Origin of the sequence: Streptomyces sp. NPDC014801 (genome assembly GCF_043082085.1) — a bacterium.
GTDB lineage: Bacteria > Actinomycetota > Actinomycetes > Streptomycetales > Streptomycetaceae > Streptomyces.
The window spans coordinates 278,265-390,716 of record NZ_JBIBXG010000007.1; the positions used below are offsets into that span (position 1 = coordinate 278,265).

The 112,452-nt window shown below is 71.4% G+C and carries 104 protein-coding genes, 1 pseudogene and 1 riboswitch (2 of these 106 running past the window's edge); of the genes and pseudogenes, 43 read left to right on the forward strand and 62 right to left on the reverse strand.

Annotation, left to right across the window (positions count from 1 at the left end; genetic code table 11):
* The 10 genes in view from ACF1AL_RS18825 to ACF1AL_RS18870 are tightly spaced (at most 6 nt apart) and all read right to left on the reverse strand, a layout consistent with a single transcriptional unit that may run on beyond the window.
* Window positions 1–315 carry the 5' end (the start) of an NADH-quinone oxidoreductase subunit N gene (locus ACF1AL_RS18825; protein ID WP_391826553.1) on the reverse strand. 1,221 nt of this gene lie to the left of the window's left edge, so the window shows 315 of its 1,536 coding nt (coding positions 1–315); the start codon lies at window positions 313–315; its stop codon lies beyond the left edge, outside the window.
* Entirely contained in the window at window positions 312–1,886 is a 1,575-nt protein-coding gene (locus tag ACF1AL_RS18830; protein ID WP_391781051.1) for a NuoM family protein, read from the reverse strand. Before ACF1AL_RS18830 ends, ACF1AL_RS18825 begins: the two co-directional genes overlap by 4 nt.
* Before the next feature lie 6 nt (window positions 1,887–1,892).
* The gene (locus ACF1AL_RS18835; RefSeq protein WP_391826555.1) at window positions 1,893–3,887 is read right to left on the reverse strand and encodes an NADH-quinone oxidoreductase subunit L; all 1,995 of its coding nucleotides are present in this window, start codon (window positions 3,885–3,887) and stop codon (window positions 1,893–1,895) included.
* Complete coding sequence (nuoK, locus tag ACF1AL_RS18840) at window positions 3,884–4,270, reverse strand: NADH-quinone oxidoreductase subunit NuoK (protein WP_391826557.1); 387 nt, start codon at window positions 4,268–4,270, stop codon at window positions 3,884–3,886. Before nuoK (ACF1AL_RS18840) ends, ACF1AL_RS18835 begins: the two co-directional genes overlap by 4 nt.
* Entirely contained in the window at window positions 4,270–4,902 is a 633-nt protein-coding gene (locus tag ACF1AL_RS18845) for an NADH-quinone oxidoreductase subunit J (protein WP_391704171.1), read from the reverse strand. Before ACF1AL_RS18845 ends, nuoK (ACF1AL_RS18840) begins: the two co-directional genes overlap by 1 nt.
* Window positions 4,902–5,447: an NADH-quinone oxidoreductase subunit I gene (locus tag ACF1AL_RS18850; RefSeq protein ID WP_366838775.1), complete on the reverse strand. Its 546-nt coding sequence runs from the start codon at window positions 5,445–5,447 to the stop codon at window positions 4,902–4,904. Before ACF1AL_RS18850 ends, ACF1AL_RS18845 begins: the two co-directional genes overlap by 1 nt.
* Window positions 5,448–5,449: 2 nt before the next feature.
* Entirely contained in the window at window positions 5,450–6,418 is a 969-nt protein-coding gene (locus tag ACF1AL_RS18855) for a complex I subunit 1 family protein (RefSeq protein WP_366838774.1), read from the reverse strand.
* Complete coding sequence (locus ACF1AL_RS18860; RefSeq protein WP_391826559.1) at window positions 6,415–8,133, reverse strand: NADH-quinone oxidoreductase subunit C; 1,719 nt, start codon at window positions 8,131–8,133, stop codon at window positions 6,415–6,417. Before ACF1AL_RS18860 ends, ACF1AL_RS18855 begins: the two co-directional genes overlap by 4 nt.
* Window positions 8,130–8,774, reverse strand: coding sequence for an NADH-quinone oxidoreductase subunit B (locus ACF1AL_RS18865; protein ID WP_391660082.1), 645 nt, complete (start codon window positions 8,772–8,774; stop codon window positions 8,130–8,132). Before ACF1AL_RS18865 ends, ACF1AL_RS18860 begins: the two co-directional genes overlap by 4 nt.
* Window positions 8,765–9,160, reverse strand: a complete 396-nt coding sequence (locus tag ACF1AL_RS18870; protein ID WP_384204543.1) for an NADH-quinone oxidoreductase subunit A — start codon at window positions 9,158–9,160, stop codon at window positions 8,765–8,767. Before ACF1AL_RS18870 ends, ACF1AL_RS18865 begins: the two co-directional genes overlap by 10 nt.
* 222 nt (window positions 9,161–9,382) lie before the next feature.
* Between ACF1AL_RS18870 and ACF1AL_RS18875 the strand changes: the two genes are divergently transcribed.
* From ACF1AL_RS18875 to ACF1AL_RS18895, 5 genes are all read left to right on the forward strand, one after another.
* A complete protein-coding gene (locus ACF1AL_RS18875) occupies window positions 9,383–10,582 on the forward strand; it encodes a sensor domain-containing protein (protein ID WP_366838770.1) in 1,200 nt (399 codons plus the stop codon).
* A 306-nt stretch (window positions 10,583–10,888) separates the two neighbouring features.
* Window positions 10,889–12,232 carry a sensor histidine kinase gene (locus ACF1AL_RS18880; RefSeq protein ID WP_391826561.1) on the forward strand — a complete coding sequence of 448 codons (1,344 nt, stop codon included), beginning with the start codon at window positions 10,889–10,891 and terminating at the stop codon, window positions 12,230–12,232.
* Between the two features lie 362 nt (window positions 12,233–12,594).
* Complete coding sequence (locus ACF1AL_RS18885) at window positions 12,595–13,266, forward strand: response regulator transcription factor (protein ID WP_366838768.1); 672 nt, start codon at window positions 12,595–12,597, stop codon at window positions 13,264–13,266.
* Window positions 13,267–13,457: 191 nt separating this feature from the next.
* Window positions 13,458–15,386, forward strand: coding sequence for a 2-oxoacid:acceptor oxidoreductase subunit alpha (locus tag ACF1AL_RS18890; protein ID WP_391826563.1), 1,929 nt, complete (start codon window positions 13,458–13,460; stop codon window positions 15,384–15,386).
* Entirely contained in the window at window positions 15,379–16,437 is a 1,059-nt protein-coding gene (locus ACF1AL_RS18895; protein WP_366838766.1) for a 2-oxoacid:ferredoxin oxidoreductase subunit beta, read from the forward strand. The genes ACF1AL_RS18890 and ACF1AL_RS18895 overlap by 8 nt, the downstream gene beginning before the upstream one ends.
* Window positions 16,438–16,468: 31 nt before the next feature.
* Here ACF1AL_RS18895 and ACF1AL_RS18900 read toward each other — a convergent pair whose 3' ends face one another.
* Window positions 16,469–16,873: a winged helix-turn-helix transcriptional regulator gene (locus ACF1AL_RS18900; protein WP_386418063.1), complete on the reverse strand. Its 405-nt coding sequence runs from the start codon at window positions 16,871–16,873 to the stop codon at window positions 16,469–16,471.
* Window positions 16,874–16,976: 103 nt separating this feature from the next.
* Here ACF1AL_RS18900 and ACF1AL_RS18905 point away from each other — a divergent pair, with 103 nt between their 5' ends.
* Both ACF1AL_RS18905 and rarD read left to right on the forward strand, forming a co-directional pair.
* Window positions 16,977–17,831, forward strand: a complete 855-nt coding sequence (locus ACF1AL_RS18905; protein WP_391826565.1) for an SDR family oxidoreductase — start codon at window positions 16,977–16,979, stop codon at window positions 17,829–17,831.
* A gap of 214 nt (window positions 17,832–18,045) precedes the next feature.
* The gene (gene rarD, locus ACF1AL_RS18910; RefSeq protein WP_384204885.1) at window positions 18,046–18,972 is read left to right on the forward strand and encodes an EamA family transporter RarD; all 927 of its coding nucleotides are present in this window, start codon (window positions 18,046–18,048) and stop codon (window positions 18,970–18,972) included.
* 111 nt (window positions 18,973–19,083) lie between these two features.
* Here rarD and ACF1AL_RS18915 read toward each other — a convergent pair whose 3' ends face one another.
* Window positions 19,084–19,731 carry a CGNR zinc finger domain-containing protein gene (locus tag ACF1AL_RS18915; RefSeq protein WP_391821078.1) on the reverse strand — a complete coding sequence of 216 codons (648 nt, stop codon included), beginning with the start codon at window positions 19,729–19,731 and terminating at the stop codon, window positions 19,084–19,086.
* Between the two features lie 21 nt (window positions 19,732–19,752).
* On the opposite strand from ACF1AL_RS18915, the gene ACF1AL_RS18920 reads away from it, so the two are divergent.
* Both ACF1AL_RS18920 and ACF1AL_RS18925 read left to right on the forward strand, forming a co-directional pair.
* A complete protein-coding gene (locus tag ACF1AL_RS18920; protein ID WP_386418056.1) occupies window positions 19,753–20,220 on the forward strand; it encodes a VOC family protein in 468 nt (155 codons plus the stop codon).
* A 208-nt stretch (window positions 20,221–20,428) separates the two neighbouring features.
* Window positions 20,429–21,376 carry a M28 family metallopeptidase gene (locus tag ACF1AL_RS18925; protein WP_391821079.1) on the forward strand — a complete coding sequence of 316 codons (948 nt, stop codon included), beginning with the start codon at window positions 20,429–20,431 and terminating at the stop codon, window positions 21,374–21,376.
* A 140-nt stretch (window positions 21,377–21,516) separates the two neighbouring features.
* On the opposite strand, the gene ACF1AL_RS18930 is transcribed toward ACF1AL_RS18925, so the two are convergent.
* On the reverse strand, window positions 21,517–23,010 hold the full coding sequence (locus ACF1AL_RS18930) for a tetratricopeptide repeat protein (RefSeq protein WP_391826567.1): 1,494 nt from the start codon (window positions 23,008–23,010) through the stop codon (window positions 21,517–21,519).
* 328 nt (window positions 23,011–23,338) lie between these two features.
* Here ACF1AL_RS18930 and ACF1AL_RS18935 point away from each other — a divergent pair, with 328 nt between their 5' ends.
* On the forward strand, window positions 23,339–23,923 hold the full coding sequence (locus ACF1AL_RS18935) for a flavodoxin family protein (RefSeq protein ID WP_391821081.1): 585 nt from the start codon (window positions 23,339–23,341) through the stop codon (window positions 23,921–23,923).
* A gap of 40 nt (window positions 23,924–23,963) precedes the next feature.
* Here the strand turns inward: ACF1AL_RS18935 and ACF1AL_RS18940 are convergent, their stop codons facing one another.
* The 4 genes from ACF1AL_RS18940 to ACF1AL_RS18955 all read right to left on the reverse strand — a co-directional run bounded on the left by ACF1AL_RS18940 (window position 23,964) and on the right by ACF1AL_RS18955 (window position 28,594).
* Complete coding sequence (locus tag ACF1AL_RS18940) at window positions 23,964–24,845, reverse strand: ABC transporter permease (protein ID WP_386912149.1); 882 nt, start codon at window positions 24,843–24,845, stop codon at window positions 23,964–23,966.
* Window positions 24,832–25,806, reverse strand: a complete 975-nt coding sequence (locus tag ACF1AL_RS18945; protein ID WP_391821082.1) for an ABC transporter ATP-binding protein — start codon at window positions 25,804–25,806, stop codon at window positions 24,832–24,834. The genes ACF1AL_RS18940 and ACF1AL_RS18945 overlap by 14 nt, the downstream gene beginning before the upstream one ends.
* 43 nt (window positions 25,807–25,849) lie before the next feature.
* A complete protein-coding gene (locus ACF1AL_RS18950; protein WP_391821083.1) occupies window positions 25,850–27,160 on the reverse strand; it encodes an outer membrane lipoprotein carrier protein LolA in 1,311 nt (436 codons plus the stop codon).
* A 423-nt stretch (window positions 27,161–27,583) separates the two neighbouring features.
* On the reverse strand, window positions 27,584–28,594 hold the full coding sequence (locus tag ACF1AL_RS18955) for a polyprenyl synthetase family protein (protein WP_366838752.1): 1,011 nt from the start codon (window positions 28,592–28,594) through the stop codon (window positions 27,584–27,586).
* A 578-nt stretch (window positions 28,595–29,172) separates the two neighbouring features.
* Window positions 29,173–29,356: riboswitch (cyclic di-AMP (ydaO/yuaA leader) on the forward strand.
* Window positions 29,357–29,361: 5 nt separating this feature from the next.
* Between ACF1AL_RS18955 and ACF1AL_RS18960 the strand changes: the two genes are divergently transcribed.
* Complete coding sequence (locus ACF1AL_RS18960; protein ID WP_366838751.1) at window positions 29,362–29,856, forward strand: transglycosylase SLT domain-containing protein; 495 nt, start codon at window positions 29,362–29,364, stop codon at window positions 29,854–29,856.
* Between the two features lie 44 nt (window positions 29,857–29,900).
* On the opposite strand, the gene ACF1AL_RS18965 is transcribed toward ACF1AL_RS18960, so the two are convergent.
* A complete protein-coding gene (locus tag ACF1AL_RS18965) occupies window positions 29,901–30,707 on the reverse strand; it encodes an HAD family hydrolase (protein ID WP_391704321.1) in 807 nt (268 codons plus the stop codon).
* 121 nt (window positions 30,708–30,828) lie between these two features.
* Between ACF1AL_RS18965 and ACF1AL_RS18970 the strand changes: the two genes are divergently transcribed.
* Complete coding sequence (locus ACF1AL_RS18970; RefSeq protein ID WP_391821084.1) at window positions 30,829–31,506, forward strand: hypothetical protein; 678 nt, start codon at window positions 30,829–30,831, stop codon at window positions 31,504–31,506.
* A gap of 15 nt (window positions 31,507–31,521) precedes the next feature.
* Here ACF1AL_RS18970 and ACF1AL_RS18975 read toward each other — a convergent pair whose 3' ends face one another.
* Window positions 31,522–32,724, reverse strand: a complete 1,203-nt coding sequence (locus ACF1AL_RS18975) for an FAD-dependent oxidoreductase (RefSeq protein WP_391821085.1) — start codon at window positions 32,722–32,724, stop codon at window positions 31,522–31,524.
* A 60-nt stretch (window positions 32,725–32,784) separates the two neighbouring features.
* Entirely contained in the window at window positions 32,785–34,041 is a 1,257-nt protein-coding gene (locus ACF1AL_RS18980; RefSeq protein ID WP_391704213.1) for an ATP-grasp domain-containing protein, read from the reverse strand.
* A gap of 243 nt (window positions 34,042–34,284) precedes the next feature.
* Between ACF1AL_RS18980 and fahA the strand changes: the two genes are divergently transcribed.
* From fahA to ACF1AL_RS19020, 8 genes are all read left to right on the forward strand, one after another.
* On the forward strand, window positions 34,285–35,499 hold the full coding sequence (gene fahA, locus ACF1AL_RS18985) for a fumarylacetoacetase (protein ID WP_391660098.1): 1,215 nt from the start codon (window positions 34,285–34,287) through the stop codon (window positions 35,497–35,499).
* Window positions 35,500–35,916: 417 nt separating this feature from the next.
* The gene (locus tag ACF1AL_RS18990; RefSeq protein ID WP_391821086.1) at window positions 35,917–36,855 is read left to right on the forward strand and encodes a M56 family metallopeptidase; all 939 of its coding nucleotides are present in this window, start codon (window positions 35,917–35,919) and stop codon (window positions 36,853–36,855) included.
* 163 nt (window positions 36,856–37,018) lie between these two features.
* Window positions 37,019–37,807, forward strand: coding sequence for a GntR family transcriptional regulator (locus tag ACF1AL_RS18995; RefSeq protein WP_366838745.1), 789 nt, complete (start codon window positions 37,019–37,021; stop codon window positions 37,805–37,807).
* Between the two features lie 133 nt (window positions 37,808–37,940).
* The gene (locus ACF1AL_RS19000; protein WP_020120576.1) at window positions 37,941–38,168 is read left to right on the forward strand and encodes a ferredoxin family protein; all 228 of its coding nucleotides are present in this window, start codon (window positions 37,941–37,943) and stop codon (window positions 38,166–38,168) included.
* 13 nt (window positions 38,169–38,181) lie between these two features.
* The gene (locus ACF1AL_RS19005; RefSeq protein WP_391821087.1) at window positions 38,182–39,525 is read left to right on the forward strand and encodes an ABC transporter substrate-binding protein; all 1,344 of its coding nucleotides are present in this window, start codon (window positions 38,182–38,184) and stop codon (window positions 39,523–39,525) included.
* Window positions 39,522–40,403 (forward strand): ABC transporter permease, encoded by an 882-nt coding sequence (locus ACF1AL_RS19010; RefSeq protein WP_391821088.1) that lies wholly within the window; start codon window positions 39,522–39,524, stop codon window positions 40,401–40,403. The genes ACF1AL_RS19005 and ACF1AL_RS19010 overlap by 4 nt, the downstream gene beginning before the upstream one ends.
* Window positions 40,387–41,181 (forward strand): ABC transporter ATP-binding protein, encoded by a 795-nt coding sequence (locus tag ACF1AL_RS19015; RefSeq protein WP_391821089.1) that lies wholly within the window; start codon window positions 40,387–40,389, stop codon window positions 41,179–41,181. Before ACF1AL_RS19010 ends, ACF1AL_RS19015 begins: the two co-directional genes overlap by 17 nt.
* Window positions 41,182–41,201: 20 nt before the next feature.
* A complete protein-coding gene (locus ACF1AL_RS19020; RefSeq protein WP_391826687.1) occupies window positions 41,202–44,015 on the forward strand; it encodes a fumarate reductase/succinate dehydrogenase flavoprotein subunit in 2,814 nt (937 codons plus the stop codon).
* A gap of 196 nt (window positions 44,016–44,211) precedes the next feature.
* On the opposite strand, the gene recQ is transcribed toward ACF1AL_RS19020, so the two are convergent.
* Complete coding sequence (gene recQ, locus ACF1AL_RS19025) at window positions 44,212–46,227, reverse strand: DNA helicase RecQ (RefSeq protein WP_391826688.1); 2,016 nt, start codon at window positions 46,225–46,227, stop codon at window positions 44,212–44,214.
* Between the two features lie 232 nt (window positions 46,228–46,459).
* Between recQ and ACF1AL_RS19030 the strand changes: the two genes are divergently transcribed.
* Complete coding sequence (locus ACF1AL_RS19030) at window positions 46,460–47,011, forward strand: hypothetical protein (protein WP_391821090.1); 552 nt, start codon at window positions 46,460–46,462, stop codon at window positions 47,009–47,011.
* A 148-nt stretch (window positions 47,012–47,159) separates the two neighbouring features.
* On the opposite strand, the gene nuoN is transcribed toward ACF1AL_RS19030, so the two are convergent.
* From nuoN to ACF1AL_RS19100, 14 genes are read right to left on the reverse strand one after another with little or no spacing between them, the layout of a single operon-like run.
* The gene (gene nuoN / locus ACF1AL_RS19035) at window positions 47,160–48,809 is read right to left on the reverse strand and encodes an NADH-quinone oxidoreductase subunit NuoN (RefSeq protein WP_366838740.1); all 1,650 of its coding nucleotides are present in this window, start codon (window positions 48,807–48,809) and stop codon (window positions 47,160–47,162) included.
* The gene (locus ACF1AL_RS19040) at window positions 48,806–50,377 is read right to left on the reverse strand and encodes an NADH-quinone oxidoreductase subunit M (protein ID WP_391704231.1); all 1,572 of its coding nucleotides are present in this window, start codon (window positions 50,375–50,377) and stop codon (window positions 48,806–48,808) included. The genes nuoN and ACF1AL_RS19040 overlap by 4 nt, the downstream gene beginning before the upstream one ends.
* Window positions 50,378–50,382: 5 nt before the next feature.
* Complete coding sequence (nuoL, locus tag ACF1AL_RS19045; protein ID WP_386418024.1) at window positions 50,383–52,347, reverse strand: NADH-quinone oxidoreductase subunit L; 1,965 nt, start codon at window positions 52,345–52,347, stop codon at window positions 50,383–50,385.
* A gap of 15 nt (window positions 52,348–52,362) precedes the next feature.
* Window positions 52,363–52,662, reverse strand: a complete 300-nt coding sequence (nuoK, locus tag ACF1AL_RS19050; protein WP_003974374.1) for an NADH-quinone oxidoreductase subunit NuoK — start codon at window positions 52,660–52,662, stop codon at window positions 52,363–52,365.
* Window positions 52,659–53,501, reverse strand: a complete 843-nt coding sequence (locus ACF1AL_RS19055) for an NADH-quinone oxidoreductase subunit J (RefSeq protein ID WP_391704236.1) — start codon at window positions 53,499–53,501, stop codon at window positions 52,659–52,661. The genes nuoK (ACF1AL_RS19050) and ACF1AL_RS19055 overlap by 4 nt, the downstream gene beginning before the upstream one ends.
* Window positions 53,498–54,139 carry an NADH-quinone oxidoreductase subunit NuoI gene (gene nuoI, locus ACF1AL_RS19060; RefSeq protein ID WP_384204475.1) on the reverse strand — a complete coding sequence of 214 codons (642 nt, stop codon included), beginning with the start codon at window positions 54,137–54,139 and terminating at the stop codon, window positions 53,498–53,500. Before nuoI ends, ACF1AL_RS19055 begins: the two co-directional genes overlap by 4 nt.
* Window positions 54,132–55,496, reverse strand: coding sequence for an NADH-quinone oxidoreductase subunit NuoH (gene nuoH, locus ACF1AL_RS19065; RefSeq protein WP_384204472.1), 1,365 nt, complete (start codon window positions 55,494–55,496; stop codon window positions 54,132–54,134). The genes nuoI and nuoH overlap by 8 nt, the downstream gene beginning before the upstream one ends.
* Complete coding sequence (locus ACF1AL_RS19070; RefSeq protein ID WP_391821091.1) at window positions 55,493–57,997, reverse strand: NADH-quinone oxidoreductase subunit G; 2,505 nt, start codon at window positions 57,995–57,997, stop codon at window positions 55,493–55,495. Before ACF1AL_RS19070 ends, nuoH begins: the two co-directional genes overlap by 4 nt.
* Window positions 57,994–59,340 carry an NADH-quinone oxidoreductase subunit NuoF gene (gene nuoF, locus ACF1AL_RS19075; RefSeq protein ID WP_384204466.1) on the reverse strand — a complete coding sequence of 449 codons (1,347 nt, stop codon included), beginning with the start codon at window positions 59,338–59,340 and terminating at the stop codon, window positions 57,994–57,996. The genes ACF1AL_RS19070 and nuoF overlap by 4 nt, the downstream gene beginning before the upstream one ends.
* The gene (gene nuoE / locus ACF1AL_RS19080) at window positions 59,340–60,206 is read right to left on the reverse strand and encodes an NADH-quinone oxidoreductase subunit NuoE (protein ID WP_366838732.1); all 867 of its coding nucleotides are present in this window, start codon (window positions 60,204–60,206) and stop codon (window positions 59,340–59,342) included. Before nuoE ends, nuoF begins: the two co-directional genes overlap by 1 nt.
* Entirely contained in the window at window positions 60,203–61,543 is a 1,341-nt protein-coding gene (locus ACF1AL_RS19085) for an NADH-quinone oxidoreductase subunit D (protein WP_366838731.1), read from the reverse strand. Before ACF1AL_RS19085 ends, nuoE begins: the two co-directional genes overlap by 4 nt.
* Window positions 61,540–62,295 carry an NADH-quinone oxidoreductase subunit C gene (locus ACF1AL_RS19090; RefSeq protein ID WP_391826570.1) on the reverse strand — a complete coding sequence of 252 codons (756 nt, stop codon included), beginning with the start codon at window positions 62,293–62,295 and terminating at the stop codon, window positions 61,540–61,542. Before ACF1AL_RS19090 ends, ACF1AL_RS19085 begins: the two co-directional genes overlap by 4 nt.
* A complete protein-coding gene (locus tag ACF1AL_RS19095; protein ID WP_007383964.1) occupies window positions 62,292–62,846 on the reverse strand; it encodes an NADH-quinone oxidoreductase subunit B family protein in 555 nt (184 codons plus the stop codon). Before ACF1AL_RS19095 ends, ACF1AL_RS19090 begins: the two co-directional genes overlap by 4 nt.
* 13 nt (window positions 62,847–62,859) lie before the next feature.
* Window positions 62,860–63,219 (reverse strand): NADH-quinone oxidoreductase subunit A, encoded by a 360-nt coding sequence (locus tag ACF1AL_RS19100; RefSeq protein ID WP_003992243.1) that lies wholly within the window; start codon window positions 63,217–63,219, stop codon window positions 62,860–62,862.
* A 1,104-nt stretch (window positions 63,220–64,323) separates the two neighbouring features.
* On the opposite strand from ACF1AL_RS19100, the gene ACF1AL_RS19105 reads away from it, so the two are divergent.
* Entirely contained in the window at window positions 64,324–65,148 is an 825-nt protein-coding gene (locus ACF1AL_RS19105; RefSeq protein ID WP_384204459.1) for a C40 family peptidase, read from the forward strand.
* A gap of 278 nt (window positions 65,149–65,426) precedes the next feature.
* Here ACF1AL_RS19105 and ACF1AL_RS19110 read toward each other — a convergent pair whose 3' ends face one another.
* A complete protein-coding gene (locus tag ACF1AL_RS19110) occupies window positions 65,427–66,719 on the reverse strand; it encodes a geranylgeranyl reductase family protein (protein WP_366838728.1) in 1,293 nt (430 codons plus the stop codon).
* A 97-nt stretch (window positions 66,720–66,816) separates the two neighbouring features.
* Here ACF1AL_RS19110 and ACF1AL_RS19115 point away from each other — a divergent pair, with 97 nt between their 5' ends.
* Together ACF1AL_RS19115 and ACF1AL_RS19120 are read left to right on the forward strand one after the other, a co-directional pair.
* Complete coding sequence (locus ACF1AL_RS19115) at window positions 66,817–67,323, forward strand: GNAT family N-acetyltransferase (protein WP_366838727.1); 507 nt, start codon at window positions 66,817–66,819, stop codon at window positions 67,321–67,323.
* Window positions 67,324–67,416: 93 nt separating this feature from the next.
* Complete coding sequence (locus ACF1AL_RS19120; protein ID WP_384204453.1) at window positions 67,417–67,761, forward strand: PASTA domain-containing protein; 345 nt, start codon at window positions 67,417–67,419, stop codon at window positions 67,759–67,761.
* Between the two features lie 134 nt (window positions 67,762–67,895).
* Here ACF1AL_RS19120 and ACF1AL_RS19125 read toward each other — a convergent pair whose 3' ends face one another.
* Window positions 67,896–68,591, reverse strand: a complete 696-nt coding sequence (locus tag ACF1AL_RS19125) for a demethylmenaquinone methyltransferase (RefSeq protein WP_384204450.1) — start codon at window positions 68,589–68,591, stop codon at window positions 67,896–67,898.
* Window positions 68,592–68,651: 60 nt separating this feature from the next.
* On the opposite strand from ACF1AL_RS19125, the gene ACF1AL_RS19130 reads away from it, so the two are divergent.
* Window positions 68,652–68,816, forward strand: a complete 165-nt coding sequence (locus tag ACF1AL_RS19130) for a hypothetical protein (protein ID WP_391821092.1) — start codon at window positions 68,652–68,654, stop codon at window positions 68,814–68,816.
* A gap of 10 nt (window positions 68,817–68,826) precedes the next feature.
* Here ACF1AL_RS19130 and ACF1AL_RS19135 read toward each other — a convergent pair whose 3' ends face one another.
* The 17 genes from ACF1AL_RS19135 to ACF1AL_RS19215 all read right to left on the reverse strand — a co-directional run bounded on the left by ACF1AL_RS19135 (window position 68,827) and on the right by ACF1AL_RS19215 (window position 84,162).
* A complete protein-coding gene (locus ACF1AL_RS19135; RefSeq protein ID WP_391660115.1) occupies window positions 68,827–69,477 on the reverse strand; it encodes a hypothetical protein in 651 nt (216 codons plus the stop codon).
* A gap of 6 nt (window positions 69,478–69,483) precedes the next feature.
* Window positions 69,484–70,683: a cyclic dehypoxanthinyl futalosine synthase gene (gene mqnC / locus ACF1AL_RS19140; protein ID WP_391821093.1), complete on the reverse strand. Its 1,200-nt coding sequence runs from the start codon at window positions 70,681–70,683 to the stop codon at window positions 69,484–69,486.
* Window positions 70,684–70,868: 185 nt separating this feature from the next.
* A complete protein-coding gene (locus tag ACF1AL_RS19145) occupies window positions 70,869–71,627 on the reverse strand; it encodes a prepilin peptidase (protein WP_391826572.1) in 759 nt (252 codons plus the stop codon).
* The gene (locus ACF1AL_RS19150; protein WP_391704260.1) at window positions 71,624–74,611 is read right to left on the reverse strand and encodes a BTAD domain-containing putative transcriptional regulator; all 2,988 of its coding nucleotides are present in this window, start codon (window positions 74,609–74,611) and stop codon (window positions 71,624–71,626) included. The genes ACF1AL_RS19145 and ACF1AL_RS19150 overlap by 4 nt, the downstream gene beginning before the upstream one ends.
* 125 nt (window positions 74,612–74,736) lie before the next feature.
* Complete coding sequence (locus ACF1AL_RS19155; RefSeq protein WP_391826574.1) at window positions 74,737–75,255, reverse strand: RDD family protein; 519 nt, start codon at window positions 75,253–75,255, stop codon at window positions 74,737–74,739.
* A gap of 4 nt (window positions 75,256–75,259) precedes the next feature.
* A complete protein-coding gene (locus tag ACF1AL_RS19160) occupies window positions 75,260–75,754 on the reverse strand; it encodes a hypothetical protein (RefSeq protein WP_391826576.1) in 495 nt (164 codons plus the stop codon).
* A gap of 22 nt (window positions 75,755–75,776) precedes the next feature.
* Window positions 75,777–76,835: a hypothetical protein gene (locus ACF1AL_RS19165; protein WP_391826578.1), complete on the reverse strand. Its 1,059-nt coding sequence runs from the start codon at window positions 76,833–76,835 to the stop codon at window positions 75,777–75,779.
* Window positions 76,835–77,494 carry a hypothetical protein gene (locus ACF1AL_RS19170; RefSeq protein WP_391821097.1) on the reverse strand — a complete coding sequence of 220 codons (660 nt, stop codon included), beginning with the start codon at window positions 77,492–77,494 and terminating at the stop codon, window positions 76,835–76,837. The genes ACF1AL_RS19165 and ACF1AL_RS19170 overlap by 1 nt, the downstream gene beginning before the upstream one ends.
* A gap of 60 nt (window positions 77,495–77,554) precedes the next feature.
* Window positions 77,555–78,004 (reverse strand): TadE/TadG family type IV pilus assembly protein, encoded by a 450-nt coding sequence (locus ACF1AL_RS19175; protein ID WP_391821098.1) that lies wholly within the window; start codon window positions 78,002–78,004, stop codon window positions 77,555–77,557.
* Window positions 78,001–78,477 carry a TadE/TadG family type IV pilus assembly protein gene (locus ACF1AL_RS19180; RefSeq protein ID WP_391821099.1) on the reverse strand — a complete coding sequence of 159 codons (477 nt, stop codon included), beginning with the start codon at window positions 78,475–78,477 and terminating at the stop codon, window positions 78,001–78,003. The genes ACF1AL_RS19175 and ACF1AL_RS19180 overlap by 4 nt, the downstream gene beginning before the upstream one ends.
* On the reverse strand, window positions 78,478–78,927 hold the full coding sequence (locus ACF1AL_RS19185; RefSeq protein WP_391826580.1) for a TadE family protein: 450 nt from the start codon (window positions 78,925–78,927) through the stop codon (window positions 78,478–78,480). It lies immediately after the preceding gene.
* 38 nt (window positions 78,928–78,965) lie between these two features.
* Window positions 78,966–79,217, reverse strand: coding sequence for a hypothetical protein (locus tag ACF1AL_RS19190; RefSeq protein ID WP_103780267.1), 252 nt, complete (start codon window positions 79,215–79,217; stop codon window positions 78,966–78,968).
* Between the two features lie 77 nt (window positions 79,218–79,294).
* Window positions 79,295–80,215, reverse strand: coding sequence for a type II secretion system F family protein (locus tag ACF1AL_RS19195; protein ID WP_384204414.1), 921 nt, complete (start codon window positions 80,213–80,215; stop codon window positions 79,295–79,297).
* Window positions 80,212–81,144, reverse strand: coding sequence for a type II secretion system F family protein (locus ACF1AL_RS19200; protein ID WP_366838797.1), 933 nt, complete (start codon window positions 81,142–81,144; stop codon window positions 80,212–80,214). Before ACF1AL_RS19200 ends, ACF1AL_RS19195 begins: the two co-directional genes overlap by 4 nt.
* Before the next feature lie 131 nt (window positions 81,145–81,275).
* A complete protein-coding gene (locus ACF1AL_RS19205; protein ID WP_366838711.1) occupies window positions 81,276–82,583 on the reverse strand; it encodes an ATPase, T2SS/T4P/T4SS family in 1,308 nt (435 codons plus the stop codon).
* A complete protein-coding gene (locus ACF1AL_RS19210) occupies window positions 82,580–83,428 on the reverse strand; it encodes a hypothetical protein (RefSeq protein WP_386584032.1) in 849 nt (282 codons plus the stop codon). The genes ACF1AL_RS19205 and ACF1AL_RS19210 overlap by 4 nt, the downstream gene beginning before the upstream one ends.
* Window positions 83,429–83,445: 17 nt before the next feature.
* A complete protein-coding gene (locus ACF1AL_RS19215; protein WP_366838709.1) occupies window positions 83,446–84,162 on the reverse strand; it encodes a hypothetical protein in 717 nt (238 codons plus the stop codon).
* 421 nt (window positions 84,163–84,583) lie between these two features.
* Between ACF1AL_RS19215 and ACF1AL_RS19220 the strand changes: the two genes are divergently transcribed.
* The 11 genes from ACF1AL_RS19220 to ACF1AL_RS19270 all read left to right on the forward strand — a co-directional run bounded on the left by ACF1AL_RS19220 (window position 84,584) and on the right by ACF1AL_RS19270 (window position 93,858).
* On the forward strand, window positions 84,584–85,324 hold the full coding sequence (locus ACF1AL_RS19220; protein ID WP_391821101.1) for a hypothetical protein: 741 nt from the start codon (window positions 84,584–84,586) through the stop codon (window positions 85,322–85,324).
* Window positions 85,321–86,031, forward strand: a complete 711-nt coding sequence (locus tag ACF1AL_RS19225) for a hypothetical protein (RefSeq protein WP_391821102.1) — start codon at window positions 85,321–85,323, stop codon at window positions 86,029–86,031. The genes ACF1AL_RS19220 and ACF1AL_RS19225 overlap by 4 nt, the downstream gene beginning before the upstream one ends.
* 326 nt (window positions 86,032–86,357) lie before the next feature.
* Window positions 86,358–87,011, forward strand: a complete 654-nt coding sequence (locus tag ACF1AL_RS19230) for a hypothetical protein (protein WP_391821103.1) — start codon at window positions 86,358–86,360, stop codon at window positions 87,009–87,011.
* Between the two features lie 146 nt (window positions 87,012–87,157).
* Window positions 87,158–88,048 carry a hypothetical protein gene (locus tag ACF1AL_RS19235; RefSeq protein WP_391821104.1) on the forward strand — a complete coding sequence of 297 codons (891 nt, stop codon included), beginning with the start codon at window positions 87,158–87,160 and terminating at the stop codon, window positions 88,046–88,048.
* 14 nt (window positions 88,049–88,062) lie between these two features.
* Window positions 88,063–88,653 carry a hypothetical protein gene (locus ACF1AL_RS19240; protein WP_391821105.1) on the forward strand — a complete coding sequence of 197 codons (591 nt, stop codon included), beginning with the start codon at window positions 88,063–88,065 and terminating at the stop codon, window positions 88,651–88,653.
* 336 nt (window positions 88,654–88,989) lie between these two features.
* Window positions 88,990–89,574, forward strand: coding sequence for a hypothetical protein (locus ACF1AL_RS19245; protein ID WP_391826582.1), 585 nt, complete (start codon window positions 88,990–88,992; stop codon window positions 89,572–89,574).
* Between the two features lie 362 nt (window positions 89,575–89,936).
* Entirely contained in the window at window positions 89,937–90,974 is a 1,038-nt protein-coding gene (locus ACF1AL_RS19250) for a hypothetical protein (protein WP_366838702.1), read from the forward strand.
* Between the two features lie 19 nt (window positions 90,975–90,993).
* Entirely contained in the window at window positions 90,994–91,857 is an 864-nt protein-coding gene (locus ACF1AL_RS19255) for a hypothetical protein (protein ID WP_391781083.1), read from the forward strand.
* Window positions 91,854–92,120: a hypothetical protein gene (locus tag ACF1AL_RS19260; protein ID WP_366838700.1), complete on the forward strand. Its 267-nt coding sequence runs from the start codon at window positions 91,854–91,856 to the stop codon at window positions 92,118–92,120. The genes ACF1AL_RS19255 and ACF1AL_RS19260 overlap by 4 nt, the downstream gene beginning before the upstream one ends.
* Before the next feature lie 3 nt (window positions 92,121–92,123).
* Window positions 92,124–92,597, forward strand: a complete 474-nt coding sequence (locus ACF1AL_RS19265) for an RDD family protein (protein WP_391826584.1) — start codon at window positions 92,124–92,126, stop codon at window positions 92,595–92,597.
* Between the two features lie 7 nt (window positions 92,598–92,604).
* Window positions 92,605–93,858: a hypothetical protein gene (locus tag ACF1AL_RS19270; RefSeq protein WP_391826586.1), complete on the forward strand. Its 1,254-nt coding sequence runs from the start codon at window positions 92,605–92,607 to the stop codon at window positions 93,856–93,858.
* Between the two features lie 25 nt (window positions 93,859–93,883).
* On the opposite strand, the gene ACF1AL_RS19275 is transcribed toward ACF1AL_RS19270, so the two are convergent.
* The 3 genes from ACF1AL_RS19275 to ACF1AL_RS19285 form a co-directional block, all read right to left on the reverse strand.
* Entirely contained in the window at window positions 93,884–94,531 is a 648-nt protein-coding gene (locus tag ACF1AL_RS19275) for a hypothetical protein (RefSeq protein ID WP_391781086.1), read from the reverse strand.
* Window positions 94,532–94,602: 71 nt separating this feature from the next.
* Window positions 94,603–96,681: a hypothetical protein gene (locus ACF1AL_RS19280; RefSeq protein ID WP_391826588.1), complete on the reverse strand. Its 2,079-nt coding sequence runs from the start codon at window positions 96,679–96,681 to the stop codon at window positions 94,603–94,605.
* 53 nt (window positions 96,682–96,734) lie between these two features.
* Window positions 96,735–97,052 (reverse strand): hypothetical protein, encoded by a 318-nt coding sequence (locus tag ACF1AL_RS19285; RefSeq protein ID WP_391781088.1) that lies wholly within the window; start codon window positions 97,050–97,052, stop codon window positions 96,735–96,737.
* Window positions 97,053–97,249: 197 nt separating this feature from the next.
* On the opposite strand from ACF1AL_RS19285, the gene ACF1AL_RS19290 reads away from it, so the two are divergent.
* On the forward strand, window positions 97,250–97,516 hold the full coding sequence (locus ACF1AL_RS19290; RefSeq protein WP_366838694.1) for a WXG100 family type VII secretion target: 267 nt from the start codon (window positions 97,250–97,252) through the stop codon (window positions 97,514–97,516).
* 82 nt (window positions 97,517–97,598) lie between these two features.
* Here the strand turns inward: ACF1AL_RS19290 and ACF1AL_RS19295 are convergent, their stop codons facing one another.
* The 3 genes and pseudogenes from ACF1AL_RS19295 to ACF1AL_RS19305 form a co-directional block, all read right to left on the reverse strand.
* On the reverse strand, window positions 97,599–102,053 hold the full coding sequence (locus ACF1AL_RS19295; RefSeq protein ID WP_391826590.1) for an FtsK/SpoIIIE domain-containing protein: 4,455 nt from the start codon (window positions 102,051–102,053) through the stop codon (window positions 97,599–97,601).
* A gap of 1,312 nt (window positions 102,054–103,365) precedes the next feature.
* Window positions 103,366–104,094: pseudogene (locus ACF1AL_RS19300) on the reverse strand (serine/threonine protein kinase); the annotation flags it as partial.
* A gap of 170 nt (window positions 104,095–104,264) precedes the next feature.
* Window positions 104,265–105,113: a menaquinone biosynthetic enzyme MqnA/MqnD family protein gene (locus ACF1AL_RS19305; protein WP_391826592.1), complete on the reverse strand. Its 849-nt coding sequence runs from the start codon at window positions 105,111–105,113 to the stop codon at window positions 104,265–104,267.
* A gap of 300 nt (window positions 105,114–105,413) precedes the next feature.
* Between ACF1AL_RS19305 and ACF1AL_RS19310 the strand changes: the two genes are divergently transcribed.
* Complete coding sequence (locus ACF1AL_RS19310) at window positions 105,414–105,617, forward strand: cold-shock protein (protein ID WP_004984723.1); 204 nt, start codon at window positions 105,414–105,416, stop codon at window positions 105,615–105,617.
* 129 nt (window positions 105,618–105,746) lie between these two features.
* Here ACF1AL_RS19310 and ACF1AL_RS19315 read toward each other — a convergent pair whose 3' ends face one another.
* Complete coding sequence (locus tag ACF1AL_RS19315; RefSeq protein WP_386584014.1) at window positions 105,747–106,322, reverse strand: helix-turn-helix domain-containing protein; 576 nt, start codon at window positions 106,320–106,322, stop codon at window positions 105,747–105,749.
* Between the two features lie 71 nt (window positions 106,323–106,393).
* Here ACF1AL_RS19315 and ACF1AL_RS19320 point away from each other — a divergent pair, with 71 nt between their 5' ends.
* From ACF1AL_RS19320 to ACF1AL_RS19330, 3 genes are all read left to right on the forward strand, one after another.
* Window positions 106,394–107,077 carry an AzlC family ABC transporter permease gene (locus ACF1AL_RS19320; RefSeq protein WP_384204373.1) on the forward strand — a complete coding sequence of 228 codons (684 nt, stop codon included), beginning with the start codon at window positions 106,394–106,396 and terminating at the stop codon, window positions 107,075–107,077.
* Entirely contained in the window at window positions 107,074–107,388 is a 315-nt protein-coding gene (locus ACF1AL_RS19325; protein ID WP_366838689.1) for an AzlD domain-containing protein, read from the forward strand. The genes ACF1AL_RS19320 and ACF1AL_RS19325 overlap by 4 nt, the downstream gene beginning before the upstream one ends.
* Before the next feature lie 108 nt (window positions 107,389–107,496).
* Entirely contained in the window at window positions 107,497–108,135 is a 639-nt protein-coding gene (locus ACF1AL_RS19330; protein ID WP_384204367.1) for a methyltransferase domain-containing protein, read from the forward strand.
* A 701-nt stretch (window positions 108,136–108,836) separates the two neighbouring features.
* Here the strand turns inward: ACF1AL_RS19330 and ACF1AL_RS19335 are convergent.
* Entirely contained in the window at window positions 108,837–109,427 is a 591-nt protein-coding gene (locus tag ACF1AL_RS19335) for a TetR/AcrR family transcriptional regulator (RefSeq protein WP_391707494.1), read from the reverse strand.
* 265 nt (window positions 109,428–109,692) lie between these two features.
* On the opposite strand from ACF1AL_RS19335, the gene ACF1AL_RS19340 reads away from it, so the two are divergent.
* Both ACF1AL_RS19340 and ACF1AL_RS19345 read left to right on the forward strand, forming a co-directional pair.
* On the forward strand, window positions 109,693–111,699 hold the full coding sequence (locus ACF1AL_RS19340) for a protein kinase (RefSeq protein ID WP_391826594.1): 2,007 nt from the start codon (window positions 109,693–109,695) through the stop codon (window positions 111,697–111,699).
* Window positions 111,700–111,793: 94 nt separating this feature from the next.
* Window positions 111,794–112,452: the 5' portion of a DMT family transporter gene (locus tag ACF1AL_RS19345; protein WP_386417938.1), read on the forward strand. 301 nt of this gene lie beyond the right edge of the window; 659 of the gene's 960 nt are visible here — the first part of the coding sequence; the start codon lies at window positions 111,794–111,796; its stop codon lies off the right edge, out of view.

Sequence of the window (112,452 nt, forward strand, 5' to 3'; positions counted from 1 at the left end):
GCCGAGGACGAGCAGCTGGATGACGAGGGTGAAGCGGTCCGCGGTGTAGCTGCACACCTCCTGCCGGGTGGTCAGGCAGAAGGTGGAGCGGTCGCCGTCCAGGAGCGGCAGCAGCAGAAGCGCGGAGGCGGCGAGTCCGGCGATGGAGACCCAGCCGAGGACGGCCTTCCTCGCGTCCGGCACGAACAGGTCGGCGACGAGGACGACCAGGCCGACGACGGCCGTCAGGGTGGGCGGGGCGATCGCGAGCCAGTCGACGGACTGGACGAGGGACTCGGCCAGGGGCTGGGCGAGCGGCTGGGCCGGGAAGCTCATCGGGTGCCTCCTGCGAGGAGCTGCTGCACGGCCGGGTCGGTCAGGCCGAGCAGGGCCTTGGGCCACAGGCCTGCGACGACGGTGAGGACGACGAGCGGGGTCCAGGCCGCGAACTCGTAGCTGCGGACGTCGGCGAGCCGCGGTGTCCGCTGGTCCGTGGCGCCCATGCAGACGCGGCGGACCACGACCAGCATGTAGGCGGCCGTGAGCAGGGTACCGAACGCGCCGATCGCCATGAAGGTGAGGAAGGCGGGGCGGCTGAGGCCGGCGGCGGGCTGGAACGCGCCGAACAGCGCGAGCATCTCGCCCCAGAATCCGGCGAGGCCGGGCAGGCCGAGGGAGGCGACGGCGCCGAAGGCCAGCAGGCCGCCGAGGCGCGGGGCCCTGCCGTACAGGGCCGCCCCCGTCTCCTCGGCCAGGGTGTCCAGGTCGGTGGTGCCGGTGCGGTCCTTCAGCGCGCCGACCAGGAAGAAGAGCAGGCCGGTGATGAGGCCGTGGGCGATGTTCGCGAACAGGGCGCCGTTGACGCCGGTCGCGGACATGCTGGCGATGCCGAGGAGGACGAAGCCCATGTGGCCGACCGAGGAGTAGGCGATCAGCCGCTTGAGGTCGCCCTTCGCGCCCCGCTTGGCCAGGGCCAGGCAGGCGAGGGATCCGTAGACGATCCCGACGACGGCGAAGGCGGCGAGGTAGGGCGCGAAGGTCCGCATGCCGTCCGGCGCGACCGGCAGCAGGATACGGACAAAACCGTAGGTACCCATCTTCAGCAGGACGCCGGCCAGCAGGACCGAGCCGACCGTCGGCGCGGCGGTGTGGGCGTCGGGCAGCCAGCTGTGCAGCGGCCACATCGGGGTCTTGACCGCGAGCCCGATCCCGATCGCCAGTACGGCGATGACCTGCACGGACGTGGACAGCGACCGGCCGTTGTCAGTGGCGAGTGCCACCATGTCGAACGTGCCCGCCCTCAGGCCCACGAGGAGCAGGCCGAGCAGCATGACCACCGAGCCGAGCAGCGTGTACAGGATGAACTTCCACGCCGCCGCGGCCCGGCCCTCGCCGCCCCAGCGGGCGATGAGGAAGTACATCGGGATCAGGACCGTCTCGAAGGCGAGGAAGAAGAGGATCAGGTCGAGGACGGCGAAGGTGGCGAGGGTGCCGGACTCCAGGACGAGCAGCAGCGCGACGAAGGCCTTCGGGGACGGGCCCGTGGGCATCTTGAAGTAGCTGTAGAGGGCGCTGAGGAAGGTCAGCAGCGCGGTCAGGACCAGCAGGGGGAGGGAGATGCCGTCGATGCCGAGGTGGATGCGCACGTCGAGTGCGGGGATCCAGCTGATGTCCGTCGTGGCCTGCATCCTCGACGGGTGGTCGTGGTCGAAGCCGAGCGCGAGGACGATCGCGGCGATGAGGATCACGCCGGTCACGGTGACACCGTGGCGGAGCACGGCCTGCTCGGGGGACTTCCCCTTCAGCCCGGGCGGGGCCGGCAGGAGAGCGGCGACGGCCCCGATGAGCGGGCCGACGACGACGAATGCCAGAAGGAACTGCATCACGGACTCGTTGATATCGATCACGCCTGCTCACGCTCCCGTGGCGACGAGGACGGCGGCGACCGCGAGGACGACGGTGCCGGCGAGCAGCGCGCTCACATAGGTCTGCACATTGCCGGTCTGGGCGCGCCGCACGGCGGCCCCGAGCCAGCGCGGTAGGGCGGCCGCCCCGCGGACGTAGGTGTCGACGACCTCGCGGTCGAGGAACCTGACGAGGCTCGCGCCGGCCTGCACCGGGCGGACGAACAGCGCCGAGTAGACCGCGTCGAGGTGGAAGCCGACGGCCGCGTGCCGGTGCAGCGGGCCGAGCAGCAGGCGTCCGGGGTCGGCCGGGTCGGGGGCGTAGGCGACGTCGCCGTAGGCCGGCCGGTGGGTGGCGATGGCTTCGGCCTCGACGAGCCCGGCGTCGCCCTCCGGGTGGGCGGCGACCGCGCCGAGCGGGAAGCGGGCGGCGCGCGCGGTGGTGTGGCGCCAGGCGGCGTAGGTGACGATGACGCCGATCAGGGCCACACCGGTGCCGACGACGGAGGTCGTCAGCTCCGGCGCGAGGGAGCGGCCGTCGAACCAGTCGGGCAGCAGCCGGTAGGCGAGCCCGCCGAGCGCCAGGGAGGGCACGGCGAGCACCCACAGCACGACGGTCATGGTCAGCGGCTGACGGCCGTGGTCGGGGGCCTCGGTGCCGTGGCCGCGGAAGGCCAGCAGCCACAGCCGCGTGGCGTACGCCGCGGTGAGCAGGGCGGTGACCAGGCCGGCGACGAGGACGATCCAGCCGCAGGCGCCGGGGACCCGGTCGGTGTGGCCGGTGGCGACGTGCTCGGCGGAGCCGAGGACCGTCTCCTTGGAGAAGAAGCCGCTGAACGGCGGGATCGCGGCGAGCGCGAGGAGCGCCACGGTCATCGTCCAGTAGGCGTCGGGCACGCGGTCGCGCAGGTGCCCCATGCGGGACATCGCGGCCAGCGAGTTGGTGCCGGCGGCGTGGATGACCGCGCCGGCGGCGAGGAACAGCAGCGCCTTGAAGGCGCCGTGGGACAGGAGGTGGAACACGGCGGCACTGCGGTCGCCGACGGCGAGGGCGCCGGTCATGTAGCCGAGCTGGCCGATCGTCGAGTAGGCGAGGACGCGCTTGATGTCGTCCTGGGCGAGCGCGGCGAGGCCGGAGCCGGCCATCGTCACGGCGGCCATGACGGCGAGCACGACCATCGCGGCCTGGGAGGCCTCGAAGACCGGCAGGAGACGGGCGATGAAGTAGACACCGGCGGCGACCATGGTCGCGGCGTGGATCAGCGCGGAGACGGGCGTGGGGCCCGCCATCGCGTCGGGGAGCCAGGTGTGCAGCGGGAACTGCGCCGACTTGCCCGCCACGCCGGCCAGGAGCAGCAGCGCGATCAGCGTCGGGTGGTCCAGGCCGCCGTGCGCGACGGCGCCGAGGATCTTGGTGATCTCGAAGGAGCCGGTGTCGCCGGCGAGGACGAACAGGCCGATCAGGAAGGGGACGTCGCCGAGCTTGGTGACCAGGAAGGCCTTGATCGAGGCGGCCCGCGCCTCCGGGGTCTCCCAGTAGTGGCCGACCAGGAAGTAGGAGCAGATGCCCATGACTTCCCAGCCGACCAGCAGCACGATCAGGTCGCCGGAGTAGACGACCAGCAGCATCGCGGAGGTGAACAGCGAGACGAGAGCGGCGTACGACGGGTAGCGCGGGTCGTCGCGCAGGTAGCCGGTGGAGTAGATCTGCACGCAGGTCGCGACGACGCCGACGAGGACGGCGACGAGCGCGGCGAAGCCGTCGATGTGCAGCGAGAGCTCGATCGGCACCGAGCCGGTCGGGGTGAGCTCGGTGGAGGCGTCGATCGCGGCGCCGCCGCCCTGGTCCGCGGCGACGGTGACGGCCAGCGCCAGGGCGGCGAGGGCCGGCAGGATCGCCAGCGGGCGCACGAACCCGGGGGCGGTGCGGCCGAGCAGCAGGCCGGCGGTGGCGCCCAGGAACGGCAGGAGGGGGACGAGGACGGCGAGAGTGGTCGTGGTCACGCGGTGGCCTCAGCCTTCTCGGTCTCGGCCGTGAGGGCGTCGCCGCGGGTGCCGTCGGGCTCGGGGCCCTCGGCGGTGTCGCGGAGCCGGTCGATGTCGGAGGTGCCGCGGTTGCGGTGGACGGCCAGGACGATCGCCAGGCCGATGCCGATCTCGGCGGCGGCGATGGCGATGGTGAACAGGGTCAGGGCCTGCCCGGAGTGCAGGGTCTCCTCGGCGGCCTTGCTCAGCCACACGTCGAAGGCGACCAGGTTGAGGTTGACGGCGTTGAGCATCAGCTCGACCGACATCAGCACCAGGATCGCGTTGCGGCGGGCGAGGACGCCGTACAGGCCGGTGCAGAAGAGCAGGGCGGACAGCACGGCGGGGTAGGCGAGGTGCATCAGCGGGTGCCTTCCTTGTCGCCGGAGGAGTCCCGGGTGACCGCGGCCGGGGTGCCGGCCTTCGCCTCCGTCTTCGCCTCCGCTTCGGCCTTCGCCTTGCGGGACAGGACGATCGCGCCCACCAGCGCGGCGAGGAGGAGGACGGAGAGGGCTTCGAAGGGCAGGACCCAGTTCTGGAACAGGCTCGCGCCGGTGACCGCGGTGGACCCGGCGGCGGGGCCGTCCAGGTCGATCCAGGTGGTGCGGAAGGCGTCGACCACGACCCAGACCAGGGCTCCCGCGGCGGCGACCGCCACGGTCAGGGCGGCCCAGCGGTTGCCGGAGTCGGCGTCCGGGGAGCGGCCGATGGGCGCCTTGGTGAGCATCAGCCCGAACAGCAGGAGAACGACAACGGAACCGACGTAGATCAGGACCTGCACCCAGGCGATGAACTCGGCCGTCAGCAGCAGGTACTCGACGGCGAGACCGCCGAGGGTGACGACCAGCCACAGCGCGGCGTGCACCAGCTGCCGGGTGCTGACGGTGACGAGCGCCGCGCCGAAGGTCGCGAGGCCCACCAGGACGAAGGCGATCTCCACACCGGTCGGGGACAGAAAACCGTGGGAGGCGGCGGCCGCCTCGGCGGCGAGCATCACGACTCCTCCTCGGTCTGCCGGGCGGCGGCCAGCTTCTCGGCGGTCTTGCGGGCGGCCGCCAGCTCCTTCGGCTCCTCGGCGCCCGGGTCGAGGGCGGGCGGGGCCGGCACGGTCCACATCCACTCGCGCAGCTTGTCGCGCTCGTGGGTGAGGTCACGGATGTCGGTCTCGGCGTACTCGAACTCCGGGGACCAGAACAGCGCGTCGAAAGGACACACCTCGATGCAGATACCGCAGTACATGCACAGCGAGAAGTCGATCGCGAACCGGTCGAGGACGTTGCGGCTGCGCTCGCGGCCGCCGGGGGTGGCCGCGGGGATCGTCTCCTTGTGGGAGTCGATGTAGATGCACCAGTCGGGGCACTCGCGGGCGCACAGCATGCAGACCGTGCAGTTCTCCTCGAACAGGCCGATCACACCGCGGGTGCGGGGCGGCAGTTCGGGCTGGGCGTCCGGGTACTGCGCGGTGCCGTGCTTCCTCGTCATCGTGCGCAGGGTGACGGCCAGGCCCTTGGCCAGACCGGATCCGGGGAAGGGAGCCATGGCTAGCTGATCACCACCTTGACGATGCCGGTGAGGGCGATCTGGGCGAGGGAGAGCGGGACGAGGAGGGTCCAGGACAGTTTCTGGAGCTGGTCCTCGCGCAGACGGGGGTAGGTGACGCGCAGCCAGATCACGAGGAAGGCGAGGATCGCGGTCTTCAGCAGGGTCCACACCCAGCCGAGGCCGTCGGCACCCCACGGGCCGTGCCAGCCGCCCAGGAAGAGGACGGTGGTCAGACCGCACAGGACGATGATCCCGGCGTACTCGGCGAGCAGGAACAGCGCGAAGCGCAGGCCCGTGTACTCGGTGTACGCGCCGAAGATGATCTCCGAGTCGGCGACCGGCATGTCGAAGGGGGGCCGCTGGAGCTCCGCCAGCCCGGCTACGAAGAAGACGATCGCGCCGACGATCTGCCACGGCAGCCACCACCACTCGAACGCGTCGAGGATGCCGGGCAGCGACACCGTGCCGGCCGCCATCGCCACCGAGGCGGCGGCGAGCAGCATCGGCAGTTCGTAGGCGAGCAGCTGGGCGGCGGTGCGCAGGCCGCCGAGGAGGGAGAACTTGTTGGCGCTGGCCCAGCCGGCCATGAGGGAGCCGAGCACGCCGACGCCCATCACCGCGAGGACGAAGAAGACACCGGCGTCCAGGACCTGACCGACCGCGCCCTCGCCCGGGCCGATCGGGATGGCGAGCAGCACCAGCAGATACGGCAGCAGGGCGACGGCCGGCGCGAGCTGGAAGATACGGCGGTCGGCGCCCGCGGGGACGACGTCCTCCTTCTGCGCGAACTTCACGCCGTCGGCGATCAGCTGCGCCCAGCCGTGGAAGCCGCCGGCGTACATCGGACCGAGGCGGCCCTGCATGTGGGCCATGACCTTGTGCTCGGTCTGGCCCACGATCAGCGGGAAGGTGAGGAAGACGACGAAGACGACCACGAGTCGCAGGGCGACGTCGAGCGCGTCGTTCACTGCGGGCCTCCTGCGGGGTCGTGGGGTTCGTCGGTGTCGGGGGTCTGGGGGGCGTCGGCGCGCGTCGGCGTGGCGGGGCCGTCCGGGGCGGCGGGACCGTCCGGGGCGGCCGGGGCCTCGGCGGTATCTTCGCGCTCGGTGGGCTTGTCCACCGGCTTCCGCTCCGGTTTCCGCTCGGGGGTCGGCTGCGGCGCCGGGCTCGGCTCGTCCGACGGCTGCGAGGCCGGTTTCTGGCTCGACTCGTCCGTCGGCTGCGAGGCCGGTTCCTGGATCGACTCGTCCGCCGGCTGCGAGGCCGGCTTCTGGGTCGGCTCGTCCGTCGGCTTCAGCGCCGGTTTCGGCTCGTCCGTCGGCTTCGGCTCCGGTTTCCGCTCCTGTTGCGGCCCCGCTTCCCCTTCGGGCTGCTCGAAGGCCGGGCGGGCGTGGTGCCACGGGGCGTCGGAGCTACGGGGGGCCGGGCCGCGGCGGGCGGGCCGGGCGGGGCCGTCCGGCTCCGCCGGCTCGGGCTGCCCGGCCTCGGCGCGCTGGGAGGCAGAGCCCTGCGACGCGCTGCGCGCCCGGCGCGGACGGGCCGGCGCCGGGCCGGGCTCGTGCGCGACCGAGGCCTCGCCGGCCGGGCCTTCCGCCGCCGCCCGGGAGGCGTCGCCCTCGGCCGCGGCCTCCTTGCGCGTGGCGGCGTCGGCGCCGGTGCCGACACCCGCGTCGGTACCGTTGCCGGCCTCCGGGGCGGCACCCGCGGCAGCGTCCGCGTCCGCCTTCGTGCCCTGGCCCCCGTCCGCCGCCCCGTCCGCCGCCCCGTCCGTCGACCGGGCCGCGGCCTGGCTCGCCGAGCCCTCGCTCGCGCTGCGCATCCGGCGCGGCCGGGCGGGTGCTCCCGCGCCGGCTCCCGGCGTACCGGTCACACCGGCTTCCGGCGTACCGGGCGCACCGGTCGCACCAGTCGCACCAGTCGCACCGGTCGCACCGGCTCCCGGCGTGCCGGTCGCGGCGGCCTCGGGCGTACCGGTCGCCGCCGCGGTCTCCGGCGTCTGGCTGGCGGAGCCCTCCGCCGCCGTACGGGTGCGCCGGACCGGACGGTCGCCGGCGGCGCGGGCGGGGCGTTCGCCCGCGGCACGGCCGGCACCGCGCGCCGGGCGGGCCGGGGCGGGCGGGAGCTGGCCCTTGAGGGGGCCCCACTCGTTGGGGTCGGGGACGCCCGGCGGGAGCATCTGGCGGCGCTTGGGGCCGCCGTGGTCCGACTCCCCCGGTTCCTTCGCGCCGGGCCAGGCCTTGGCGACCCGGGCGGCCAGGACGAAGTCCTTGCGCAGCGGGTGGCCCTCGAAGTTCTCCGGGAGCAGCAGGTGGTCGAGCGCCGGATGGCCCTCGAAGGCGACGCCGAACATCTCGTGGGTCTCGCGCTCGTGCCAGGCGGCACCGGCGTAGACGTCGACCGCCGACGGCAGCGCCGGGGCCTCGTGCGGGACGGTCGTGCGCACCAGCAGGCGGCGCACCGGGCCGAGCGCGGCCACGTGCGCGGCGACGCGGAAGCCGACGCCGGGTTCGTCGACGGCGCTCAGCCAGTCGAAGTAGGTGCAGCCCAGCCGGTCGCGGGCGGTGCGCAGGGCGGCGAGCCAGGACTCCGGCGGGACGTCGACGGTGAGGACGTCGTAGGACTCCTCGGCCGTCGCCTCCGTACCGAAGAGGTCCGCGGCGTCCGCGGGCAGCCAGCCGGTCATCGGTCCTCCCCCGTACCGGGCGTGGCCGGCGCGGCGGGCGGCGGGACCAGGCCGCTCTGCAGCGCGGCCGCCGAGGGGCGGGGGGCGCCGTGGCCGTAGCGCTCGCCGAGGGACTCGCGGGCGATCTTCTCCTGGAGCTTGAGGATGCCCTGGAGCAGCGCCTCGGGCCGGGGCGGGCAGCCGGGGACGTACACGTCGACGGGGATGATCTGGTCGACGCCCTTGGTGACGGAGTAGGAGTCCCAGTAGGGGCCGCCGCAGTTGGAGCAGGCGCCGAAGGAGATGACGTACTTCGGCTCGGGCATCTGCTCGTAGAGGCGCTTGACGGCCGGGGCCATCTTGTCGGTGACCGTGCCGGAGACGACCATCAGATCGGCCTGGCGGGGGCCCGGTGCGAACGGGATGACGCCGAGGCGGATGAAGTCGTGGCGGGACATCGACGCGGCAATGAACTCGATCGCGCAGCAGGCCAGGCCGAAGTTGAAGACCCACAGCGAGTAGCGGCGGCCCCAGTTCAGGACCACCTTCATCGGCTCGGGGGCCAGCCGGGCGAGCGCGCCCAGCCGCTTCGGCTCGGGGAGCAGGACCGGCTCCGGAGCGACGGCTTCCGCGTCTGTGGGGACCGACGGGTTCACGTCCATGCCAGGACGCCCTTCTTGTACGCGTACAGCAGGCCCACGGCGAGGAAGCCGAGGAAGATGAACATCTCCACCAGGGTGGCCGCGCCGTAGCCGGGCGCGGCGAAGACCGTCGCCCAGGGGAAGAGGAAGATCGAGTCGACGGCGAAGATGACGTACAGGAACGCGTAGACGTAGTAGCGGACCTGGGTGTGCGCCCAGCCCTCGCCGACGGGGTCCACGCCGCACTCGTACGTCAGGAGTTTCTCCGGCGTGGGCACGACGGGCCGCAGCAGCCGTCCGGCCCCGAAGGCGACGGCGACGAAGAGCACGCCGACGACGGCGAGCAGTCCCACGACCGAATAGGAGTGGAAGTAGTCCGCCGCGACGACGACGGTCGAATCCCGCACGTCCGTCTCCTCGCTCCCTGGCTTCGCGTTTCTCGGCTCTCGACGATCGCCGCCTTGTCCGACGATCTGTACGCACGGGAGTCTAGGCCCTGATAAAGAGGCGGTAAGCAGCCCGTCACGCCTTGAGACACGGCACCCGAGGGGAGGGTGGGGTTTTCCCCACCGGACCGAGGCCGGGCGACCTCATGGCGCGGCCGGGCGACGCGCGGCAGGCTGACCCGTATGACCGCAACCCATCCCGGCCACCGGCCGGCCGACGAGGACCGTCCGCCACCGGTCCGCATCGCCTACGACGCGCACACCTGGAAGGAGATCTCGCATCTCCTGCTGAACTTCCCGCTCGCGCTCGTCGGCTTCCTGTACGTCATGATCGCGCTGGTCGTGAGCGGCGCGCTGACGATCACGGTGATCGGCTTCCCGCTGCTGGCGCTCTCCCTGATGGGCGCGCGGCTGATGGGCCGGTTCGAGCGCGTGCGGGCGAGGGCGCTGCTGGGGCTGCGGGTGGAGGAGCCGAGCCGGCTGCCGCTGCACCGGGCGGACGGGGTGTTCGGCCGCATGTGGATGATCCTGAAGGACTCGGTGGCCTGGCGGACGGCGCTGTACGACCTGGTGCGGCTGCCGTGGGGCATCCTCACCTTCACGGTGACGCTGACCTCGCTGTTCGTGCTGTGGCCGGTGCTGCCGTTCCTGGCGCGCGGGATGACCAACGTGGACCGGGCGCTGGTGCGCGGGCTGCTCTCGCCGTCGGACGAGCTGGAGCGCCGTATCGCGGAGCTGGAGTCGGACCGCGGGGTGGTCGTGGACACGGCGGCCGCGGACCTGCGGCGCATCGAGCGGGACCTGCACGACGGGGCGCAGGCCCGGCTGGTGAACCTGGCGATGGGGCTCGGCCTGGCCAAGGAGAAGCTGCTGGAGGGGCAGGCCGACGAGCATGTGGCCGCGATGGTCGAGGAGGCGCACGGCGAGGTGAAGCTGGCGCTGCAGGAGCTGCGGGACCTGGCGCGCGGCATCCATCCGGCGGTGCTGACCGACCGGGGGCTGGACGCGGCGCTGTCCGCGGTGGCCTCGCGGTGCACGGTGCCGGTGAAGGTGACCGCCGAGCTGGCCTCGCGGCCGGCCGCGGCGATCGAGGGCATCGCGTACTTCACGGTCTCCGAGCTGCTGCAGAACATCAGCAAGCACAGCGGGGCGAGGTCGGCGACGGTGGATGTGTGGCGCTCCGACGACCGGTTGCTGATCCAGGTGTGGGACGACGGCCGGGGCGGGGCGTCGCCGGACGCCGGGAGCGGGATGCGGGGGCTCGCGGAGCGGCTGGACGCGGTGGACGGCCTGTTCGTCGTCGACTCGCCGCCCGGGGGTCCGACGACGGTCACGGCGGAGCTGCCGTGGCGGGACCGGGCGGAGGACGCGCACCGGGCGTGACGGCCGGACGCCGGTGGGCGCCGGCGGCGCGAGGACGGGACGCCGCGGGGCGCCCTCCGGCGTTTGGGCCCGCGGCGGTGGGCGTCCACAGGGCGCGTACGGCCCGGGGCGAGGGCGTCCACCGGGGGTGTTCGGTCCGGGCGGGCGGGCGTCCACCGGCGTGGGGTGGGGAAAACCCCCCGCGCGAGACGCCGACGGCCTCCATGGTCCCGCGACCTGCGGCGCAGCAGGCTGGACGTACGACATCAGGCGTACCCACGCCAGGCGTACCGCCGGAGGGCGGGCGAGCAGAAACGGACGACACCGATGGCCATGGAGTACGGAGAGGGCTACCGTCCCGGATACGGCGACCAGCCGCGCAGGCACCGGATGCCGGCGGTGCTGCGGGCGCCGTTCGAGGCACGCAGCTGGCGCGAGTTCGGCTATGTGCTGCTGGGGCTGCCGATCGGGATCACGCTGTTCGTGTTCGCGGTGACGATGATCTCGCTCGGGGCGGGCCTGCTGGTCACCTTCCTCGGCATCCCCGTGCTGGCGGCGGCGCTGGCCGGCTGCCGCGGCTTCGGCGCGCTGGAGCGGGCGCGGGCGCGCGGTCTGCTCGGCCTGGACGTGGCCGACCCGGAGCCGCTGCGGGTCCGCAAGCGGAGCCTGATGGGCTGGATCGGCGCCGTCCTCAAGAGCGGCTCGTCCTGGCGGCACGTGCTGTACGCGCTGCTGCAGTTCCCCTGGGCGGTGTTCTCGTTCGCGGTCGCGGTGGCGTTCTGGGCGTACGGCTGGGCGATGCTGACGTATCCGCTGTGGTTCTGGGTCTTCCCGATGTACGCGGGGCAGGGCGGCCTGCAGCTGTACGGCGACGAGCACCACCGGATCTACCTCGACAACCCCTTCGAGATCACCGTGACGGTGCTGGTGGGGGCGGTGTTCACGATGGCGGCGCCGTGGATCGTGCGGGCGCTGACGGCGGTGGACCGGTTGATGGTCGCCGGGCTGCTCGGGCCGTCGCGGCTGGGCGCGCGGGTGGTGGAGCTGGAGTCGGACCGCGGGGTGGTCGTGGACACGGCGGCCGCGGACCTGCGGCGCATCGAGCGGGATCTGCACGACGGGGCGCAGGCCCGGCTGGTGAACCTGGCGATGGACCTGGGGCTGGCCAAGGAGAAGCTGCGGGAGGACCCGCGGGCGGCGGCGCGGATGGTGGACGAGGCGCACGGCGAGGTGAAGACGGCGCTGCAGGAGCTGCGGGACCTGGCGCGCGGGATCCATCCGGCGGTGCTGACCGACCGCGGGCTGGACGCGGCGCTGTCCGCGGTGGCGTCGCGGTGCCCGGTGCCGGTCCGGGTCGAGGTGGACCTGCCGTCGCGGCCGGCGCCGGCCATCGAGGGCATCGCGTACTTCACGGTCTCCGAGCTGCTGCAGAACATCAGCAAGCACAGCGGGGCGAGGTCGGCGACGGTGGACGTGTGGCGCGCGGACGACCGGCTGATGCTGCAGGTCATGGACGACGGCGTCGGCGGCGCGGCACCCGGCGCCGGCACGGGCCTGAGGGGCCTGACCGAACGCCTGTCGGCGGTCGACGGCATCCTCGCCGTCGACTCCCCGGCAGGCGGCCCGACCCGCATCACAGCGGAACTCCCCTGGCGCGACACCCTGAACTGAACGCCCGCGTCCACCCCCACGGCACCCCTTCCGACGACCGGGGCCGAGCCCACGGCGCCCATTCCGACGGCCGGGCCGAGCCCACCGCGCCCGGCCACCGGCCTGCGGCAGCGTGGGGGCCGCAGGGGCCGTCCGGCGATGCGTCCCGGCACCCATCGCGCGCCCGGGCCCCACCCCCACGGCTCACCCACCTCACCGCTCACCCCACCCCACGCACCGCCCCGTGATTGCCGACGCCCACCGCCGGAGGCACCGGCCGGAATGTGGTGTGCCGTCGATCTCTCCGTCACGGTGCGACCGTCCCTCCGTCCCTTTGGTGGAATGCTGGACCTGTTGTCGCGCAGGGTGGGGGGACGAGGGACGTGGAGGTCAGGGTGCGGGTGGTCATCGCGGAGGACTCGGTGTTGCTGCGGGAGGGCCTGACCCGGCTGCTCACCGACCGCGGGCACGACGTCGTGGCCGGCGTGGGAGACGCCGACGCGCTGGTGAAGACGATCACCGAGCTGGACGCGGAGGGCGCGCTGCCGGACGTCGTCGTGGCGGACGTACGGATGCCGCCCACGCACACCGACGAGGGGGTGCGGGCCGCCGTGCAGCTGCGCAAGGCGCATCCGGGGCTCGGGGTGCTGGTGCTGTCGCAGTACGTGGAGGAGCGGTACGCCACCGAGCTGCTGGCCGGTTCCAGCCGCGGCGTGGGCTATCTGCTCAAGGACCGCGTGGCCGAGGTGCGGGAGTTCGTGGACGCGGTGGTGCGGGTCGCGGAGGGCGGCACGGCGCTCGACCCCGAGGTCGTGGCGCAGCTGCTCGGCCGTTCGCGCAAGCAGGACGTGCTCGCGGGGCTGACGCCGCGGGAGCGGGAGGTCCTCGGGCTGATGGCGGAGGGCCGTACGAATTCGGCCATCGCCAAGCAGCTCGTCGTCAGCGACGGCGCCGTCGAGAAGCACGTCAGCAACATCTTCCTCAAGCTGGGTCTGTCCCCCAGCGAGGGCGACCACCGCCGGGTGCTCGCCGTGCTGACGTATCTGAACTCCTGAGCGCCACGCCGGGACACTGCCGCCGCCCGGGGAACCCGAACGCCGACGAGCGCGGGCCGCGGCAGCCGTACGGCGGACGGCCACCATGCGAAAGGTCAAGGGAAGGCGACCCTTACGGACGTAGGGTTGATTTTGGGAGGGCCCGCGGGAGGGCCGCTCGCCGACAGCCGCCTCGAGGGAGGTCCAGTTCAGTGACCAGTCAGGTCAGCAGCCCAGCGGAGCAGGCCGACACCACCGTCGTAGGAGAGCAGCGCACACCGGCCGGGGGAAAGGACGTCCGCCGTCTCGACCGGGTGATCATCCGGTTCGCGGGGGACTCCGGGGACGGCATGCAGCTCACCGGTGATCGTTTCACCTCGGAGACGGCGTCGTTCGGCAACGACCTGTCCACCCTGCCCAACTTCCCCGCCGAGATCCGGGCCCCCGCCGGCACGCTCCCGGGTGTCTCCAGCTTCCAGCTGCACTTCGCCGACCACGACATCCTGACCCCGGGTGACGCACCGAACGTCCTGGTGGCGATGAACCCGGCCGCGCTGAAGGCCAACATCGGCGACATGCCGCGCGGCGCGGAGATCATCGTCAACACGGACGAGTTCACCAAGCGGGCGATGCAGAAGGTCGGCTACGAGTCCAACCCGCTGGAAGACGGCTCGCTGGACGGCTACAGCCTGCATCCGGTGCCGCTGACGACGCTGACCGTGCAGGCGCTGAAGGACTTCGACCTCACCCGCAAGGAGGCCGAGCGCAGCAAGAACATGTTCGCGCTGGGCCTGCTGTCGTGGATGTACCACCGGCCGACCGAGGGCACGGAGAAGTTCCTGCGGTCGAAGTTCGCGAAGAGGCCGCAGCTCGCGGAGGCGAACATCACCGCCTACCGGGCGGGCTGGAACTTCGGCGAGACCACCGAGGACTTCGCGGTCTCCTACGAGGTCGCCCCGGCGGCGAAGGCGTTCCCGCCCGGCGTGTACCGCAACATCTCCGGCAACCTGGCGCTGGCGTACGGCCTGGTCACCGCGTCCCGCCAGGCCGACCTGCCGCTGTTCCTCGGCTCGTACCCGATCACGCCGGCCTCGGACATCCTGCACGAGCTGAGCAAGCACAAGAACTTCGGTGTGCGCACCTTCCAGGCCGAGGACGAGATCGCCGGCATCGGCGCGGCCCTGGGCGCGGCGTTCGGCGGGTCGCTCGCGGTGACCACGACCTCCGGTCCGGGCGTGGCGCTCAAGAGCGAGACGATCGGCCTCGCGGTCTCCCTGGAGCTGCCGCTGCTGATCGTGGACATCCAGCGCGGCGGCCCCTCCACCGGTCTGCCGACCAAGACCGAGCAGGCGGACCTGCTGCAGGCCATGTACGGCCGCAACGGCGAGGCCCCGGTCCCGGTGGTCGCCCCGCAGACGCCCGCGGACTGCTTCGACGCGGCCCTGGAGGCGGCGCGCATCGCGCTCACCTACCGCACCCCCGTGTTCCTGCTGTCCGACGGCTACCTGGCCAACGGCTCGGAGCCCTGGCGCATCCCCGAGGTGGACGAGCTGCCGGACCTGCGGGTGCGGTTCGCGCAGGGCCCGAACCACACCCTGGAGGACGGCACCGAGGTGTTCTGGCCCTACAAGCGGGACGAGGCCACCCTCGCCCGCCCGTGGGCGATCCCGGGCACGCCGGGCCTGGAGCACCGCATCGGCGGCATCGAGAAGCAGGACGGCACGGGCAACATCTCCTACGACCCGGCCAACCACGACTTCATGGTCCGCACCCGGCAGGCCAAGGTCGACGGCATCGACGTCCCGGACGTGGAGGTCGACGACCCGCAGCAGGCCCGCACCCTGGTGCTGGGCTGGGGTTCGACGTACGGCCCGATCACCGCGGCGGTGCGGCGGCTGCGCAGAGCCGGGGAGAGCATCGCGCAGGCGCACCTGCGTCACCTCAACCCGTTCCCGCACAACCTCGGCGAGGTCCTCAGGGCGTACGACAAGGTCGTGATCCCGGAGATGAACCTCGGCCAGCTCGCCACCCTCGTCCGGGCGAAGTACCTCGTCGACGCCCGCTCCCACACCCAGGTCAACGGCATGCCGTTCAAGGCGGAGAAGCTCGCCGCGGCTCTGAAGGAGGCCATCCATGACTGACGCCAATGGGCTGCTTCAGCTGGTCCCGAAGGCCGAGGGCAAGCAGTCGATGAAGGACTTCAAGTCCGACCAGGAGGTGCGCTGGTGCCCGGGCTGCGGTGACTACGCGATCCTCGCCGCGGTGCAGGGCTTCATGCCCGAGCTGGGGCTGGCCCGCGAGAACATCGTGTTCGTCTCCGGGATCGGCTGCTCCTCCCGCTTCCCGTACTACATGAACACCTACGGGATGCACTCCATCCACGGCCGCGCCCCGGCGATCGCCACGGGCCTCGCGACCTCGCGCCGCGATCTGTCGGTGTGGGTCGTCACCGGTGACGGCGACGCGCTGTCCATCGGCGGCAACCACCTGATCCACGCCCTGCGCCGCAACGTCAACCTCAAGATCCTGCTGTTCAACAACCGGATCTACGGCCTGACCAAGGGGCAGTACAGCCCGACCTCCGAGCTCGGCAAGATCACCAAGTCGACGCCGATGGGCTCGCTGGACGCGCCGTTCAACCCGGTGTCCCTGGCGCTCGGCGCGGAGGCCTCCTTCGTCGCCCGCACCATCGACTCCGACCGCAAGCACCTCACCGAGGTGCTGCGGCAGGCGGCCGCCCACCCGGGCACCGCGCTGATCGAGATCTACCAGAACTGCAACATCTTCAACGACGGCGCCTTCGACGCGCTGAAGGACCAGCAGCAGGCCGCGGAGGCCCTGATCCGCCTGGAGCACGGGCAGCCGATCCGCTTCGGCACGGACAACGCCCGCGGTGTCGTGCGCGACGCGCGGACCGGTGACCTGCGGGTGGTGGACGTGACGGCGGAGAACGAGGCGGACGTCCTCGTCCACGACGCCCACGCGGACTCCCCGACCACGGCGTTCGCGCTGTCCCGGCTCGCCGACCCGGACACCCTGCACCACACCCCGATCGGTGTGTTCCGCTCGGTCGAGCGGCCGGTGTACGACACGCTCATGGCCGACCAGCTCGACAGCGCCGTGGAGCAGCGGGGCAAGGGCGACCTCGCCGCGCTCCTCGCCGGCGGCGACACGTGGACGGTCGTCGGCTGACGACGCCGGCGGCGGCGCGTTCGCCGCACGCTCACGAGGCCCGGGACGACGAGACGTCCCGGGCCTCGTCGTATGCGGCGCGAGCGCGCTCCACGTCGGGCATGCGCCGTTCGGTCCACGCGGCCAGGGCGCGCACCTGCTCGGCGGCCTCGCGGCCCAGCCCGGTGAGGGAGTAGTCGACGCGCGGCGGGATGACCGGCCGGGCCTCGCGGTGGACGAGGCCGTCGCGTTCCAGGGTCTGCAGGGTCTGGGTGAGCATCTTCTCGCTCACCTCCCGGCCGACGCGGCCGATCTCGCGGCGCAGCTCGCTGAACCGGTACGAGCGTTCCAGCAGCGCGATCAGCACGAGCACGCCCCAGCGGCTGGTGACGTGCTCCAGGACGAGCCGGTAGGGGCACAGCGCCTCGGCCCCGGAATCCACCTTGCTTACTGCCATGCCAGTACCTTACTTCAAAGTGGGTACTTTCGATTGGTTAGCGCTCTCCGTATGGTGGGTGTCGGAGAAACGGAACGGACACCCCCCGAGGAGATCGCAGATCATGAGCATCGTCGTCACCGGAGCCACCGGAAAGCTCGGCCGCCACGTCGTGGAGCAGCTGCTGGAGAAGGTGCCCGCCGACCAGGTCACCGCCGTCGTACGCACCCCGGAGAAGGGCGCCGACCTCGCCGAGCGCGGCGTACGCCTCGCGGTCGCCGACTACAACGCACCCGAGACCTTCGACGGCCTGTTCGCGGCCGGCGACAAGGTGCTGCTGATCTCCGGCAACGAGTTCGACAAGGGCCGGCCCGCCCAGCACCAGGTCGTCATCGACGCCGCCAAGGCCGCCGGTGTCGCCCTGCTCGCCTACACCAGCGCCCCGGGCAGCCTCACCGCCGCGCTCGCCGACGACCACCGGGTCACCGAGGAGGCCCTGCTGGCCTCCGGCCTGCCCTACGTGCTGCTGCGCAACGGCTGGTACCACGAGAACTACACGGAGAACCTCGCCCCCGTCCTGGAGCACGACGCCGTCGTCGCCGCGGCCGGCGAGGGCCGTGTGTCCTCCGCCTCCCGCGCCGACTACGCGGCCGCCGCGGTCGCGGTGCTGACCGGCGAGGGGCACGAGAACCGGACGTACGAGCTGGGCGGCGACACCGCGTGGAGCTTCGCCGAGTACGCGGCCGAGCTGAGCCGGCAGACCGGCCGGGACATCACCTACAACGCGGTCACCCCGGAGGCCCTCACCTCGATCCTGACCGGCGCCGGGCTGCCCGAGCCGCTCGCCGCGGTGTTCGCCGGCGTGGACGTCTCGATCGAGAAGGGCGAGCTGGAGGTCACCACGGGCGATCTGTCCCGCCTGGCCGGCCGCCCGACGACACCCCTGGCCGAGGCGATCGCGACGGCCCTGAAGGGCTGAGCACGCCCCGCCCCCCTCCCCCGCTCGTCTCGCCAGCTCCCCCGCTTGTCTCGCCGCCTCCGGCTGTCATGACCGTATGGCGATACGGGCATGACAGCGGGGGGCTCGCGGCGTTACCTTCGTGGACGCGAGTCGACAGGCGAAGGAGGGACCCGTGGGCGGGACGAAGGGTGAGCAGCGGATAGGCCTGCTGAACGGGTTCGCGGCATACGGCATGTGGGGGCTGTTCCCGCTGTTCTTCCCGCTGCTGGAGCCCGCCGGCGCCGGCGAGGTCCTCGCCCACCGGATGCTGTGGTCCTTCGTCGTGGTCGCCGTGGTGCTGGCCGTCCTGCGCCGCCGGCGGTGGGCCGGCGAGCTGCTGCGGCAGCCCCGCAAGCTGGCGCTCGTCGCGGTCGCCGCGGCCGTCATCAGCATCAACTGGGGCGTCTACATCTGGGCCGTGAACAGCGGCCATGTCGTCGAGGCCTCGCTCGGCTACTTCATCAACCCGCTCGTGACCATCGCGATGGGCGTGCTGCTGCTCAAGGAGCGGCTGCGGCCCGCGCAGTGGGCGGCGGTCGGCGTCGGCCTGGCCTCGGTCCTCGTGCTGACCGTCGGCTACGGCCGCCCGCCGTGGATCTCCCTGATCCTCGCCTTCTCCTTCGCCACGTACGGCCTGATGAAGAAGAAGGTCAACCTCGGCGGGGTCGAGTCGCTGGCCGCCGAGACCGCGATCCAGTTCCTGCCCGCGCTCGGCTACCTGCTGTGGCTGACGGCGCACGGCGACTCGACGTTCACCAGCGAGGGTCCGGGCCACACCGCCCTGCTCGCCTCCACCGGCATCGTCACCGCGCTGCCGCTGGTCTGCTTCGGCGCGGCCGCGATCCGCGTGCCGCTGTCCACGCTGGGGCTGCTGCAGTACCTCGCCCCGGTCTTCCAGTTCCTGTGCGGCGTCCTGTACTTCCACGAGGCCATGCCGCCCGAGCGCTGGGCCGGCTTCGCCCTCGTCTGGCTGGCCCTGATCCTGCTCACCGCCGACAGCCTCCGCACGGCCCGCCGCTCGGCCCACCTGCGAGCGGCCCTCATCGAGGCGGCCGAGTCGCCCGCGCCGGAGCCCCCGGCGGCGGGCACGACGCCCGCGGCGCCTCGCGTGGAGGCCTAGCGGAGACGTCCGCGGCGCTGACGGCGATGACCCGTCGCCGGCGTTACGGCGATGCCCGGTGGTCGGCGTCGCCGGCGTTACGGCGATGCCCCGCGGTCGGCCTCGTCGGTGTTACGACGATGACCCGTCGCCGGCGTCGCGGCGGGTGCGCGCGCGGTGGGCGCGGACCTTCTCGCGGTTGCCGCAGTGTTCCATCGCGCACCAGCGGCGGCGGCCCGGGCGCGAGGTGTCGACGAACAGCAGGTGGCAGTCGTGGGCGCCGCACTCGCGGACCCGGTCCGCGTGAGGGCCGCTGAACAGGTCGATCGCGTCCCGGGCCACCGTGGACAGCAGCCCGGTGCCGGTGGCCCCCGGGGCCCAGGCGCGGGTCCCGTCCGGGGTGAGCCGGGACACGAGCGGCGGTTCGGCGGCCGCCGTGTTGAGCACCTCGACGAGATCCGGACCCAGCGGGCGGCCGTGCGCGCGGTCGGCGGTGAGCAGGAACAGCGCGTCGCGCACCTCCCGGACCCGGACCAGCTCCGCCTCCGTGACGTGCAGGTCCAGCCCCTGCGGGAGGCGGCTGCGCTCCGCCCAGGCGACCAGGTCGGCCGGGGTGTGCAGCACCTCGTAACGGGCGAAGGCGCCGGGTCCGCCGGTCGGGAGCAGCTCCAGGCACAGCGCTCCGGGGTCGAAGCGGTAGGAGCGCCCGTCGTACGAGTACAGGGTCAATCCGGGAGAACGGTCGGGCGATCCCGGCGATTCCGTTGCACGCTCGGTCATGTAACCATTATTACTGGTTACATGACCACGACGGCACCGGCTCCGGTGCATTTCAAAATCGTCATCGACGCCGCCGACCCGCACACGCAGGCCGACTTCTGGGCCGCCGCGCTGCACTACGAGGTCGAGGACAACGCGGCGCTCATCGAGCAGCTGCTCGCCGCCGGTGCGCTGCCGGGGGCGGCCACCGTCGAGTTCCACGGCCGCCCGGCCTTCCGGGACCTGGTCGCCGTACGGCATCCGCAGGACCCGTACGACCCGCACAGCGGGACCGGACTCGGGCGGCGGCTGCTGTTCCAGCGGGTGCCGGAGCCGAAGTCCGGCAAGAACCGGCTCCACCTCGACCTGCACCCGGGCGAGGGGCGGCGCGCGGACGAGGTGGAGCGGCTGAAGGGGCTCGGCGCGAGCGTGCTGCGGGAGGTGAAGGAGCCCAGCGGCCAGTGGGTGGTGATGGCGGACCCGGAGGGCAACGAGTTCTGCGTGCACTGATGCTGCGTGCACCGAGCACGGGTCGCCGTCCGTGCGGCACTTCGGGAGGTGAACGGGAGGCGCGTGTGCCGCTTCCGCGTGGGTCCGGTGAATGATCCGGTATGCGAACAGCGCTGTCCGGATTGCGCTCTTGACGGAACGTCAGGCTCAGCTTCACCATCGGGCACCCCGTTCCTCGGGACACCCTCAGGAATTCGGAGCCCCCCACATGAACCTCTCCGTTTCCGCGCGGGCGACGGCCGCTGCCGCCGTCGCCTGCGCCGCCCTCCTCACCACCGGGTCCATAGCCGGCGCGGCGCCCGCCCACCCCACGGTCGCCGCCGCCCCCGACATCCCCGTGGCCAACGTCAAGGCCCACCTCGCGCAGCTGCAGTCCATCGCGACCGCCAACGGCGGCAACCGGGCGCACGGCCGGGCCGGCTACAAGGCCTCCCTCGACTATGTGAAGGCCAAGCTGGACGCGGCCGGGTTCACCACCACGATCCAGCAGTTCAGCTCCTCCGGCCGCACCGGCTACAACCTGATCGCCGACTGGCCCGGCGGCGACACCGGACACGTCGTCATGACCGGCGCCCACCTCGACAGCGTCACCGCCGGGCCCGGCATCAACGACAACGGCTCCGGCTCCGCCGCCATCCTGGAGACCGCCCTCGCCGTCGCCCGGGCCGGCCACCACCCCGCCAAGCACCTGCGCTTCGCCTGGTGGGGCGCGGAGGAACTGGGCATGGTCGGCTCCCGCTACTACGTCGGCAGACTGACCTCCACCGAACGCTCCCGGATCAGCGCCTACCTGAACTTCGACATGATCGGCTCGCCGAACCCCGGCTACTTCGTCTACGACGACGATCCGGCCCTGGAGAAGACCTTCAAGGACTACTACGCCGGTCTCGGCATCGCCACCGAGCCCGAGACCGAGGGCGACGGCCGCTCCGACCACGCGCCCTTCAAGAACGCCGGAGTGCCGGTGGGCGGCCTCTTCAGCGGCGCCGACTACGTGAAGACGGCGGCGCAGGCGGCCAAGTGGGGCGGCTCGGCCGGGCAGGCCTTCGACCGCTGCTACCACTCCTCGTGCGACACCACGGCCAACCTCAACGACACGGCCCTGGACCGCAACAGCGACGCCATCGCGTACGCGGTGTGGACGTTGTCGGCGTGACGGGTCTTGGCCCGCGACGCCCATGCCACTCGCGCCGCCCGTTCGCCGGCCGGCGCAGGCGGCGTCCGGAGGCCTGGGCGGCGTCCGCCGGCCTGGGCGGCGTCCGGAGGCCTGGGCGGCGTCCGCCGGCGCAGGCGGTGTCAGCCGGCGTCGGCGGCGGCGCGGGCGGCGAGGCGGTCCATGCGGGCGTGGACCGACCGCAGCCGCTCGGCGTCGGCGGCGGCGGGACCGCCCTCCGCGGCGAGCGCGCTCCACAGCTCGGTCAACTCGCCGCCCAGGCGCAGCCCTTCGCGCGGATCGCGCACCGCACGCCACGCGGTGTACGCGCTCCGCACGGTGCCGTAGGCCGCCTCCGCGTCCCGCCGCCTGCGGTGCGCACGGGCCAGATCGAGGGAGAGCCGGACGGCACGCTCCGGCTCTCCCGCCAAGTAGGCGATGTAGGCGATCAGTTCGCGCAGGCCCAGCACCTCGGGGTGCTCGGGCCCCAGCGTCGCCTCCGCCTCGGCGGCGGTCTCCTCGGCCAGTTCCGCCGCCAGCTCCGTCCGCCCGGCCCGCACGGCCTCGTTCACCCGCGCCACCTTCCCGGCGGGCAGCGCGGAGGTGTCGCCGCCCTGCGCGATCGGCGCGTCCTCCAGTACGGCCTCGGCGATGGCGTCGAACCCTCGGGCGGGCGTGGGGGTGAGCCGCGACTCGGCCGCGGCAGCGCTCTCCGCGGCAACGGCGGCGGCCATCGCCGCGGCGGCGGAGGCCACACGGGCGGCCTCGGCCTCGGCATCGGTCCCGGCGCCGGTGCTGGTGCTGGTGCTGGTGCTGGTGCTGGTGCTGGTGCCGGTCTTGGCTGCGGGTGCGGTGGTGCTCGTGGTCGTGGTCGCCTTCGCGCCCGCGGTCGCGGCCGGTACGGCGTCCGGGGCCGGTCGCGACGGCTCGGCGGCGTAGGGACCCGCGGCCGGACCGGGGGCCTGCGGGCCGTCGGTTATGGGGGCCGCGGGGCGTGCCGTGGCCGGGGGCATCTCGGGCGGCGGGCCGAAGACGCCCAGCGGTGCGGCGACCGCACCAGGGGCGGGCGCGGTCGTCTGCGCCTCGGGCGCCGCCCACCGCGGTGCCCTCCGGCGCGCCTCCGGTGACGGCGGGAGCGCGGAGTTGTTGAGGGGCTTCTGCACGTCGTGCGCCGGTGCCGATTCCGCCGCGTTCGGCGGCTGCGGTGCGAGCCGCAGCATCTGCGTCCGACGGTCCGCCGGCGGCTCCGGCTCCGGCTCGGGCGCATGCGCGGGCCCCGTCGCGGTCGCCGGCGGCTGCCCCTCGGCCCCGGCGGCCCCGCTCCGTACCGGCTCCGACGTCAAGTGGCTGGAGCCGTCCGGGTCCACGCGCAGGGGGACGACGTAACCGATGCGTTCGTCGTGGATCGTGGCGAGGACGGAACGGCCGCCGGCGCGGGCCAGGCGGTGCAGGTGGGCGAGGACGGCGTCCTGCGCCTCCTGGCCGGGGGCCACCGGGACCGGCGCCCCGGCGATCCACACGCCGGCGGCATCCTGGGGCCGGCCGGCTCCGCCCGCCGTGACGCGGACCTCCAGCGGCGCGGCATCCGGCTTCACGTCCCGCTTCCGCGGGTTCAGCGCGCGGCTGAGTCGAGTCATCGCTTCCCTCACTCCCGATGCGTCACTCGGACTCGGCGGCGAGCCTGCGGACGGCACATGCGTTTCCTCATGGTGCTCCCGGTCAAGGACCGTTCGAACACCCACGGTCGAGTCTCCCCGCTCACTCCCGGTATGCGGGTCACCACCGCGTCACAGACTCGTCCCGAGTTACGGGGACCCGCCCGGCGCGGTGCCCCTTCTGGCCTTCTGGCGGAATTTGAATGCGTGTGCATAAAATGCAGATGCGCGTAATCGTCGTACGACGCCTGTCGCGCTCCTTGCCGTACACCCGTCCCGCGCCTCCGACACCGTCTTCCTGGGAGATGCCATGACCCGCCGTTTCCTGTTCGTGCTGGGCAGCAGCCGCGACGACGGCAACACCGAACTGCTGGCCCGCAAAGCCGCCGAGCAGTTGCCCGCGGACGTCGAACAGGAGTGGATCAGCCTCGCCGAGCACCCGCTGCCCGACTTCACCGACCTGCGCCACGACAGCGACCACGTCCGGCCCACCGAGGGCAACACCGCCCTGCTGCTGGACGCCACCCTCGCCGCGACGGACCTGGTGATCGCCTCACCGCTGTACTGGTACTCGGTCTCCGCCCACACCAAGCGCTACCTGGACCACTGGTCGGGCTGGCTGCGCACCCCCGGCCTGGACTTCAAGGAACGGATGGCCGGGCGCACCCTGTGGGGCGTGGCCGCCCTCGCCCACGAGGAGCAGGAGGTCGCCGCACCGCTCGTCGGCACGCTCAACAACTCCGCCGCCTACATGGGCATGCGCTTCGGCGGCGTCCTGCTCGGCAACGGCAGCCGCCCCGGCGACGTACTGAGCGACCACGCGGCGCTCACCCGCGCCAAGACCTTCTTCTCCGGCGAGGCACCGCTCGCCCGCTTCCCGTACGAGAGCGCGTGAGCCACAGCACATACCGCGAGTTGCTTGAGCGCGTGCGGCTCTAGACGGTGATGTCCTTCGCCGTGAAGCGGGCCCAGGCCGCCGAGCCGAACACCACGGCGTACAGGCCCTGCAGGCCGAGGTTTCTGACCAGGCCGTCCCAGTAGACCGGTTCGCGCATCAGGTCGGCGAAGGACAGCCAGTAGTGGGGGAAGAGATACGGCTGGATCGCGTGCAGCTGGGGGAACTGGTCCAGGATCTGCACGGTGATCAGCAGGCCCACGGTCGTCGCCATCGCCGCGATGCCGCTGTTGGTGAGCGTGGAGACGAACAGTCCCACCGCCGCCACCCCGACCAGCGACGCGGCGACGACCAGGGCGATCAGCAGCGCCCGGCCCAGCCCCTCCGCGAAGCTGATCCGTGTCCCGGAGATGGTCGTCAGATCGCCGAGCGGGAAGAGCAACGCCCCCACCAGCAGCGCCGAGACGGCGACCACGAGGGTGGCGAGCAGACAGAAGGCCATCGTCGTCGTGTACTTGGCGAGCAGCAGCCGGGTACGGCCGGCCGGGGCGACGAGGAGATAGCGCAGGGTGCCCGCGTTCGCCTCGCCGGCGATCGCGTCGCCCGCGATCACCCCGACCGCCATCGGCAGGAAGAACGGCAGGGTCGCGGCCAGTGCCGTGAAGACGAGGAACAGGCCGTTGTTGGTGACCTGCGAGATGAACGCCGGTCCCTCCCCGCCCCGCGGCCCCGCCGACGAGCCGTCCCCCGTCTCGATCTTCACGGCGATCCCGACCAGCACGGGCACCGCCGCCAGCACGCCGAGCAGCGCGAGCGTGCGCCAGCGCCGCAGGGTGACCAGCAGCTCGCTGCGGAAGAGACCGAGGGTCCACAGCGGGCGGACCGCGCGGACCGCCCCGGCGGTGGTGTCAGCCTGCGACATCGAAGCCCTCCCCGGTCAGCGCCACGAACGCGTCCTCCAGCGAGGCCCGTTCCACACCGAACCCGCGCACCCGCACCCCGGCCGCGACCAGCGCGGCGTTGACGTCGGCCAGTTCACGCTCCGGCGGCTCGCCCGTCACCCGGTCCTCCGCCACGACGACGTCACCGACCCCCTGCTCCTTCAGCACCCGGGCCGCGTCGGAGACGTCCGGCGTGGTCACCACCAGCCGTCCGCGCGCCCGTGCCGCCAGCTCGGCGACCGAGCCCTGGACGAGCAGCCGTCCGCGCGCCATCACGGCGGCGTGCGTGCACACCTGCTCGATCTCGTCGAGGAGGTGGGAGGAGAGGAAGACGGTCGTGCCGTCGGAGGCGAGCTCACGGACGAGGGCGCGGATCTCCCGCATGCCCTGCGGGTCGAGCCCGTTGGTCGGCTCGTCCAGGACGAGCAGCCGGCGGGGCTGGAGCAGCGCCGCGGCCAGCCCCAGCCGCTGCTTCATCCCCAGCGAGTACGCCTTCGCCTTCTTGCCGGCGGCCGCCGTCAGCCCCACCCGGTCCAGCGCCGCGGCGACGCGGGTGCGCCGGGTGCGCGGATCGGCCGTCGGGTCGGCGGCGTCGTAGCGCAGCAGGTTGTCGCGGCCGGAGAGGAAGCCGTACAGCGCGGGTCCCTCGATCAGCGCGCCGACCCGCGGCAGCACCGAGCGGGCCGCCCGGGGCATGAACTGCCCGAGCACCCGCGCGGTGCCGGAGGTCGGCTCGATGAGGCCCATCAGCATGCGGATGGTGGTGGTCTTGCCCGAGCCGTTCGGGCCGAGGAAGCCGAAGACGCTGCCCGCCGGGACGCTCAGGTCCAGGGCGTCGACGGCGAGCTGCCCGCCGCGGTAGCGCTTGGTGAGGGCGCGGGTGTGGATGACGTACTCGTCCTCCGGCACCTGCTCACCCCGTGCGGCGGGCGCGTCGTCCATCGGCTCCCCCGATCGTTCCCCGGGCGGGTGGTGTCCCGCCCGCTCACTTCCCCGCGTCGGCCGCCTCGACGAGGGCGTCCTTGGTGACCGCGCCGACGTAGACCTTGCCGTCGTCGGTGATCAGGGCGTTGACCAGACGGGTGGAGAACACCGTGCCCTTGCCGAACTTGCCGGAAACCTTGTCGCCCAGGGAGTCCAGGAAGCCGCCCAGGTCACCGCCGGCCTCGCTGCCGGACGGCACGCCGCCCTTGGCGCCGGTGTCGAAGGCGGCGATCGCGCTCCAGCCCTCGCCGATGACCTTCAGCCCGTCGGGTCCCTTGCCCGGCTCACCGCCCGGCGTGGGCAGGAGGTGCTCCGGGAGCCCGCCCTTCAGCGGCCCGTCCCCCTTGCCCTGGTGCGCACGGTCCCCGCCCTCGGTCACCTTGGCGCCCTTGGGCGGGGTGAAGTCGAAGGTGGAGGCCGCCGGCTTGGCGAAGCTCACCTGCGTGAAGCCGACGTCGACCACGGCGGCGCCGCCGCTCTTCGGGGTCAGGGTGAACTTCAGCGGCACGCCGGTCCTGGCGTCCACGGCGATGCTGATGGCCCCGACCGTGGTACCGGACTGCTTGGGCTTGATCACCAGCTTGTAGGCGTCGCGGCCGGCCACCTGCGCGGTGCCGTCCACGGTGACCGAGGTCGTGGGGCCGGCGGCCTTGAGGGCCTGCTCGGCGAAGTCCTTGGGCGTACCGGTGAAGTTCTCCGCGCCCCGCTCGCCCTTGCCGTGCCCGTCCTTGCCCTGCTTGTCCTTGCCCTGCTTGTCCTTGTCCGGTGCGCTTCGGCCCGCGTCGTCCGCGGTGGTGTGGAAGACCTCGTTGGACTTGCTGTCGTAGCCCCAGACGTCCTTGCCGTGGTGAATGAGGCTGTACTCGGCGGCGTCCTCCAGCACGGAGACCTTCTGCCGGTCCGGGCCGTCGGCGGCCACCCGCAACGTGTGCGAGCCGGTGGCGAGTTCGGTCACCTTGGCGGACGGGTCGGCGGACGACCCGTCACCGCCGCCCCCGGCCGCGCCGCCGCCCAGACCGCCGGCGAGCCCGCCGAGGTCGGGCAGGCCCAGGTCGGTGTTGACGCGGACGGTGCCGGAGAACTGCTGGACGTCCGACGCCGCGATCTTCTCGATGAGCTGCTGGGCGCTGATCGCCGGCAGGTCCGGGTCCCCGGAGCTGGCGAGCGCGGGAACGATCCCGATCGTCGCGGCGGCCACGCCCACGACCGTCGCGGGCACGGCGTACCGCGCGACCTTGCGACGCCCCCCGTGCGGCGGACCGGCCGGCTCGCCCGCGGCCGTCGCCCTGTCCTCGGTTCCAAACGGTGCCATCTGTGCGCTACCTCCGTCGTCGGCGGCGGCTGTCCGTCCCGTGACCCGCGGCGTGCGCTCCCGGCGGGCCCCACCCCAAGCCGCCATTCTCACCCGAATCGGTGAGGAGTGGTGTCTTTCGTGCTTCCCATCAGACCAAATCGGCCGCCGCCGGTCGTCACCCCACGGAGTCAACTCCATGTACTGCTGGGGTATGACATGGCGAGGGGTCAGCTCCCCTTACCCGTAGGGGATGTGGGGGACACGGGGGATGCGGCGGGGGTACGGCGGGGCGAAGGGGACGGCGGGGCGAAGGGCACGGCAGCCAGAGACACCCCCTGGGCCGGCCGGGGTTCATGGCGGGGCTCCGTGGCGGAGTCGTCCCGGACCGGAAGGGCCGGGACGCACGTGCGGCGCCCGAGGGGCGATCCGCCGGCGGCCGGGTCAGCCCGCCCGGTGGACCACCGCGTCGCACAGCTCCATCAGGGCCACCTTGGCGTCGCACTCCCGCAGCGGGGCCAGCGCGGCCCGCGCCTCCTCGGCGTAGCGGACGGTGTCGCGGCGCGCCTGCTCCAGCGCGGGGTGCGCGCGCAGCGCGGCGAGCGCCTCCGCGTGCCGCGCGTCGTCGCTGAGGTCGGAGTCGAGCAGCTCGCACAGGGCGCGGTCCTCCGGCAGCCCCAGCCGCTCGGCCCGCTCCCGCAGCCGCAGCACCGGCAGCGTCGGGATGCCCTCGCGCAGGTCCGTGCCCGGCGTCTTGCCGGACTCGTGCGAGTCGGAGGCGATGTCGAGTACGTCGTCGGCGAGCTGGAAGGCGACGCCGAGCCGCTCCCCGTACTGGGTGAGCACGTCCACGACCGTCTCGTCGGCGCCGGACATCATCGCGCCGAACCGGCACGAGACCGCGACCAGCGACCCCGTCTTGCCGCCGAGCACCTCGAGGTAGTGGTCGACCGGGTCCCGGCCGTCCTGCGGGCCCGCGGTCTCCAGGATCTGGCCGGTGACCAGCCGCTCGAACGCGAGAGCCTGGACCCGGACCGCCTCCGGTCCGAGGTCGGCGAGGATCTGCGAGGCCCGGGCGAAGAGGAAGTCGCCGGTCAGGACGGCGACGGAGTTGCCCCACCGGGTGTTCGCGCTGGGCACGCCGCGGCGCACGGCCGCCTCGTCCATGACGTCGTCGTGGTACAGCGTCGCGAGGTGGGTCAGCTCCACCACGACGGCGGACGGCACGACACCCGGCGCGTACGGATCACCGAACTGCGCCGCGAGCATCACGAGCAGCGGCCGGAACCGCTTCCCGCCCGCCCGCACCAGGTGCTGCGCGGCCTCCGTGATGAAGGGAACCTCGCTCTTGGTGGCCTCGAGCAACCCTTCCTCGACAGCCGCCAATCCGGCCTGGACATCGGCTTCGAGAGCCTGGTCCCGCACGCTCAGCCCGAACGGCCCGACGACGGTCACGAGGGGTCTCCTGTCTGCTGGTGCCGGTTGGCGATTACGCGGTTTGTCGATAGGTCGCTGCCATCACTCAAGTCAGCGTATCCGGTCACGTTTCGATCACCGATAGCGCCCACGGTTACAGGCCAGGCGGTATCGGATCACGCCCGATATGTTGATCGACCACATCTGATCAGCCGAAAAGTACCGTTATCCACCATGCTCACACCCGGGAGACCACTCCCCCACCCTGTGCGAGCCGCCCGGCCGATCGCGCCGGAACACGACCCTACTGCCCGTTTTGCCGTAATTAATCAGCCGAATCACCTTGGTCACCTTGGTTCCAAATGTGTTGCGCCTGTGACACCAGTGAATTGGGTCACGCGGACCCCTCGCCGGTCCCCGACTGCCGGAACCCTCGCTTCCCCAGTTCCCCCAAGCGAGTTGAGGCTTGGCAGTAGCAAAGGATCAAGACACCCAAACGGCCCCTACCAAGGTCAACTAGGGCGATAGGTGAATCCGGTACTTGTTCCCGGCATGTGCTCTCGCATAACTTCCCGGCCTGTCGGATGGACGCCTAATCCTGCCGCCGTCCGGCACCCACCATCGGACCAACTCATCCGTGTACGGCAGGAGCGGGGGACCCAGGTAAGTCGCCGAACCGGACGTCGTCGCCCCGACGACGCCCCGGACCGGCTCGGGGTGAAGCCGTGCCGCCTTCCGCGGCCGGCCGGGCATCTCCAGCCCGAACCCGACAGCTCACCTCGCAGGCGCCGGAGAGGAACTTCGCCATGCCCGCTGCCGGTCAGCACCGCCGCACCCGCACGTCCCGCCTCGTCCGCACCCTCGCCGTCGCCGGCACGGGTGCCGCCGCCCTCGCGCTCCCGCTCTTCGGCGCCACCAGCGCCTCCGCCGCCACGCCGGCCTCCACCGCGACCGTGATCACCGCCGCCAACTCGGTCTACCCGAACAACCTGGACGGCTGGATCCGCCAGTCGCTGGACATCATGGCCCAGCGCGGCATCCCCGGCACCTACGACGGGATCTACCGCAACATCATCCGCGAGTCCTCCGGCAACCCGGCCGCCATCAACCTGTGGGACTCCAACGCGGCCGCCGGCACCCCCTCCAAGGGCCTGCTGCAGGTCATCGACCCGACCTTCCTCGCCTACCACGTGCCCGGCACCTCCATGGACCCGTACGACCCGATCGCCAACATCACCGCGGCCTGCAACTACGCGGCCGCCCGCTACGGCTCGATCGACAACGTGTTCAGCGCGTACTGAGCCGGCTGAGCTCAGCGCGTCCTGACGGGGCCGAGCCGCCTCCGTCATCTGAAGAGTCGTTCGAGGACGACGGCGATGCCGTCGTCCTCGTTCGACAAGGTGATCTCGTCGGCCACGGCCTTCAGCTCCGGATGGGCGTTGGCCATGGCCACCCCGCGGGCGGCCCAGGCGAACATCGGGATGTCGTTCGGCATGTCCCCGAATGCCAGCGCCCGCTCCGCGCCCAGCCCGAGACGGTCGGCCGCCAGCGCCAGCCCCGTCGCCTTGGTGACCCCGCACGGCTGCAGCTCCACCGTGCCCGGCCCCGACATCGTCACCGTCGCCAGCGAGCCGACCACCGCGCGGGCCGTCGCCGCCAGCGCGTCGTCGGACAGTTCGGGATGGCGCAGCAGCACCTTGCTGATCGGCTCGCCCCACAGATCGTCGCGCCGCCCGACCCGCACCGCCGGCAGCGTCGGGTGCGGCATCCGGTAGCCGGGCTCGATCAGCGTCAGCCCGTCCACCCCGTCCTGGTCGACCGCGGCGTAGACCTCCCCCACCTCGGCCTCGATCTTGCCGAGCGCCGTCTCGGCCAGCTCCCGGTCCAGCGTCACCGACCACAGCAGCCGGTCCGCCCCCGCGTCGTACACCTGCGCGCCCTGCCCGCACACCGCGAGCCCCGTGGAACCCAGGTCCTCCAGCAGCGGCCGCACCCGGGGCGCCGGGCGGCCCGTCACCACCAGATGCCGGGCGCCGGCCCGCACCGCCCGCGCGAGCGCGGCCCGTGACCGGTCGGAGAGCGTGTCGTCGCCGCGCAGCAGCGTTCCGTCCAGGTCAGTGGCGATGAGGGCATATGCGAGGGCGGCCATGATCAGAGAATACGGACCCCGGAAGCCCCCCGTTCACCACCGGCCGCGCCTCCTCCCCGGCCCCTTCGGGCCCCCCGCCGCTGTGGCAGGCTGACCTCTCACTCACCAGGGGGAGGCCCACGTCGTGACCGCCGGACCGGACCGTTTCCAGCAGCACCTCCGGCAGGCCGCCGCCGGCGTCCTCGCCCGCTTCCCCGCCGCCGACGTCCCCGAGATCTACGCCCTCTCCTTCCGTATCTGGCGCCTGGACGACGACCGGCACCCCTACGTCGCCATCGGCTACAACACCGAGTCCCAGTACGCCCGGGAGCGGCGCGCCGAGGACCCGGGCGAGGCCCGCTGGAACTACGCCTGCTGGCTCCTCGACGGCTTCGAGATGCTCGGCAACGTCCCCGAGGACCCGGCCGGCGGCGCCCTCTTCGTCGAGCGGGCCAAGGAGCTCGGGCTGTGGTACGACGACGGCACCGGCGATCCCGCCCTGCCCAAGGCCGTGCGCGACGAGCAGGACGGCACGAGCGGCGACGAGCAGGACGGCATGAGCTGCGACGAGGAGGACGGCATGAGCTGCGACGAGGAGGACGGCACGAGCGAGGGGCTGTGGGAGTACTTCGCCGACGCCTGCACCGGCCTCGCCCGCCATCTGCACGCGAGCGGCCTGATCGAGGAGATCCTCGGCCGCCCGCTGCCGATCGTGGTGTTCGACATGGACTGCCCCGGCTGGGAGGTGGAGGCCACCGAGGCCGCCAACCCGCCCGGCCTGATCACCGGCTTCCTGGACTGGCAGCACGCCCAAGGGGCGTAGCCCACCCCCCGGCCGTCAGCCGTGGGCCGCCATCAGGTGCCGGGCCAGGCGGGGCGAGGCGAACTCCGTGCCGCACACGAACCGCATCACCGGACCGTAGGAACCGGCCGCCGGCAGGCCCGTGAAGTACAGGCCGGGAACCGACGACACGTATCCGGCGCCCAGCTTCGGCGTGCCGCGGCTGACCGCGAGGGCGGTACGCAGCTCGTGGCCCAGGAAGTCCATGGCCGCGATGTCCACCCGGTAGCCGGTGGCCGCGATGACGTGGTCGGCGGCGAGCCGCTCGGTGCGGCCGGCGTGGCTGCGCACGGTGAGGGTGGCCCCCTCGCCCGTCGCCTCGGCCCGCACGATCCGCTGCACCTCGCTGACCTGCACGGTCTCCGCGAAGCGCCCCCGCAGCCACCAGGCGCCGAGCGGCCCGAGCACCCGGCGGACCAGGTAGTGGCGTATCCCGGCGGGCAGACGGCGGTAGGGGTGCGGGTAGTAGCTGAGCGCCCACAGCGACCAGGCCCGGCCGAACGGCGACTCGGGCCGCAGCCGGGGCTGGTCCCAGGGCGGCGCGCCGAAGGCGACCCGGCCCCGGCCGCGGGCGACCACCCGGACCCGGGCCCCGGCCTCGGCGGCGAGCACCGCCGTCTCCAGCGCCGACTGTCCCGCGCCGACGACGATCAGCTCCCGGCCGGCGAACCGGCTCAGGTCGTGGTGCTGGGAACTGTGGGACACCGCCGATGCGGGGGCGGGTCCGTCGGGCGCGGCGGCGGCCAGCTCGCGGGGCAGGTGCGCCAGCCCGGACAGGCCGGTCGCCACGACGACGGCCTGCGCGGTGAACTGCTCCCCGGAGTCCAGCTTCAGCTCGAACCCCCCGCCGGCGCGCCGGTCCACGGAGACCACCCGCACCCGCTCCAGGTCGGGCACCAGTTTCTGCTGGAACCACTCGCCGTAGGCGATGAACGTCTCGACGGGGATGATGTCCTCGTCGGTGACCAGACGCCGGACGCCGGCCGCGTCGCAGTAGTCGGCGAGGGTGTACCCGCGCTGCGGGCTGTCGATGGTCGAGGCGGCGGGGGTCGACTTCAGGAGCATGCCGGCGGGCATGTTGTCGCGCCAGCTCACCATCGGGTCACCGAAGACCCGCACGGGCATGCCGCGGGCGCGCAGATGGGCGGCGGTGGACAGGCCGAACGGGCCTGCCCCGATGACTGCAACCGGTTGGTTCACGAAGTCCCTCCCCAGGACGTCATGTCGTCACTTCGTGTTCCGGCCGGGACGGTGCCGGTGCTACGTCCGGCGGCGTCCGCCCGGTCCGGTGCTGCCGCGGCGGTGGGTCCGCCACAGCTCATAGAGGTGCTTCGCGCCGGGTCGCACGAAGCGCGCGAGCATCGTGAGGAACGGCAGCGGGTCGTCACCCGCGAACCAGGCCAGCTCCGTGCCGCTCGGCCGGGCCGGCGCGTGCGGCGTCGTGTAGCCGCTGCGGCGGTAGGCGAGCAGGGCGGGCAGGTCGATGTTCTCCACGATGTAGCGGTGGCCGGCGCGCTGTTCCCCCTCCGGAACGGGGCGCCCGGTCAGATCCAGGTGCAGGGCGCGGACCACGTCCACCAATGCCTCGTTCTCGAAGAGGCGGAACTGGGCGCCCACGCGCGGGTTGAAGTCGAGGAGTTTGTACTGTCCGTCGCGCCGGTCGAAGCGCAGGTCGAGGTCGACGACGCCGGTGAAGCCGATCTGTTTGATGAAACGTGCGGCGAGGTCGGCGAGTTCCGGGTTGTCGACGACGTAGGCGTTCGCCGTCATCCCGGCGTGCGGCGGCCACGAGCGCACCTTGACGCCGGTGAACAGGGCCAGGGGCGTGGAGTCGGCACCGAAGTAGGCGTGCACGATCCAGTCCTCGGCCTGCTCGCGCGGCAGGTACTCCTGCAGGATCACCCCCGGCCGCTCGCCCCAGTCCCGGGCCAGGGCGAGCAGCCCGTCCCGGGTGGAGATCCGCGTGGTGCCGTGGACGGCGGGCCGCTCCCGGCGCAGGAACGCCTCCCGGTTCTTGGCCACCACCGGGAAGCGGGCCGTGTCCGCGAACGCCACGATGTCCTCGTACGACCGCGGGAACGCGGCCGCCGGGCTGGCGATGCCGTGCTCGGCGCACAGCTCGTGCAGCCCCTGCTTGCTGGCCAGCCGGCGTGGCAGGTCCGGCGCCACGCGCGGGAAGAGGAACGGCCCGGCGAGGTCGTCCTGGTGCTCGGCGATCAGCACCGCGGCCTCCTCGTCGGTCGGGATCAGCACGGCCGGCCGGCCGATCCGGCGCCCGATCCGCAGCAGCCCCTCCACCAGGCGGCCCGGCTGCTCGGTGCCCGTCGTCGGCCACACGAACGCCCGCCGCAGATAGCGGGAGGACGCGGCCGGCGTGTACCGGTCCTCGGTGATGGCGTACATGGGCACGCCCAGCCGGCCCAGGCTGCGGATCGCGCCGACGCCGCCGTGGTGGAGCGGGTAGTCACCGAACTTCACGATCAGGCCCGGCACCTCGCGGTCGGCCTGGAACGGCACGCTTGCGGCACTCCTGGCCACGGGTCCCCCCACGTGTCCCCCCGACGGAACGGATGCACTCCGTCCGTGTTCCCCGCAAAGGACGCTAAGCCGGAATTGCCACCTCCGACAAGGCCATAACGGACATTGCAAACTCTTTAGACACTGCCCAAGAGGGCGGCTCGGCCGTAACGTGTGCCGCGACGACCTGACCGCACGGCGCGCGCGCCGTGTCCCACGTGCACGAAAGCGAGGCTGCACCGCATGCCCCCCTTCGACGTCCCCGAGGGCGACCCCTTCGGTGCGCACAACCTTCCGTACGGCGTCTTCTCGCCCGCCGGTTCGCCGGCCGAACGGCGGGTCGGCGTCCGGCTCGGCGACCACGTGCTCGACGCGGGCGCGGCGGCCATGGCGCTCGGCTCCCCGTATGCGTCCCTGCTCGCCCAGCCCTCGCTGAACCCGCTGCTCGCCGCCGGCCGCACCACCTGGTCCGACGTGCGGCGCGCGCTGACGGCGTGGGTGACGGTGCCCTCCCACCGCGAGGCCGTGGAGCCCTTCTTCCACCCCCTGTCCGCGGTGACCCTGCACCTGCCCTTCGAGGTCGCGGACTACGTCGACTTCTACGCGTCCGAGAACCACGCCCGCAACGTCGGCCAGATCTTCCGCCCGGACGCCGCAGACTCCCTCACCCCCAACTGGAAGCACCTGCCCATCGGTTACCACGGCCGCTCCGGCACCGTCGTGGTCTCCGGCACCGACGTGGTGCGCCCCTCGGGCCAGCGCAAGGCCCCGGCCGATCCGGTGCCCGTCTTCGGCCCGTCCGTCCGTCTCGACATCGAGGCCGAGGTCGGCTTCGTCGTCGGGGTGCCCTCCGCCCTCGGCAGGCCGGTCGCCCTCGGCGACTTCCGCGACCACGTCTTCGGGCTGTGCCTGCTCAACGACTGGTCCGCCCGGGACATCCAGGCCTGGGAGTACGTCCCCCTCGGGCCCTTCCTCGGCAAGTCCTTCGCCACCTCCGTCTCCGCGTGGATCACCCCGCTGGAGGCGCTGGAGGAGGCCCGGGTGGCACCTCCGGAGCGCACCCACCCGCTGCTGCCCTACCTGGACGACTCCGCCGACGAACCCGGCGGCTACGACCTGCGCATCTCCGTCGCCGTCAACGGCCACGTCGTCTCCGAACCCCCCTTCTCCACCATGTACTGGACGGCCGCCCAGCAGCTGGCCCACATGACGGTCAACGGCGCCTCCCTGCGCACCGGCGACCTCTACGGCTCCGGCACGGTGAGCGGTCCCGCCCCCGACCAGCGCGGCTCCCTGCTGGAGCTGACCTGGAACGGCCGCGACGCCCTCGAACTCCCCGACGGCAAGCGCACCTTCCTGGAGGACGGCGACGTGGTGACCCTCTCCGCCTGGGCCCCCGGCCCGAACGGCACCCGGGTGGGCCTCGGCGAGGTGACAGGCCGCATCGTCTCCGGCTGACGGTCTCTTCCGGGGGGCGGCCGCCCTGGGGTGGGCACCTCTTCCTCAGGGCCTGAGGGCAGCTCTCTCCGGGGGCTGAGGACGGCTTTCCCCAGGGGGCTGCATAGAGGGGCCGAGGGCGGCTTTCCCGGAGGCCGAGGGCGGCTTTCCCCCGAGGGCCGAGGGCGACTTTCCCCCGGAGCCGAGCGCAGTTTCCCCGGGGCTGAGGGCGGCTTCCCCGGGATGGGGCAGCTGCCCCGCCCCGGCCTCCTCGTCATGGTCGGACCCCCCGCCCACGAGGCCGTCGTCATGGGCTGACGTGGCGCCCCCGGGGCCGTCATACTGGCGGCGGACGCCCTCATCGAGCCGCCGAGGACCGCGTCCGCCGCCCGCACGACCATCCCTGCCCCTGTCCCACCAGGATCCGGAGCCTGTGGCATGACCGTCTGCCTGCTCCTGCTGAGCGTCGTCGCCCTCACGGCCGCCGTCCCGGTCCCGCGCGCGCTGACCAGGGCCGCCTGGCCCGAGCGGGAGCCGGTCGTCGCCCTGTGGGTGTGGCAGTGCCTCGTCGCCACTGTCCTGCTGTGCTGCCTGACGGCCCTGGCGCTCAGCGCGGCCGCCGTCTTCCACACCGTGCGCACCCAGCTGTTCGCGCCGGCGCCGCCCGGCGTCACCGAGGCGTACGACCTGGCGTCGGCGCCGCCCTGGGCGGTCGCGCTCACCCTGCTGCTGGCCTGCGGCGCGGCCTGGACCACCGCGATGCTCGCCCGAGAGCTGGCCGAGGCCCGGCGGCGCCGTGGGGTGACCCGCGCCCATCTGAACGAGCGGGCCCCCGAACTGCCCGCCGGCCTGGGCCCGGCGCGCGGTCCGCTGCTCGTGCTGGAGGACGAGTACCCCGACGCCTGGTGGATGCCCGGCCATCCGCCGCAGCTCGTCGTCACCACCGGCGCCCTGCACCGCCTGACCTCCCACCAGCTCGACGCCGTCCTCACCCACGAGCGCGGCCACGCCCGCGCCCACCACGACTGGCTGCTGCACCTGTCCACCGCCCTGGCCACCGGCTTCCCCCGCATTCCTCTCTTCGCCCACTTCTGCGACCAGACCCACCGCCTGGTCGAACTGGCCGCCGACGACACCGCCTCCCGCCGCTGCGGCCACCTGACCACCGCGCTGGCGCTGATCGAGCTGAACCAGCACCGGGGCGTGCTCTCCTGCGCCTCCAGCCACCGCCTGCTGGGTGAGCGGGTCGACCGCCTGCTGGAACCGCCGCCCCGGCTGGACCGCAGGCGCCGCGCCCTGACGACCACCGTGGCGGCACTGGTCCCCCTGCTGCCGCTGCTGATCGCCTTCGCCCCGGGGCTGACGGCACTGGCGTGATGCCCGCCCGTGCAGACGGCCTGGCGTGATGCCCGCCCGGCGGGTGGCAGATCTCACCTCCCACTCCCCGAAACCGCAGGTCAGTGACGTATCCGACGAACCGTCAGGTGGCGCAACACTTCGGCAACACCCCGTTTCCTACCTACTCGGTATGGTTCCAGCCATGCCAGCCACCGACCGCATCCGCGACCACGCCGGCCAGGGCGCGACCACCGTCGCCGCCCACCGCGCGCGGCGCCGGCTGCGCGCGGACCGGGCCCGGCAGCTCGCCGATCTCCTGCGCCGCCAGCTCCTCACCGGCGGCTTCGAGAGCGGCACGCTCCCTCATGAATCCGTCCTCGCCACCGACTACCGCACCTCCCGCAACACCGTCCGGGAGGCCCTCGACCTCCTGCGCTCCGAGGGGCTCGTCGACCGGCTGCCCGGCGTCGGCACCGTCGTCGTCGCCCGTAAGTACCCCCACGGGCTCGACCGGTTGATGGGGCTGGCGGAGACCCTGCACGAACACGGGCGGGTCACCAACGAGGTCCGCACCATGGGCCCCGTCCCGGCACCGGGCCCCGTGGCCGACCGGCTGCACGTACCGCCCGGCGCCGACGTCCTCTACATCGAACGGCTGCGGCGCCTGAACGGATTGCCCCTCTCGCTCGACCTGACCTACATCCCGCTCGACCTCGGCACCGCCCTGCTCGGCGCCGATCTGGAGAACACCGACGTCTTCCGTCTCCTGGAGGCCATCACCGGCCTGCGTCTCGGCCACGCCGAGATCACCCTGGAGGCGGTGACCGCGGACGCCCACTCCGCCGCCGTACTGGAGGCGCCCCGGGGGGCGGCCGTCCTGATGCTGGAGCGCCTCACGCACCTGTGTGACGGGCGCCCGGTGGACCTGGAGTTCATCCGCTTCCGCGGCGACCGCATCTCCATGAGCGGCCTGCTGCACCGCTCCGCCTGACCCTTTCCCGTCCTCATCCCGTCCCCCGTTCCGTCCTTCCGGCCCTCACCTCTTCATCGGCCGGCGGGGCCCCGGCGGTTCACTGCCGCGGCGAATTCCTCCCGGAAATTTCCGGACCTCTCTGGAGACAGCCATGCCCTTGGTGCCCCAGCGGGCCGACGTGCCCGTGACCATCGACGAGTCGAAGTGCATCGACGGCTGCACGCTCTGCGTGGACATGTGCCCGCTGGACTCCCTCGCCATCGACGACAGCAGCGGCAAGGCGTACATGCACGTCGACGAGTGCTGGTACTGCGGCCCGTGCGCGGCCCGCTGTCCCACCGGAGCCGTCACGGTCAACATGCCCTACCTGCTCCGGTGAGAGGTCCCACCCCATGAAACGCACCGCACTTGCCGCCGCCTCCCTGCTCCTGCTGCCGCTGACCGCCTGCGGCGGCAACGCCGCGGCCGGCGACGACGGCGCCACGGTCACCGTCACCGTCGGCTACCAGTCCAAGACCATCAACACCGTCACCGCCGGCACCCTGCTGCGCTCCCTCGGCTCCTTCGAGAAGCAGCTCGGCGCGCTGCACGACGGCCACCGCTACAAGGTGGTCTGGCAGGACTACGCCACCGGCGCGCCCATCACGGCGCAGATGACCGCCGGCAAGATCGACATCGGTTCGATGGGCGACTTCCCGCTGCTGATCAACGCCGCCCGCGGCAAGCAGCTGAACCGGCCCACCCACCTGGTCTCCGTCACCGGCTACAACCTGCGCGGCGGCCTCAACACCATCGTCACGGCCCCCGACTCGCCGCTCACGTCACTGAGCGACCTCAAGGGCAAGAAGGTCTCCACCTCGGTCGGCTCCGCCGCCGACGGCACGCTCGTGCGGGCCCTGCAACGCGCCGGCATCGACCCCGACCACGGCGTCGAGAAGCTCAACCAGCAGCCCGCCGTCGGCGCGTCCGCCCTGGCCGCCGGCAGCGCGGACGCCCTGTCGCAGTTCGTCGCCTGGCCGGGCCTGCTGGCCTTCCAGGGCAAGGCCAAGGCGCTGTACGACGGCGCCCAGCTCGACCTGCCCACCTTCCACGGCGTCACCGCCCGCGAGGACTTCGCGCGCAAGCGCCCCGCGGTGCTGGAGGCCTTCCTCAGGGCGCAGGCCGAGGCCACCGACTACCTCGACGCCCACCCCGTGGCCGCCGCCGAGAAGGTCGCCGCCGCCACCGGCCTGCCCGCCGAGGTCGTCTACCTCTACAACGGCGCCCACGGCATCTCCACCTTCGACCCGGCCGTCAAACCGCAGCTCGTGGCCGCCCTGAAGCAGGACGTGGCCGTCCTGAAGGCGGCGAAGCTCACCGGCGACATCGACGTGGACGCCTTCGTCGACGACCACTGGGTCAAGCAGGCCCTCGGCGCCTCCTACGCCCGGCGCCTGGCCGCCACGCCCGCCCCGGCCGCCGCCGAGGTCTGGCCGAAGGGCGCGGACAGGACCGTGGAACTGCCCACCCCGGCGGCGCTCCTCAGCCATGTGAAGCGCCACCGCGACACCGTCCGCGCCGCCTACGTCGCCGACGCCACCACCGGCACCCTGTGGTTCGCCGACAAGGCCGTCTGGGTGGCCGACGGCACCACACTGCTGCCGTTCGTCGCCCCGGCGACCGCGCGGGCCTACCTCGCCGGCCACGGCGGCGCACGACTCGTCACGTACGCCGAAGCCCTGGAGCGGGCCTCATGACCCGGTACGCGCTGCGTGTCCTCTCGGTCGCCGCGGCCCTCGGCGTGTGGCAGCTGCTGACCAGCCAGGACATCGACCTCTGGCTGCGCTTCTCGCAGTTCCCGACCGTCACCGACGTCGCCCACACCTTCGGGCAGCGGCTGTCCGGCCCGGACTACTGGACCGACCTCACCGACAGCCTGACCCGGATCGCCTCCGGCTTCCTCCTCGCGGCCGTCCTCGGCGTCGCCGCCGGCGTGCTCGTGGCCCGCTCGCGGCTCGCCGAGGACCTGCTCGGCCCGCTGCTGGAAGTGGTGCGCCCCATCCCCGCCATCGCCCTGGTCCCCGTCGCGATCCTGCTCTTCCCCTCCAATGAACAAGGCATCGTCTTCATCACCTGCACGGCCGCCTTCTTCCCCGTGCTGGTCTCCACCCGGCACGCGGTGCGCGCGCTGACGCCCGTGTGGGAGGAGGCCGTGCGCACGATGGGCGGCGGCCGGTGGCGGGTCCTCGGCTCGGTCGTCCTGCCGGGCGCGCTGCCCGGCATCTTCGGCGGGCTGTCGGTCGGCATCGGCGTGTCGTGGATCTGCGTGATCTCCGCCGAGATGATCTCCGGCGAGTACGGCGTCGGCTACCGCACCTGGCAGGACTACACCGTCGTCGACTACCCCGGCGTGTTCGTCGGGATGGTCACGATCGGCGTGCTCGGCTGGATCACCTCCACCGCCGTGGAACTCCTGGGCCGCCGCCTGACCCGCTGGCTGCCCCGCACGTCCTACGCCCCCGCGGCCCGCGTCCGCCCCGGCCGGGCCGCCGCGCCGACCGCGCCGCACGGCACCGCCGGGGTCACCGCGTCCCCGTACCGGAGCGAGGAGGAACGCGATGAGCACCTCGTCTGACACCCGCACGGCCACCCGGCCCGCCACCGGCCCGGCACCGGCCGCGCGCGGCACCCGCCTCACCCTGCGCGGCGTCACCCTCGGCCGCCCGGACGCGCCCGCCGTCACCGGCGTCGACCTGGACATCGCGCCCGGCGAGATCCTCACCGTCGTCGGCCCCTCCGGCTGCGGCAAGTCGACGCTGCTGCGCACCCTCGCCGGGCTGCTGCCCCCGCTCGCCGGAACCGTCGAGCAGGACGGCCGGCCGGTGACCGGCCCCGCCGCCGAACGCGCCCTGGTCTTCCAGGAGGACGCGCTGCTGCCCTGGCGCACCCTGCGCGGCAACGTGGAACTCCCCCTCGCCATCGCCGGCGTCCCGCGCCGCACGCGCCGCGCCGAGGCCCAGGGGTGGCTCGAACGCGTGCACCTCGCCGAACAGGCGGGGCAGCTGCCCCACCGGGTCTCCGGCGGGCAGCGCCAGCGCGCCCAGCTGGCCCGCGCCCTCGCCGGCCGGCCCCGCGCCGTCCTGATGGACGAGCCGTTCGGCGCGCTCGACGCCCAGACCCGGGCCGGCATGCAGGACCTGCTCGTGGACGTCCTGCACGGCACCGGAGCCACCGTCGTCTTCGTCACGCACGACGTCGACGAGGCGCTGTTCCTCGGCGACCGCGTCGCCCTGCTCGGCTCCGGCGAACTCACCGCCGTACGCGAGGTGCCGCGCCCCCGGGACCGTACGGCCCACGACGACCCCGCGCGCGTGGCGCTGCGCCGCGACATCCTCACCTCGCTCGGTACGTGAAAGGCACCCCGGTGACTGACGTGAACTCCCCCGCGGACACTGTCCCGGCGATCCCCGCCCTCGGCGACGCCGAGGAGCTGACCTGTGACGTCCTCGTCATCGGCGGCGGCACCGCCGGGACCATGGCCGCGCTGACCGCCGCCGAGCGCGGCGCGCGGGTGCTGCTGCTGGAGAAGGCCCACGTCCGCCACTCCGGCGCGCTCGCCATGGGCATGGACGGCGTCAACAACGCCGTCGTCCCGGGCCGGGCGGAACCCGACGACTACGTCGCCGAGATCACCCGCGCCAACGACGGCATCGTCGACCAGTCCACCGTCCGGCAGACCGCGACCCGCGGCTTCGGGATGGTGCAGCGGCTGGAGTCGTACGGCGTGAAGTTCGAGAAGGACGAGCACGGCGAGTACGCGGTCCGCCAGGTCCACCGCTCCGGCTCCTATGTGCTGCCCATGCCGGAGGGCAAGGACGTCAAGAAGGTTCTCTACCGGCAGCTGCGGCGGCGGGAGATGCGGGAGCGGATCCGCATCGAGAACCGGGTGATGCCGGTGCGGGTGCTGACGGCCGAGGGGCGGGCCGTGGGAGCGGTCGGCTTCCACACGCGCACCGGCGCGTTCGTCACCGTCCGCGCCGGCGCGGTGATCCTGGCCACCGGCGCCTGCGGCCGGCTCGGCCTGCCCGCCTCCGGCTACCTGTACGGCACCTACGAGAACCCCACCAACGCGGGTGACGGCTACGCCATGGCCTACCACGCGGGCGCCGAGCTCACCGGTATCGAGTGCTTCCAGATCAACCCGCTGATCAAGGACTACAACGGCCCGGCCTGCGCCTACGTCGCCAACCCCTTCGGCGGCTACCAGGTCAACCGGCACGGTGAGCGCTTCGTCGACTCCGACTACTGGTCGGGGCAGATGATGGCGGAGTTCGCCGCCGAGGTCGCCTCCGACCGCGGGCCCGTCTACCTCAAGCTCAGCCATCTGCCGGAGGAGTCGGTCGCGGCGCTGGAGTCGATCCTGCACTCCACCGAGCGCCCCACCCGGGGCACCTTCCACGCCGGGCGCGGCCACGACTACCGCACCCACGACGTCGAGATGCACATCTCCGAGATCGGGCTGTGCGGCGGCCACTCCGCCTCGGGCGTACGGGTGGACGACCACGCCCGCACCACCGTGCCCCGGCTGTACGCGGCCGGCGACCTGGCCTGCGTGCCGCACAACTACATGATCGGCGCCTTCGTCTTCGGCGACCTGGCCGGCGCGGACGCCGCCCAGTACACGGCCTACGAGGGCGAGCTGCCGCAGGACCAGCTGCGCGAGGCGCACGAGCTGATCTACCGCCCGCTGCGCCACCCGGACGGCCCGCCGCAGCAGCAGGTCGAGTACAAGCTGCGCCGCTTCGTGAACGACTATGTCGCCCCGCCGAAGTCGGGCGCCCGGCTCTCGCTGGCCCTGGAGGCGTTCGAGCGGATGCGCGACGACATCGCCGCGATGGGCGCGCGCACCCCGCACGAACTGATGCGGTGCGCGGAGGTCACCTTCATCCGCGACTGCGCGGAGATGGCCGCGCGCGCCTCCCTGGCCCGCACGGAGTCCCGCTGGGGCCTCTACCACGAGCGCCTCGACCATCCCGCGCGCGACGACGCCTCCTGGTTCCACCACCTCGATCTGCACAAGTCCCCCTCCGGTGCGATGGAGTTCACGGCCCGTCCCGTGGCCCCCTACCTGGTCCCCGTGGACGGGTTCGCGCCGGTCGGCGGCGCCTCCCGTCCTCTCGGCGAGGTACGCCCGCAGGACGTCGCCACCGCCGGGTCGCGCGACGCGACACCGGTGGCGATCCGGGGCACGGACGAGGCGCCCGAGCAGCGCCCCGCCCCTCCGACACCCGATCAAGCCCTCCCCCAGGCGGGGCAGGACGCGGAGCGTCTCCTGCAGCTCGTCGCCCTCGCCGAGGAACAGCCCGAACTCGACGCGCTGCTGCCCTACTTGGCGGACCCGTCGCCCGCCGTCCGGCGTGAGGCGGTCGCCGTCCTGACCGAGACCCTGCCCGCCGGCACCGGGCCCGCGCTGGCCGCCGCGCTGCGCGATCCCGCCGCCGAGGTGCGCTCCGCCGCCGCTGCCTCCCTCCGTGAACTCGTCGAGACCCTGCCGCCCGAGCCCGCCCTGGGCGACGCGCTCGCCGCCGCCCTGACCGAGCCGGACCCCGTCGTCCGCGCCGCCGCGCTCGACGTCCTGCGCGCCCTGCGCCTCGGCGACGCCCGCCTCTTCGTCGGCGCCCTGACCGACACCGACATCACCGTGCGCATCGCGGCCGTACGCGCCCTGGTCTCGGTCGACGCCGCCGACGAGCTCGCCCGCGCCGCCACCGCCGACCCGTCCCGCGAGGTGCGGGTCACGCTCGCCAAGGGGCTGGCCACGGTGGCGTCCACCCACCCGGCGGCCGCCGCCGGGACGGCCGGGGCGCCGGGAGCGCCGTCCGGGACCGTGCACCAGGCCCTCGCCGGCCTCACCGAGGACGGCGACGCGCTGGTGCGCGGTGCGGCCTACGAGGCGCTGGGCACCGCCGGCTGCCCGGCCTCCCTGGCCGCACGGGCCGTCGCCGCGCTGTCCGACCCTGCCTGGCAGGTCCGCGCCGGTGCCGCGACGGCCCTCGCCGCGGCCGGCGCCGAGCTGGCCGTCCCCGCGCTCGCCAAGGCCGTCGCCGACCCGAACGCCGACGTCCGCAAGGCCGCCGTCCTCGCCCTCACCCGGCACGGCGAGGCCGAGGGCGCCCGGGCGGCCCTCGCCACCGCCACCACGGACTCCGACGCGGACGTCAGGGCGTACGCGACACGGGGGCTGTGACGACGGGGGCCCGGGAGGCCGACGGCAGGAGGCCGGGGGCACGAGGCCGGGGGCAGGAGGCCGGGGCGGAGGGCAGGCGGCAGGAGGCTGACGGCGGGAGGGGCTGAGCGGCACCGGCACCGGCGGGAACCGGCGCGCACCGGCAGGACGCCGTCCGTGAGCCTGCGCCCGGCGCCCGTGCCGGTGGCCCTCCGCCCTATATCCAGTCCTCCGGCTCCGCGTCCTCCCCGGGCCAGTCGTCCGCCGGGTCCGGCTCCTGCCCGCCGGGCGTGGCCGGCCCCGTGGCGCCCGCACCGGGCGGATCGCCCAGGCCCGCCAGGACCGCGAGCACGCCTTCCCCGTACGTCTCCAGCTTCTTCAGGCCGACCCCGTTGACGTTCCCGAGTGCGCGCACCGACGTCGGCCAGGCGGTGACGATCTCCCGCAGCGTGGCGTCGTGGAAGATGACGTACGCCGGGACGCCCTGCTCGCGGGCCTGCTCGGCGCGCCAGGCCCGCAGCGCCTCGAAGGCGGGCTGCAGCGCCTCGGGCAGGTCGGCCGCCGCGGTCTTCGCCCGGCGTTCACCGCCACGGCCCGACGAGCCCGTGGAGCCCGCCGAACGGGAGGTGGCCGGTTTCTTCGGCTCCTTGCGCAGCGGCACCTCCCGCTCGCGCCGCAGCACCGATCCGCTGGCCTCGGTCAGCACCAGCGTGCCGTACTCGCCCTCGACGGCGAGGAGCCCCTGAGCGAGCAACTGACGCACCACGCCCCGCCATTCGCCTTCGCCGAACTCCTGGCCGATGCCGAACACGGATAGCTGGTCGTGGTCGAACTGGATCACCTTGCCGGTGCGCTTGCCCAGCAGGATGTCCACGATCTGCCCGGTGCCGAACTTCTGGCCGCGCTCGCGCTGCAGCCTGACGATCGTCGACAGGACCTTCTGCGCGGCGATCGTGCCGTCCCAGGTCTCCGGCGGGGTCAGGCAGGTGTCGCAGTTGCCGCAGCCCGCCGGGTCCGGTTCCTGGCCGAAGTAGGCGAGGAGCTGCCCGCGCCGGCACTGCGCCGTCTCGCACAGGGCGAGCATCGCGTCCAGGTGGGCCTGGGCGCGCCGCCGGAAGGCCTCGTCGCCCTCCCCGGACTGGATGAGCTTGCGCTGCTGGATGACGTCGTTGAGGCCGTAGGCCATCCAGGCCGTGGAGGGCAGTCCGTCGCGGCCGGCGCGGCCGGTCTCCTGGTAGTAGCCCTCGACCGACTTCGGCAGGTCCAGGTGGGCGACGAAGCGCACGTCCGGCTTGTCGATGCCCATGCCGAAGGCGATGGTCGCCACGACGACCAGGCCGTCCTCCCGCAGGAAGCGGGACTGGTGCGCCGCGCGGGTGCCGGCGTCCAGGCCCGCGTGGTACGGCACCGCCGCGATGCCGTTGCTGGTGAGGAACTCGGCCGTCTTGTCCACGGAGTTGCGCGACAGGCAGTACACGATGCCGGCGTCGCCCGGGTGCTCCTGGCGCAGGAAGCTCAGCAGCTGCTTCTTCGGGTCCGACTTCGACACGATCCGGTACTGGATGTTGGGCCGGTCGAAGCTGGCCACGAAGTGGCGGGCCTGCGGCATGTTCAGCCGCTCGGTGATCTCCCGGTGCGTCGCCCGGGTCGCCGTCGCGGTGAGCGCGATGCGCGGGACGTCCGGCCAGCGCTCGCCGAGCAGCGACAGGGTGAGGTAGTCGGGCCGGAAGTCGTGGCCCCACTGGGAGACGCAGTGCGCCTCGTCGATGGCGAAGACGGAGATCTTCCCCCGGGAGAGCAGGTCCAGGGTGGCGTCCACCCGCAGCCGCTCCGGCGCCAGGTACAGCAGGTCCAGCTCGCCCGCCAGGAACTCGGCCTCGACCACGCGCCGCTCGTCGAAGTCCTGCGTGGAGTTGATGAACCCGGCGCGCACGCCGAGCGCGCGCAGGGCGTCCACCTGGTCCTGCATGAGCGCGATGAGCGGGGAGACGACGATTCCCGTACCCGGTCTGAACAGGGCCGGGATCTGGTAGCACAGCGACTTTCCGCCGCCGGTCGGCATGAGGACGACCGCGTCCCCGCCGGCCACCACATGCTCGATGATCGCTTCCTGCTCGCCGCGGAAAGCCTCGTATCCGAAGACCCGGTGCAGCGTGGCCAGCGCCTCGCTCGCGCCCGCGCCCGGCACCCCGGTCACCTCTGCCATCTCGCTGATCACGCCCGTCCCGGCCATCGTCCCGTCCCCCGTGCGTCGTCCTTCGACCACTGCCTCCACGATAGGGGGCCGCACCGACAGCGCCGGAGTTGTCCACAGGCGCGCGGTGTGATCATCGGACGGCCGCGTCGGCCGTCCCTGCGCTCGCCGTACCTCAGTCCAATGGCCCGTCCGGCGTGGCGGCTCCCCGGAGGCCGGGACAAGCTGCTCAGGCGAGAAACCGCCCACGTCCCCCCGAGGAGTAGCTCGCATGTCCGCTCGACTGTCCGCCCGCCTGACGAAGGCCGCCCTCGCCCTGACCGCGTCCCTGTCGCTGTCCCTGGTCGCCACGCCCGCGCACGCCGACTCCGCGGAGCCCGGCCCGGCCCTGCGGGGGCAGCTGGCTCGCACCTACGAGGCGACGGCGAAGTACGGCTACCTGCCGAACGCGCTCGCCGACGGCTACGAGGCCCACCTCTGCCTGGCCCGCGACCAGGGCGGCATGGGCTACCACTACTTCAACCCGTCCCTCTTCGGCTCGCTGGACCCGGCCAGGCCGGCCGGTCTGCTCTACGAGGACGACGGCCGGGGCGGGCGCCGGCTGGTGGGCGTGGAGTGGGTGGTGCCGACCGCCGACGCCCAGGGCAAGCGGCCGCAGATCTTCGGCCAGGACTTCCAGGGGCCCATGGCCGGGCACTACCCGGGCATGCCGCGCCACTACGACCTGCACGCCTGGCTGTACAAGCCGAACCGCAACGGCCTGTTCGCCCAGTGGAACCCGGATGTGACCTGCCCGGCCTCCTCCGGCATGCACAAGGCGTGACGCGTCCGCCCGCACCACCGCGGGCCCGCACGCACGCGTGGGGCCCCGGTTCCTCCACGGAGGAACCGGGGCCCCACGGCCGTACCGGCCGGACGGCTCAGCGCACGAAGACGGCCGGACGGCTCAGCGCGCGAACACGCCGGACGGCTCAGCGCACGAACACGCCCGCCTGGCTCGCCAGGTCCAGGAAGTACTGCGGCGCCACACCGAGCACGACCGTGACCGCGACGCCGACCGCGATCGCCGTCATCGTCAGCGGCGACGGCACGGCGACCGTCGGCCCCTCCGGGCGCGGCTCGCTGAAGAACATCAGCACGATCACGCGGATGTAGAAGAACGCCGCGACCGCCGACGAGATCACACCGATCACGACAAGCGGGGCCGCACCGCCCTCGGCGGCCGCCTTGAACACGGCGAACTTCCCGGCGAAGCCGGAGGTCAGCGGGATGCCGGCGAAGGCGAGCAGGAACACCGCGAACACGGCCGCCACCAGCGGCGAGCGGCGGCCGAGCCCCGCCCACTTCGACAGGTGCGTCGCCTCGCCGCCCGCGTCGCGCACCAGCGTCACCACGGCGAACGCGCCGATGGTCACGAACGAGTACGCCGCCAGGTAGAACAGCACCGACGAGACACCGTCCGGCGTGGTCGCGATGACACCCGCGAGGATGAATCCCGCGTGCGCGATCGAGGAGTACGCCAGCAGCCGCTTGATGTCGGTCTGGGTGATCGCGACGATCGCGCCGCCCAGCATGGTGACGATCGCGACGGCCCACATGACCGGCCGCCAGTCCCAGCGCAGCCCCGGCAGGACGACGTACAGGATGCGCAGCAGCGCGCCGAAGGCGGCCACCTTGGTCGCCGCGGCCATGAAGCCGGTCACCGGGGTCGGGGCGCCCTGGTAGACGTCCGGTGTCCACATGTGGAAGGGAACGGCGCCGACCTTGAACAGCAGACCCATCACGATCAGCGCGGTGCCCAGCAGCAGCAGCGCGTCGTTGCCCATGGTGTTGGCCAGGGCCGGGTCGACGTTGCTGATCGTGCCGTCGACGACCTGGGCGATCGTGCCGTAGGACACGGAGCCCGCGTAGCCGTACAGCAGGGCGATGCCGAACAGGGTGAACGCCGAGGCGAACGCGCCGAGCAGGAAGTACTTGACCGCGGCCTCCTGCGACATCAGCCGCTTGCGGCGGGCCAGTGCGCACAGCAGGTACAGCGGGAGCGAGAAGACTTCCAGTGCGACGAACAGGGTCAGCAGGTCGTTGGCCGACGGGAAGACCAGCATGCCGGCGACCGCGAACAGCAGCAGCGGGAAGACCTCGGTGGTGGTGAAGCCGGCCTTCACGGCCGCCTTCTCGCTGTCGCTGCCCGGCACGGACGCGGCCTGCGCGGCGAAGGAGTCCACCGGCCTGCCGTGCGCCGCCGGGTCCAGGCGCCGCTCGGCGAAGGTGAACAGGCCGACCAGGGCGGCCAGGAGGATGGTGCCCTGCAGGAAGAGCGCGGGTCCGTCGACGGCGATGGCGCCCATGGCGGCGATGCGCGCCTTGGTGGTGCCGTAGCCGTCGGCGGCGAGCGCGACGACCGCGGCGAAGGCGGCGACGATCGCGACGACGGACACGAACAGCTGGGCGTGGTAGCGCGCCTTGCGCGGGACGAACGCCTCGATGAGGACGCCGACGATCGCCGCGCCGATGATGATCAGGGTGGGCGACAGCTGCCCGTACTCGATCTTCGGCGCGTCGATCTTGGAGATCGGGTCGGCCGCGGTTGTCCACAGGCTGTGGACGGCTGGTGTGCTCACTTGGCCGCCTCCACCTCGGGCCGGGGGTCCTTCTTGTGTACGTCGGACAGGGTCTGCTTGACCGCGGGGTTGACGATGTCGGTCACCGGCTTCGGGTAGACGCCCAGGAAGATCAGCAGGACGACCAGCGGGGCCACCACCACCAGCTCACGCACCCGCAGGTCCGGCATCGCGGAGACCTCCGGCTTCACCGGGCCGGTCATGGTGCGCTGGTAGAGCACCAGCGTGTAGAGCGCGGCGAGGACGATGCCGAAGGTGGCGATGATGCCGATCGCCGGGTACCGGGTGAACGCGCCGACCAGCACCAGGAACTCGCTGACGAACGGCGCCAGCCCGGGCAGCGACAGGGTCGCCAGGCCGCCGATCAGGAACGTGCCGGCGAGGACCGGGGCGACCTTCTGCACCCCGCCGTAGTCCGCGATGAGCCGCGAGCCGCGCCGGGAGATCAGGAAGCCGGCGACCAGCATCAGCGCGGCCGTCGAGATGCCGTGGTTGACCATGTACAGCGTCGCGCCGGACTGGCCCTGGCTGGTCATCGCGAAGATGCCGAGGATGATGAAGCCGAAGTGCGAGATCGACGCGTACGCGATCAGGCGCTTGATGTCGCGCTGGCCGACCGCGAGCAGCGCGCCGTAGATGATGCTGATGAGCGCGAGCACGAGGATGACCGGCGTCGCCCACTTCGATGCCTCCGGGAAGAGCTGGAGGCAGAAGCGCAGCATCGCGAAGGTGCCGACCTTGTCGACGACCGCCGTGATGAGCACGGCGACCGGCGCGGTCGACTCCTGCATGGCGTTGGGCAGCCAGGTGTGCAGCGGCCACAGCGGCGCCTTCACCGCGAAGGCGAAGAAGAAGCCGAGGAACAGCCAGCGTTCGGTGCTGGTCGCCATGTGCAGCGAGCCGTTCGCGCGGGCCTGCGCGATCTCGGTGAGGCTGAAGTTCCCCGCGACCACGTACAGGCCGATCACCGCGGCCAGCATGATCAGACCGCCGACCAGGTTGTAGAGCAGGAACTTCACCGCCGCGTACGACCGTTGGGTGGCAGCCGCCTGCTCACCGTGCTCGTGGGCACGGTCCCCGAAGCCGCCGATGAGGAAGTACATCGGGATGAGCATGGCTTCGAAGAAGATGTAGAAGAGGAAGACGTCGGTGGCCTCGAAGGAGAGGATCACCATCGCCTCGACGGCCAGGATCAGCGCGAAGAAGCCCTGGGTGGGCCGCCAGCGCCGGCTGCCGGTCTCCAGCGGGTCCGCGTCGTGCCAGCCCGCCAGGACGATGAACGGGATCAGCAGCGCGGTCAGCGCGATCAACGCCACCGCGATGCCGTCCACGCCCAGCTCGTAGCGCACGCCGAACTCCTTGATCCAGGCGTGCGACTCGGTGAGCTGGTAGCGGTCGCCGTCCGGGTCGAAGCGGACCAGGACGGTGACCGCCAGGGCGAGCGTGGCGAGGGAGAACAGCAGCGCCAGCCATTTGGCGGCGGTGCGCTGCGCGGCCGGTACCGCGGCCGTGGCGACGGCCCCGATGGCCGGGAGCGCCGCCGTCGCTGTCAGCAGAGGAAAGGACATCGGTATCAGACCGCCCTCATCAGCAGGGTCGCGGCGACGAGGAGTGCCGCACCGCCGAACATCGAGACCGCGTACGACCGCGCGAAGCCGTTCTGCAGCCGCCGCAGCCGTCCGGACAGGCCGCCGACCGAGGCCGCCGTGCCGTTGACGACTCCGTCGACCAGGGTGTGGTCGACGTACACCAGGGACCGCGTCAGGTGCTCGCCGCCGCGGACCAGGACGATGTGGTTGAAGTCGTCCTGCAGCAGGTCGCGGCGGGCGGCCCGGGTGAGCAGCGAGCCGCGCGGGGCGACGGCCGGGACGGGCTTGCGGCCGTACTGCGCCCAGGCGATGGCCACGCCGATGACGAGGCACACCATGGTGGCGCCGGTGACCGTCGCCGCACTGAGCGGCGAGTCGCCCTCGCTGTGCCCGGTGACGGGCTCCAGCCAGTGCAGGAAGCGGTCGCCGATGCTGAAGAACGCGCCGGCGAACACGGAGCCGACGGCGAGGACGATCATCGGGATCGTCATGACCTTCGGCGACTCGTGCGGGTGCGGCTCGCTGTGGGCGCCGCGGGTCTCGGCGGCGGGCTCCACACTCGGCTCGGCCGGGGACGGGGTCGGCGCGTTGCGCCAGCGCTCCTCGCCGAAGAACGTCATCAGCATCACGCGCGTCATGTAGAAGGCGGTGATGGCCGCGCCCAGCAGGGCCGCGCCGCCGAGGATCCAGCCCTCGGTGCCGCCCTTGGCGAACGCCGCCTCGATGATCTTGTCCTTGGAGAAGAAGCCGGACAGGCCCGGGAAGCCGATGATCGCGAGGTAGCCGAGGCCGAAGGTGATGAAGGTGATCGGCATGTACTTCCTGAGGCCGCCGTAGCGGCGCATGTCGACCTCGTCGTTCATGCCGTGCATGACCGAACCGGCGCCGAGGAAGAGGCCGGCCTTGAAGAAGCCGTGCGTCACCAGGTGCATGATCGCGAAGACGTAGCCGATCGGGCCGAGGCCCGCGGCCAGCACCATGTAGCCGATCTGCGACATCGTCGAACCGGCCAGCGCCTTCTTGATGTCGTCCTTGGCGCAACCGACGATCGCACCGAACAGCAGCGTGACCGCGCCGACCACGGTGACGACCAGCTGCGCGTCGGGCGCGGCGTTGAAGATGGCCGCGGAGCGGACGATGAGGTAGACGCCCGCGGTCACCATCGTCGCGGCGTGGATGAGGGCCGAGACCGGGGTCGGGCCCTCCATGGCGTCCCCGAGCCAGGACTGCAGCGGCACCTGGGCGGACTTGCCGCAGGCGGCGAGCAGCAGCATCAGGGCGATCGCGGTGAGCTTGCCCTCGGTGGCGTCACCGGCCAGGCCGGGCTCGCCGTGGGTGCCGAGGAGGGGGCCGAAGGCGAAGGTGCCGAAGGTGGTGAACATCAGCATGATGGCGATCGACAGGCCCATGTCGCCGACGCGGTTGACCAGGAAGGCCTTCTTCGCCGCGGTGGCCGCGCTGGGCTTGTGCTGCCAGAAGCCGATGAGCAGGTAGGAGGCGAGACCGACGCCCTCCCAGCCGACGTACAGCAGCAGGTAGTTGTCGGCGAGGACGAGCAGCAGCATCGCCGCCAGGAACAGGTTGAGATAGCCGAAGAAGCGGCGGCGGCGCTCGTCGTGCTCCATGTACCCGACCGAGTACAGGTGGATCAGCGAGCCGACGCCGGTGATGAGCAGGACGAAGGTCATCGACAGCTGGTCGAGGCGGAAGGAGACGTCCGCCTGGAAGCTGCCGACCGAGATCCACGTCCACAGGTGCTGGGTCAGGGTGCGCTGGTCGGCGCTCCTGCCGAGCAGGTCGGCGAAGAGGACGAGGCCGATCACGAAGGACACGGCCGACAGCAGCGTCCCGATCCAGTGGCCGACGCGGTCCAGGCGCCGGCCGCCGACCAGGAGGACGGCCGCTCCGAGCAGGGGCGCCGCGATGAGCAGCGCGATCAGGTTCTCCACGATTCTTCCGACCCCTTACAGCTTCATCAGGCTGGCGTCGTCGACCGAGGCCGAGTGGCGGGAACGGAACAGCGACACGATGATCGCGAGGCCGACCACGACCTCCGCCGCCGCGACGACCATCGTGAAGAACGCGATGATCTGGCCGTCGAGGTTGCCGTGCATCCGGGAGAAGGCGACGAACGCGAGGTTGCAGGCGTTCAGCATCAGCTCGATGCACATGAAGACCACGATGGCGTTGCGCCGGATCAGGACGCCGGTGGCGCCGATCGTGAACAACAGCGCCGCGAGATACAGGTAGTTGACCGGGTTCACTTCGACGCCTCCTCGGTCTTCTTGAAGGTCGCCGGCTCGATCGCCCTGCGCTCCAGGCGCTCCGCGGCGCGCTGCTCCAGCGCCTTGAGGTCGTTGAGCGCCTCGGCGGACACGTCCCGGATCTGGCCGCGCTCCCGCAGCGTCTTGCTGACGGTGAGTTCGGAGGGGGTGCCGTCGGGGAGCAGGCCCGCGATGTCCACGGCGTTGTGCCGCGCGTACACGCCGGGCGCCGGCAGCGGCGGGACGTACGTGCCTTCGCGGACGCGCTGTTCGGCGAGCTCGCGCTGGGTCCGGGCGCGCTCGGTGCGCTCGCGGTGGGTGAGCACCATGGCGCCGACGGCGGCCGTGATCAGCAGGGCGCCGGTGATCTCGAAGGCGAAGACGTACTTGGTGAAGATCAGGGACGCGAGCCCCTGGACGTTGCCGCCCGCGTTCGCCTGGCCGGTGCCCTCGAACTCCTTCAGGGAGGCGTTGGCGATCCCGGCGAAGAGCAGGACGCCGAAGCCGAGGCCACTGAGAAGGGCCAGCCAGCGCTGGCCCTTGATGGTCTCCTTCAGGGAGTCCGCCGCGGTGACGCCGACGAGCATCACCACGAACAGGAACAGCATCATGATCGCGCCGGTGTAGACGACGATCTGCACGATGCCGAGGAAGTAGGCGCCGTTGGCGAGGTAGAAGACAGCCAGGACGATCATGGTCCCGGCGAGGCAGAGGGCGCTGTGCACGGCCCGCTTCATGAAGACGGTGCACAGGGCGCCGATCACCGCGACCGTGCCGAGGACCCAGAACTGGAAGGCCTCTCCGGTGGAGGTGGTGTAGGCGGCGAGCTGCGTGGTCATCGGCCGATCACCTTCTCCGACGCCGGTTCCTCCTCGCCGAAGGTGGACGCGGCCTCCTGCGGGACCTCGCCCTTGGAGACGGCGACCTGCCGGACCGTGCCGGGGGCGGCCTCGGTGACCAGGCCCCGGTAGTAGTCCTGCTCGTCCATCCCCGGGTAGATGGCGTGCGGGGAGTCGACCATGCCCTCTTCGAGGCCGGCGAGCAGCTGTTCCTTGGTGTAGATGAGGTTCGCGCGGCTGGAGTCGGCCAGCTCGAACTCGTTCGTCATCGTCAGCGCGCGCGTGGGGCACGCCTCGATGCACAGCCCGCACAGGATGCAGCGGGCGTAGTTGATCTGGTAGACGCGGCCGTACCGCTCGCCCGGGGAGTAGCGCTCCTCGTCGGTGTTGTCGGCGCCCTCCACGTAGATGGCGTCGGCGGGGCAGGCCCAGGCGCACAGCTCGCAGCCGACGCACTTCTCCAGGCCGTCCGGATGGCGGTTGAGCTGGTGCCGTCCGTGGAACCGCGGAGCCGTGGTCTTCTTCTGCTCCGGGTACTGCTCGGTCAGCCGCTTCTTGAACATGGCCTTGAAGGTCACGCCGAAGCCGGCCACCGGGTTGAGGAAACCGGGCTTGGTCTCCTTGGGCTCCTCAGCCATCGGACGCCTCCTTTCCATCCAGAGATCCGTCACTGTGAGTATCGGGCCCACCACTGACAATCAGCTCGCGTTCGCGGCGCGAGCGGCGGCGGGGCACCGGCGGCAGCTCCTGCCCGGGCAGCGGCGGCACGGGGAACCCGCCGGCCATCGGGTCGAAACCGGCCGGTTCGGCGGCGGGCGTCTCGGCCTTCTTCGCCTTGTCGCGGAACATGTCGGCGACGAAGGACAACAGCAGCAGGGCGAGGACGGCGCCGCCGACGTAGAGGGCGATGTCGGCGAAGTCGTAGTTCTCGTTGCGCAGCGCGCGGACGGTCGCGACCAGCATCAGCCACACCACCGACACCGGGATGAGGACCTTCCAGCCGAGCTTCATCAGCTGGTCGTAGCGGACGCGGGGCAGCGTGCCGCGCAGCCAGATGAAGAAGAACAGCAGCAGCTGGACCTTGATCACGAACCAGAGCAGCGGCCACCAGCCGTGGTTGGCGCCCTCCCAGAAGGTGCTGATGGGCCAGGGGGCGCGCCAGCCGCCGAGGAAGAGGGTGGTCGACACCGCCGACACCGTCACCATGTTCACGTACTCGGCGAGCATGAACATCGCGAACTTGATCGAGGAGTACTCGGTGTTGAAGCCGCCGACCAGGTCGCCCTCGGACTCCGGCATGTCGAAGGGGGCGCGGTTGGTCTCGCCGACCATGGTGACGATGTAGAGGATGAAGGAGACCGGCAGCAGCAGGATGTACCAGCGGTCCTGCTGCTGCTCCACGATCGTCGACGTCGACATCGACCCGGAGTAGAGGAACACCGAGGCGAACGCGGCGCCCATGGCGATCTCGTAGGAGATCATCTGCGCGCACGAGCGCAGGCCGCCGAGGAGCGGGTACGTCGAGCCGGAGGACCAGCCGGCCAGCACGATGCCGTAGATGCCGACCGAGGCGACCGCGAGGATGTACAGCATCGCGATCGGCAGGTCGGTGAGCTGCATCGTGGTGCGCTGACCGAAGATCGAGATCTCGTTGTCGGCCGGGCCGAAGGGGATCACCGCGATCGCCATGAACGCCGGGATGGCGGCGACGATCGGCGCGAGGACGTACACCACCTTGTCCGCGCGTTTGACGACGATGTCCTCCTTCAGCATCAGCTTGATGCCGTCGGCGAGCGACTGGAGCATGCCCCAGGGGCCGTGCCGGTTGGGGCCGATGCGCAGCTGCATCCAGGCGACGACCTTGCGCTCCCACACGATGGAGAACAGCACGGTCACCATCAGGAAGGCGAAGCAGAACACCGCCTTGACGACGACCAGCCACCACGGGTCGCGGCCGAACATCGAGAGGTCTTCAGCGGCGAGGTACGGGCTCATGCCTCCACCTCCTTCGGGGCGTCGGCGACGCCGGTCGCCGGGCCGATGCGGACGAGGGACCCGGGCTGCGCGCCGGTGTCGGAGGCGACACCGCCGCCGGCGGAGTTCAGCGGGAGCCAGACGACGCGGTCGGGCATCTCGGTGACCTCCAGCGGGAGTGCGACGGTGCCGGCGGAACCGGTCACGGCGAGCAGGTCGCCTTCCTTGACGCCGGCCTCGGCGGCGGTCGCGGCCGACACGCGCGCGTGGGCGGCGTGCCGGGTCCCGGCGAGCGCCTCGTCGCCTTCCTGCAGGACGCCCTGGTCGAGCAGCAGCCGGTGCCCGGCGAGCACCGCCTCGCCCGCGGCGGGCCGCGGCAGGTGCCCGGCGCTCTCCAGCGGGTCGGTGGCGCGCGGCCCGGTCCAGGCGCCGAGCCGGTCGATCTCCGCGCGCGTGGTGCGCAGGTCGGGCAGGCCCAGGTGGACGTCCATGGCGTCGGCGAGCATCTGCAGGACGCGCGCGTCGGTCGGCTCGATCCGGCGGGTCATCTGGTCGGGCTTGAGGGCGGCGTCGAAGAAGCGGACCCGGCCTTCCCAGTTGAGGAAGGTGCCGGGCTTCTCGGGGACCGCCGCGACCGGCAGGACGACGTCGGCGCGCTCGGTGATCTCGCTGGGCCGCAGCTCCAGCGACACCAGGAAGCCCACCTCGTCGAGCGCGGCACGCGCGCGTGCCGGGTCGGGCAGGTCGGCCACCTCCACGCCCGCCACCAGCAGCGCCTGCAGCTCGCCGGCGAGGGCGGCCTCGACGATCTGCCCGGTGTCACGGCCGTAGCGGTGCGGGAGTTCGGCCACGCCCCACACGGCGGCGACCTCCTCACGCGCGCGGGGGTCGGTGGCCGGGCGGCCGCCCGGCAGCAGCGACGGCAGCGCACCGACCTCGATCGCGCCGCGCTCACCGGCCCGCCGCGGGATCCACACCAGGCCGGCGCCCGTCGCGGACGCGGCCCGCACGGCGGCGGTGAGCCCGCCGGCCACCGCGGCCAGCCGCTCACCGACGACGATCACCGCACCGCCGGTGCGCAGCGCCTCGGCGGCCCGCGCCCCGTCGTCCTCCAGGCCGACACCGCTCGCGAGGGCGTCCAGCCACTCGGTCTCGGTGCCGGGCGCGGCCGGCAGCAGCGTGCCGCCCGCCTTCGTCAGACCGCGGGTGGCGTGGGTGGCCAGCGCGAACACCTGCTGACCGTGCTTGCGCCAGGCCTTGCGCAGCCGCAGGAAGACGCCGGGCGCCTCCTCCTCCGACTCGAAGCCGACCAGCAGCACCGCCGGCGCCTTCTCCAGGGAGGTGTACGTGACGCCCGTGCCGTCGAGGTCGCGGCCGTGGCCGGCGACCCGGGCGGCGAGGAAGTCGGCTTCCTCACTGCTGTGCACGCGTGCTCGGAAGTCGATGTCGTTGGTGTCGAGCGCCACGCGCGCGAACTTGCTGTACGCGTAGGCGTCCTCGACGGTGAGCCGGCCGCCGGTCAGCACGCCGGTGCGGCCGCGGGAGGCGAGCAGCCCCTGCGCGGCGATCTGCAGCGCCTCCGGCCACGACGCCGGCTGCAGCTCGCCCTCAGCGTTGCGGACCAGCGGCGTGGTGAGGCGGTCCCGCTGCTGGGCGTAGCGGAAGGCGAAACGGCCCTTGTCGCAGATCCACTCCTCGTTGACCTCGGGGTCGAAGGCGGCCAGGCGCCGCATCACCTTGCCGCGCCGGTGGTCGGTGCGCGTGGCGCAGCCGCCGGAGCAGTGCTCGCACACCGAGGGCGAGGAGACCAGGTCGAAGGGGCGGGAGCGGAATCGGTACGCCGCCGAGGTGAGCGCGCCGACCGGGCAGATCTGGATGGTGTTGCCGGAGAAGTACGACTCGAACGGGTCGCCCTCACCGGTGCCGACCTGCTGCAGCGCGCCCCGCTCGATCAGCTCGATCATCGGGTCGCCGGCGATCTGGTTGGAGAAGCGGGTGCAGCGCGCGCACAGCACGCACCGCTCGCGGTCCAGCAGCACCTGCGTGGAGATGGGGACCGGCTTCTCGTAGGTCCGCTTCTTCCCCTCGAAGCGGGACTCGGCGTGGCCGTGCGACATCGCCTGGTTCTGCAGCGGGCACTCGCCGCCCTTGTCGCAGACCGGGCAGTCCAGCGGGTGGTTGATGAGCAGCAGCTCCATCACACCCTTCTGGGCCTTCTCCGCGACCGGCGAGCTGAGCTGCGTCTTGACGACCATCCCGTCGGTGCAGGTGATCGTGCAGGACGCCATCGGCTTGCGCTGGCCCTCGACCTCGACGATGCACTGTCGGCAGGCGCCGGCCGGGTCGAGCAGGGGGTGGTCGCAGAACCGGGGGATCTCGATGCCGAGCTGCTCGGCGGCCCGGATGACCAGGGTGCCCTTGGGCACGCTGATCTCGGCGCCGTCGATGGTCAGCGTGACGAGGTCTTCGGGCGGGACCGCCGCCTCTCCGCCGCCCGTGGGGGCGCTCGTGGTCACGGTCATGCGTTCACCTCCGTGCGGTCGGCCCAGGCCGTGGACTTGGCCGGGTCGAAGGGGCAGCCGCGGCCCGTGATGTGCTGCTCGTACTCCTCGCGGAAGTACTTCAGCGAGGAGAAGATCGGCGAGGCGGCGCCGTCGCCGAGGGCGCAGAACGACTTGCCGTTGATGTTGTCGGCGATGTCGGCGAGCTTGTCGAGGTCGCTCATGGTGCCCTTGCCGGCCTCGATGTCCCGCAGCAACTGCACCAGCCAGTAGGTGCCTTCACGGCAGGGCGTGCACTTGCCGCAGGACTCGTGGGCGTAGAACTCCGTCCAGCGGGTCACGGCGCGCACGACGCAGGTCGTCTCGTCGAAGCACTGCAGGGCCTTGGTGCCGAGCATGGAACCGGCGGCGCCCACGCCCTCGTAGTCGAGGGGGACGTCGAGGTGCTCGTCGGTGAACATCGGGGTCGAGGAGCCGCCCGGCGTCCAGAACTTCAGGCGGTGGCCGGGGCGCATGCCGCCGCTCATGTCGAGGAGCTGGCGCAGGGTGATCCCGAGCGGCGCCTCGTACTGGCCGGGGCTCGCGACGTGGCCGGAGAGGGAGTACAGCGTGAAGCCGGGGGACTTCTCGCTGCCCATCGACCGGAACCATTCCTTGCCCCGGTTCAGGATCGCGGGAACCGACGCGATCGACTCGACGTTGTTCACAACAGTCGGGCAGGCATACAGGCCCGCCACAGCAGGGAAGGGGGGACGGAGCCGCGGTTGACCCCGGCGGCCTTCGAGCGAGTCCAGCAGCGCGGTCTCCTCACCGCAGATGTACGCGCCGGCGCCGGCGTGCACGGTGAGGTTCAGGTCGAGTCCGCTGCCGAGGATGTTCTCGCCGAGGTAGCCCGCCGCGTAGGCCTCGCGCACGGCCTCGTGCAACCGCCGCAGAACGGGGACGACTTCACCCCGCAGATAGATGAAGGCATGCGACGACCGGATGGCGTAGCACGCGATCACAATGCCCTCGATGAGGCTGTGCGGGTTCGCGAAGAGGAGCGGGATGTCCTTGCACGTCCCGGGCTCCGACTCGTCGGCGTTGACAACTAGATAGTGCGGCTTTCCATCGCCCTGCGGGATGAACTGCCACTTCATGCCCGTCGGGAATCCAGCGCCGCCGCGCCCGCGCAGACCGGAGTCCTTGACGTACGCGATGACGTCGTCCGGTGACATGGCGAGCGCCTTGCGAAGTCCCTCGTACCCCTCGTGCCTGCGGTAGACGTCCAAGGACCAGGACCGGTCCTCGTCCCAGAAGGCCGACAGCACGGGTGCGAGCAGCTTCTCGGGGCTGTTCTCCTTCAGTTCGGGTGCCAAGGTCATCACTCCCCCTCCTCGGCGGTAGGACCGGCCGGGTGGGCCGAGTCGCTGGCCGACGTGTCCTGCGGCGCGTCATGGGAGCTGAGGTGCTCGGCCGGCGAGGGCTCGTGCACCTTGTCCTGCGGCTCCTCGTGAGGACCTCCGCGCGGATGGACCACGCGCGCGGGTGCGGCCTCTCCCCTGGCCAGGCGGAGGCCCACCAGCGACGCCGGTCCCGCACTGCCGCTTGCCTCGACGGCCCCTGGCCGCTCGTCGGGGAAGCCGGCCAGGATCCGCGCGGTCTCCTTGAACGTGCACAGCGGCGCTCCGCGCGTGGGCGTGACCTCGCGTCCCGCGCGCAGGTCGTCCACGAGGCGGCGGGCGCTCTCGGGGGTCTGGTTGTCGAAGAACTCCCAGTTCACCATCACGACGGGGGCGAAGTCGCAGGCCGCGTTGCACTCGATGTGCTCCAGCGTGACCTTGCCGTCCTCGGTGGTCTCGCCGTTGCCGACGCCCAGGTGCTCCTGCAGCTCGGCGAAGATCGCGTCGCCGCCCATCACCGCGCACAGCGTGTTGGTGCACACACCGACCTGGTAGTCGCCGCTCTTCCTGCGCCGGTACATGGTGTAGAAGGTGGCGACGGCGGTGACCTCGGCCGTGGTCAGGCCGAGCACGTCCGCGCAGAACTGCATCCCGGTGCGCGTGACGTGGCCCTCCTCCGACTGCACCAGGTGCAGCAGGGGCAGCAGCGCCGAGCGGGAGTCGGGGTAGCGGGCGATGATCTCGCGCGCGTCCGCCTCCAGCCGGGCTCGGACCTCGTCCGGGTAGTCGGGCGCGGGCAACTCGGGCATGCCCAGGCTGACGCCCCGCTCCGAAGAAGAGGTGGTCACCGGTCGACGCCTCCCATCACGGGGTCGATGGACGCGACGGCGACGATGACGTCGGCGACCTGGCCGCCCTCGCACATCGCCGCCATGGCCTGCAGGTTGGTGAACGAGGGGTCACGGAAGTGGACCCGGTAGGGGCGGGTGCCGCCGTCGGAGACGGCGTGCACGCCGAGTTCGCCCTTGGGCGACTCGACCGCCGCGTACGCCTGTCCCGGCGGGACGCGGAAGCCCTCCGTGACCAGCTTGAAGTGGTGGATCAGGGCCTCCATGGAGGTGCCCATGATCTTCTTGATGTGGTCGAGGGAGTTGCCGAGCCCGTCCGGTCCCAGGGCGAGCTGGGCGGGCCAGGCGATCTTCTTGTCGGCGACCATGACCGGGCCGGGCTGGAGCCGGTCCAGGCACTGCTCGACGATCCGCAGCGACTGGCGCATCTCCTCCAGCCGGATCAGGAAGCGGCCGTAGGCGTCGCAGCTGTCGGCGGTGGGGACGTCGAAGTCGTACGTCTCGTAGTCGCAGTACGGCTGCGTCTTGCGCAGGTCGTGCGGCAGGCCGGTGGAGCGCAGGATGGGTCCCGTCGCGCCGAGGGCCATGCAGCCGGCCAGGTCGAGGTAGCCGATGTCCTGCATACGGGCCTTGAAGATGGGGTTCCCGGTGGCGAGCTTGTCGTACTCCGGGAGGTTCTTCTTCATCTTCTTCACGAACTCGCGGATCTGGTCCACCGCGCCGGGCGGCAGGTCCTGGGCGAGTCCGCCGGGGCGGATGTAGGCGTGGTTCATCCGCAGGCCGGTGATGAGCTCGTAGAGGTCGAGGATCATCTCGCGGTCGCGGAACCCGTAGATCATGATCGTGGTCGCGCCGAGCTCCATGCCGCCGGTGGCGATGCACACCAGGTGGGAGGACATCCGGTTCAGCTCCATCAGGAGCACCCGGATGATCTTGGCCCGCTCGGTGATCTGGTCCTCGATGCCGAGGAGCTTCTCCACGGCGAGGCAGTACGCGGTCTCGTTGAAGAAGGACGTCAGGTAGTCCATGCGCGTCACGAACGTGGTGCCCTGTGTCCAGGTCCGGTACTCGAGGTTCTTCTCGATGCCGGTGTGGAGGTAGCCGATGCCGCAGCGGGCCTCGGTGACCGTCTCGCCCTCGATCTCCAGGATCAGGCGCAGCACGCCGTGGGTGGAGGGGTGCTGGGGGCCCATGTTGACGACGATGCGCTCGTCGTCGGCCCGGGCCGCGGACTGGACGACCTCGTCCCAGTCGCCTCCGGTGACCGTGTAGACGGTGCCCTCGGTGGTCTCGCGGGCCGAGGCGGCCGACGCCGCGTGGGACTGCGTGTTGCTCACGAGTACGACCTCCGCTGGTCCGGAGCCGGGATCTGGGCGCCCTTGTACTCGACGGGGATGCCGCCGAGGGGGTAGTCCTTGCGCTGCGGATGGCCCTGCCAGTCGTCCGGCATCATGATCCGCGTCAGGGCCGGGTGACCGTCGAAGACGATCCCGAAGAAGTCGTACGTCTCGCGCTCGTGCCAGTCGTTCGTCGGGTAGACGGAGACCAGCGACGGGACGTGCGGGTCGGCGTCGGGGGCGCTGACTTCGAGGCGGATCAGCCGGTTGTGGGTGATCGAGCGCAGGTGGTAGACGGCGTGCAGCTCGCGGCCCTTGTCGTTCGGGTAGTGCACGCCGCTGACGCCGGTGCACAGCTCGAAGCGCAGCGCGGGGTCGTCGCGCAGGGTGCGGGCGACGCGCAGCAGGTGCTCGCGTTCGATGTGGAAGGTGAGCTCGCCGCGGTCGACGACCGTCTTCTCGATGGCGTTGTCCGGGAGGAGTCCTTGTTCCTCCAGCGCGCCTTCGAGTTCGTCGGCGACCTCGTCGAACCAGCCGCCGTACGGCCTGCTCGCCGGTCCCGGGAGCCGGACCGAGCGCACCAGGCCGCCGTAGCCGGAGGTGTCGCCGCCGCTGTTGGCACCGAACATGCCGCGCTGGACGCGGATCTCCTCGCCGCCCTGGCCGCGCTGGCCGGGGAGGTTGGAGGCGGACAGGTCCTTCTCGGGGTTCACCCCGTTGTGGTCGGCCCCGTTGTGGTTGGCCTCGCTCACCGCAGCAGCCCCTTCATCTCGATCGTGGGCAGGGCCTTGAGCGCCGCTTCCTCCGCCTCCCGGGCCGCCTCCTCGGCGTTCACGCCGAGCTTCGAGCTCTGGATCTTCTGGTGGAGCTTGAGGATCGCGTCCATCAGCATCTCGGGCCGCGGCGGGCAGCCGGGCAGATAGATGTCGACGGGGACGATGTGGTCGACGCCTTGGACGATCGCGTAGTTGTTGAACATGCCGCCCGAGGAGGCGCACACGCCCATGGAGATCACCCACTTGGGGTTCGGCATCTGGTCGTAGACCTGCCGGAGGACCGGCGCCATCTTCTGGCTGACCCGGCCGGCGACGATCATCAGGTCGGCCTGGCGGGGCGAACCGCGGAAGACCTCCATGCCGAAGCGGGCCAGGTCGTAACGGCCGGCTCCGGTGGTCATCATCTCGATGGCGCAGCAGGCCAGTCCGAAGGTCGCGGGGAAGACGGACGCCTTGCGCACCCAGCCCGCGGCCTGTTCGACGGTGGTCAGCAGGAAGCCGCTCGGAAGCTTTTCTTCGAGTCCCATGTCGTAAGGCCCCTCAGTCCCATTCCAGGCCGCCGCGCCGCCAGACGTAGGCGTAGGCGACGAAGACGGTGAGCACGAAGAGCAGCATCTCCACGAGCCCGAAAATCCCCAGGGCGTCGAAGGTGACGGCCCAGGGGTAGAGGAAGACGATCTCGATGTCGAAGACGATGAAGAGCATCGCCGTCAGGTAGTACTTGATGGGGAAGCGCCCGCCGCCGGCCGGCGTGGGGGTCGGCTCGATACCGCACTCGTAGGCCTCGAGCTTGGCCCGGTTGTACCGCTTCGGACCGATCAGCGTGGCCATGACCACGGAGAAGATCGCAAAGCCTGCCCCGAGGGCTCCCAGTACGAGGATGGGCGCATACGCGTTCACCGCTCCTCGCTCCTCTCAGTCGGCACTGACTGCTGGCGGTTGCGGTCGGTCTCACAGCCGTCTCCTCAGCCCCACGAACCCCGCCCGCCCCGGCGAAGATCGGGAACATGTGAAGCAGGTCACAAGCCCAACCGCGTGCATCTTATGCCCGACGGTCTGTGATCTGCGACACGGGGTATTGCACAAGCTTTGTGATCTCCACCACCTGACGAAGGATCATGAAGTCGTATGAGCGGTGATCTTCGTACAGGAAGCGTCCGAGTGATCACCAGAGGTGACATTTCCGCTCGTCGGGGCAGGTCAGAAGGTGTGCCCCCTTATCAAGCACGGACGGCCGGATGCAAATTCGCCCTGGACGCCATCTCTTGCTAGATGCCCGCGTCACACGTCCGAGGGGCAACCGGTGCACGAGGTGGACACGTTCGTGACTTCACAAACAAAGTCGGCGTGGCGGAGAGCGACTGCGGCGCGTGTTTTCGTGGCCACCCAAGGTCACACGCAGTGCCGGGAGTCGGGCGCGCGCCGCGCAGGAAGTCGGGCGCTCGCCGGGCCGAGAGTGGACGTAGGACTGCCGGCGGACTCGCCTCCCGCCCTTCACCGAAGACGGCCTTCTATAGCGAGAGCAGGGTCGGCCGGCGCGGCGAGCTCCGGGCGAGGGGGCGCCCCCTGACGGGGCACCAGGCCCACCGGCCGGGCAGAGCCCTCTCGTTGACGGGACAACAGGCCCGTGACGGGGCAAACCGGGCTCATGGGCCGGGGTGGACCGACTCACCGAGCCCGCACCCGCCGTCCCGAGCGGGAACGCGGGGCGGCATCCACGCACGGACGCCCCGACTGCGGTGACCGTTCCGTGACCTCCGCCACATCGATGAGAGGCGCATGAGAACCGGGCTTGGCCAACGACCCCGACCAGTGGTAGGCGCAGGGCAATTCGGGCGTAATGACGAAAGTACGTGATCAAAGCCGTGTTGAGCCGCGTCCGCAATGTCCGTTACGGCGTCAATAAAGAACGACACGCCCGGGATTCGAGGTCTCGGTTGAGCAACTGTGGCGCAGCACACGTTTCTTGAAGGTATGAAGGAGCCCCTGATACCGGTTGTTCCCATGTCCCACACCGCTCACATACGCAGCCACCGGAAGCCCCGCCGCAGCGCGTCGAAAATCGCGATGCGGGCCGGAGTTGCCGGTGGCGTCCTCAGCACGCTGGCAGTCGCCGGCGCGTCGGCCTCCTCGGCGAACGCCGCGGAGCCGGTGACGCAGACCCTCGAACTGCCCACCCTGACGGCGGACATCTCCGCCCAGGTCGCCCAGTCCGCGGAGGCCACCCAGCTGGCGGCCGCGAACTACGAGCTGCGGGCCGAGCGTGACGCGGCTGCCGCGAAGGCCGCGAAGCAGGCCGAAAAGGACCTCGCGGAGGCCAAGAAGAAGGCCGCCGAGGCCAAGAAGAAGGCCGCGGAGGAGGCGGCGCGCAAGGCCGCCGCCGAGCAGGCCCAGCGCGCCTCCCGCAGCTCCGAGCGGCCCACGCTCTCCGCGTCCGTGAGCGCCGACGTCTCCACGAGCTCGTCCTCGGCGACCGGTTCGGCCGCCACCGTCGTCGACTTCGTCAAGGCGCAGGTCGGCAAGGCGTACGTCTCCGGCGCCACCGGCCCGTCCGCCTACGACTGCTCCGGCCTGGTGCAGACGGCCTTCAAGCAGGTGGGCATCGACCTGCCGCGCGTCTCGCAGGACCAGTCGACCGCGGGCACCCAGGTCTCCCTGAGCAACCTCCAGCCCGGCGACATCCTCTACTGGGGCGGCGCGGGCAGCGCGTACCACGTGGCCGTGTACGTCGGCGACGGCATGTTCGTCGGCGCGCAGAACCCGTCCACGGGCGTCGTCGAGCGTCCGCTGTCGTACGACCCGCCGAGCGGAGCGGTGCGCGTCCTCTGACGCACGCACCCGAACAACCGTAAAAGGGGCGAAGGGCCGCAGCCGCTCGGGGGCAGCGGCCCTTCGGCTTACCCCGGCGGCGTACCCCGGCTCCCGGCCCGACGCCCCCAGCTCCCGGCTCTCGGCCCGACGCCCCCAGCTCCTGGCCCAGAGGGCACCTGACAGCTCCCGCTCCCCCATGGACGCCCCGCGGACGCCCCACGGTCCCCCGCACGGCACAGGACAGCCGGCGACCCCTCACAGGGGCCGCCGGCTGTCCGGGCAGGGCGGAGTGGGCCTCAGGCCTTCGGCGCCACCTTGCTCAGGCCGTTGATGATGCGGTCCATCGCGTCGCCGCCCGTCGGGTCGGTGAGGTTGGCGAGCAGCTTCAGGGTGAACTTCATCAGCATCGGGTGCGTCAGGCCGCGCTGCGTGGCGATCTGCATGACCTTCGGGTTGCCGATGAGCTTCACGAAGGCGCGGCCGAGCGTGTAGTAGCCGCCGTAGGTGTCCTTCAGGATGCGCGGGTAGCGGTGCAGGGCGAGTTCGCGCTGGCCGGGCGTGGCGCGCGCGTGCGCCTGGACGATGACGTCGGCGGCGAGCTGGCCGGACTCCATGGCGTAGGCGATGCCCTCGCCGTTGAAGGGGTTCACCAGGCCGCCCGCGTCGCCGACGAGCAGCAGGCCCTTGGTGTAGTGCGGCTGGCGGTTGAAGGCCATGGGCAGGGCGGCGCCGCGGATCGGGCCGGTCATGTTCTCCGGGGTGTAGCCCCAGTCCTCCGGCATGGAGGCGCACCAGGCCTTGAGCACCTCGCGCCAGTCCAGCTCCTTGAAGGAGTCGGAGGTGTTGAGCACGCCCAGGCCGACGTTGGAGGTGCCGTCGCCCATGCCGAAGATCCAGCCGTAGCCGGGCAGCAGCCGGTCCTGGGGGCCGCGGCGGTCCCACAGTTCCAGCCAGGACTCCAGGTAGTCGTCGTCGTGGCGGGGGCTTTCGAAGTACGTCCGCACGGCCACGCCCATCGGGCGGTCCTCGCGGCGGTGCAGGCCCATCGCCAGGGAGAGCCGGGTGGAGTTGCCGTCGGCGGCGACGACGAGCGGCGCGTGGAAGGTGACCTCGCGCTTCTCCTCGCCGAGCTTGGCGGTGACGCCGGTGATGCGGCCGGTGCGGTCGTCGACGATCGGGCCGGAGACGTTGCAGCGCTCGAAGAGCCGGGCGCCGGCCTTCTGCGCCTGCCGGGCCAGCTGCTCGTCGAAGTCGTCGCGCTTGCGGACCAGGCCGTAGTTCGGGAAGGAGGCGAGATCCGGCCAGTCCAGCTGGAGCCGTACGCCGCCGCCGATGATCCTCAGGCCCTTGTTGCGCAGCCAGCCGGCTTCCTCGGAGATGTCGATGCCCATCGCCACGAGCTGCTTGACGGCGCGCGGGGTCAGGCCGTCGCCGCACACCTTCTCGCGCGGGAACGCGGTCTTCTCCAGCAGCAGCACGTCGAGGCCGGCCCGGGCGAGGTGGTACGCGGTCGTGGAACCGGCCGGGCCCGCGCCCACGACGATCACATCGGCGGTGTTCTCGGAGAGGGGCTCGGTCACGACACTCACGGCGGGATCTCCCCAAGTTCGAAATCTGTGTGCCGACGGGCACAGGACATGGGCAGTCTATTCAGCGGCACTGATCAATCGGCTGAAGGGCTGCCCCGTGAACCGAACTCTGCCCGTGGTACGGCTGCGTGTCCCCACCGACGAGGACGCGGTGGCCTGGCACCGGGTGTTCGCCCACCCGGACGTCATGGAGTTCCACGGCGGGCGGCCCGCCGAGCTGTCCGTGTACGAGGAGCTCACCGCCCGCCAGCGCAGACACGACGCGGAGCGCGGCTTCTGCCTGTGGAGCATGGTGGACGAGCAGGACCGGGTCATCGGCTTCACCGGCGCCCAGCCGTGGCCGCACGCGTGGGGTCCGGCGGGCGAGATCGAGATCGGCTGGCGGCTGGGCCGGGAGTACTGGGGCAAGGGGTACGTCACCGCGGCGGCGCTGATGACACTCGACCGGGTGCGCGCGGCGGGGGTCGGTGACGTCGTCGCCATGGTCGACGCGCGCAACGCCCGTTCGATCGCGGTCACCCGGCGGCTGGGGATGCGGCTCGCGGAGACGTTCGTGACGCCGGAGCGGAAGCGGGAGGGGCACTGCTACCGGCTCGCGCTGTAACCGTGAGTAACCCTTCACTACGGAACGCGACCTGACGCTTCCGGTGGGCACCCCCGGGCGGTTACCCTGCCAGTACCGCTGGGGGTGACATCTGTGCCGATAACACCCAGAACACCCGAAGTCCGTGTGCCCCGGTTCGTCGGCCTCATGGCCATCGACGCGCGGGAGCGCGCCGCCGCGCACGGAGTCCTGCTCACCGCTCCCGACCGTCCCGACTTCCGCCGCACCGTCGTCGACTACGTCGTACGGCAGTACCCGCCGCCCGGCGCCGAAGTGCCGCGCGGGGCCGTCGTCACGGTGTGGTTCGACCTCGGCGAGGGCGAAGGGGGCGGCGGCGCGGGCGTGCACGAGCCGCGCCCGCCGTACGCACCGCGCGGCGGACTGCAACGGGAACTGGACGAACCGGGCGATCCGTACGCGGTGATCGGCAGCCGCTGACCGGGCCGGCCGCCACCGCGACGGGCTCGGCGCCACCGCCGCCGGGCCCCGGGTGCCGCGATGCCTCCGGCAGGCTCCGGTACCGTCCGGCGCGGAGCCCCGGACGTCCCACAGGCCCTCGCCCCCGTAAGGGCTCAGCTCTCCTTGAAGCCCCGGTGCAGGGCCACCACTCCGCCCGTCAGGTTGCGCCAGGCGACCTTCGTCCAGCCGGCCTTGCGCAGGTGCTCGGCCAGGCCTGCCTGGTCGGGCCAGGCGCGGATGGACTCGGCGAGGTAGACGTACGCGTCCGGGTTGGAGGATACCGCCCGGGCGACGGGCGGCAGGGCCCGCATGAGGTACTCGGTGTAGACGGTCCGGAAGGGCGCCCACGTCGGATGCGAGAACTCGCAGATGACCACGCGCCCGCCGGGCCGCGTCACCCGGTGCATCTCGCGCAGCGCCCCGTCGAAGTCCTGCACGTTGCGCAGCCCGAAGGAGATCGTCACCGCGTCGAAGGTGTCGTCCTTGAACGGCAGCTTCGTCGCGTCGCCGGCGGTGAAGGGCAGCCAGGCGTGCTTGCGCTTGCCGACCTGGAGCATGCCCAGGGAGAAGTCGCAGGGGACGACGTAGGCACCGGTCTGCGCGAACGGCAACGAGGAGGTCGCCGTGCCGGCCGCCAGGTCGAGCACCTTCTGCGCGGGCCGGGCGTCGACCGCTCTGGCCACCTCCTTGCGCCAGCGGCGGTCCTGCCCCAGGGACAGCACGTCGTTGGTCAGGTCGTACCGTTCCGCCACGTTGTCGAACATCGAGGCGACTTCGTGCGGCTGCTTGTCCAGGGATGCGCGGGTCACGCGCCCATTGTTGCAGTACGGCCCTGCGCGGCACGGCCCCCGGGCAGCAGCCGCGGCCGCTTGCGCGCCGCCACGTCCTCCACCCATCCGCACGCGGTCACGAACACGCCGATCAACAACCAGCCGACCCCGAACAGGAACCACTCCTCGGCGCAGGACGCGGCGACGGACTGCAGCGGGGTGCCGCAGGAGGACGGGGCGTTCGCGGAGGCGTTCTCGGGCTAGGACGGCGGTGTCAGCGCCGCCGGTACAGCAGACGCCCGGCGACGACCGTGGCCACGCACGTGGACGCCCCCCGCTGCGCCAGCGTGGCCTCGTCCGGCACGTCGAACACGGCGAAGGTGGCGTCCATGCCTTCGTACGGCAGAAGCGGCATGTTCATGGCCTCCGCCAGGGCGCGGCCCCCGGCCAGCGGGTCGAGGCGCGGCGGTCCCGGCGGCTCTTCGAAGCGCTGCTCCACCGTCAGACCGGCGCGGTACACGGCGTCCTGCACCGCGGGACGCTTCAGGTCCCCCGCCACGGCGACCGTGCCGTGCGCCAGCATCCGCTGCACGCCGCGCCGCGCGCTGGCGCCCCACCGGCTGTCGGTCATGCCGAGGGTGGTCAGGGCCTCGCCGGTGATCGGCTCGCTGCCGAGGTCGCCGGCCTCCCGCGGGTCGGGGTGGTAGGCGCGCTCCAGCAGCTCGGGCCCGTAGAGGTTGAGCAGGCCGGGCCCGATGAGGCCCGGCCAGCGGCGCACCCGGGCGGTGGGACGGGCGGCCTCCAACTCCTCGCGGGGGCCGACGGACACGACCGTCCGCCCCTCCACGAGGACCGCGCCCCCGGGCATCGGGGACCACCGCGACTCGCCCGTGACCAGCAGGTCAGCGGCGTGAATCGTCAGCACGAGCGCTCAGTTGGACGCCAGCAGCTTCAGCTCCGGGTGAGCCGTGCCGCCCTCGAACGCCGTCGAGGAGATGTGGGAGACCACGCGGTCGTCGACGGGGTCGTTCGCCGGGTCGTCGTGGACGACCAGGTGCTCGTACGTCGTCGAGCGCTGCGCCGGGACGCGGTCCGCCTTGCGGATCAGGTCGATGATCTCCATGCGGTTGGAGCGGTGCTTGGCGCCGGCGGAGGAGACGACGTTCTCCTCCAGCATGATCGAGCCGAGGTCGTCCGCGCCGTAGTGCAGGGAGAGCTGGCCGACCTCCTTGCCGGTGGTGAGCCAGGAGCCCTGGATGTGGGCGACGTTGTCGAGGAAGATGCGGGCGATCGCGATCATCCGCAGGTACTCGAACAGGGTGGCCTGGGTGCGGCCCTTCAGGTGGTTGTTCTCCGGCTGGTAGGTGTACGGGATGAACGCGCGGAAGCCGCCCGTGCGGTCCTGCACGTCGCGGATCATCCGCAGGTGCTCGATGCGCTCGGCGTTGGTCTCGCCGGTGCCCATCAGCATCGTGGAGGTGGACTCCACGCCCAGCCGGTGCGCGGTCTCCATGATCTCCAGCCAGCGCTCGCCGGACTCCTTCAGCGGCGCGATCGCCTTGCGCGGCCGCTCGGGCAGCAGCTCGGCGCCGGCGCCCGCGAAGGAGTCCAGGCCCGCCTCGTGGATGCGGGTGATGGCCTCCTCGACCGACACGCCGCTGATCCGGGCCATGTGCTCGACCTCGGACGCGCCCAGCGAGTGGATCACCAGCTGCGGGAAGGCGTCCTTGATGGCCTTGAAGTGCGTCTCGTAGTACTCGACGCCGAAGTCCGGGTGGTGGCCGCCCTGGAACATGATCTGCGTGCCGCCGAGCTCGACGGTCTCCGCGCAGCGGCGCAGGATGTCGTCCAGGTCGCGGGTCCAGCCCTTGGCCGTGTCCTTGGGGGCCGCGTAGAAGGCGCAGAACTTGCACGCCGTGACGCACACGTTCGTGTAGTTGATGTTCCGCTCGATGATGTACGTCGCGATGTGCTCGGTGCCCGCGTACCGGCGGCGGCGCACGGCGTCGGCGGCGGCGCCGAGCGCGTGCAGCGGGGCGTCGCGGTAGAGGTCGAGCGCCTCCTCGGGGGTGATCCGTCCGCCCGCGGCGGCACGGTCGAGGACGGACTGGAGGTCGGCCTTCTCGGTCACCGGAGCGTCCCTTTCGGAAGGGGTGTAACGGACCGAACCAGCGTACGCCAGGCCTCTGACAGGGCCGACCTTGGCCTTGCCCGCGCCGCGGAGAGCCGTCCGCACGTCGGCACGTCCGCCCGTCCGCCCGGCCGCCCGTCCGCCCGTCCGCCCGCCCGGCCGCCCGGCCGCCGTCCGCCGTCCGCTCAGGCCGTGTACGCCCCCACCAGCACCCCGGCGAACGCCCCCGCGAGCAGGAACGGCCCGAACGCGATCGCCGTACGCCGCCCGGCGCCCCGCGCGACGACCAGGAAACCGCCGTACAGCGCGCCGAAGAGGAACCCGGCGAACGTGCCGAGCAGCAGCGTCGGCCAGCCGTACCAGCCGAGGACGGCGCCCGTGCCGAGCGCGAGCTTCACGTCGCCGAAGGCCATGCCGGCCGGGTTGATCAGGAACAGCAGGAAGTAGCCGCCGCCCAGCACGAGCGCGCCCAGCAGGGCGGTCGTCCAGTGCCCGGCGTGCTCGGGCGCCAGCGCGGCCAGGCCCAGCAGGAGCGCGGCGGCGCCCGCGAGGGGCAGCGTGAGCGGGTCGGGCAGCCGCTGCACCCGCAGGTCCACGACGGCGAGCAGCACGCCGACGGGCGTCAGCAGCAGCCACACGCCCAGCTCGGGCCGGGTGCCGGTGGCGGCGGCGAGCGCGGCGCACAGCAGGGCGGTGACCAGTGCGAGGGGCCAGACCCGGGGGCCGTACGACGCCGTGCCGGGCGGACAGGCCCGGCAGCGGGCCCGGCCCAGCCAGCCACGGACGGGATGCCCCTGCGGGCAGGTCCGCCGCCAGCCCTGCTGCTCCTCGCCCTCCTGCGCCGACGGCACGCAGAAGCGGTACGCCGCCCGCGGGAGCAGGGCGCCCGCCGCCGCGCCCCACAAGGCGGCGACGGCGGGAAGGAGGTCGCCGGGGTCGCTCATCCGACGGCCGCGGCGCCCTCGCGCCACGTCGGCAGCAGCTCGTCCAGCAGGGCCTCGGTGCGCGGCGGCAGGCCGCGGGCCCCGCTGCGCGCGACGAGGTCGGCGGCCAGGGCGGTGAGCCGCTCAGGGTCGCCGGTGGCGTGCGTGGCGCGCAGCAGCTCGTGCCACAGCCGCTCGTCGTCGGGGGCGGTGCGCAGGGCGGCGTTCAGTGCCTCGATCGCCCGCTCGGCGCGGTCCTTCTCCAGGTGGAACTCCGACAGCGCGAGCCCGATGTCGGCGACCAGCAGCGGCAGCTGCGCGTCGACGATCTCGTGCGTGAGCCAGCGGTAGCGGCCGGCGGGCCGGTCGGCGAGCAGCGGGCCGCGCACCAGGACGAGCGCGTCGGTGAGCAGCCGCCCGCGCACGGCGCGGCTGTCGACACCGCGGCCCTGCGTGGCCTCGTGGTAGAGGGAGCGCAGCACGTCCAGGTCGGAGACGACCGACTTGGCGAGCACGAGCCGCCCGGTGGCGTCCGTGGTCAGGCGCGGGGTGCCGTCCGGGTCGGTGCCGAGCCAGGCGCGCAGCCGCTCCAGCAGCGCCTCGCGGACGTCGTCGGTGACGCCGCGCGGCCACAGCGCGGAGGACAGCACGCGCGGGTGCACGCCCTCGCGGTGCAGGAGCAGCAGGGCGAGCGCCTCGTGCAGCAGCGCGCTGCGCTCGTCGTCGGGCGCGTCCAGGCCGATGATCTCGTACGACCCGACGAGGCGGGCGTAGACCGCGGGGCGGCCCTGCTCGCTGATGTCGACGAGGAACGGCGGGGTGGTCGTGGGCCCGTCCGGGCCGCCGTGCTCGGGGTCGGCCTCGACGAACAGCTCGACGACGGCCTGCCGCTGGGCGGCGGGCAGCATCTGGGCGTCCAGTTCCAGGCCGAGCAGCGGGGCGCGCAGCTTGCCGTCGCCGGAGATCTCCATCTCCCAGGAGGCGCCGGGCAGTTCGCCGCTCTCGCTGCCGACGAGGTAGCCGATGCCGAGGCGGCTGGCGTCGGCGGCGAGCTCGGCGAGCCGGCGGGCGTCCTCGGCGGCGGGCTGCGCGGCGAGCAGCACCAGGTGCGGCGCCCAGCGGGCGTGCTGGGCGGGTCCGGTACGGCCGGTCAGCACCGAGTCGTGGCCGGCGGCGCCGAGCGCGCCCCGGCGCTGACGGGTCTCGGCCTCCATGGTCTCCAGCAGGGCGTCGATGCCGTCGAGGTGGCGCAGCCGGTTGGGGGCGAGCGGGGTGAGGTCCTCGCCGAAGCCGACGAGGGTGATGGTCATGCGGTCGGACCAGCCGTTGGTGGCCAGTTCGGCGGCGACGGAGGCGAAGACGGCGTCCCGGTCGGCCGCGCGGCCGCTCAAGGAGACGATGCCGGGCACGGCCTCCAGGTTGAGCAGGAGGCGGGAGTCGTCCATGGTGCCGAGGCTGACCAGGCCCGGGTAGGGGGCGGCGGTGTCGGTGTCGCCGTAGGTCTCGGCGTCGGTCCGGGCCAGCACCCAGAAGGTCTGGTCCTGGCCGAGCTGCCAGGGCGCGGGCGGCTTGCCGGCCGGCTGGGCGAGCTGCAGGTGCAGGTCGCCGCCGGTCAGCCAGGCCGCGTACACGACGGGCAGCGGACGCGACTCGGCGGCGAGGGCGGCGGCGAGCCCGCGCAGCGAGCGGTCGAGCAGGCGGACGCCCTCCGGGTCGGCGCCGACGAGCAGCGCGTCCTGGGCGTCGAGCGCGTCACCGGTCGGGGTGGGCGGCTCCATGCCACGCCCGCGCACGGTGCTGATCGCCGACTGCCACAGCGCCTGGCGGCGGCGCCGGCCGAGGGCGGCGAGCAGGCCGGCGGCGAGGAACGGCGCGCCGAGGAGGGCCTGCGGCAGGCCGAAGTCGCCGGAACCCTGGTGCTGCTGTGCGTGCGGGGCGGGCTGCTGGTGCGGCGCGCCGTGGTCGGGGGCGGGCCGCTGCTCGGGCAGGGAGACGTGGCCGCCGCCGCCCTGAGCGCCCCCGCCCTGGGCGTGGTCGCCACCCTGCGCGTGATGGCCGCCCTGGGCGTGGTCGCCGCCCTGCGCGTGGTGGCCGCTCTTGGCGTAGTCGTGGATCTGCTGCTGGACCTCGGGCGAGACGGTGGGGGCGGCGTCGGGCATCTCGACGAGGTCGCCGCCGCGGGCGTCGCCGGGCATCTCCATGATCCAGCCGGGCCGGATGAGGCTGGCCTCGGACAGGCGGGAGCCGTCGGGCTGGACGCGGTCCTTGTTGAGCTCGTAGATCTCCTTGTACCGGCGGCCGTCGCCGAGGTGCCGCTCGGCGATCTCCCACAGGGAGTCGTGGTGGCGGCCCTCGGGCGGCTGGATCCGGTAGTACTTGGTGTCCCCGTGCTTGGCCTGGCTGTCGGCACGCGCGTGTGCGGCCTGCTCGGCGAGCGCGGAGGCGGCGTTCGCGGTCTGCTCCTGCGTCTGCGCGAACAGCCCCGGTGTCTGCTGGGCGGCGGCGACGGCCGGCTTCTGGTTGCCCTCCAGGCTGTGCCCCAGCTGCGACAGACCCGGCGTGAGGCTGGCCGCCGTGGCGCCGACGAGCAGCAGCGCGGCGACGAGCTGGCGGGCGAGCAGCTGACTGGGCCCGGCCCCGGGCACCCGCCCCGGCACGCCGACCCCGGACACCGCGGCCTTGACCTCGACGAGCACGCACGCGGTGAACTGCGCCCAGGCCAGCCAGACCACGACGGTCAGGATGTGCAGGAAGGTCTGGACGGTGATCTCCTGCTGCAGCCAGTCCAGGCTGGGCGCACCGCTCGGCAGCGGCCAGCCGACCTGCGAGGCCAGCGCCAGCGGCACGCCGACGACGAGCACGAGCAGGGCCACGAAGGCGAGGAACGCCTTCACGAAGTCCCCGAACGTACGCCGCCGCACCCGCACCGGCTGCGGAGTCCGGTTCCGCGGGCCCGTCGAATTGCCCGAGCTCCCCGTCGAGCTGGAGTTCCTGCGTCGCGCCATGGCGGATGTCCTGGGGTCGAGTGTGGAGGTGGTCTGATGACGGTCTGGTGCGTGGGGGTGGTGAGAGGTGGGTGGGGGTGGGTGGTTCGAGCCTACAGAGATCTTATGGACTGGCACGGACAGCGCTACGGGGCCGGGACGGAACCGGAACGCGCACCGGGCGATTGCTCACCCGGTGCCGCAGAAGCCGGACTTGTCCCCTGCGCGGCCGCACGCTTGCGCACCACCCGCACCCCCACCGCGTCCTGCTGCTCCACGTCGCTGTCGGTGGCCACGTGCAGGGGTACGGCGACGACGGCCCAGACAAAGCCCCACAGCCACCGGCCGACGAGGCGGACCGGCCCGGGGCGGCCACCGTCCCGCTCCCGCACCACCCGCAGGCCGGCGGCGAGTTTGCCGAGGCTGGCCCGGGCCGCCCAGGTGAGGAGGACGTGATTGGCGAAGGAGACGGCGAGCGCGGCGCCGAGGGCGGCGGCCACGACCGAGGGAACCGGGCTCTGGGCCGGAGAACCGTCACCGGCGTGCACACCGACGGCGACGGCAGCGGCCGAGCCGGCGGCCACGGCGAGCAAGGCGTCCACGAACACCGCCGTGAGCCGCCGGCCCGACGAGGGCGGGACCGTCGCGGGTGACGCGCTGCTCATCGCGTCACCCGGCTCCCAACGCCCGGCCGAGGGCGGTCAGGAACGCCGTACGGTCGCGGGTGGCGATGGTCAACGCCTCACCGCGACGGGTGGTGATCACCACGCTGTCCATGCCCATGGGCACGCTCCAACCACCCCCGACCAGACGGGCGGCGACCGGCGCGTTGGTGTTCAGCGACGTCGCGTAGCGCTGCGCGGCCGTCGGCACGGCCTGCTGGGACGCGGCGTGCACGCCGGCGGGATCGAGCTCCGCCAGGGGAATGCGCTCCCGGCCGACGCGCAGGGTCTGCGCGTCGATCCGGATGCGGTTGAAGAAGTACTTCGACAGCGGTACGGCGTTGAACGGCACCCAGACGAGCACCAGGAACATCGCCGACAGGCCGAGCCACAGGCCGAAGTCGTCGGGCAGGCTGCCCGCGCCCATGGCGGCGATCCCCACCAGGTAGAGAACGGTGGTGATCGCCAGCCAGGTCTTGGGGATCTTCTCTTCGTACAGCATGGGTTCTTACGGCCCTGATTCCTCAGCGGTTGACCGACTGGATCTCACGCACGGTCACGTTCTGCGTGTCGCCGAAGGTGCCGCTGGGCAGTGAGTGGACACCTGGTTCGGTGGTGCTGGTCCAGGTGATCCGCCAGGTGACCGTGGCCTTCAGGGCGTAGGGGCCGCCGGCACCGGTGGAACGGAGGTAGCGGACACCGCAGGGCGGCGTCTGGTTCGCCTTGCCCGCCGTGTACTCCTCGCCGATGGCGCCGTTGAGGAACATGCAGTCACCGGACGCCGGGATGGTCTCGGCATCGCTCGTGCCGGGGTCGATGTGCAAGGAGACGGGTTCGGCGGTGGTGGTGGCCGAAAGACCCGTGCCGGGCAGGCTGGCCGTGACGGACACCTTGTGGATCTTGGTCTTGTCCAGCCAGATCCAGGTCGGCAGGTTCACCGTCGAGGCCCCCGTGGGCGCCATCTTGACGTCGGTTCCGGGAATGGGCAGCTCGTCGTAGGCGTACTCGGCCAGCACCTTCGGCGAGACGGCGAGCGGCTCGTTCGGGGGCTGGCCGCTGGGGACCCAGAACGGTGGCTTGTCGCAGGCGTTGGCCGCCGGGTCGTCCTTGCGGTTCGGATTCTTCACCGCCGCCCAGAACATGCCCTTGCCTTGCTGGTCCAGGTTGTAGTTCTTGTACGGGTTGCCGTCCTTGTAGCGGTAGTCGAGCATGTCGCCGACGGCCGTACCGATGCCTCCGAAGAACGGCAGCCCGTCGAGGCTGCGGATCGCCTTCACGGTGGCCTCGATCTCCTTGGGCGAGAAGGAGGGCTCGTACCAGCACGCCGGAGGCGTCCAGTTGCTGTTGCTCGGCGTCAGGGTCCCGGTCTTCGCCGACTGGGCGCCGCCACCGTTCACCGTCGTGGTGACCTTGGTCTGCGCCTGGATGCCGCCGTTCTGCGCGCCACCGGTTGCGCTGGCGCTCCCCTCAGGGGCTCCACCGGCCCCGGTGCCACCGCCGGCGAACGCCTGGGACGGCACGGCCGCCAACGCGACCGCCACCGCCGGGACGAGCAGACGCCTGGACCACCGCTTGTTCCGCATCACATGCACCTCTTCGCCGCCTCGGTGGAGGACACACTCGTGGTCTGCCAGACACCCTGGGCATTGCGCTCGAGCCGGGTGTTGTAGAAGGCGTAGTCGCTGGCCGACCCCTTGATGGAACGATCCACCTTGCCCGTCTTGCGATCCTTCGGGTAGGTCTGCGTACCGTCCTCGCAGTAGGTGACCGCGGCAACGCCGTCCGAGAGGATCGTGACCTCCCGGTCGTAGTAGCGGGCTTTTCCGACATAGCTGCGGTTCTTGTCGTAGAAGCCCTTGATGTACGTGTAGGACGTCAGAAGAGCGTCGCCCTTGGAGTAGAACTTCAGGGCCGGGTGTTCCTTGGCGTCCACGGTGATCGCCTCGGTGATCGAGTTGATGCGCCGCTCGTTGTCCGCCAGCACCGCGTCCTTCGTGGGATCACCCGTGGTCCCCCCTTCGAACACGTTCTGGATGTCGCTCGGCAGCTTGATCTCCGGCCGTTTGATCTGGTCCGCGCTCGCCGAAGGCGTCGGCGAGGCGCTCGTCGGCGCTCCCGTGTCCGCGCCCGCGATCTTGTCGTTGTCGGTGGAGTCCGAGCCGCCGCCTCCGCAGGCGGACAGCAGCAGGACCGCCGCCGTGGTCAGGGCAGCCGCCGCTGCCGTGGTCGGGCGTGTGCGCATCGGTTCGTAACCTCCGAGGGGGGATCGTTCACAAATGGACGGCCGGAAGCTCATGGGTCGTCAGCCCACCTGGTTCTCCGCCACCGCCTGGCCGTGCACCACGACGTCGCCGCCGTAGAACATGCCGGTGAAGACAGGGCGGTACGTCAGTTGCACCTCGACCTGAACCTGCTGCGCGTCGGCCGCCACGCAGTGGGTCGCGGCGATGTCCGCGCCGGTCATGTCCATCTCGCGGGCGAACGCCTTCACGCGGGCGTCGCAGTTCTGGTAGTTGATCGGCGCCGGGCCGCCCTGGTTTCCGTAGAGGGCTTCCTTGTCGATGTCCTGCGCGGCGTAGCGGGCCGCCTGTTCCGCGATGTCGGCCGCCCGCTCCCGCTTGGAGATGGACAGACCGCCGTCGATCACGAAGGCCGCCAGCGAGAGGAAGACAAGGGCGAAGATGATGACCGCGCCGGCACCGGAGCCGCGGTCGTCCAAGCGGGAGACACGCTGCTGCCACCACTGCTTCACGCCGACCTCCGGAAGGGGTCCAGCGGGGAACTGAACGACGCCGACAGGGTCGTCGGAACGTTCAGGCCGAGCATCGCCAGGCCCCGCACCTGACAGCTGACCTCGACCGTGAAGATGGTGTCCGGTGCGAAGCCGGCGCTGGTCTGCACGACCGACACCGGGCCCGAGCAGACGTCCTTCAGGTCCGCCTCGGCGACCTTGCGCGCCTCCGCCATGGCCGTGCCGTGGTCCTTCTGGATGGACCCCGCCCGCGCCGCGTCGCGTGCCGCGCCGTCGAGTGCGCCGCGGCCTTCGACGAGCTGGCCGAAGGCCACCAGGACCAGGATGAACAGGATCATCACCGGCGCGAGGATCACCACCTCGACCGTCGACAGACCCCGGTCGCCCCAGGCACCCCGGTCGCAGGCCTTGACGTCGTCGCCGGCACCCCGGTAGCCGCCCGGGCGCCGGAGGCGTTCCCGCAGGGAGACCATCTACCTCTCCCCCTCCCGCACGAACCGCTCCACCGGCCCCACCGACTGGGCGTGCACCGTCAGGTCCAGGCCCGGGAAGACCGTCGGGATGCGGGCCGAGATCTCCACGCCGACCGTGTTCTGCTCCGGCTGGAGCATCTTCACGTCCGGGGACAGCACCAGCTGCGGACCGAGCTGGCTGATGTAGTCGTCGACCACGCCACGGGCCTTGCCGCGCCACGCGCCCGGCTCGTCGTGCGCCGTCGCGCGGGCCTTGCGGGCGCCCGCCTGGGCCGCCGCCTGGGCCACGTGGTCGGCGAAGAAGTACAGCGCGAACTGCACCGTCGCGAAGATCATGAAGAACAGGACGGGGGTGAGCAGGACGAACTCGATCGCCGTCATGCCGGAGTCGCCGCGGTGCGCCGTCGCCTCCCGTACGGCCGACACCCTGCGGCGCACCCATCTGCCCACGCCCACGTGTATCCCCGTCAACCCCGTAGTTACGGCACTCAGCAGGTCTTGCCCGCGTCCGCGCCCTTGATGCAGTCGCCGACCTTGTTGGCGCCCTCGCTCAGCGCGGCGTTGATGATGGCGGCCACCACGCCGACGATCGCCACGACGACCGCGGAGATGATGACCCACTCCACCGCGGAGGCGCCGCGGTCCAGTTCGCCGGAGCGGGCGCGCTCGACGCGGCCGCGCAGGAAGGTGACGAGGAAGTCCACGGCCGGGATGCCGGTGGAGAAGTTCCGTCCGTTCATGGTGAGTTGTCCTCTCGAGGTCCTAATCGAAGGCTGGCAGTCGGTCCGCTGAAGGCTGTGTGCTGAGGTGAGACGGGTCAGACCTGGAACACCCGCATCGCCGCCGGGAAGATCAGGAACACCAGGAAGCCCGCGCACAGCAGCAGCTGGGCGACGAGCATCGACTGCGACTTCTCGCCCGCGCTGCCCTCGATCTCGGCGAGTTCGCGGTGACGCATGGTCTCGGCGCGCGAGGCGAGGGACTCGCGGACCTTCGCGCCGTCGTCGGCGACCAGGGCCAGGGAGGCGGAGAGGTCCTTCAGCTCCTCCACGCCCAGCTCCTCACCGAGCGCGCCGAGCGCCTGCCACTGGCTGTTGCCGGTGATCCGGGCGTCGGCGAGGGCGTACTTGATGCGCTGGTTGGCCCAGCCGTCGGAGACCTCCGCGGCCGCCATCAGCGCCTCCGGCAGACCCCGCCCGCCGGCCAGGCTCATCGACACCAGGTCCAGGTACGCCCCGATGACCCGCCTCAGGTCGCGCCGCTTGTCGGCCGCGTCCCGCCGTACCTCCAGGTCGGGCAGGAAGAAGAAGATCGCGCCGCACGTCAGCGCCAGCCACACCGGGATGATCGGGCTCTTGCCGAACCCCATCGTGTAGACCACCGCGAACAGGAACGGGCCGAAGAACAGACCCGCCACACCGAGCAGCACCTTCGTCGCCAGGAACTTCTCCCAGCTGCGGTCCAGCACCGCGAGGTCCGCGCGCAGCGAGCGCTGCTCCCAGCCCTGCTGCAGATAGAACTCGGCGACGCGCGCGCCGACCTGGGCGCGGAGGGTGCCGAAGCGGCCCGTCTCCGGCGCCCGCGCCTGCGTCCCGTACGCCGAGCCGCGCGCCCGCATGGCGTCGATGCGGGCGACCTGCTGCAGCGCGCTGCGCTTGCTCGGCATCAGGGCACGGACGAGGGCGTAGACGCCCAGGCCGAAGACCACGCCGACGACGATCGGCATCGTGAGGTTCATCGGCGTACCCCTTCCTCCTGCTGCTGGACGGGCGTACGGGGACGCACGAACTGCACGGACGACTCGTCGCGGACCAGGAAGCGTTCGGGCGTCTCGATGGTGGACAGCTTGCGCAGCCACCAGAAGCCGAGCGCGAACAGGCCGCACACACAGGCCAGGACGAGCTGGCCGACGGGCGAGCCGTAGGGCGCGACGAAGTCCCGGTTGAAGATGGACAGGCCCAGCACGAACGCGATGGACACCGCCACGACGATCTGGACCGAACGGCGGGTGGAGGCGCGCTGCGCCATGACGCGCTGGCGCATGTCGACCTCTTCGCGGGCCGACTTGGCGAGCGCGCCGAGCACCTGCCGCAGACCGGGGCCGCGCAGCCGGGCGTTGAGGATGAGCGCGGCGACGATGATGTCGGCGGAGGCGTCGTCGATCTCGTCGGCGAGCAGCTGCAGCGCGTCCGGCAGCGGGGTGCGGGAGCGCAGCCGGTCGACGAGGGCGTCGAGGTGCGGGCGCAGCACGGGCGCCGCGGCCCGGGCGGAGGCCGGGATGGCCTGCTCCAGGCCGACCGCGCCGGCGATGGTGTCGCGCAGCGACTCCGTCCAGGAGGCGAGGGCCTCCACCCGCTTCATGGCGGCGCGTTCCTCCGCGGCGCCGCCGAAGAGGCGGTCCCAGAAGAAGACGAGGACGGCCGCGGCGGCGCCGGCCACGACCCAGCGGGTCAGCAGCAGCACGGCCAGGCCGATGATCGCGGCGAGGGAGCCGCGCTGCCCGGCGAACCGGATCAGCTCGTTCGCGCGCTCGCTGGCCTGCCGCTTCTCGTGCTCGGGCTTGGCGGGCAGGCCGCGGATGGCGAGCAGGAGCAGCGCGAGGCCGCCTCCTACGGCGACGCCGCTGGCGATGGAGTACAGGACGGTCGTGGAGAACAGCCCGCCCATCGCGCCGAGCGAGCCGAGAGCGAGGTGGGCCGGCGCGGCGAGCGCGTCCGGGGCCGGTGCGGCGAGCGCGTCCGGGGCCGGTGCGGCCGTCGCGCCGAGCGAGCCGAGAGCCATCGTGGTCGTCATGCCGCTCACCCCCACGTTCCGTGCGGCTGGTAGCCGTGTGCGATGAGGTCCTCCAGGCAGGCGATGGGGGCGTGCGGTACGACCCGGCCGTCCGGCGCCTCGGCGAAGACCTCGCTGGAGAGCACGCGTCCGTCGACGCCGTTGACCTCGCGCACGGAGGTCACCATGCGCTGCAGGCGGCCGCCGGTGGCGTAGTTGTTGCGGCGCTGGATGAAGACGACGAAGTTGACCGCGCCGGCGATGAGCATCTGGCTGGCCTCGATGGGCAGCCGTTCCGCGGCCTGCAGGGCGTAGGTGGAGATGCGGTTGAACACCTCGTGCGAGCTGTTGGCGTGGATCGTGGACAGCGAACCGTCGTTGCCCTGCGACATCGCGTTCAGCATGGTGACGATCTCGTCGCCGAGGACCTCGCCGACGATGACCCGGGAGGGGTTCATGCGCAGGGAGCGGCGGACGAGTTCGGCCATGGAGATGGCGCCCTGGCCTTCGGAGTTGGGCAGCCGTTCCTCGAACGCCACGACGTTGGGGTGGAGTTCGGGAAAGGTGTCCAGGCCCAGCTCCAGGGCGCGCTCGACGGTGATGAGGCGCTCGTGGGGCGGGATCTCGTTGGCGAGGGCGCGCAGCAGCGTCGTCTTGCCGGCGTTGGTGGCGCCCGCGATCATGATGTTCTTGCGGGCGCGGACCGCGCAGGCCAGGAAGTGCCCGAGTTCCGGGGTGAGGGTGCCGTTGCCGACGAGGTCGGAGATGAACACCTTGCCCATGCGGGCGCGGCGGATGGACAGCGCGGGCCGGCGGGCGACGTCCATGACGGCCGACAGACGCGAGCCGTCGGGCAGCCGGAGGTCGAGCTGCGGGTTGGCGGAGTCGAAGGGCCGGGAGGACAGGCCGGAGTAGGCGCCGAGGACCTGGATGAGCTCGATGAGCTCCTCGTCGGTCTCGGCGACCGGCTCGCCCTTGGTCTCGCGGCCGTCGGCGTAGCCGATGAAGACCTGGTCGCAGCCGTTGATGTCGATGTTCTCGACCTGCGGGTCGTCCAGCAGCGGCTGGAGCCGGCCGACGCCGAAGAGGGCGGCGTGCACGGCCGCGGCGTACTGCTCCTCGGTCTCCGCGTCCAGCGGAGTACGGCCCGCGTTGATCTCGGAGCGGGCGTACTCCTCGAGTATCTGGGCGATGACGGCGCGGGCGTACTGCCGCTCGTCCTCGCTGGACATCGGGGTGACGCCGCTGGCCTGGTCCAGGCGCCGCTGCTCGGCGATGCGGTCGCCGGCCTCCTGCCGGAACCGCTTGACCAACTGGTGGTCGACAGCGGTCATCGCCCGGCCCCCGCGTGCCCGTTCATCGGGCCGTCGGCGGGTACGGACCAGGAGGCGCCGTACTGCTGGTAGAGGTCGGCGGTGACCTTGCGGGCGGAGCGGATCAGCAGCGACTTGTCGAGGCGGCCGCGGCGGCGGCCGGCGAGCATCTCGGCGCCCGCCGGGTCGTCGGCGATGGTGCCGACGACGCGGGCGCCGGTCTGCGCGTGCACGAGCATGTCGTTGACCTGGTTGACCAGCTTGCCCGCGTTGCCCGGGTCGGCGACCAGCACGACCCCGATCACCGGGTTGGCGAGGCTCGCGGCGCCGCGCGGGCCGCCGTGCAGCTTCGCCGCGAGCGCGGCGGCCCGGTCCCGGACGCGGGCCAGGGACTCGGCCTCGGTACGGGCGATCAGCAGCACCAGCGCGGCGTGCGGGAAGAGTTCGACGGCCGGGGTGTCGCCGCTGACGCGGCCGCAGTCGGCGATGACGTCGGCGGCGGCGTGCGGGGAGTCGGCGAGCGAGGCGAAGGCGTGTCCGAGGGTCGGCCACAGCCCGGCGAGGCCCGCGGCCTGTTCGGCGACACCGAGGCCGACGAGCACCTCCAGGCCGCCGCTGAGCGGCTGGACGTGGTCCCACAGCTGGTCGGGGACGAGGCCGCGGCGCGCGGTCGCGGCGATCGACAGCATGCCGAGGTTGGGGTTGAGCGGACCGCCGTGCGCGGCGGCGCTGCGGTAGACGAGGTCGCCGCCGGCCGGGTCGGTCTCGGCGAGCAGCACGCGCCGCGGCCACACGGCAGCGAGGGCGACGGCCGCGGTGGTGACGCCGGGGGAACCCTTGTCGGCGGCGAGGGCGATGAGGGCCATGGGTCGTCCGCCGCCTTCTAGTTGCCGGAGACGCGGACGATGGCGACCGCGTTGGCCGAGGCGGCGCGGGCCACGGCGGCGGCGTCCGTCTGGTCGACGAGGAGGGTCAGCGACAGGTTGCCCGTGCTGACGGTGGCGTCGCTGCTGTCCTTCACGCCGCTGACGAGCGCGTTCTGTACGAGCAGTCCGCCGGAGGACGAGGAGGAGGAACCGGTGCCGGTCTTGCCGGAGCCGGAACCGGTGGCGTCGACGTTGTAGACGGCCACGTGGTCGCCGGACTTGATGTCGGAGGGGTACTGGCCCTCCTTCAGCGCGAGACCGACGGAGGCCTTGCCGGCCGGGATCTCGGCCTTCGCGGCGAACATGTCGCCGACGACGACCGTGCCGGCGTAGATCGTGGACTTCGCCTTGAGCTTCTTCAGGGCGTCCAGCTGGGTCCACTTGACGTAGTTGATGGAGGCGTCGTCGGCGACCATCACGGAGGTGGTGTTGTCGGCGCTCACGGACTCGCCGGCCTGGATGTCCTTCGTCACCTTGACGACCTCGACCCGGTCGCCGGCCCGCAGCACGAGCATGGTCGCGCCCAGCGCGCCCACCAGGATCAGCAGCACCGCGAGCGCCGCGAGCGCCGGCTTGCGCTCCCGCGGCGGCGTGGGCAGCCGGTCACCGACCGACGGCTGAGCCGGAGCCGCGGAACGTCCCGCGCCCGCCCCCGTACGCTCCTGGATCTTCACGCAACCGCTCCCCGTACACCCAAGCTGTTGTCTGCCAACTTCTTTGCATTCATTGCAAATCCGGACACTTCACCTAAGACCCGCGGAGACCCGTCGAGATCCACCGAGACCGCGCGTTTAACCGGCGCGAGGGCGAGTGTCAAGCGATCGCACGGTATCAGCCGTGCATAAGGCCCTCAAGGCGAGCCCATGCGCGGACGACTCACCGCACACCTGCTTCTTCATTTGCAACTACACCGGATCGACGCCCCGTTGAACACCAGGTGGAACGGCCCTTCATCTGCTGTGCGTCAGCGAATCACCCCCGCCAGGCGCGCCGTTCGCGGCCTCGCCACCGGCCGGGCCGTCGTCACCCCGCGCCCACGATCCCTGCACCATTCACTCACGGAGGTACGGAACGGGCATGCCATGATCTTTTCCCATGACGCCGACGACGAAGACGCGAGCCGCCCTGACCACGGCCGCCCTCTCCGCCTGCGCCCTGACCGCCCTGACCGCTCTCACCGCCTGCTCCGGCAGCGGCGCCGCGGACGGGGCCGACAAGGCCACCTCGCCCTCGCCGACCCGGCAGACCTCCCCGGCCGAACGCCTCGCGCAGCTGATGGTGACGCCGGCGGAGGTGGGCGGCCACGCGGTGGAGAAGCCGTCCGGCGACTACACCTTCGCCCGCTCCACCCACGAGGTCACCGTCGACAAGGCGGACTGCGCCCCGCTCGTCTACGCCATGCACCAGCTGCCGCTCGGCGCGCCGCAGGCCGACCTCACCCGGGTCGTCCAGGGCGACACGACGGACGCCCCGCTCACCTACGTCACGCTCACGGCCTACGGCCCGGGCGGCGCGCAGTCGGCCCTGGCCGGTCTGGAAAAGGCGGTGGGCGCGTGCGGCGCCGGCTTCACCGCGAAGTCCAAGAACGACAGCAGCACCTACACCTCGGTCGCGGCCGAACAGCCGACGGCCCGCGCCGGCGACGGAACGGTCGCCTTCAAGGCGACGACCACCGTGCAGGGCGTCACCCACACCCTGCACACCGAGGCCGTGCGCGCCGGTGACGTCATGGCCGTCTACTTCTCCGTCAACGGCATGGCGATGCTGCAGAACCGGCCCAGCGACGCCGAGCCGGCGCCGGCGGTGGTGAACGCGCAGAACGCCAGACTGCGATGAGCGGGACCGTCGAGACGTACGAGCTGGACTACCGGCAGACCCCGCCCGCCGTCGTCCGCCGCACCGTCCCGGGCGGCCACGACCGGACGGCTCTGCACCTCCACCACCTGCCCGACCCGGCGACCGGACCGGACCCGGGCCGCTCCTCGGGCCCCTTCCAGTCCTCGCGAGCCACCGGGTCCTCGCGCGCCGCCCGCTCCTCGCGCGCCTTCCAGCTCACCGCCGACGACGGGACACCGGTCGCCCGCGTGCTGACGGAGCAGCCACTGGGCTCCCGCCTGACGGGCCTTCCCGGCGTGTACCGCGTCGAGGACCCCTACGGCACGCCGCTCGCGCGCATCACCGTCCGCCGGCGCCGGTGCGCCCGGCTGCGGTGGACCGTCGAGCCGGTGAACGGGCCCGTCCTGCACGGATACAAGGGCCGCCTGGTGTGGTGGGCCGTGTGGTGGCCGCTCGGCCTGCCGCTGTGCCTGCTGTTCCTCGTCTCCAGCCTGCTGGGCGACGGCGACGGCGGCTTCCGCGCGCCCCGCCGGATCATCTGGCGCGACGCGTCCCGCCGCGCGCACATCTCGTTCCGGGGGTTCTCCGACGAGTACGCGGTGCGGGTCCCCGGCTGGGACCCTCGCCTCGTCGCGGCCCTCGCCGCCCTCCACCAGTCCTTCGACCCGGCGGACGCGGCGGGATCGCTCGGCTGGTACGCGGGGTAGGACACGGGTGACGAGAACGGGGGCGGCATGACCCCCGCGCCGTGTAACGCGGTCCACGGGCGTGCCGTACCTGTTACCGGCTCGGCCAGGACGGCTGTACGTACTGGCCGACGGGATCGCGGCGCAGGAGGCCACCGCGTTGTGCGTCCGGGCGCCCGCGAACGACGCGGTGACGGTGACCGTGTACGACGTCCCCTGTCGACGCGGGCACCCTGGACCCCGTCGGGTGTGAGCTGACGCACAGAAAGGTTCGCTCTGGCGAAACCAAGAGCCACGCCGATACCGTCAGTGCCCTTGACTGACATCTGTCTCACGGGGAGTCCACTGTGAAGCGCCGCACTTTGCCCGTTGCTGCCGCGCTCGCCGCGACCGCAGCCCTCCTGCTGACGGCCTGCGGCAGCGGCGACGGGAAGTCCGAGGACAACGACAAGATCGCGGGAGCGGACACGGGCGAATCGAAGCCACCGACGTCCCCGAGCGCGTCGGCCGGTGCCGTGAAGCGCCCGACCATCGCCCTGCCGGGTGACGTCAAGGACGTCTTCGAGGGCTGGCAGACGGGAGACGCCGCCAAGGACGGGCTGTTGTCGGACGTCAAGGAGCGCATCAAGGCGACCGACGCCGCGATCGTGGCCGGCAACCCGGACGCCGAGGCCCTGGCCTTCTACTACAAGGGGCAGGCGCTCGCGGGGGCTGCCGACTGGGTCCAGGGCTACGTGAAGAACGGCAAGACGATCACGGGCACGGTGCGCTTCTACCACCCCGACCTCATCATGGTCGACAAGGACACCGCTGCCCTCGCCTACTGCGCGGACGAGACCAACGCGTTCGACAAGAACCGCAAGACCAACGAGATCGAGAAGACCGCCGCGACGAAGAACTCGTACGTCGCCTACAACACGCGGGTCGAGAAGAACGAGCAGGGCGTCTGGCAGACCACAAGCCTGCTCTCGGAGAGGGGGAACGCGAAGTGCACTCCGTGACAACGCGAAGATGGCTCTTCGCGGGACTGACGGCGGCGGCGATAGCGCTCACGCCGACCGCCGCCTTCGCAGAGCGAGGCGGCGGCCAGTCCCAGGGTGGCACGGCACACACGAGCGGTAACCAGTCCGGTGGAAGCCTCACCTCCATGGTCCGTTTCTCCGGCGCCACGGACGGCGGCGGCGAGAGCCGTGGCGGCACCGGCAACGTCACTCCCGTGGGCGACTGGACCCCGCCGGCCTGCTGGTACGAGCCGCGTACGGCACAGGAGTTCTCGAAGTACATGGAGGACATGTACAACGAGACGATCAACACGCCGGGCCAGCACAGCTACGCGAAGACGGCCGTCGGCCAGATGCGCGACATGTACAAGGACGGCAAGTACAAGAACTACAACCTCGACCAGGCCGACGAGGGAACCTGGTGGGTCGCCGTCCGCGACGAGTCCCGCTGGATGGAGCCGGAGGCGCAGGTCTGCAACGAGCTGCCGTTCTGGCTGAAGAACGGTGACGCCCCGAAGGTGCCCAACGCCGTCACGCCGCAGATCCTCGCCGAACTCGCCTACAACCGCATCAAGTTGCCCACCACCGAGGTCACCCTCGCGCCGGCCGAGGTCACCAAGGTGAACCTGCCCACATGGGCCTGGCTGGACAAGACCAAGTTCACCGACGTCTCCGTCACCGCGGCCCTCGACGTCGGCGGCGTGCACATCCAGGCGACCACCACCGCCCGGCCCGTCTCCCTCAAGCTCGAACCCGGCACGGCCGACGCCGAGACCTACCCGGCCTCGGGCGAGTGCACGATCAACGGCGGCACCGTCGGGGAGCCGTACGCCCCGGGGAAGGCGAACCGGACGCCCCCCTGCGGCATCAAGTACCTGCGTTCCTCGGGCAACGGCACCTACCGTCTCCGTGCCACGGTGACCTGGCAGATCACCTGGACCGGCACGGGCAACCCCAACCCGACCCGGCTCCCCGACGGCACCTTCGGCAACGACCAGGCCGTGACCGTCCAGGAAATCCAGTCGGTCAACCGCTGAGGTACTGACGGCACATGGGCGAGGCTGCCAAGCGGGGCCGCCGTAGGGCGGCCCCCGCGTCACTGCGATACGAACGGACACCCCGGGGGCGGCAAGCCGCCGGCGCGGCGGAGAAGAAGAGCGACACCGTCCTCGGCTGTCTCGCTTTCCTCGCCTGCGCCGGCGTCCTGGTCGTCTGGGCGCTCTTGGACCACGTCTGGGGCGACGACGCCTATCGGTGGGCTTCCCGCCACTGGCCCGGTGGCGCGTACGCCTTCGCAGCCTGCGTCGGGCTGGCGGGCCCCGGTCTCGCGGTTCTCGCGTGCTTCTGCCTCGCAACGATGCAGTGGAAGTCCTGGAAACTGCACCCGGCCCGCACCCTTACCCGCACGACCTGCGGGCTGCTCTCCACGACCGCGCTGGTTCCCTACGTGGTCCTCGTGTTCAACGCCCAGGACACGGGCACGTGGGGCCGCGGTTCCTCGACCCGGCCGAGCTGGGTGTTCAGCCACTACCCATGGCTCTGGGCGGTGGGACTGCTGGCCTCCGCAACGACTACGGTGCTGTTGGTCTGCGGCGTGCGCCTGCGCCTTCGACGGTCCCTCGCCGGGGAGGCGGCACAGTGACAGCAAGCTCGCCTTTCCTGCGACGTATCGTTACGACGCATGTGGCCAGGAGAACAGCAGCCGACGGCCTGGCACGGGCCGCAGGCAGCGCCAACGAGCCGGTACGAGAAGCCCTTCGAAAAGCCGCTACGGCGGAGCAACCGGCCTGCTCTCATTGCAGTCGCGGCGGCGGCGACGGTGGTCGTGGCGTGCGCGGCTGTTGCCGGGCACCTGCTGCTGAGTGACCGCGCCGGGGGCGGTCCGGGCCCTGGACCGATCCTGCCAACCCGGCCACAGAGTCCGACAAGCTCGTCTGCCGATGGGCCAACGCCCCTCATCCGAGGCTGGAAGGTCGTCGTGAACCCGGTACAGGGCATAGCTTTCGACGTTCCGCCCGAGTGGGAGCTGAAATCCACGGACTGGGTTCGCTACGTCGCCCGAAACGGGGACCCTGAGGACAAGCCTCTGATCGCCATGCGTGCCCCCGCGTATCTGGACGAGCGGTGGTGCAGGTCGGACAACGACAGAGACGGCTCACTGGAGGACACACCGCTGGCAACGGTGGGCACCAAGACCAACACCGCGGCCGGCAGCCCCCGGCAAGTGGCCTCCCTCGACCCGCAGACCTGGGTGGTCGGGCAGTACGCGCAGCCGGACCGCAGCAAGGTCCGTCCAGGGCCCGTGGAGGACTTCACCACCCGGTCCGGCCTCACCGGCAGCCTGGGATCCGCCTGGTCCGACGGAGCCGGAAGTGCGAAGAAATGCACATCGGACGGCAAGGCGTGGACATTCGCCTTCCGGGACCCTCGCGGCGATGTGGAGTCAGTGTCCTTCGTCGGCGCGATGAATGTGCCCGACGAAGTGGCCGACACCACCGTGCGAAAGATCATGGGTACGGTGCGGCGGTACCAGGAGCCCTCATATCGGACGGAGACTCCCTAGCCGACGAGCCTCGGGCACAGGCACTTCGTCACATACGCGAAGGTTTGTAACGACGTGCATCAAAGGGACTCTACAGACGCCACCATCCCGCCTCCGCGGCGCCTCTCGTCGCATTCTGCAGTGACGGACAGCAAACACCCATGACAGCTGGGCAGTCGAGCCTGGCGGAACCACCAGCACCATCGATACCGTCAGAGGTCTTGACTAAGCTGTCGTCATCACGGGGGAGCCACTTTGAAGAGTCGCACCTTACCCGTTGCCGCCGTACGCGTACGCAACGGCGACCACGCCGGTGAACTCGCGGCGGCAGTCGCGTCGGCCTCCCGCAGCACGCCGATCCCGCACCACTAAGGAGCGAAACCGTGGGCTTCAAGGGCATGGACGACGTCCAGGCTCCCAAACTTGCTGCCGCCGTTGACGTACTGGGCGGAACCCTCAGCATCCAGGGAGGACTGATCGGCGGAATCCTGGCCAAATGGGACGCCAAGGCCGATGGGGTATCGGATTTCGCCAAGAAGTCACAGTGGGCCAACGACGAGGCGAAGGACATTCGCCGCCGTCTCGGCCTGGCCAAGGACGATCCCGAAGCCGTCCTCTCCTTTGCCGCACTCGCCGGAGCGCTGGAGACATGGAAGGAGTTCAAGGAGGGCACGCTCAAAGACATCAAGATGCCCCTCAAGGTCCTCAAGATCCCGACCGCGATCGAGGCATCGCTGCGTGTCTACAAGATGTGGGAGCAAGGGCAGAACATCGACGGGGCCCGAGCCGTCTGGGAACTCAACAAGTACTTCGGGTCCGAGGCGTCCCGTATCCGTGCGACTCGTCTCGAGCTCCTCCAGGAACTACTCAAGCAACAGCGTTTGCGCAACCTTTACCACGAACCATGGCAGTGGCAGCAGGCCATCCGCAGCACCGCCATGCGCCTCAAGATCCCCACGGCCGCCAAGTGGTTTTCCAAAGCTCCCGGCACCAGCGCCCTCGCTCGCCGCGTGTTCCTCCCCCTCACCGTCCTTCACGGCGCCACGGAAATGTTCCGGCCGGATCACAAGGGCGCCCAGGGCTGGGTCGACCGTGGAATGGGTGGCGTCGAGGCAGCCGGCGCCGTAGCGGTACTGGGCGGTGCCGGCATGGCCACGGCACTCGGCGCCTCCGCCACCGTCGCAGCGGCGGTACCGGTCGTCGGGTGGGCCGCACTGGGCATCACAGGTGCCTATTTCCTGGGCAGCTGGGCCTGGGACAAGTGGGGCGACGACATCAAGAGCGGAGCCAAGGAAGCCTGGCACGCCACCACGGAGTGGGCGGGCAAGACCGGAGACAAGGCCAAAGAGATCTACAACGGGGCAAAGAGCGCCGTGACGAACCTCGTCCCCAACACCATCCGCAAATACAAGTTCTGGTAAGCGAGCATCGGACGCAACAATGCAAAGCCGCGACATCGACATGGACCTCCAGGAGTTCCGCGGAATACTGGGGGAAGCACTCGCAGAAGGCGGGACGCAGCACCTCCTGCGCCTGACGGACGAAGAGATCGCCATTCTGGATCCGGAATCGATCACGGAGTGCATCGCTCCGACTCCGAGGCTCGCCACGCTCACCGACCAGCAGCGGGACTGGGTCTATGCCACCGCGCTGCGCTCCCTGGTGTCCAGGGAGGCGGTGGAGGTCACGAACATCGAAGAACTCGACGCGGTGCTTCGCTCACCGGACGCGGCGGCCTCCGCCGCGCAGGGCTCCGAGGTGGGCCTCGACATGCGCGTCAGCCCCGAGGTCAGCCTGGCCCTGACCCTCCGACGCACTGCGTCGAGGGCACTCGCCGTCGAGCAGCACACGTCCGGCGGAGCCGTCCATGCCATCGTCTACATGCATGCCCGCGACCTCTACCTCGTGGAACGGGTGACCTCGGGCGGTCTGCACATGTTCACGCTGGCCAGTTCGGACCAGGACGTCGCCGACCTGGTGCAACTCGTCGTCGACCCCTTCGAGGTCGCCGACCGGGACGGGCGGGCCCAGCAGCTGACTCCCGAGCAGATCAGTGAGGACAACGTCGGCCGGCCGCTCAATGAGGCCATCAACTCCGCCTTGGTGGTCGGCCAGACGATGCTCCTGGCGGATCGCCCCGGACCACTCCTCACCACATACGCCACGGACTCCGCCGTCTGGACCGTGTTCGTCGAGGAGCCCCAAGCCGCCACAGGAATCGAAGCCCGCCCTGTCGGCAAGTCCACTCTGAACCGCATGATCAAGCGCCTCGTCACGCTTCCTGACCCGGAGGAAAGCCAGTGAGCCGTGAAGCGGACTGCCGCGAAGACCTGCGCAAGCTGAAAAGGTACGCCGACGAGATAGAGCGAGCTGCTGACAACGTGCAGCTGCTGTGTGGTGAGGAGACCTGGAAGGGTCCGAAGAGCGAGCGCTTCCGCAGTGAGTGGGCTGCGCACAAGAAGCAGATCAAGAACGCCCTGACCGACGCCCGCGCCGCCATGGCCAGCGCTCTCAAGCGGGTCGAGCAGGAGGAAGCGGACAAGAAGAAGACAGGCAAGGGAAGTTAGTCGGTGGCCGGCAAGCATTTGGATGATCCCTCGGACGTCACGCCGTTCGACGCCCGCCGTCTGTGTGCCGTAGTGATGGACGCAGTGCTCAGCGTCGGGGCCGGCCTCGCCGCTGGAGTCGCCGCAGGCCTCGAGGCCGTCCAGGGGAGCGTGGTTCTCCGCCTGGGTTCTGCCGCTCCGTGGGCGGCCGCCTTCGGCAGTGCGCTTGCCGTTTCCTTCGTCAACCAGGTCTTGGTGGCCTGGACGGCACAGCGGAGTCTGGGCAAGCTGGTCACCAGGCTGCGCGTGGTGCGTGACTCCGATGGTGGTCGGCCCCGGCTGTCCCAACTTGTCCGGCGTTGGCTGTTCGGCTTCGGCTGGATGCTCTTCGCTGTACCCGTCCATGTGGCAACGGACAGCGACATCTCGCAGCAGGACGCCTCCGGGCTGCGTATTGTCCGTGGCGGCGGTAATCGAATCCCCCGCAGAAAGGCGTAGATCCCCGATGGGCCTCAGCTCTGTGTTCCGCAGTCGGCGCCGGACAACGGTTGCTGTTGGCATCGCCGTGGCGGTCGCGGCGGGGGCGACTGTATACGCCACTGCCTATCGCGACACCGGAGACAAGGCGGTGAACGTCGCATTTGTCCTCGGTGGTGGGACGGCACGGCAGGACACGGCGGCACAGGGCGGAGAACTGGCCATCGCGGGAGAGTTCCGCGGCCTGGCCGCGGGCTCTGACGACACCTTGTACCTCTTCACTCAAGGGGACGACGGGATGGTGATGTGGCAGCGTCAGAAGTCCGGCGCGACGAAGCGCATCCGCATCTCGGGCATGGACGATCAGACGGCTGAGCAGGCAGCAGTGGCTCCAGACGGATCCGTGTATCTCGCGACGGGTGCTCTGTGGCGAGTCGGGCCGGACGGCAAGGCCGTCCGGCTGATCGATCCGGACTGTGACTCGTTCTCTCCCAGCGACGCGCCTCTCGCGAAGTTCTGCACGAGCCAGGTCACCGGCGTAACTGTCGCCGAGGACGGAACCGTGTACTTCGGAGACGAAATCGTCCAGGGCGGTCGCAGCTCGTTCGTGCACCGGCTCCGCGGCAACCGGGTCGAACTGGTGGCGGGCAGGCAACCCAAGCAAGGAGAAGCCCTCGACCGGTCCAATCCGTCCGTGCGAGACGGCATCGACCCGCCGGCCGGCACCCCGGCGAAGAACGTGCTGGTTCCGGCTGTATGGGATGCGGGGTGGCTGGCGTCCGACGCGAAGGGCCTCTACTGGCGCACGGGTGCAGGCATCGTAAGGCTGTCGCCGAACGGCACCCTCAGTCCACTGCTGGCAGCCCGTGCGCCCGAGAAGATCTCAGCACCCAAGGGGCCCTTGGAGGCCATGGGGCGGGCTCTCGACACCACCATCAACCCGGCCAAGGGCACCAAGCGTCGTGGCGACCTTGCCGCCACCCTGCCAGGCTCCGAGGTCTTCTACTCCGATGCGGGCAAGGCCTACTCCCCTCCCTTTTCCGAGGAGTACCGCTGGGGTGGGAACGAGTCTCCCTCACAGGAGAAGTTCGTGCAGAACCTAGTTGCCGGCAAAGCCATCTACCGGGTGGCAGCAGGTGAGGTATCGCCTGTGCTCCTCGGAGCACAGGCGATCGCGGCGTCCGGCACGACGCTGTACATCGCCGCCGAGTCGAAGGCAGGAACGGCCGACGACTGGTCGTGCGCGGTGGTGAAGGTCCAACTGCCGGAGAGCAAGCACTGACCAGTCGCTTGCCTGACAAGATCGATCAGGAAGCCTTCTCCACCTTCTCCCTCTGAGCCGCGACGAGCTCCGTCGGCACCGGAACGAATTGGTGTGCGAACTGGTCGGAGGCGGCGAAGCTGATCAGTGAGGCACCGCTGGAGGTCACGACGAAGCGGACCTTCCTGCCTGTGCGGTACTCGAGAGAGAAGTCAACGCTGCCGGTACCCAGCTCGGTCTTGTTGGGCAGCACACGCCGCACCGCCCGATCCTCGCCGCTCACCTCGGCCTGGAAACCGTTCGCGCAGGAGGTCACGGCGTTCTTCAGCTTCTCGATCGTCGCCCCGGCCGCCTGCGAGGACTCGACGCTGAACAGGGCGAGCTGGTAGCTCTGCGACGCGCGGGCCGACGAGTCGTGGGCTGCCTTGACAATGCCACGCCGCACCAGACGCCCGTCGTATGCGATGGTGCCCGGGGCCAACACTCCTACGATCGGCCGGCAGGCCTCATTGGTGACGTGCGCGCTGCTGTCCTTCGCGGCAGTCGAGCCATCGCTGATCGTGTAGCCCGTCAGGTCCCCCTGGGTCAACGCGGCGGCCGCGATCTGGTCCTTGGTGAGCGGCCCGTCAGCCTGCTTCGCGCTCGTTTCCTCGCCGCATGCGGCCAAGCTCACCAGTGCGGCGATGACCGTCAAGGCACGGGCGGCTCCCCCTGCCGTGTTTCTCACCGTTTGCGCTCCGGCGCCCATGTCTTTCCGCTGCGTGGTCACTGATCCTGCCCGGGGTAGTCGCGCCCGTCCCGCGCCACGGAGAACTCAGGCCACACCGCGTTCACCACGGCCGGGTCCTGAAGCCACTTGCTGTAAGCAGTCCGCTGGGCGGAGTCCATCTTCGCGACATCCATGATCTGACCGTCCCTGTCGAGGAAGTTCCCTGCACCCTTGGCATAGGTCCGGGGATCACCCGCGTACTCCTTGGTCGATCCACCGTGCCCGTCGGTGACCACCGTCACGCTTTCAATCCTGTGGTGCTTCCAGGCGGCAACGGCGTTGTTCTGGTAATCCGCCTGCCAGGAAAAGTCCGCCGTGGCAGCCTTGACCCCCTTGAACTGCTCTTTCAGGCCCTTGGGTGCGTCCTCCGCCTTCACCTTGGCCAGATCGGTGATCCAACCCGTGACGGCACTCTGGCCCAGTCCGTAAGCAACGCCGATGGCGGCACCCTTCGCGCCGGCGAGTCCGGCGCCACCGGTCGCCCCCATGGCAATGTCCCCGGCTGTGGAGATGATGCTCGCCCGGAAGTTGTTCGTGTCATCGACCCATTTGTCGATGTCCCCCTCGAGCTCCGTCGACGCCTTCTTGAAGGTGGTGACGTAGAACTGCTGCATCATGCCGCGCTTCATCGAGTCGTAACGCCCGGCGTATTCGCCGCTCTCCTCGGTGGCATACGAGTGATCGAGAGCCTTCTTGTCATAGGCCTGGAACAGGGCACTGAGGGTTCCGGCCGCCTTCGGATCCCGCGCCGACTCCTCCATGAGCGCTCGCCAGAGCTTGTCCGACGCTTCGAGACCGGGACGGCCGGAGTCCTGGCTGCTGAGGAAGTCCTTCAAGTTCCACTTCGAGGCGTCCTTGAACTTCTCCTCGCCCTTGGCCACCACGTCGTTGCCCCACAGAGAATTACTCACGGGGGATGTCACCCCGTACTCGAGATCGTCCCAGTAGGCCGCGATGATGCCCGCGTAGAGGCTCTGCGTTCCCGAAATCGGATGAAGACCTGCGGTGTCCTTGCCCATTCGGTGTTGATAGTTGTCGAAGAGGACTCGGGCAGTGTTCTTTTCGGCCAGGGACGGGTTCTCTTCCTTGAGCTTCACTGTCGCCGAGTTGAGCAGGTCGAAGAATGCCTTGCCCCGGTCCTTCGGCTCGTCGACCTTCCAGGGGCCGGTCGGGTACAGCGCTTTCAATGCGAAGTCGCTGTTGTGGTCGAACCACTCGCCAGCGGCTTCAGTATTCGCCGCGATGGCAGAGAAGAGCTGCTGGTAATTGTCCTTGCCCCACTCGCCTTCACCCAGCCCTCCGTTGCCGAAGAAGCGCGTTTCGTTGGTTTTGGCGTCCTTCTTGAAGATCCGATCTCCGAAGGCCACGAGGAAGTCCTTGTCGAAGGACCCGCCTTTGAGCAGCGGCGTCAGGCGATCGGGGCGGAACCCGTCATAGTCATCCATCGCCGAGTTGTCGAACCATTTGTTCCACAACTGCTGCTTCTCTTTGGTGCTTCTTCCCTCGAAGGCAACTTTCGTGTACGTGCCGAACGTTTCGGCGATGACCTGACGATCTTTTTCTCGTTGATCAGGGTGATCTTTGTACTGATCGTTGAAGCGATCCCCCATGTCGTTTGACAACCACAGAAGCCGCTGGGGCCCCATGGTGTCGTAGAAGGCTTTGAGGTAGTCGGCATCCGCCTTGTTCGCCCGCAGGTCGGCGAACATCTCCGGAGTGATGGACTCCCCGTTCTCCAGCTTCTTCTTGAACTCTTCCCCGAGCTTTTTGCCGTTGGCGGTCGACTGCGCGGTCTGGCCGACCTTGCTTTCGTCGATCTGCACCATGTTCTTGTAGCCGTACTTCTTGGTCTCGGCCAGGGCCAGGTGGTAGCGACGCCGGAGCATCGGCAGCTGGTTTTCGGCCCAGCCGGCAATGGCAAGAAGTTCCGTCAGCGGCTCCGTGTCGATCCCGTAGCGTTCGAAACTTGCCTTGATCCACGTGGCGCTGGACTTAAGACGCTCTTGATCTTTCTTGAGTGAGTTGATCGTCTGCTCCAGGTTCTCGGGATCGATCCCGGAGAATCCGCTGCCCATCTACTTTTCCCCGTTTCGTGCCGTGGACACCGCGTCAGCTGCCGCGTCGAGTGTCAGTAACGCAGGTCGAGCTGCATCAGCTTCGCCTCGGAGAGCGGAACCTTCTCCGGGCATGCATCGATCTTCTTCTGTACTGCGGGAATGAGTTTCTCGATCTCACGGAGCATCCGCCCCCGGTTGCCCTCGATGTCGCTGTGCCACTTTTCAGCGGTTTTGCCGACCCAAGATCGCTTCTGATCCCCTACGTCCTGAGATGCAGACTTCAGGAGGTTCTTCAGGTCTTTGACCTCATCCTGCAGATTGCGTTTCAATGTCTCAAGTCGTGCCCGATACGGGTTATCGACCTTCGGCTGGGTTGCATCTCCGCCCACACGTCCTCCTGGCTGGGTCAAGTTGACACTGCGAACACTTACAGGACTGCGACAAAGCAGACTATGCTGCATGCATCAAGTTGCCCGCAAGGCAGTCGCTCAATTGCTGATCGGATGACGCGCCACAACGATTTGCGATAGTGTCGGCCGGGACGAACGAAGGGTTCGTCCAGCTACGACACACGGGGAGGCAGCTCGTGACTCTGAAGGGCGCGGACACTACTCGACTTCGGTCACTTTCCACGACGTTCAAAACGCAGCACAAGAACCTCGACGACCTGATCCGGGCCATCTCCAACGGCACCCGGGACAGCGAGGACTTCTGGAAGGGCCCGCGCGCCAACCGCTTCCGGGACGAGTGGGACAAGCTCAAGCCGTCGCTGACGAACTTCCTCCAGTCGCTCGAGAACGCGCGCAAGGAGACCAGCGACGCGGCAGACGCGAACGACCGCATCAACGACTAGGTCGACATCCGTCCCGTCGTGGGCATCTGCGGATGAGGGTCCGGCAGCTTCGTGCTGCCGGACCCTCACGTGTAGCGGCCCGCTAGTCCGGCAGCACCGCCTGAGCGGGTACGGTCTCTCCGCCCTGCACGAACAGTCCTCGCCCGGTCGGCCCGCCACCGACGTTCGCCGGCAGGCGGATGCTGAACATCTCCCCGTCCTGGGATCCTTGAGGCGACAGCAGAAGTCCTGTCCGCGACCGCCGTGCCTGGACCACGAACCCACGGTACTGGGAAGAGAGCGTATCCACGGCACCAGCCGCGATCAGTCCGAGACCGCCGTCCATGCCGCGCCGGAGAACCTCCTCCAGCGCTTCGTCCAACTGCGTGTCGTACAGCAACTCCGCGTCGTCCACCACCACCACGTACGGCCCGCGCGCACTGTCCGTCAGTGCCTCCAGGTCGTCCGCGGTGCTGTCACCGTCGAGCGAGCCGAGCACTCCCGGAACAGAGACCAGTTCCCGCAGAGGCGAGCGTCGCGGAGTGACGAGGACGACCTCGGTCCCTCGTCGGAGAAGGGAGGTCGCAGCGGTGACCAAGGTGCTCGATCGGCCGGACTTCGGCGGCCCGGAGATGACAAAGCCGGGCCCTGCTTCCTCCAGGTCGACGCCGAGAGGCTGCAGTTCGTCCCCGCCCACCGCGAACAGCGCCCACAGAGCAGAATCCGGCACCGACTCCGGCTGAAGCGCCAACGCGTCGGAAGCTTTGATACGCGCCGGGAGCACGTCCACTCGAATGGGGCGCTGGTGCTGGGGAGGCCTGCCCCAGGTCTCCCTGGCGATTCGTGCGATCTCCTGCAGGGCGGCCACCTGAGCCTGACCGGAGGGGTTTTCGGTGAGCAGCGCCAGTTGGCTCTCGCGCACGCCGTCATCGGTCGCCTTGAGAGCTCGACCGTTGGGCACGTCCTTCGGAACGTCCTTGGTCGACATGCCGGCGAGCGAGTAGTCCGCCGGATCGGCCAGCCGCAGCACCAGGCGTTCGCTGAACGTGCTCGAGATCTCTCCTGTGAGCCCCGTGCGGTCGGTGGTCAGCACGACCTTGACGCCGACTGCGGCACCTTCCCGGAACAGCCGCTTGGCGGCATCCACCAGCCGGCCGTAGTCGTAGTTCTCGAATGCCGTACGGAACGCGTCCCAGCCGTCGAGAAGCACCACCATCCATGGCAGCCGGTCGGACGGCTCCGCGGCAGCCCGTTGCTCCGCCGCGCTCGACTGCCCCTTTTCGGCCAACAGCAGCTGTCGGCGTGAGACTTCGCCCAGCAGCCGCCCGAGCAATCGGTCGACGCGCGCCATCTGGTCGCGCGTCACCACCGCGCCGCAGTGGGGCAAGCTGGTGAGGGGCAGGAGGGCGTTCGCACCGCAGTCGATGCCGTACATGTGGACGTCATTCGGGGAGCATGTCTGCGCGATGGCGCCGGCGATGGTCCGCAGGGCCGTCGACCGGCCTGACCGGGGCCCACCGGCGATCATCAGGTGCTCGCCGTCCGTCAGATCGAGGGCCAGAGCTGCCCTGGCCTGCTGAGCGGGCAGGTCGGTGAGGCCGAACCGGACGGGCTCCACCGGATCGTCGCCGCTCCTTGGAGCGGGTAGCGCCACCAGGTCCGCAAGCACCACGTGGGACGGGATCGGGGGCAACCACGGGCTGCGTGGCGTGGCACACCCCAGTTGCCGGGCGCCTTCGGCGATCGCGTCCACCAGAACGGACAGGTCGGTCACCATGGTGCCGTCGTCCTCGTCCTGCATGACACGAGGAAGAGGGCGTCCGTAAGCGGGCCAGTCGAGGATGTTGACCACGACCTGCGGGGCGGTCGCGGCGCCGGGCCGTCGCCCACCGATACGCGCGGACTGGACGCCCACGAGGGACTGAGAACCGGAGCGGACATAACAACGGCCAGGAGTCGCCTTCGAGATGTTCCCCGAATCCGGCGCGTCGATGACGTCGCGGGATTCCTCGGCGTTGGTGACTCGCAGGGCGATACGCAGGTTGGTGTTGGCCCGGATGTCCGCACTGACCACACCGGCCGGACGCTGCGTCGCGAGCATCAGGTGGACGCCCAGGGAGCGACCGCGCCGCGCGATGTCGACCAGTCCGGCGATGAAGTCCGGCAGTTCCGCCACGAGAGAAGCGAACTCGTCGATGATGAGGACCAGGCGGGGCATGGGCTCAAGCTCGGGCCGGAACCGTCTGGCGTCGTTGTAGTCCTCGATGTCCTTGGTCCCGGCGTCGAAAAGGATCTCCTCGCGCCGTCTCAACTCGGCGGCAAGCGAGGCGAGAGCCCGCTCGGTCAGGTGGGCGTCGAGGTCGCTCACCATGCCGACGGTGTGGGGCAGACGGGCACAGTCCTGGAAGGCGCTGCCACCCTTGTAGTCGATGAGAACGAAGTTCAGGGCGTCCGGCGTGTTGCCGACGGCGAGCGAGGCGATGATCGTCTGCAGGAGCTCGGACTTACCGGCACCGGTCGTCCCCGCGATCAACGCGTGAGGGCCGTCACGCCTGATGTCCAGCACGAATGGTCCGTCAGCCGCAAGACCGATCGGAGCAGCGGTCGTCGAACCACCACGCTTCCACACCGCGGCGATGTCCGAACCCGTGGGATCCGGCATGTTCAGAAGGTTGAGCAGCCGCGCAGAGGTGGGCAACACGCTGTCCGCATCGTCACGACTGACGTCCCGGACGGGAGCCAGCGCGCGGGCGACGCGCTCGCACCACGCGACGGCGACCTGGTCTGCCAGCACGTCGCCCACGGCCTCGTAGCCGTATCCCCTCAGGCGCACGGCGTGCGGCGACTCGGGTGACCAGCAGATGGCCGTGCGGCACTCCTCGGGCAGCAACCGCTCGTCCTCGTCCACGCACAGCGCGAAGATGCCGTGCCCCGGCCCCTCCTGCAGCAGTTGTGGAATCCCGGGCACCCGGCGCAGGAGGCGAGCACCGTCCAGCACGATCAACACGTGGGGGTCAGGACGCAGCGCTGTCATACCGCCGTTCTCGCGGGCGGCAGCCTGCCTTCTGGTCAGCTCGTTCAACAGCTCGGTGACGCGTCGCGTGATGGATTCCGCGTCCGTGCCCATCAGCGCCACACAGTTCTGTCCCTGCTGTGGCGCCGCATGCGGCAGCCACTGGACCCAACTCCAGTTGGCCGGTGCATCGGGCACGGAGGACAGCACTACCACGGAGAGATCGCGAGGGCTGTGCAACACGGCAGCCTGGGCCGTGAGCCAGCGCGCGGTCGACACGGCTCGGGGGCGGTCCCCGGCGACGCCGACAACGCCCAGTTCCGCGAAGGGGAGAGCCAACGGAACGTCGGTGACGACCGGCGGTTCGGGCTCCTCCATGTCCGCACCGGCCGCGCGAGCGTTCACCAAGTCGATCTCAGCCCTCAGATCACTGAAACCGACGCGGAGATGCATGGCATCCGGATCCGTGATGCGGCGCTCCCAGAGCCTCCTGCGCGGTCCCGTGGCGAACAGCAGCAGCTGGGCCGGGTCCGGGTACGCATCGCGGCGTCTGCGCTGATCCTGTACGCCCAAGCGCTGGAGTTCGGCCTCGTACTCGTCCTTGGCCTTCTTGTACTCCTTCAGCGCCGCCCGGTACTTCTTCTTTCCGTGCCGCCTGTCACTGAACCACTGCCCGAGCATCATCAAGGGGGACAGGAGACAGAAGAGCAACATGTACATCGTCTTGGTGACGAAGTACATACCCACACCGAAGAACAGCGGCATCAGCATCGAGATCAGCTGAAATCTGATGCCCTCGTCCTTGCCTGGCGGAGCAGGAACGGTGAGCCGGGGCCGTGACAAGGGAGAAGACAACCGGGGAGGGCGGTTGTAGGCGAGCCCTCCCTCCCCCATGGGTGAGAGGTGCGCGTCGGGCTGGCCCGGCTCCGCCAGGCTGAACAGGGACGCGCCGGCCTTGAGCAGAGCCCCCGGCTGCCACTCCTGAGGGGCCGTCACCCGCTCGTCGTCGAGGAACAGCTCGGCCCCGCTGTGCGGTGCTATCTCGACCCGGCCCTTGATGTCGACCGTCACCCGCGCTGCCACCGGGGCCAGCCCGGTGTCCTCCACGACGAGTGTGTTCCCGGCTGCGGAACCGATGGTGGCGGCACCGGCGGACAGCCTCGCCACCCGGCCCGCGCCGGGTCCTCCGCTCACCCGTACCTCATAGGCGCCGGTGGGTTCACCGGCCACCATGAAGGGTCCGATGGACGCGTCGACCGTGACCCGGGACCCGTCTTTCAGGGCCTCGGCGACCGACACCTCGGGGGACAGCGGACGTCCGTCCACCCAGAGGGCCACATCGGGTGTGCCCTGCTGCCCCCAGGATGCGTGGACTCCCGGAAGTTGCGTCACACCGCCGATCGAAGGGAACCGCGGCGAGCGGCCGCCGTGACGAAGTCGCCTGAGTGCGTCCGCCACCTCGGCCGCGGTGGCGTCTCCCTCGACACTGATCACCGCGTCCTGGGGCGCGGCCCCCTCTTCGACCACGGTCGTCCGCACTCTCATCGGGACGGGTCCCCCTCCCCTTCGGATGCTGTACTCGGAAAGACGCCGCCCCGAGCGTAGCCCGCTTCCAGGAGGGCCTCCTTCGGGAGGGTCCCCAGACCACTGTCCGGCCCGGCTCCCGCATCCGGAGACCCGGTTACGGAGCCATCCTGGGTTCTGGGACCTCCTCGACAGAGACCTGAGGTGCGAAGACTCGCACAGCATTCACAAGACGTTCACGGTCCATGGACCAGAGATTGATGTGCCTGCTGGCGAGGAACAAGTCGTGGTCGACGTGCGGAGCGAGCCGACGTGTCTCTTCCCGGCTGAGCGCCGAGTTGGGGCCGGGAAGTGCCGGAGAACCGGGACGCCTGCGCAGGCCCACGTACCGCATCGGTGTGAGGGCGGCTGTCTGGTGCTGCCAGAGAACCACCGCAACGATGTCGCTCCACGGGACGAACGCGGTCTGACGGGCATGGCGAGCCGGGGCGCCTCCGAGTGTGATTCCTTGGTGATCGACCCGGAACGCCACGAGCCGTTTGGTCCAGGCACCACTGAGGAGCTGGAACGGACTCCATGTGTACCGCGCTTCGTATACGGCCGATGCAGCCTCGGACATGGATGAATCACTCCCCACAGAACGACCTTTCGCTTCCTGCCCAAACCGTACGTGTCGTCGGCACCGGGGCGCGGGAAGCGGCCCGGCCGACGGTCCTTGCCGCGCGCTGCCGTTCCTGCACTGGCCTACACGACCCGTGTCAGGTTGCAGCCCCCGCGATTGGTCCGCGCTCCGACCGACGTTGCCACGATCTCCTTCTGCGTCACCCGTTTCAGGGTCAGTGCGTCGTCGGCCGTGGCCACCAAGCTGGTCCGTCTGCCGGAGCCGGCCCAGTTCCTCGCCGACGGCCGTCTGGTGCACGGTGATCCGGAAAGTCTCGAGGGGCAGGGCGCCGTCGAGCGCGGTGGCCTGGCCCTCCCAAGTACCGAGTTACCGGGCGGGATGGCCGAAGCGGTCGTGCCGGTGCCGATGTCGGCCGGGGCGAAGCTCTGTGCAGCGGTCGGGAAACCTGCCTGCCTTTGGTCCCGAGCGGGCGCTGGCGTTCGGCATCGCCAGTTCTGGGCCGAATCGGCCCGGCACCGCCGGGGTGCTGAAGCCCACAGGACCGGACACCGTCTCACCGGCCGGCGAACGCGAGTAGCCGGTGGTCAGCTCCGCGTCAGCCGGCTCCGCGAAAGCCACACCGGTCTCCGGGTCGCGGCAGTTCCGGCAACCGCCATCCCGCTTCCGGCCTCCATGTCGGTACTTGGACCACGCCCCGGCTCACCCGTTTTCCACCAGCGGGCCCGGGAGCCAGCCGCCGAACAGGAGGGCGGCCGCACCACCGGGCGCGAGTCGGCGGGAGATGTGCCTGTGCGGGGCGGCCGTCCGGCCGCTTGCAGAGGCATGATGCGACCAGGTCCCGTAGGCCACCGGTGAGAGCGCCCGGATCGGCCTCCTCATGCACCCAAATCTGTTCGAGGCCATGTAGCCGTGTGAGCCGACCGAAACACCCGTCGAGGCGAGAGAGGCCGTTCCGTCGGCGGCACGGGCAATGCCGAAGTCGGATCGGACGCGTCCAAGGTCAGCAACACGTTCGACTGCTGGACGTCTCGGTGGGCCAACCTCAGCTCTGAAACGCCGTCAGCGCCTCGGCGAGACCCGCGCCGAGCGCGCACCGTGGCGGGTGGCAGGAGACCGGACTTCGCGAGGACCGCCGCCGTGGACGGCCCCGCGGCGTACGCCGTGGTCGCTCATGGAACACGGGCTTCCGGGTCGGCGTCCAGGACGGGGTCGTCCAGGCACCGCCCGCCCTGCGCGCGGCCTCCACCTCGCGGCGGAGGCGGGCCCGGAACTGCCGTCGAGCGCAAAGTGCGGGTGCACGATCTTCATCGCGCCGGCACGGCCGCCGGTGCTGCGCCCTTGGCACATACGGCCCATTCCGCCAGAGCCGAGCAGGCCGAGGAGGCGGCAGGGGCCGATGACCGTGGGCTCGTCGGGAGCGAGAGGCTGTAGGGCGCTCACCGCATACTTCCTCCCCCGTACGGACGCCTCCGCGCAGTCGTAGCCGCGCAGTCCTGGCGCGTTTCGTCCGCTGCCGCGCCCCTGCGGCGGTGACCCCTGGCGTCGGACGCCATACACCCCGGGCACCGCACCCCAGGGCACCGCACCCCCCGCAGCGCGCCCGTGCCGGGTTACTGCCCCAGTAGTTCCACCCGTACGTCCGCCGGGAAGCCGGTCGTGGGGCCGACTCGGCGGGCGAATTCCGTCACCGCCTCCAGTTGGGGGGCGCCGAAGCTGAAGTCGAGGGTGGTGAAGTACTGGGCCAGGGTCTGCTCGTCGAAGGCCTCCCAGCGGGCTGCCTGCTCGGCGACCTTGGTGACCTCCTCCAGGGAGAGGTTGCGGGAGGCCAGGAAGGCCTCGTGGACCTGGCGGGTGATCTGCGGCTCGCGGGCCGCGTACTCGCGGCGGGCCGCCCAGACCGCGAAGACGAAGGGCAGGCCGGTCCAGTCCTTCCAGAGCCGGCCGAGGTCGTGGACCTCGAGGCCGTAGCGGGGGCCGTCGATCAGGTTGGCGCGCAGGGCAGCGTCGCCGATCAGGACCGCGGCCTCGGCCTCCTGCATCATCAGGCTGAGGTCGGGCGGGCAGGTGTAGTAGTCGGGCTGCACGCCGAAGCGTTCCGCCAGGAGCAGCTGGGCGAGGCGGACGGACGTGCGCGAGGTGGAGCCGAGGGCGACGCGGGCGCCGTCCAGCCGGTCCAGGGGGACCTGCGAGACGATCACGCAGGACATGACGGGGCCGTCGCAGCCGACCGCGATGTCAGGGAAGGCGACCAGGTCGTCGGCGTTGCGCAGGAACTCGACGAGCGTGACGGGCCCGATGTCGAGGTCGCCGCGGATCAGACGTTCGCTGAGCTTCTCGGGCGTGTCCTTGGTCAGCTCGAAGTCGAGGAGCGTGCCCGTTCTCGCGAGCCCCCAGTACAGGGGCAGGCAGTTGAGGAACTGGATGTGGCCGACACGCGGCCGGGTGCGAGAATTGTCCACATCGCGAGACTAGACCCCACCGGCCGCCACCCCACCGGCGACCCCGGCCGCGCGTTGCGTCAACCGGCCGAACGCTCTTCAAACCTTCGAGTGACGTGATCTTGACCTCTATTGCTTCCCGGCCTCTCCGTGCTACGCTCGCCACAAGTTGCAGTTTGGTTTCCCTTGCAGTACAGAGCCTGCGGAGCATGTGACCGCGGGCTCTAGTCGTTTTCAGACGAATGCAGTTGTGCGGCATGACTTGTTTTCACACTTGCTGGTTCTGGAGCAGGGCAACCCTTTTGAGCCCAAGGAGGGCTTATGGCTACCGGAACCGTTAAGTGGTTCAACGCCGAAAAGGGCTTTGGCTTCATCGCCCAGGAGGGCGGCGGCCCCGACGTCTTCGTTCACTACTCCGCGATCAACGCCACCGGCTTCCGCTCCCTCGAGGAGAACCAGCAGGTGAGCTTCGACGTGACCCAGGGCCCGAAGGGCCCGCAGGCGGAGAACGTCACTCCGGTCTGATCGCGTCCTAGCGCAGTACCCAAGGAGCCCCGCGCCGGTCTTCCGGCGACGGGGCTCCTGCCCTTTCCCGGCCGCCGCGCCCCTCGCTTCCCCCCGGTGAATTTCCGGGGAATTCTCGCCGGCGCGCGGTCAGACGTGCTGCATGATCAGCACGAATTTCGTCCCCGGCTCCAGCGCCTCGTAGGCGTGCGGCACATCTCCCCGATACGCCATGTAGTCCCCGGGACCCAGTTCCACGCTCTCCCCCCGCGGGCCGGCCTGCACCCGGCCGACACTGACGACGATGTGCTCCACCGTCCCCGGAATGTGCGGGTCCGAGTCGCGCACCGTGCCCGGTTCCAGCGCCACCGTGTAGATGTCGCGCCGCGCGCCCGGCGGGCTCGCCGACAGCAGCGTGGCCAGATAGCTGGACTGCTCCGAGTACACCGCGGGCCCCTCGCCCGCGCGGATCACCCGCACCGCCGGCGCCGGCGGCTCCACCAGCGCGCTGAACGGCACCCCCAGCGCCACCGCCAGCGCCCAGATCGTCTCCATGCTCGGATTGCCGCTCGCCGCCTCCAGCTGGGACAGCGTCGACTTCGCGATCCCGGCACGCTTGGCCAGCTCCGACAGGGACAGCCCGGCCCGGGTGCGCTCGCGCCGCAGGCTCGCGGCGATCCAGTCCAAAGGCAGGCGGGGCGGGGGCGTGACGCTCTCGGCAGTCATGATCCTGTTCGCTCCATCAATACGATCGTTCGCCTTGACGAACGCGGGCGCGTGCGTTCATCGTAGAAAACATGCGTTCGCTGCTCCGAACACCGACTCCCATCCTGACACCTCTCGCCCGCGACGCCTCCCTCGTCTGGCTCGCCAGCGGAGTCGTCGGCGTCTCCTTCGGCGCCGTCTGCGTCGCCGGCGGGCTGCCGCTGTGGGTGCCGGTCGTCATGTCCCTGCTCGTGTACGCGGGGTCGGCGCAGTTCAGCGCGGTCGGTGTCCTGCTCGCGGGGGGTGGGCCGCTCGCCGCCGCGGCGACCGGGCTGCTGCTGAACACCCGCACCGCCGCCTTCAGCCTCGCCGTGGCCGACGTGATCGGCACCGGGCGCCTCGCGCGGCTGCTCGGCGCCCACCTGGTGACCGACGAGACCGTGGCCTTCGCCCTCTCGCAGCCCGACCCCGCCCGCCGCCGCGCCGCCTTCTGGATCTCCGGGCTCGGCCTGTTCGCCGTGTGGAACATCGGCGTCCTCGGCGGCGCCCTCGCCGGCGGCGCACTCGGCGACACCGCGACCTACGGCCTCGACGCCGCCTTCCCCGCCGTACTCGTCGCCCTCGTGCTGCCCGCCCTGCGCACCGACTCCGCCGTACGCCGCAGCGCGCTGCTCGGCGCGGCGCTCGCCGTGGCGGCGACCCCGTTCGTCCCCGCCGGGGTGCCGGTCCTCCTGGCGCTCGCCGGGCTCGCCGCCTGGAAGGGGGTACGGCGATGAGCGCCACCGTGGCGGCGATCCTCGCGCTGGCCGTGGGAACGTACGCGTTCCGGCTCGTCGGCCCCGTGCTGCACGGCCGCGTCACCGTCCCGCCCCGGCTGCAGGAACTGCTGTCGGCCGGCGCGGTCGTCCTGCTGGTCGCCCTGCTCGCGACCGGCGCGCTGACCGAGGCCGGCGGCTTCGCCGGGTGGGCACGGCCGGCCGGAGTGCTGGCCGGAGGGATCCTGGCGTGGCGGCGGGCGCCGTTCGCGGTGGCGGTGCTGGGGGCGGCGGTGACGACGGCGCTGCTGCGGGTGGCGGGGGTGTCGTGACGGGGGTCTGAGCCGGCGTGAGCTCACCCCCGGGCGGGGGCCGGGCTCACCCCCGGGCGGGGGCCCGGGCTCCGGCCCTCTGTCAGACCCCGGCGCTAGGGTCCGCGCATGACTGCCGAGACCGAGACCGAGACCCGTGTCTTCTACGACGCCATCGCCGAGGACTACGCCGAGCACTTCCGTGACGCGATGGCCCGCCGGCCGCTGGAGCGGGCGCTGCTGAGCGCGTTCGCCGAGCTGGTCCAGCCCGACGGGGAGGTGGCCGACCTGGGGTGCGGGCCCGGGGAGGTCACCGGGTATCTGGCGGCGCGGGGGCTGCGGGTCTTCGGGCTCGATCTGTCGGAGGGGATGCTGGCGGTTGCGCGCCGTGAGCATCCCGGGCTGCGTTTCGTGCAGGGCACGATGCGGGAGCTGGATCTGCCGGACGGGGGGCTCGCGGGGGCGGTGTCCTGGTACTCGTCCATCCACACGCCTGTGGACGAGCTGCCCGCGCTCTTCGCCGAGCTGTACCGGGTGCTGGCGCCGGGGGCGCCGTTGCTGGTCGCCTTCCAGGCGGGGGACGAGCCGCGGCGGCTCGTCGAGCCGTTCGGGCACCCGGTCACGCTCGACTTTCTGCGGCGGCGGCCGGGGGATGTGGCCGCGGTGCTGGCGGGGGTGGGGTTCGACGTGTTCTCGCGGACGGAGAAGTCGGCGGATGCCTCGCTCGGCGAGACGGCGGCCCAGGCGTTCCTACTGGCCCGCCGCTGACACCTGCCGGTGCGGTGCGTTGTGCCCCGCGGCGCGGTGAACTCCGTGGGGCGCGGTGCCCTGGGGCACGTGGCGCCCGGCGCCGGGGTGAACGCCGTGGGGTGCGGGTGCCCGGCGATGCCCTGAGCCCGGGGTTGCGGTGACCGCCGTGGGCTGCGCGACCCGGCGCTACGGGGCGCCGCCCGCGCCCACCCGTGCCGCCCCAGGCGGCACGCATGCCCGCGGGGCGGGGGGAGCGAGGGCCCGGAGGTGCCCCGAGCCCGGGGTTGCGGTGAACGCCGTGGGGTGCGCGGCCCGGCGCTACGGGGCGCCGCCCGCGCCCACCGTGCCGCCCCAGGCGGCACGCATGCCCGCGGGTGGAGCGGGCGAACGGCCCGCAGCGCCCGCCACGATGGCGCCGCAGTCGCCGGCGGCGAGAAGGGGACGTGGTGGGGGGTGTCCGCCCGCAGCGGACGGCATTGCCTTTCCTCAGCCTCTTGGAGAAACGTAGGGCCGTACCGAGGACGGACACCCCCCACCACGGCCCCGACCCACCCACCGGCAGAAGGCGCTACATCAACCACAGCGGACCGCAACGGGCCGCCGCAGGCATTCAAGGGGCGCGGGGAACTGCGCGACCAGCCACGACGAAACCCGCACCCGGCAACGATCCGCACCCACCCGCACAGCCGCCGCAGGCACCCGCACAGCCGCCGCAGGCGTCACGTCGTGATCGACCGCCAGATCCGTTCCGGCAGGACGCGGGCCGCCTCGTCCAGGTCCACGTCGCCCACCGCCAGCCAGCGCCGCGCCACGCCGATGACCGGGCCCAGGACCAGCGCCTCCAGCACCGCCGGCGGCAACGGCGCGATTTCGCCCTTCTCCACCCGCCGCGCCAGCCAGTCCGCCAGCGGCGACAGCCGCGCCTCCTGCGCGTCCCGCAGCTGCCGGGCCTGCGCCATGCCCACCCGGTCCGCGTGCGCGGAGTGCAGCAGCATCCCCGCCGCCGGATGCTCCCGCACGAATCCCAGATACGCCCGCACCACGGCCCGCACCCCGGTCCGGGCCGTACGGGAGCGTTCCAGCGCCGCCAGCAGCTCCCCCAGCAGCCGCTCCAGCCACCGCATCAGCAGCGCGTTCATCAACCCGTCCACACTGCCGAAGTGGTGGTACAGGCTGCCCAGGCTCACCCCGCTCGCCCGCGTCACCGCCCCGACCGTCAACCCCTGCTCCCCCGCCTCCGCGTACACCCGCAGCGCGGCGTCGAGGAGGGTCTCGGCGGTGGCCTCGCCACGTTGCTGCTTGGGGCTCATCGGGCGACCGTTCTGACGTGGAGGTGCTGGCCGGACACCCCGGCGGGGCACCGTGCCCGACAGCGTAGAACACCTGCCCGCACCGCGGCCCCCGGGCAAATTCCCGAACTCTTTTCTAGAAACCCGTTATGGTCCGCCGCGATCTTCGGCACACTGACCCGGGCCGGTCCCGACGCGCACGCGCGCGCCCGGGCACGCACGAGCACGCACGAGCACGCCCGGCCGCGCACCGGGACCGAAGCGAAGCCGAACGAACGGGGAGAACGTGGACGGGCACGACGGATTCGACCTCACCGGCAGCGGCGCCGAACCGCTTCAGGAGGACGATCCGCGCCGCATCGGTCCGTTACCGCTGGTCGGGCGGCTCGGCTCGGGCGGCATGGGCCGGGTGTACCTCGGGCTGCACGAGGGCGGGTACGCCGCGGTCAAGCAGGTGCTGCCGTCCGTGGCCGGCGAGGACAAGGACTTCCTGCGCCGCTTCGGGCACGAGCTGGACAACCTCGCCCGGCTGCCCGCGCACGCCACCGCCCGCCTGATCGCGAGCGACCGCGAGGCCCGTCCCCCGTGGTTCGCCACCGCCTATGTCCCCGGGCTCACCCTCCGCGAGGCCGTCGACCTGCACGGCGGCCCGCTGCCCGCCGATGCGCTGTGGCTGCTGCTGCGGGAGGCCGCGCGGGGGCTCGCCGCGGTGCACGAGCTGGGCATGGTGCACCGGGACGTCAAGCCGTCCAACGTGATGCTCACCGTCGACGGCCTCACCCTGATCGACTTCGGTGTCGCCCGCGCGGCGGAGCAGAGCCAGCTGACCCGGACCGGCATGGTCGTGGGCACGCCCGCCTACATGTCCCCGGAACAGGCCTCGGGCGCCCGCCGGCTCACCGGTGCCGTCGACGTGTTCGCGCTGGGCTCGGTGGTGGCGTACGCGGGATGCGGACGGCCGCCGTTCGGCGACGAGTCGGGGCACGCGGTGCTGTACCGGATCGTGCACGAGGAGCCCGACCTGGCACCGCTGCGCACGCTCGACCCCGACCTGGCCTCCGCCGTGGCGTCCTGCCTGGACAAGGACCCCGAGGGCCGCCCCACGGCCGCGGAACTCCTCGACCTGGCCCTCGTGCACGCCCCGGAGACCCCGGCCTGGCCGGCCGCCGTGGCCGAACGCCTCGCCGAGCGCGCGGCGTTCGCCGCGACACCGCCCCCACCGCCGCCGCACCCGACGGCGACGACACCGGCCCCCACCCCCGGCGACCCGGAACCCATCACCCCCGCCCCGGAACCGACCCCCGATCCGGCCCTTGGCCCGGAACCGGACCAGGACCAAGACCCGCACTCGAAACCGAACCCGGGCCCGGCCCAGGCCCCGGACCCGAAACCGGCACCGCCCCCCGTCGTCGCCACCCGCCCCGCCCCGGAGCGGGAGCGCCGCCGGACCCGCGTCCTCCTGGCCGTCGTCCCGGTCGTGGTCGTCGCGACCGTCACCACCGTCGCGCTGCAGCTCCTGCCGTACGCCTCCGCACCCTCACACGGTGACGCGGGCCCCAGCGCGTCGGCGCAGGTGGCGTCCTCGGCACCCGCCTCCGCCACCACCCCGTCGGCGACGGCGCCGACGACCGCCCAGCCGTCCAGCGGTCAGCCCACCGCCTCTCCCGGCGGCCCGGCGGGCCCGGCGACCGCCGCGGGGGCAGCGGCGGTGGGCGGCGGGGCCGGCGGGACGGACGCGGGGAACGCGGCCGGCGGCCAGGGGGGCCGGACGGGCACCGGCTCGCACACCGGCACCGGCACCGGCACCGGCACCGGCTCGAGCAGCGACTCCGGCTCGACCGGAACCGGATCCGGAAGCGGAAGCGGAGGGGGAAGCGGCTCGGGAAGCGGCACCGGCGCAGGAACCGGCACCTCCGCCCCGCCCCCCTCCTCCGGCTACGTCCACCTCCGCAACGGTCAGAACGGCAAGTGCGTGACCGAGATGTACAGCTCCACGCTCCTCGGGGCGTGCTCCGGCGCCGCCGCCTCCTGGGCCTTCCGCAGTGCGGCCAACGGCACGTACAAGCTCGTCAACCAGTCGAGCGGCCACTGCCTGAACGGCAATTACAACGGCCAGACGGTCGTCGTGGGCGACTGCGCCGGAACCGGCACCGCACTGCTGTGGCGTACCGGCTCCGGCTCCACCCTGGTCAATTCGTTCAGCGGCGGCTGCCTGGACCTGGCCTTCAACGGCGGTGTGACGACGCAGACGTGCCAAAGCGGGGCGGCGTCGCAGAAGTGGGCGCGGGGGTAAGGCGGCCCGGTATCGGCGCCGCCGATGACCCCATCGGCAGCGCCCCCCACTGGCGCGTGGACCGGGTCCACGGCGCGCTCGTAGCGTCGTGGACATGACCTCATCGCAGCTGAACACGCACCGGGGCACGGCCCAGCTGACGACCGCGATGGTGCTCTCCGGCACCCTCGGCGTCTTCGTCGTCGAGTCGGGCGCGTCCCCCTTCGACGTCGTCTTCTTCCGCGTCCTGTTCGGCGCCCTCGCCCTCGGCGGCTACGTCGCCGCCCGCGGCTGGCTGCGCGACCACGGCTTCACCCCGCGCACGTTCGGACTGGCCGTCCTCGGCGGGGTGTTCATCGTCTTCAACTGGGTGTTCCTGTTCTCCTCCTACGAGAACACCTCGATCTCCGTGGCGACCGTCGTCTACCACACCCAGCCCTTCTACGTGGTGCTGCTCGGCGCTCTCCTCTTCCGCGAGCGGCTCACCGCGGCCAAGGTCGGCTGGGTCGCCCTCGCCTTCGCCGGGCTGATCCTCGTCTCCGGCGTCACACCCGGCGACTTCGCGAGCGGCGGGACGTACGTCCTCGGCATCGGGCAGGCGCTGCTCGCCGCGCTGCTGTACGGGCTGTCGACCCTGGTCACCAAGAGGATCACCGGCGTACGCCCGCACCTGATCGCCCTCGTCCAGGTGCTCGTCGGCATCCCGCTGCTGCTGCCGTTCGCCGACTTCGGCGCGATGGCCGGCACCGGCTGGGACTGGGGCTGGCTGGTCGG

Excerpts from the sequence above, each read along its gene's own strand:
- ACF1AL_RS18845 (WP_391704171.1), bottom strand. The coding sequence starts at position 4,902 with ATGCTCGCCGCCGAGGCGGCCGCCGCCTCCCACGGTTTTCTGTCCCCG.
- ACF1AL_RS19165 (WP_391826578.1), bottom strand. The coding sequence starts at position 76,835 with ATGCGGAACAAGCGGTGGTCCAGGCGTCTGCTCGTCCCGGCGGTGGCG.
- ACF1AL_RS18935 (WP_391821081.1), top strand. The coding sequence starts at position 23,339 with ATGACCCGCCGTTTCCTGTTCGTGCTGGGCAGCAGCCGCGACGACGGC.
- nuoI (WP_384204475.1), bottom strand. The coding sequence starts at position 54,139 with ATGGCTGAGGAGCCCAAGGAGACCAAGCCCGGTTTCCTCAACCCGGTG.
- ACF1AL_RS19155 (WP_391826574.1), bottom strand. The coding sequence starts at position 75,255 with ATGAGCAGCGCGTCACCCGCGACGGTCCCGCCCTCGTCGGGCCGGCGG.
- ACF1AL_RS18915 (WP_391821078.1), bottom strand. The coding sequence starts at position 19,731 with ATGACCGAGCGTGCAACGGAATCGCCGGGATCGCCCGACCGTTCTCCC.
- ACF1AL_RS18905 (WP_391826565.1), top strand. The coding sequence starts at position 16,977 with ATGAGCATCGTCGTCACCGGAGCCACCGGAAAGCTCGGCCGCCACGTC.
- ACF1AL_RS18850 (WP_366838775.1), bottom strand. The coding sequence starts at position 5,447 with ATGGCTCCCTTCCCCGGATCCGGTCTGGCCAAGGGCCTGGCCGTCACC.
- ACF1AL_RS19330 (WP_384204367.1), top strand. The coding sequence starts at position 107,497 with ATGACTGCCGAGACCGAGACCGAGACCCGTGTCTTCTACGACGCCATC.
- fahA (WP_391660098.1), top strand. The coding sequence starts at position 34,285 with ATGCCCCCCTTCGACGTCCCCGAGGGCGACCCCTTCGGTGCGCACAAC.
- ACF1AL_RS19295 (WP_391826590.1), bottom strand. The coding sequence starts at position 102,053 with ATGAGAGTGCGGACGACCGTGGTCGAAGAGGGGGCCGCGCCCCAGGAC.
- ACF1AL_RS19040 (WP_391704231.1), bottom strand. The coding sequence starts at position 50,377 with ATGTCCTTTCCTCTGCTGACAGCGACGGCGGCGCTCCCGGCCATCGGG.
- ACF1AL_RS19070 (WP_391821091.1), bottom strand. The coding sequence starts at position 57,997 with ATGACCGTGACCACGAGCGCCCCCACGGGCGGCGGAGAGGCGGCGGTC.
- ACF1AL_RS19255 (WP_391781083.1), top strand. The coding sequence starts at position 90,994 with ATGCAAAGCCGCGACATCGACATGGACCTCCAGGAGTTCCGCGGAATA.
- ACF1AL_RS18950 (WP_391821083.1), bottom strand. The coding sequence starts at position 27,160 with ATGGCACCGTTTGGAACCGAGGACAGGGCGACGGCCGCGGGCGAGCCG.
- ACF1AL_RS19030 (WP_391821090.1), top strand. The coding sequence starts at position 46,460 with ATGTCCGCTCGACTGTCCGCCCGCCTGACGAAGGCCGCCCTCGCCCTG.
- ACF1AL_RS19315 (WP_386584014.1), bottom strand. The coding sequence starts at position 106,322 with ATGACTGCCGAGAGCGTCACGCCCCCGCCCCGCCTGCCTTTGGACTGG.
- ACF1AL_RS19335 (WP_391707494.1), bottom strand. The coding sequence starts at position 109,427 with ATGAGCCCCAAGCAGCAACGTGGCGAGGCCACCGCCGAGACCCTCCTC.
- ACF1AL_RS19150 (WP_391704260.1), bottom strand. The coding sequence starts at position 74,611 with ATGGCGCGACGCAGGAACTCCAGCTCGACGGGGAGCTCGGGCAATTCG.
- nuoK (WP_391826557.1), bottom strand. The coding sequence starts at position 4,270 with ATGCACCTCGCCTACCCCGCCGTGCTGTCCGCCCTGCTCTTCTGCACC.
- ACF1AL_RS19055 (WP_391704236.1), bottom strand. The coding sequence starts at position 53,501 with ATGACCACGCAGCTCGCCGCCTACACCACCTCCACCGGAGAGGCCTTC.
- ACF1AL_RS19145 (WP_391826572.1), bottom strand. The coding sequence starts at position 71,627 with ATGAGCGACCCCGGCGACCTCCTTCCCGCCGTCGCCGCCTTGTGGGGC.
- nuoF (WP_384204466.1), bottom strand. The coding sequence starts at position 59,340 with ATGACCTTGGCACCCGAACTGAAGGAGAACAGCCCCGAGAAGCTGCTC.
- ACF1AL_RS19220 (WP_391821101.1), top strand. The coding sequence starts at position 84,584 with ATGACGCCGACGACGAAGACGCGAGCCGCCCTGACCACGGCCGCCCTC.
- ACF1AL_RS19225 (WP_391821102.1), top strand. The coding sequence starts at position 85,321 with ATGAGCGGGACCGTCGAGACGTACGAGCTGGACTACCGGCAGACCCCG.
- nuoH (WP_384204472.1), bottom strand. The coding sequence starts at position 55,496 with ATGAGCCCGTACCTCGCCGCTGAAGACCTCTCGATGTTCGGCCGCGAC.
- ACF1AL_RS19205 (WP_366838711.1), bottom strand. The coding sequence starts at position 82,583 with ATGACCGCTGTCGACCACCAGTTGGTCAAGCGGTTCCGGCAGGAGGCC.
- ACF1AL_RS18995 (WP_366838745.1), top strand. The coding sequence starts at position 37,019 with ATGCCAGCCACCGACCGCATCCGCGACCACGCCGGCCAGGGCGCGACC.
- ACF1AL_RS19170 (WP_391821097.1), bottom strand. The coding sequence starts at position 77,494 with ATGCGCACACGCCCGACCACGGCAGCGGCGGCTGCCCTGACCACGGCG.
- ACF1AL_RS19015 (WP_391821089.1), top strand. The coding sequence starts at position 40,387 with ATGAGCACCTCGTCTGACACCCGCACGGCCACCCGGCCCGCCACCGGC.
- rarD (WP_384204885.1), top strand. The coding sequence starts at position 18,046 with ATGTGGGGGCTGTTCCCGCTGTTCTTCCCGCTGCTGGAGCCCGCCGGC.
- ACF1AL_RS18920 (WP_386418056.1), top strand. The coding sequence starts at position 19,753 with ATGACCACGACGGCACCGGCTCCGGTGCATTTCAAAATCGTCATCGAC.
- ACF1AL_RS19270 (WP_391826586.1), top strand. The coding sequence starts at position 92,605 with ATGGGCCTCAGCTCTGTGTTCCGCAGTCGGCGCCGGACAACGGTTGCT.
- ACF1AL_RS18930 (WP_391826567.1), bottom strand. The coding sequence starts at position 23,010 with ATGACTCGACTCAGCCGCGCGCTGAACCCGCGGAAGCGGGACGTGAAG.
- ACF1AL_RS19210 (WP_386584032.1), bottom strand. The coding sequence starts at position 83,428 with ATGGCCCTCATCGCCCTCGCCGCCGACAAGGGTTCCCCCGGCGTCACC.
- ACF1AL_RS18860 (WP_391826559.1), bottom strand. The coding sequence starts at position 8,133 with ATGACCGGCTGGCTGCCCGCGGACGCCGCGGACCTCTTCGGTACGGAG.
- ACF1AL_RS18895 (WP_366838766.1), top strand. The coding sequence starts at position 15,379 with ATGACTGACGCCAATGGGCTGCTTCAGCTGGTCCCGAAGGCCGAGGGC.
- ACF1AL_RS18990 (WP_391821086.1), top strand. The coding sequence starts at position 35,917 with ATGACCGTCTGCCTGCTCCTGCTGAGCGTCGTCGCCCTCACGGCCGCC.
- ACF1AL_RS18900 (WP_386418063.1), bottom strand. The coding sequence starts at position 16,873 with ATGGCAGTAAGCAAGGTGGATTCCGGGGCCGAGGCGCTGTGCCCCTAC.
- ACF1AL_RS19200 (WP_366838797.1), bottom strand. The coding sequence starts at position 81,144 with ATGGGCGGGCTGTTCTCCACGACCGTCCTGTACTCCATCGCCAGCGGC.
- ACF1AL_RS19310 (WP_004984723.1), top strand. The coding sequence starts at position 105,414 with ATGGCTACCGGAACCGTTAAGTGGTTCAACGCCGAAAAGGGCTTTGGC.
- ACF1AL_RS19160 (WP_391826576.1), bottom strand. The coding sequence starts at position 75,754 with ATGCTGTACGAAGAGAAGATCCCCAAGACCTGGCTGGCGATCACCACC.
- ACF1AL_RS19195 (WP_384204414.1), bottom strand. The coding sequence starts at position 80,215 with ATGAACCTCACGATGCCGATCGTCGTCGGCGTGGTCTTCGGCCTGGGC.
- ACF1AL_RS19005 (WP_391821087.1), top strand. The coding sequence starts at position 38,182 with ATGAAACGCACCGCACTTGCCGCCGCCTCCCTGCTCCTGCTGCCGCTG.
- ACF1AL_RS19095 (WP_007383964.1), bottom strand. The coding sequence starts at position 62,846 with ATGGGACTCGAAGAAAAGCTTCCGAGCGGCTTCCTGCTGACCACCGTC.
- ACF1AL_RS19325 (WP_366838689.1), top strand. The coding sequence starts at position 107,074 with ATGAGCGCCACCGTGGCGGCGATCCTCGCGCTGGCCGTGGGAACGTAC.
- ACF1AL_RS19320 (WP_384204373.1), top strand. The coding sequence starts at position 106,394 with ATGCGTTCGCTGCTCCGAACACCGACTCCCATCCTGACACCTCTCGCC.
- ACF1AL_RS19280 (WP_391826588.1), bottom strand. The coding sequence starts at position 96,681 with ATGGGCAGCGGATTCTCCGGGATCGATCCCGAGAACCTGGAGCAGACG.
- ACF1AL_RS19235 (WP_391821104.1), top strand. The coding sequence starts at position 87,158 with ATGGTCCGTTTCTCCGGCGCCACGGACGGCGGCGGCGAGAGCCGTGGC.
- ACF1AL_RS19240 (WP_391821105.1), top strand. The coding sequence starts at position 88,063 with ATGGGCGAGGCTGCCAAGCGGGGCCGCCGTAGGGCGGCCCCCGCGTCA.
- ACF1AL_RS18945 (WP_391821082.1), bottom strand. The coding sequence starts at position 25,806 with ATGGACGACGCGCCCGCCGCACGGGGTGAGCAGGTGCCGGAGGACGAG.
- ACF1AL_RS19010 (WP_391821088.1), top strand. The coding sequence starts at position 39,522 with ATGACCCGGTACGCGCTGCGTGTCCTCTCGGTCGCCGCGGCCCTCGGC.
- ACF1AL_RS18865 (WP_391660082.1), bottom strand. The coding sequence starts at position 8,774 with ATGGACGTGAACCCGTCGGTCCCCACAGACGCGGAAGCCGTCGCTCCG.
- ACF1AL_RS19180 (WP_391821099.1), bottom strand. The coding sequence starts at position 78,477 with ATGGTCTCCCTGCGGGAACGCCTCCGGCGCCCGGGCGGCTACCGGGGT.
- ACF1AL_RS18960 (WP_366838751.1), top strand. The coding sequence starts at position 29,362 with ATGCCCGCTGCCGGTCAGCACCGCCGCACCCGCACGTCCCGCCTCGTC.
- ACF1AL_RS18940 (WP_386912149.1), bottom strand. The coding sequence starts at position 24,845 with ATGTCGCAGGCTGACACCACCGCCGGGGCGGTCCGCGCGGTCCGCCCG.
- ACF1AL_RS19105 (WP_384204459.1), top strand. The coding sequence starts at position 64,324 with ATGTCCCACACCGCTCACATACGCAGCCACCGGAAGCCCCGCCGCAGC.
- recQ (WP_391826688.1), bottom strand. The coding sequence starts at position 46,227 with ATGGCCGGGACGGGCGTGATCAGCGAGATGGCAGAGGTGACCGGGGTG.
- ACF1AL_RS18875 (WP_366838770.1), top strand. The coding sequence starts at position 9,383 with ATGACCGCAACCCATCCCGGCCACCGGCCGGCCGACGAGGACCGTCCG.
- ACF1AL_RS18925 (WP_391821079.1), top strand. The coding sequence starts at position 20,429 with ATGAACCTCTCCGTTTCCGCGCGGGCGACGGCCGCTGCCGCCGTCGCC.
- ACF1AL_RS19190 (WP_103780267.1), bottom strand. The coding sequence starts at position 79,217 with ATGAACGGACGGAACTTCTCCACCGGCATCCCGGCCGTGGACTTCCTC.
- ACF1AL_RS18880 (WP_391826561.1), top strand. The coding sequence starts at position 10,889 with ATGGCCATGGAGTACGGAGAGGGCTACCGTCCCGGATACGGCGACCAG.
- ACF1AL_RS19000 (WP_020120576.1), top strand. The coding sequence starts at position 37,941 with ATGCCCTTGGTGCCCCAGCGGGCCGACGTGCCCGTGACCATCGACGAG.